At 70.8% G+C, this 111,078-nt stretch carries 111 protein-coding genes and 1 tRNA gene (2 of these 112 only partly in view); 63 read left to right on the top strand and 49 right to left on the bottom strand.

Translation table 11 applies throughout. The features are described 5' to 3' along the window. Positions 1-649: the 5' portion of a C45 family autoproteolytic acyltransferase/hydolase gene (locus G6G98_RS10965; protein ID WP_067348310.1), read on the bottom strand. The gene continues 425 nt to the left of window position 1, outside the view; 649 of the gene's 1,074 nt are visible here — the first part of the coding sequence; the start codon lies at positions 647-649; its stop codon lies beyond the left edge, outside the window. Positions 650-856: 207 nt separating this feature from the next. Between G6G98_RS10965 and G6G98_RS10960 the strand changes: the two genes are divergently transcribed. The 4 genes from G6G98_RS10960 (at position 857) to G6G98_RS10945 (ending at position 4,305) form a co-directional block, all read left to right on the top strand. Continuing rightward, positions 857-1,876 carry a LacI family DNA-binding transcriptional regulator gene (locus G6G98_RS10960; RefSeq protein ID WP_067348307.1) on the top strand — a complete coding sequence of 340 codons (1,020 nt, stop codon included), beginning with the start codon at positions 857-859 and terminating at the stop codon, positions 1,874-1,876. A 55-nt stretch (positions 1,877-1,931) separates the two neighbouring features. Next, entirely contained in the window at positions 1,932-3,170 is a 1,239-nt protein-coding gene (locus G6G98_RS10955) for a sensor histidine kinase (protein WP_067348304.1), read from the top strand. Then, the gene (locus G6G98_RS10950) at positions 3,167-3,790 is read left to right on the top strand and encodes a response regulator (protein ID WP_164234553.1); all 624 of its coding nucleotides are present in this window, start codon (positions 3,167-3,169) and stop codon (positions 3,788-3,790) included. The genes G6G98_RS10955 and G6G98_RS10950 overlap by 4 nt, the downstream gene beginning before the upstream one ends. Positions 3,791-3,870: 80 nt before the next feature. After that, on the top strand, positions 3,871-4,305 hold the full coding sequence (locus G6G98_RS10945) for a DUF2871 domain-containing protein (RefSeq protein WP_164234554.1): 435 nt from the start codon (positions 3,871-3,873) through the stop codon (positions 4,303-4,305). A 100-nt stretch (positions 4,306-4,405) separates the two neighbouring features. Here the strand turns inward: G6G98_RS10945 and cycA are convergent, their stop codons facing one another. Both cycA and G6G98_RS10935 read right to left on the bottom strand, forming a co-directional pair. Further along, on the bottom strand, positions 4,406-5,860 hold the full coding sequence (gene cycA, locus G6G98_RS10940; RefSeq protein ID WP_164234555.1) for a D-serine/D-alanine/glycine transporter: 1,455 nt from the start codon (positions 5,858-5,860) through the stop codon (positions 4,406-4,408). An 80-nt stretch (positions 5,861-5,940) separates the two neighbouring features. After that, entirely contained in the window at positions 5,941-6,936 is a 996-nt protein-coding gene (locus G6G98_RS10935) for a LacI family DNA-binding transcriptional regulator (RefSeq protein ID WP_164234556.1), read from the bottom strand. Positions 6,937-7,055: 119 nt separating this feature from the next. Here G6G98_RS10935 and G6G98_RS10930 point away from each other — a divergent pair, with 119 nt between their 5' ends. The 7 genes from G6G98_RS10930 to G6G98_RS10900 are packed head-to-tail and all read left to right on the top strand — an operon-like array spanning position 7,056 to position 14,446. Further along, positions 7,056-8,183, top strand: coding sequence for a Gfo/Idh/MocA family protein (locus G6G98_RS10930; protein WP_067348289.1), 1,128 nt, complete (start codon positions 7,056-7,058; stop codon positions 8,181-8,183). Next, complete coding sequence (locus tag G6G98_RS10925; RefSeq protein ID WP_164234557.1) at positions 8,180-8,905, top strand: cupin domain-containing protein; 726 nt, start codon at positions 8,180-8,182, stop codon at positions 8,903-8,905. Before G6G98_RS10930 ends, G6G98_RS10925 begins: the two co-directional genes overlap by 4 nt. Beyond that, a complete protein-coding gene (locus G6G98_RS10920; protein WP_067348282.1) occupies positions 8,902-9,963 on the top strand; it encodes a Gfo/Idh/MocA family protein in 1,062 nt (353 codons plus the stop codon). The genes G6G98_RS10925 and G6G98_RS10920 overlap by 4 nt, the downstream gene beginning before the upstream one ends. A 55-nt stretch (positions 9,964-10,018) precedes the next feature. Further along, positions 10,019-11,050: an ABC transporter permease gene (locus G6G98_RS10915; protein WP_084788145.1), complete on the top strand. Its 1,032-nt coding sequence runs from the start codon at positions 10,019-10,021 to the stop codon at positions 11,048-11,050. Continuing rightward, positions 11,044-11,973, top strand: a complete 930-nt coding sequence (locus tag G6G98_RS10910; RefSeq protein ID WP_164234558.1) for a carbohydrate ABC transporter permease — start codon at positions 11,044-11,046, stop codon at positions 11,971-11,973. The genes G6G98_RS10915 and G6G98_RS10910 overlap by 7 nt, the downstream gene beginning before the upstream one ends. Before the next feature lie 41 nt (positions 11,974-12,014). Beyond that, positions 12,015-13,682 (top strand): extracellular solute-binding protein, encoded by a 1,668-nt coding sequence (locus G6G98_RS10905; RefSeq protein WP_164234559.1) that lies wholly within the window; start codon positions 12,015-12,017, stop codon positions 13,680-13,682. Between the two features lie 56 nt (positions 13,683-13,738). Further along, entirely contained in the window at positions 13,739-14,446 is a 708-nt protein-coding gene (locus G6G98_RS10900) for a glycosyl transferase (RefSeq protein ID WP_164234560.1), read from the top strand. Between the two features lie 9 nt (positions 14,447-14,455). Here G6G98_RS10900 and G6G98_RS10895 read toward each other — a convergent pair whose 3' ends face one another. The 5 genes from G6G98_RS10895 to chvE all read right to left on the bottom strand — a co-directional run bounded on the left by G6G98_RS10895 (position 14,456) and on the right by chvE (position 20,371). After that, positions 14,456-15,223, bottom strand: coding sequence for an ATP-binding cassette domain-containing protein (locus tag G6G98_RS10895; RefSeq protein ID WP_164234561.1), 768 nt, complete (start codon positions 15,221-15,223; stop codon positions 14,456-14,458). Beyond that, positions 15,220-16,398 carry an ROK family transcriptional regulator gene (locus G6G98_RS10890; protein ID WP_164234562.1) on the bottom strand — a complete coding sequence of 393 codons (1,179 nt, stop codon included), beginning with the start codon at positions 16,396-16,398 and terminating at the stop codon, positions 15,220-15,222. Before G6G98_RS10890 ends, G6G98_RS10895 begins: the two co-directional genes overlap by 4 nt. 38 nt (positions 16,399-16,436) lie before the next feature. Then, entirely contained in the window at positions 16,437-17,615 is a 1,179-nt protein-coding gene (mmsB, locus tag G6G98_RS10885) for a multiple monosaccharide ABC transporter permease (RefSeq protein ID WP_164234563.1), read from the bottom strand. Then, a complete protein-coding gene (gene mmsA, locus G6G98_RS10880; RefSeq protein ID WP_067348267.1) occupies positions 17,612-19,153 on the bottom strand; it encodes a multiple monosaccharide ABC transporter ATP-binding protein in 1,542 nt (513 codons plus the stop codon). The genes mmsB and mmsA overlap by 4 nt, the downstream gene beginning before the upstream one ends. Positions 19,154-19,219: 66 nt before the next feature. Beyond that, positions 19,220-20,371, bottom strand: a complete 1,152-nt coding sequence (gene chvE, locus G6G98_RS10875) for a multiple monosaccharide ABC transporter substrate-binding protein (protein ID WP_164234564.1) — start codon at positions 20,369-20,371, stop codon at positions 19,220-19,222. A 352-nt stretch (positions 20,372-20,723) separates the two neighbouring features. Between chvE and G6G98_RS10870 the strand changes: the two genes are divergently transcribed. Together G6G98_RS10870 and G6G98_RS10865 are read left to right on the top strand one after the other, a co-directional pair. Next, positions 20,724-22,196 (top strand): MATE family efflux transporter, encoded by a 1,473-nt coding sequence (locus G6G98_RS10870; protein WP_164234565.1) that lies wholly within the window; start codon positions 20,724-20,726, stop codon positions 22,194-22,196. A gap of 118 nt (positions 22,197-22,314) precedes the next feature. Further along, a complete protein-coding gene (locus G6G98_RS10865) occupies positions 22,315-22,863 on the top strand; it encodes a hypothetical protein (protein ID WP_164234566.1) in 549 nt (182 codons plus the stop codon). A 36-nt stretch (positions 22,864-22,899) separates the two neighbouring features. Here the strand turns inward: G6G98_RS10865 and G6G98_RS10860 are convergent, their stop codons facing one another. Next, positions 22,900-23,373, bottom strand: coding sequence for an Lrp/AsnC family transcriptional regulator (locus tag G6G98_RS10860; RefSeq protein ID WP_164234567.1), 474 nt, complete (start codon positions 23,371-23,373; stop codon positions 22,900-22,902). Positions 23,374-23,479: 106 nt separating this feature from the next. Here G6G98_RS10860 and G6G98_RS10855 point away from each other — a divergent pair, with 106 nt between their 5' ends. From G6G98_RS10855 to G6G98_RS10840, 4 genes are all read left to right on the top strand, one after another. Further along, the gene (locus tag G6G98_RS10855; protein ID WP_164234568.1) at positions 23,480-24,706 is read left to right on the top strand and encodes a trans-sulfuration enzyme family protein; all 1,227 of its coding nucleotides are present in this window, start codon (positions 23,480-23,482) and stop codon (positions 24,704-24,706) included. A 195-nt stretch (positions 24,707-24,901) separates the two neighbouring features. After that, the gene (locus tag G6G98_RS10850; RefSeq protein ID WP_164234569.1) at positions 24,902-26,311 is read left to right on the top strand and encodes a hypothetical protein; all 1,410 of its coding nucleotides are present in this window, start codon (positions 24,902-24,904) and stop codon (positions 26,309-26,311) included. A gap of 234 nt (positions 26,312-26,545) precedes the next feature. Further along, positions 26,546-27,160, top strand: a complete 615-nt coding sequence (locus tag G6G98_RS10845) for a ClpP family protease (protein WP_067348246.1) — start codon at positions 26,546-26,548, stop codon at positions 27,158-27,160. Further along, on the top strand, positions 27,157-27,753 hold the full coding sequence (locus tag G6G98_RS10840; RefSeq protein WP_164234570.1) for a ClpP family protease: 597 nt from the start codon (positions 27,157-27,159) through the stop codon (positions 27,751-27,753). The genes G6G98_RS10845 and G6G98_RS10840 overlap by 4 nt, the downstream gene beginning before the upstream one ends. Positions 27,754-27,782: 29 nt before the next feature. Here the strand turns inward: G6G98_RS10840 and G6G98_RS10835 are convergent, their stop codons facing one another. The 5 genes from G6G98_RS10835 to G6G98_RS17220 form a co-directional block, all read right to left on the bottom strand. Beyond that, positions 27,783-28,124 carry a helix-turn-helix domain-containing protein gene (locus G6G98_RS10835; RefSeq protein WP_067348240.1) on the bottom strand — a complete coding sequence of 114 codons (342 nt, stop codon included), beginning with the start codon at positions 28,122-28,124 and terminating at the stop codon, positions 27,783-27,785. A gap of 183 nt (positions 28,125-28,307) precedes the next feature. Further along, positions 28,308-28,766, bottom strand: a complete 459-nt coding sequence (locus G6G98_RS10830) for a MarR family winged helix-turn-helix transcriptional regulator (RefSeq protein ID WP_067348237.1) — start codon at positions 28,764-28,766, stop codon at positions 28,308-28,310. Next, positions 28,766-29,425 carry a GTP cyclohydrolase II gene (locus G6G98_RS10825; protein ID WP_164234571.1) on the bottom strand — a complete coding sequence of 220 codons (660 nt, stop codon included), beginning with the start codon at positions 29,423-29,425 and terminating at the stop codon, positions 28,766-28,768. The genes G6G98_RS10830 and G6G98_RS10825 overlap by 1 nt, the downstream gene beginning before the upstream one ends. Positions 29,426-29,454: 29 nt before the next feature. After that, a complete protein-coding gene (locus G6G98_RS10820) occupies positions 29,455-30,219 on the bottom strand; it encodes a DMT family transporter (RefSeq protein ID WP_279587592.1) in 765 nt (254 codons plus the stop codon). Between the two features lie 12 nt (positions 30,220-30,231). Beyond that, positions 30,232-30,354: a hypothetical protein gene (locus tag G6G98_RS17220; RefSeq protein WP_279587591.1), complete on the bottom strand. Its 123-nt coding sequence runs from the start codon at positions 30,352-30,354 to the stop codon at positions 30,232-30,234. 242 nt (positions 30,355-30,596) lie between these two features. Here G6G98_RS17220 and G6G98_RS10815 point away from each other — a divergent pair, with 242 nt between their 5' ends. Further along, positions 30,597-31,427: a sulfurtransferase gene (locus G6G98_RS10815; protein ID WP_164234572.1), complete on the top strand. Its 831-nt coding sequence runs from the start codon at positions 30,597-30,599 to the stop codon at positions 31,425-31,427. A 4-nt stretch (positions 31,428-31,431) separates the two neighbouring features. Here the strand turns inward: G6G98_RS10815 and G6G98_RS10810 are convergent, their stop codons facing one another. Then, complete coding sequence (locus tag G6G98_RS10810) at positions 31,432-32,346, bottom strand: hypothetical protein (protein WP_164234573.1); 915 nt, start codon at positions 32,344-32,346, stop codon at positions 31,432-31,434. A 297-nt stretch (positions 32,347-32,643) separates the two neighbouring features. Between G6G98_RS10810 and G6G98_RS10805 the strand changes: the two genes are divergently transcribed. The 3 genes from G6G98_RS10805 (at position 32,644) to G6G98_RS10795 (ending at position 35,130) form a co-directional block, all read left to right on the top strand. Further along, entirely contained in the window at positions 32,644-33,291 is a 648-nt protein-coding gene (locus G6G98_RS10805) for an acyl-CoA synthetase (RefSeq protein ID WP_164234574.1), read from the top strand. Beyond that, positions 33,288-33,620 carry a hypothetical protein gene (locus G6G98_RS10800; protein ID WP_164234575.1) on the top strand — a complete coding sequence of 111 codons (333 nt, stop codon included), beginning with the start codon at positions 33,288-33,290 and terminating at the stop codon, positions 33,618-33,620. Before G6G98_RS10805 ends, G6G98_RS10800 begins: the two co-directional genes overlap by 4 nt. Positions 33,621-33,696: 76 nt before the next feature. Further along, a complete protein-coding gene (locus G6G98_RS10795) occupies positions 33,697-35,130 on the top strand; it encodes an MFS transporter (protein ID WP_208321468.1) in 1,434 nt (477 codons plus the stop codon). 238 nt (positions 35,131-35,368) lie between these two features. On the opposite strand, the gene purB is transcribed toward G6G98_RS10795, so the two are convergent. Together purB and G6G98_RS10785 are read right to left on the bottom strand one after the other, a co-directional pair. Further along, positions 35,369-36,751: an adenylosuccinate lyase gene (purB, locus tag G6G98_RS10790; RefSeq protein ID WP_164234715.1), complete on the bottom strand. Its 1,383-nt coding sequence runs from the start codon at positions 36,749-36,751 to the stop codon at positions 35,369-35,371. Between the two features lie 22 nt (positions 36,752-36,773). Further along, complete coding sequence (locus G6G98_RS10785; RefSeq protein WP_243842097.1) at positions 36,774-37,223, bottom strand: low molecular weight protein-tyrosine-phosphatase; 450 nt, start codon at positions 37,221-37,223, stop codon at positions 36,774-36,776. A 206-nt stretch (positions 37,224-37,429) separates the two neighbouring features. Between G6G98_RS10785 and G6G98_RS10780 the strand changes: the two genes are divergently transcribed. After that, complete coding sequence (locus G6G98_RS10780; RefSeq protein ID WP_164234576.1) at positions 37,430-37,690, top strand: hypothetical protein; 261 nt, start codon at positions 37,430-37,432, stop codon at positions 37,688-37,690. After that, positions 37,687-39,015 carry a hypothetical protein gene (locus tag G6G98_RS10775; RefSeq protein WP_164234577.1) on the top strand — a complete coding sequence of 443 codons (1,329 nt, stop codon included), beginning with the start codon at positions 37,687-37,689 and terminating at the stop codon, positions 39,013-39,015. Before G6G98_RS10780 ends, G6G98_RS10775 begins: the two co-directional genes overlap by 4 nt. A gap of 4 nt (positions 39,016-39,019) precedes the next feature. On the opposite strand, the gene G6G98_RS10770 is transcribed toward G6G98_RS10775, so the two are convergent. Further along, positions 39,020-39,424 carry a phage holin family protein gene (locus G6G98_RS10770; RefSeq protein WP_067348200.1) on the bottom strand — a complete coding sequence of 135 codons (405 nt, stop codon included), beginning with the start codon at positions 39,422-39,424 and terminating at the stop codon, positions 39,020-39,022. Positions 39,425-39,520: 96 nt separating this feature from the next. Between G6G98_RS10770 and G6G98_RS10765 the strand changes: the two genes are divergently transcribed. The 4 genes from G6G98_RS10765 (at position 39,521) to G6G98_RS10750 (ending at position 44,254) form a co-directional block, all read left to right on the top strand. Further along, complete coding sequence (locus tag G6G98_RS10765) at positions 39,521-40,597, top strand: histidinol-phosphate transaminase (protein WP_067348198.1); 1,077 nt, start codon at positions 39,521-39,523, stop codon at positions 40,595-40,597. An 85-nt stretch (positions 40,598-40,682) separates the two neighbouring features. Next, positions 40,683-41,807: a thiamine pyrophosphate-dependent dehydrogenase E1 component subunit alpha gene (locus tag G6G98_RS10760; protein WP_164234578.1), complete on the top strand. Its 1,125-nt coding sequence runs from the start codon at positions 40,683-40,685 to the stop codon at positions 41,805-41,807. A gap of 2 nt (positions 41,808-41,809) precedes the next feature. After that, complete coding sequence (locus G6G98_RS10755) at positions 41,810-42,790, top strand: alpha-ketoacid dehydrogenase subunit beta (protein ID WP_164234579.1); 981 nt, start codon at positions 41,810-41,812, stop codon at positions 42,788-42,790. A 120-nt stretch (positions 42,791-42,910) separates the two neighbouring features. Then, on the top strand, positions 42,911-44,254 hold the full coding sequence (locus G6G98_RS10750) for a dihydrolipoamide acetyltransferase family protein (RefSeq protein ID WP_067348189.1): 1,344 nt from the start codon (positions 42,911-42,913) through the stop codon (positions 44,252-44,254). A 19-nt stretch (positions 44,255-44,273) separates the two neighbouring features. Here the strand turns inward: G6G98_RS10750 and G6G98_RS10745 are convergent, their stop codons facing one another. Next, a complete protein-coding gene (locus tag G6G98_RS10745; protein ID WP_164234580.1) occupies positions 44,274-45,494 on the bottom strand; it encodes an ROK family protein in 1,221 nt (406 codons plus the stop codon). Positions 45,495-45,596: 102 nt separating this feature from the next. Between G6G98_RS10745 and G6G98_RS10740 the strand changes: the two genes are divergently transcribed. The 7 genes from G6G98_RS10740 to G6G98_RS10710 all read left to right on the top strand — a co-directional run bounded on the left by G6G98_RS10740 (position 45,597) and on the right by G6G98_RS10710 (position 53,269). Beyond that, positions 45,597-46,898: an ABC transporter substrate-binding protein gene (locus G6G98_RS10740; RefSeq protein WP_243842090.1), complete on the top strand. Its 1,302-nt coding sequence runs from the start codon at positions 45,597-45,599 to the stop codon at positions 46,896-46,898. Then, positions 46,895-47,806, top strand: a complete 912-nt coding sequence (locus tag G6G98_RS10735; RefSeq protein WP_067348167.1) for a carbohydrate ABC transporter permease — start codon at positions 46,895-46,897, stop codon at positions 47,804-47,806. Before G6G98_RS10740 ends, G6G98_RS10735 begins: the two co-directional genes overlap by 4 nt. Next, complete coding sequence (locus G6G98_RS10730) at positions 47,806-48,684, top strand: carbohydrate ABC transporter permease (RefSeq protein ID WP_164234582.1); 879 nt, start codon at positions 47,806-47,808, stop codon at positions 48,682-48,684. Before G6G98_RS10735 ends, G6G98_RS10730 begins: the two co-directional genes overlap by 1 nt. Positions 48,685-48,748: 64 nt before the next feature. Then, on the top strand, positions 48,749-50,431 hold the full coding sequence (locus G6G98_RS10725; RefSeq protein ID WP_164234583.1) for a glycoside hydrolase family 13 protein: 1,683 nt from the start codon (positions 48,749-48,751) through the stop codon (positions 50,429-50,431). Positions 50,432-50,592: 161 nt separating this feature from the next. After that, a complete protein-coding gene (locus G6G98_RS10720) occupies positions 50,593-51,594 on the top strand; it encodes a metal ABC transporter solute-binding protein, Zn/Mn family (protein WP_164234584.1) in 1,002 nt (333 codons plus the stop codon). Continuing rightward, positions 51,591-52,430 (top strand): metal ABC transporter ATP-binding protein, encoded by an 840-nt coding sequence (locus G6G98_RS10715; RefSeq protein ID WP_164234585.1) that lies wholly within the window; start codon positions 51,591-51,593, stop codon positions 52,428-52,430. The genes G6G98_RS10720 and G6G98_RS10715 overlap by 4 nt, the downstream gene beginning before the upstream one ends. After that, a complete protein-coding gene (locus tag G6G98_RS10710) occupies positions 52,427-53,269 on the top strand; it encodes a metal ABC transporter permease (RefSeq protein ID WP_067348150.1) in 843 nt (280 codons plus the stop codon). Before G6G98_RS10715 ends, G6G98_RS10710 begins: the two co-directional genes overlap by 4 nt. Positions 53,270-53,384: 115 nt before the next feature. Here G6G98_RS10710 and G6G98_RS10705 read toward each other — a convergent pair whose 3' ends face one another. Beyond that, positions 53,385-54,671 carry an ATP-binding protein gene (locus G6G98_RS10705; RefSeq protein WP_067348148.1) on the bottom strand — a complete coding sequence of 429 codons (1,287 nt, stop codon included), beginning with the start codon at positions 54,669-54,671 and terminating at the stop codon, positions 53,385-53,387. Positions 54,672-54,890: 219 nt separating this feature from the next. Here G6G98_RS10705 and G6G98_RS10700 point away from each other — a divergent pair, with 219 nt between their 5' ends. From G6G98_RS10700 to rpsN, 8 genes are all read left to right on the top strand, one after another. Further along, a complete protein-coding gene (locus G6G98_RS10700) occupies positions 54,891-55,307 on the top strand; it encodes a Fur family transcriptional regulator (RefSeq protein ID WP_067348146.1) in 417 nt (138 codons plus the stop codon). Further along, on the top strand, positions 55,304-56,344 hold the full coding sequence (locus G6G98_RS10695; protein ID WP_067348140.1) for a permease: 1,041 nt from the start codon (positions 55,304-55,306) through the stop codon (positions 56,342-56,344). The genes G6G98_RS10700 and G6G98_RS10695 overlap by 4 nt, the downstream gene beginning before the upstream one ends. Next, positions 56,337-57,116, top strand: a complete 780-nt coding sequence (locus tag G6G98_RS10690; RefSeq protein ID WP_243842089.1) for a TIGR03943 family putative permease subunit — start codon at positions 56,337-56,339, stop codon at positions 57,114-57,116. Before G6G98_RS10695 ends, G6G98_RS10690 begins: the two co-directional genes overlap by 8 nt. Beyond that, positions 57,106-58,869 (top strand): Ig-like domain-containing protein, encoded by a 1,764-nt coding sequence (locus G6G98_RS10685; RefSeq protein ID WP_164234586.1) that lies wholly within the window; start codon positions 57,106-57,108, stop codon positions 58,867-58,869. Before G6G98_RS10690 ends, G6G98_RS10685 begins: the two co-directional genes overlap by 11 nt. Positions 58,870-58,874: 5 nt before the next feature. Then, positions 58,875-59,576, top strand: a complete 702-nt coding sequence (locus tag G6G98_RS10680; RefSeq protein WP_164234587.1) for a DNA-3-methyladenine glycosylase — start codon at positions 58,875-58,877, stop codon at positions 59,574-59,576. A 141-nt stretch (positions 59,577-59,717) separates the two neighbouring features. Then, positions 59,718-59,954 carry a 50S ribosomal protein L28 gene (gene rpmB, locus G6G98_RS10675; protein ID WP_017203559.1) on the top strand — a complete coding sequence of 79 codons (237 nt, stop codon included), beginning with the start codon at positions 59,718-59,720 and terminating at the stop codon, positions 59,952-59,954. After that, positions 59,954-60,124, top strand: a complete 171-nt coding sequence (gene rpmG / locus G6G98_RS10670) for a 50S ribosomal protein L33 (RefSeq protein ID WP_017203558.1) — start codon at positions 59,954-59,956, stop codon at positions 60,122-60,124. Before rpmB ends, rpmG begins: the two co-directional genes overlap by 1 nt. Positions 60,125-60,127: 3 nt before the next feature. Further along, on the top strand, positions 60,128-60,433 hold the full coding sequence (gene rpsN, locus G6G98_RS10665; RefSeq protein ID WP_067348133.1) for a 30S ribosomal protein S14: 306 nt from the start codon (positions 60,128-60,130) through the stop codon (positions 60,431-60,433). Positions 60,434-60,644: 211 nt separating this feature from the next. On the opposite strand, the gene G6G98_RS10660 is transcribed toward rpsN, so the two are convergent. Continuing rightward, on the bottom strand, positions 60,645-61,472 hold the full coding sequence (locus tag G6G98_RS10660; RefSeq protein ID WP_164234588.1) for an alpha/beta hydrolase: 828 nt from the start codon (positions 61,470-61,472) through the stop codon (positions 60,645-60,647). Between the two features lie 150 nt (positions 61,473-61,622). Here G6G98_RS10660 and G6G98_RS10655 point away from each other — a divergent pair, with 150 nt between their 5' ends. The 3 genes from G6G98_RS10655 (at position 61,623) to G6G98_RS10645 (ending at position 64,830) form a co-directional block, all read left to right on the top strand. Continuing rightward, entirely contained in the window at positions 61,623-62,207 is a 585-nt protein-coding gene (locus G6G98_RS10655) for a TetR/AcrR family transcriptional regulator (RefSeq protein WP_164234589.1), read from the top strand. Positions 62,208-62,446: 239 nt separating this feature from the next. Continuing rightward, positions 62,447-62,734 carry an HU family DNA-binding protein gene (locus tag G6G98_RS10650; RefSeq protein WP_067348124.1) on the top strand — a complete coding sequence of 96 codons (288 nt, stop codon included), beginning with the start codon at positions 62,447-62,449 and terminating at the stop codon, positions 62,732-62,734. Positions 62,735-62,922: 188 nt separating this feature from the next. Further along, positions 62,923-64,830 (top strand): cytochrome c oxidase assembly protein, encoded by a 1,908-nt coding sequence (locus tag G6G98_RS10645; RefSeq protein ID WP_164234716.1) that lies wholly within the window; start codon positions 62,923-62,925, stop codon positions 64,828-64,830. 30 nt (positions 64,831-64,860) lie between these two features. On the opposite strand, the gene G6G98_RS10640 is transcribed toward G6G98_RS10645, so the two are convergent. After that, complete coding sequence (locus tag G6G98_RS10640; protein ID WP_164234590.1) at positions 64,861-65,931, bottom strand: hypothetical protein; 1,071 nt, start codon at positions 65,929-65,931, stop codon at positions 64,861-64,863. 114 nt (positions 65,932-66,045) lie between these two features. On the opposite strand from G6G98_RS10640, the gene G6G98_RS10635 reads away from it, so the two are divergent. The 5 genes from G6G98_RS10635 to G6G98_RS10615 all read left to right on the top strand — a co-directional run bounded on the left by G6G98_RS10635 (position 66,046) and on the right by G6G98_RS10615 (position 72,395). Next, a complete protein-coding gene (locus G6G98_RS10635; RefSeq protein WP_164234591.1) occupies positions 66,046-67,431 on the top strand; it encodes an ATP-dependent DNA helicase in 1,386 nt (461 codons plus the stop codon). A gap of 89 nt (positions 67,432-67,520) precedes the next feature. Then, entirely contained in the window at positions 67,521-68,798 is a 1,278-nt protein-coding gene (locus G6G98_RS10630; protein ID WP_067348113.1) for a serine hydrolase domain-containing protein, read from the top strand. Between the two features lie 87 nt (positions 68,799-68,885). Continuing rightward, positions 68,886-69,902 carry a magnesium/cobalt transporter CorA gene (gene corA / locus G6G98_RS10625; RefSeq protein ID WP_067348111.1) on the top strand — a complete coding sequence of 339 codons (1,017 nt, stop codon included), beginning with the start codon at positions 68,886-68,888 and terminating at the stop codon, positions 69,900-69,902. Between the two features lie 155 nt (positions 69,903-70,057). Continuing rightward, the gene (locus G6G98_RS10620) at positions 70,058-70,702 is read left to right on the top strand and encodes an MIP/aquaporin family protein (RefSeq protein WP_067348109.1); all 645 of its coding nucleotides are present in this window, start codon (positions 70,058-70,060) and stop codon (positions 70,700-70,702) included. A 160-nt stretch (positions 70,703-70,862) separates the two neighbouring features. Beyond that, positions 70,863-72,395, top strand: coding sequence for an alpha-L-fucosidase (locus tag G6G98_RS10615; protein ID WP_067348107.1), 1,533 nt, complete (start codon positions 70,863-70,865; stop codon positions 72,393-72,395). On the opposite strand, the gene G6G98_RS10610 is transcribed toward G6G98_RS10615, so the two are convergent. Further along, positions 72,340-73,221, bottom strand: coding sequence for an alpha/beta fold hydrolase (locus tag G6G98_RS10610; RefSeq protein WP_084788163.1), 882 nt, complete (start codon positions 73,219-73,221; stop codon positions 72,340-72,342). The two genes, G6G98_RS10615 and G6G98_RS10610, sit on opposite strands and share 56 nt — an antisense overlap. A gap of 49 nt (positions 73,222-73,270) precedes the next feature. On the opposite strand from G6G98_RS10610, the gene G6G98_RS10605 reads away from it, so the two are divergent. From G6G98_RS10605 to G6G98_RS10595, 3 genes are all read left to right on the top strand, one after another. Beyond that, complete coding sequence (locus G6G98_RS10605; protein ID WP_067348103.1) at positions 73,271-74,566, top strand: condensation domain-containing protein; 1,296 nt, start codon at positions 73,271-73,273, stop codon at positions 74,564-74,566. A 95-nt stretch (positions 74,567-74,661) separates the two neighbouring features. Continuing rightward, entirely contained in the window at positions 74,662-75,930 is a 1,269-nt protein-coding gene (locus G6G98_RS10600) for an ammonium transporter (RefSeq protein WP_067348101.1), read from the top strand. Positions 75,931-76,131: 201 nt separating this feature from the next. Continuing rightward, the gene (locus G6G98_RS10595) at positions 76,132-76,608 is read left to right on the top strand and encodes a hypothetical protein (RefSeq protein ID WP_067348099.1); all 477 of its coding nucleotides are present in this window, start codon (positions 76,132-76,134) and stop codon (positions 76,606-76,608) included. Between the two features lie 42 nt (positions 76,609-76,650). Here G6G98_RS10595 and G6G98_RS10590 read toward each other — a convergent pair. The 7 genes from G6G98_RS10590 to G6G98_RS10560 form a co-directional block, all read right to left on the bottom strand. Continuing rightward, positions 76,651-76,724 (bottom strand) — tRNA-Gly (locus tag G6G98_RS10590). A 51-nt stretch (positions 76,725-76,775) separates the two neighbouring features. Continuing rightward, entirely contained in the window at positions 76,776-78,011 is a 1,236-nt protein-coding gene (locus G6G98_RS10585) for a HAMP domain-containing sensor histidine kinase (protein ID WP_164234592.1), read from the bottom strand. Continuing rightward, on the bottom strand, positions 78,004-78,714 hold the full coding sequence (locus tag G6G98_RS10580; protein ID WP_243842088.1) for a response regulator transcription factor: 711 nt from the start codon (positions 78,712-78,714) through the stop codon (positions 78,004-78,006). The genes G6G98_RS10585 and G6G98_RS10580 overlap by 8 nt, the downstream gene beginning before the upstream one ends. 50 nt (positions 78,715-78,764) lie before the next feature. Further along, positions 78,765-80,576, bottom strand: a complete 1,812-nt coding sequence (locus tag G6G98_RS10575) for an Ig-like domain-containing protein (protein WP_243842087.1) — start codon at positions 80,574-80,576, stop codon at positions 78,765-78,767. Positions 80,577-80,646: 70 nt separating this feature from the next. Continuing rightward, the gene (locus G6G98_RS10570) at positions 80,647-81,051 is read right to left on the bottom strand and encodes a hypothetical protein (protein ID WP_164234594.1); all 405 of its coding nucleotides are present in this window, start codon (positions 81,049-81,051) and stop codon (positions 80,647-80,649) included. After that, positions 81,048-81,641, bottom strand: a complete 594-nt coding sequence (locus tag G6G98_RS10565) for a signal peptidase I (RefSeq protein ID WP_164234595.1) — start codon at positions 81,639-81,641, stop codon at positions 81,048-81,050. Before G6G98_RS10565 ends, G6G98_RS10570 begins: the two co-directional genes overlap by 4 nt. A 72-nt stretch (positions 81,642-81,713) precedes the next feature. After that, on the bottom strand, positions 81,714-82,286 hold the full coding sequence (locus tag G6G98_RS10560) for a TasA family protein (protein WP_164234596.1): 573 nt from the start codon (positions 82,284-82,286) through the stop codon (positions 81,714-81,716). A gap of 172 nt (positions 82,287-82,458) precedes the next feature. Between G6G98_RS10560 and dcd the strand changes: the two genes are divergently transcribed. Beyond that, positions 82,459-83,064 carry a dCTP deaminase gene (dcd, locus tag G6G98_RS10555; protein WP_067348088.1) on the top strand — a complete coding sequence of 202 codons (606 nt, stop codon included), beginning with the start codon at positions 82,459-82,461 and terminating at the stop codon, positions 83,062-83,064. 32 nt (positions 83,065-83,096) lie between these two features. On the opposite strand, the gene G6G98_RS10550 is transcribed toward dcd, so the two are convergent. Further along, complete coding sequence (locus G6G98_RS10550) at positions 83,097-83,981, bottom strand: alpha/beta hydrolase (RefSeq protein ID WP_067348086.1); 885 nt, start codon at positions 83,979-83,981, stop codon at positions 83,097-83,099. Positions 83,982-84,054: 73 nt separating this feature from the next. On the opposite strand from G6G98_RS10550, the gene G6G98_RS10545 reads away from it, so the two are divergent. Next, a complete protein-coding gene (locus tag G6G98_RS10545) occupies positions 84,055-84,702 on the top strand; it encodes a TetR/AcrR family transcriptional regulator (protein ID WP_164234597.1) in 648 nt (215 codons plus the stop codon). A gap of 123 nt (positions 84,703-84,825) precedes the next feature. Here G6G98_RS10545 and G6G98_RS10540 read toward each other — a convergent pair whose 3' ends face one another. Next, positions 84,826-85,581, bottom strand: coding sequence for a hypothetical protein (locus tag G6G98_RS10540; RefSeq protein ID WP_164234598.1), 756 nt, complete (start codon positions 85,579-85,581; stop codon positions 84,826-84,828). Between the two features lie 105 nt (positions 85,582-85,686). Between G6G98_RS10540 and G6G98_RS17150 the strand changes: the two genes are divergently transcribed. Beyond that, positions 85,687-86,244, top strand: coding sequence for a MarR family winged helix-turn-helix transcriptional regulator (locus tag G6G98_RS17150; RefSeq protein WP_243842086.1), 558 nt, complete (start codon positions 85,687-85,689; stop codon positions 86,242-86,244). Between the two features lies 1 nt (position 86,245). Here the strand turns inward: G6G98_RS17150 and G6G98_RS10530 are convergent, their stop codons facing one another. Both G6G98_RS10530 and G6G98_RS10525 read right to left on the bottom strand, forming a co-directional pair. Continuing rightward, complete coding sequence (locus G6G98_RS10530) at positions 86,246-87,166, bottom strand: cation diffusion facilitator family transporter (RefSeq protein WP_067348070.1); 921 nt, start codon at positions 87,164-87,166, stop codon at positions 86,246-86,248. A gap of 19 nt (positions 87,167-87,185) precedes the next feature. After that, positions 87,186-88,589, bottom strand: a complete 1,404-nt coding sequence (locus tag G6G98_RS10525; protein ID WP_164234599.1) for an MFS transporter — start codon at positions 88,587-88,589, stop codon at positions 87,186-87,188. Positions 88,590-88,664: 75 nt separating this feature from the next. Between G6G98_RS10525 and G6G98_RS10520 the strand changes: the two genes are divergently transcribed. Then, positions 88,665-89,213 (top strand): TOPRIM nucleotidyl transferase/hydrolase domain-containing protein, encoded by a 549-nt coding sequence (locus tag G6G98_RS10520; protein ID WP_164234600.1) that lies wholly within the window; start codon positions 88,665-88,667, stop codon positions 89,211-89,213. 3 nt (positions 89,214-89,216) lie between these two features. Here the strand turns inward: G6G98_RS10520 and G6G98_RS10515 are convergent, their stop codons facing one another. Continuing rightward, a complete protein-coding gene (locus tag G6G98_RS10515; RefSeq protein WP_164234601.1) occupies positions 89,217-90,113 on the bottom strand; it encodes an Lrp/AsnC family transcriptional regulator in 897 nt (298 codons plus the stop codon). Positions 90,114-90,335: 222 nt separating this feature from the next. Here G6G98_RS10515 and G6G98_RS10510 point away from each other — a divergent pair, with 222 nt between their 5' ends. The 4 genes from G6G98_RS10510 to speB are packed head-to-tail and all read left to right on the top strand — an operon-like array spanning position 90,336 to position 95,906. Next, on the top strand, positions 90,336-91,658 hold the full coding sequence (locus tag G6G98_RS10510) for an MFS transporter (protein WP_164234602.1): 1,323 nt from the start codon (positions 90,336-90,338) through the stop codon (positions 91,656-91,658). Further along, complete coding sequence (locus G6G98_RS10505; protein WP_164234603.1) at positions 91,655-93,325, top strand: amidohydrolase; 1,671 nt, start codon at positions 91,655-91,657, stop codon at positions 93,323-93,325. Before G6G98_RS10510 ends, G6G98_RS10505 begins: the two co-directional genes overlap by 4 nt. A gap of 14 nt (positions 93,326-93,339) precedes the next feature. Next, complete coding sequence (locus tag G6G98_RS10500; RefSeq protein WP_164234604.1) at positions 93,340-94,935, top strand: thiamine pyrophosphate-binding protein; 1,596 nt, start codon at positions 93,340-93,342, stop codon at positions 94,933-94,935. A gap of 23 nt (positions 94,936-94,958) precedes the next feature. After that, complete coding sequence (speB, locus tag G6G98_RS10495) at positions 94,959-95,906, top strand: agmatinase (protein ID WP_164234605.1); 948 nt, start codon at positions 94,959-94,961, stop codon at positions 95,904-95,906. Positions 95,907-96,037: 131 nt separating this feature from the next. Here speB and G6G98_RS10490 read toward each other — a convergent pair whose 3' ends face one another. Then, positions 96,038-96,877: a serine protein kinase RIO gene (locus G6G98_RS10490; RefSeq protein WP_164234606.1), complete on the bottom strand. Its 840-nt coding sequence runs from the start codon at positions 96,875-96,877 to the stop codon at positions 96,038-96,040. A gap of 238 nt (positions 96,878-97,115) precedes the next feature. On the opposite strand from G6G98_RS10490, the gene G6G98_RS10485 reads away from it, so the two are divergent. Then, entirely contained in the window at positions 97,116-98,306 is a 1,191-nt protein-coding gene (locus tag G6G98_RS10485; protein WP_164234607.1) for an MFS transporter, read from the top strand. Between the two features lie 190 nt (positions 98,307-98,496). On the opposite strand, the gene G6G98_RS10480 is transcribed toward G6G98_RS10485, so the two are convergent. After that, positions 98,497-99,414 (bottom strand): helix-turn-helix domain-containing protein, encoded by a 918-nt coding sequence (locus G6G98_RS10480; RefSeq protein WP_084788137.1) that lies wholly within the window; start codon positions 99,412-99,414, stop codon positions 98,497-98,499. A 113-nt stretch (positions 99,415-99,527) separates the two neighbouring features. On the opposite strand from G6G98_RS10480, the gene G6G98_RS10475 reads away from it, so the two are divergent. Further along, positions 99,528-99,989: a DUF3817 domain-containing protein gene (locus tag G6G98_RS10475; RefSeq protein ID WP_067348045.1), complete on the top strand. Its 462-nt coding sequence runs from the start codon at positions 99,528-99,530 to the stop codon at positions 99,987-99,989. A 22-nt stretch (positions 99,990-100,011) separates the two neighbouring features. On the opposite strand, the gene G6G98_RS10470 is transcribed toward G6G98_RS10475, so the two are convergent. From G6G98_RS10470 to G6G98_RS10415, 12 genes are all read right to left on the bottom strand, one after another. Next, a complete protein-coding gene (locus G6G98_RS10470) occupies positions 100,012-100,677 on the bottom strand; it encodes a hypothetical protein (RefSeq protein ID WP_164234608.1) in 666 nt (221 codons plus the stop codon). Positions 100,678-100,708: 31 nt separating this feature from the next. Further along, the gene (locus tag G6G98_RS10465) at positions 100,709-101,632 is read right to left on the bottom strand and encodes an NAD(P)/FAD-dependent oxidoreductase (protein WP_067348038.1); all 924 of its coding nucleotides are present in this window, start codon (positions 101,630-101,632) and stop codon (positions 100,709-100,711) included. Continuing rightward, entirely contained in the window at positions 101,625-101,954 is a 330-nt protein-coding gene (gene fdxA, locus G6G98_RS10460) for a ferredoxin (protein ID WP_067348035.1), read from the bottom strand. Before fdxA ends, G6G98_RS10465 begins: the two co-directional genes overlap by 8 nt. After that, positions 101,951-103,351 (bottom strand): FAD-dependent oxidoreductase, encoded by a 1,401-nt coding sequence (locus G6G98_RS10455; protein ID WP_164234609.1) that lies wholly within the window; start codon positions 103,349-103,351, stop codon positions 101,951-101,953. The genes fdxA and G6G98_RS10455 overlap by 4 nt, the downstream gene beginning before the upstream one ends. A gap of 19 nt (positions 103,352-103,370) precedes the next feature. Next, a complete protein-coding gene (cobA, locus tag G6G98_RS10450) occupies positions 103,371-104,318 on the bottom strand; it encodes a uroporphyrinogen-III C-methyltransferase (protein WP_084788136.1) in 948 nt (315 codons plus the stop codon). After that, positions 104,315-105,226 (bottom strand): ABC transporter permease, encoded by a 912-nt coding sequence (locus G6G98_RS10445; RefSeq protein WP_067348029.1) that lies wholly within the window; start codon positions 105,224-105,226, stop codon positions 104,315-104,317. Before G6G98_RS10445 ends, cobA begins: the two co-directional genes overlap by 4 nt. Next, complete coding sequence (locus tag G6G98_RS10440; RefSeq protein ID WP_084788135.1) at positions 105,216-106,055, bottom strand: ABC transporter ATP-binding protein; 840 nt, start codon at positions 106,053-106,055, stop codon at positions 105,216-105,218. Before G6G98_RS10440 ends, G6G98_RS10445 begins: the two co-directional genes overlap by 11 nt. Beyond that, entirely contained in the window at positions 106,055-107,074 is a 1,020-nt protein-coding gene (locus G6G98_RS10435) for an ABC transporter substrate-binding protein (RefSeq protein WP_164234718.1), read from the bottom strand. The genes G6G98_RS10440 and G6G98_RS10435 overlap by 1 nt, the downstream gene beginning before the upstream one ends. 100 nt (positions 107,075-107,174) lie before the next feature. After that, the gene (locus G6G98_RS10430; RefSeq protein ID WP_084788134.1) at positions 107,175-108,530 is read right to left on the bottom strand and encodes a sulfate adenylyltransferase subunit 1; all 1,356 of its coding nucleotides are present in this window, start codon (positions 108,528-108,530) and stop codon (positions 107,175-107,177) included. Further along, positions 108,530-109,471: a sulfate adenylyltransferase subunit CysD gene (gene cysD / locus G6G98_RS10425; RefSeq protein WP_067348026.1), complete on the bottom strand. Its 942-nt coding sequence runs from the start codon at positions 109,469-109,471 to the stop codon at positions 108,530-108,532. Before cysD ends, G6G98_RS10430 begins: the two co-directional genes overlap by 1 nt. Further along, positions 109,468-110,217 carry a phosphoadenylyl-sulfate reductase gene (locus tag G6G98_RS10420; protein WP_067348022.1) on the bottom strand — a complete coding sequence of 250 codons (750 nt, stop codon included), beginning with the start codon at positions 110,215-110,217 and terminating at the stop codon, positions 109,468-109,470. The genes cysD and G6G98_RS10420 overlap by 4 nt, the downstream gene beginning before the upstream one ends. Beyond that, on the bottom strand, positions 110,214-111,078 hold the 3' portion of the coding sequence (locus G6G98_RS10415) for a nitrite/sulfite reductase (RefSeq protein WP_067348017.1). Its footprint extends 854 nt past the window's final position; 865 of the gene's 1,719 nt are visible here — the last part of the coding sequence; its start codon lies off the right edge, out of view; its stop codon occupies positions 110,214-110,216. Before G6G98_RS10415 ends, G6G98_RS10420 begins: the two co-directional genes overlap by 4 nt.

Here is a 111,078-nt window from a genome sequence, read left to right as displayed (position 1 = left end):
CGGTGGAGGCGCTGACGGTGGCGGAGGCGGCGATCTCGCGCGCCTCGGCGAGCGTCGTGGCCTCGTCGAGGATGCGCCGGGCGATCGCGTGCACCGGCACCCCGCCGGCGTCGCTGTCGGAACGGTGCGACAGGATGTTGAAGTGCAGGCCGAGACCGGCATCGTTCACGCCGATCTTCGCCGCGGTGCCGAACTCGGTGAACAGCTTCACGCCGTGGCCGGACTCCGAGACGAGGTGGTGCACGAGGCCGTCGGTGGTGATGTCGCCGTGCCAGTCCCAGGTCTGGATCGTCTCGGGGGCGCCCGCGGCGGGCACGCGGACGGCCGTGGAGCACTCGCCCTCGCCGGCCGACGGGGCGACGGCGAGGATCTCGGTGCGGGCGCCGATCGCGAGCACCTTCCACGGCTCCAGGTGCGCGCCGGCCGCGATCGCATCGGACTCGGCGAGCTGCGCCGGGTGCCAGGCGGCGAGGGCTTCGCGGCTGCGGTCGACGATCGCGCGCACCTGGTCGGCTGGGATGCCGAGCGCGGCGAAGTGCTCGAGGTAGCGCGACCCGGACCGGGCGAGGAAGTGGCCGTAGGTCCGCCCGATCGCGCTGCCGCGCTCCTCGGGGTCGGTCGTCTGGGTGGTCAGGTAGTGCAGCTTCATCTCGTGACTCGGGATCTCCGTCGATCGTCGCCGGGCGGCTTCGCCTCGGCGCGGATCACGCTAAGTGCATCAAACGTTTAATACAATCCTTCTCGACACAGTTGTCGGGTCGGCGGGACACCTGTCGGGTCAAAACGGCAGATGCGGCCGGCATCCGTCGATCCGATCCGACATCTGAGAACACGCGCGCGAAGGCGAGGAGGCGGCATGACCCGGAACAGGGGGGTGCGCCTCCGCGACGTCGCCCAGCGCGCCGGGGTCTCCATCGCCGCGGTGTCCATGGCGCTCAACGACACGGGCACCCTGAGCGCCGCCACCCGGGCGCGGATCCGCGGGATCGCGGACGAGATGGAGTACCAGGCGGATGCTCTCGCCCGCGGTCTTCGAGGCTCCCCGGTCGGCGCGGTCGGGCTCGTCATCCGCTCGCTCGACCTGCTCGGCGACTACGCCCCCGAAGGCGTGGACGTCTTCGCCCGCTTCATCGGCGACATCTCCTCGCACGCCATGACTCGCGGCCTCAGCGTCATGCTCGTGCCCGATCTCACCCGCCGCCCTGCGCCACCCCTCGCGCTCGGGCTGGACGGGTACATCATCGACCTCCCGCACGTCGACGACCCGGTCGTGCGGCTGCTGGAGCGGCGCGGCATCCCCTACGTCACGCTCGGCCGCGATCCCGACCGCCCCGAGTTCACCGACTGGGCCTCGGAGGACGACCATGCGATCACGCGCCGCATGCTGAACCACTTCGCCGCCGCCGGTGCACGCACCGTGGCGCTGCTGCGCGGCGCCGGACCGAACGCCTGGAACCTCGACATCGAGACCGCCTACCGCGAGTGGTGCGCCGAACGGGGGCTCCCGCCGAGGGTCGTGCACGCGGCCGAGCGCGACGGCGAGGCCGGCGGTCGCGGCGCGGTGCCCGCCCTCCTCGAGGGCGGGGTGCCGGACGCCGTGCTCTGCCTCACCGGCCGTCACGCAGCGGGCGCGCTCGCCGCCCTCACCGAGCGGGGGATCCGGGTGCCGCAGGACGTGCTGCTGGCGACGGCATCCGACTCCGAGCACACCAGGCACAGCCGCCCGGCGATCTCCGCCGTGGAGCGCAACCCGCGCGACACCGCGCCCGCGCTGCTCGACCTGCTGCAGGCGCGCATGGACGGCCGGCCCAGCATCGGCCCGGTGCTCACCGGTGCCCGGTTCCACCCCCGGGCCTCCTCCCGCCGGGCGACCTGATCCGCTCCATCGAATGATGGAGGCGCACCGGCGTCGGCGGGGGAAGAATGTGAGGATGCCGTCCGCCGATGCCACCGCCGCCGAGTCCGAGGGTGCGCGCCCGCGCACCTGGGCCGGGCTGATCGGCTCGGTGCGCGTCGGACAGGCCGCGATCACTGTGATGCTCGCCGGCATCGGCTCCTGGCGGGCCGTCGTCGACGGGGTCCCGCTGCCCTGGGTGGTCGCGATCGCCCTCGTCTTCCTCGGCTGGTACGCCGGGGGGCTCCTGCTCGGCGAGCGGACCGGCGACCGCGCACTCGCGACCGCGTGGCTGCTCGGGCTGACCCTCATCTGGTTCGGCGCCGTCGCGATCTCTCCCGAATACGTGTGGCTCGCGTTCGCGCTCTGGCTGCTCGCCGGGTTCGTGCTGCGGATGCGCTGGGCGGTGCCGCTGAGCATCCTGATCCTCGTCGTCGCGATCGCCGCGCCCGTGCTGCATCACGGTGCCACCAGCTACGCGAACGTCATCGGCCCGCTCGTCGGCGGCGTCTTCGCGCTCGGCATCTCCCGCGGCTACCTGGAGCTCGTCCGCGACGGGCAGGAGCGCCGCCGGCTCATCGCCTCGCTCGTCGCCGCGCAGGAGGAGATGGCGGCCCTGCAGGACGAGCTGGCCCGCACCCAGCGCGCCTCCGGCGCGAACGCGGAGCGCACTCGCGTCTCCCGCGACATCCACGACACCGTCGCGCAGAGCCTCTCCTCGATCGGGATGCTGTCGCGCTCGGCACTGGAGGCGGATGCCGAGGCGGACCGCGTCCGCGCGCTGGAGCAGATCGGCGCGCTCGCCGCGGACGGCCTCGCCGACGCCCGGCGCATCGTCGACGACCTCATGCCGGCCGAGCTCGACGGCACCGCCCTCGGCGACGCGCTGCGCCGGATGCTCGCGCGTCTCACCGCGGAGGCCGGGATCGCCGCGACGCTGCACGCCGACGAGGACCTCCCCGCGCTGGGTCTGGACGTCGAGGTGGCCCTGCTCCGGACGGCGCAGTCCGCGCTCGCGAACGTGCGCGCCCACTCCGGCGCGACGCTTGTCGTGGCCACCCTGGCGGATGCCGGAGACGCCGTGCGCCTCGACATCGTCGACGACGGCCGCGGATTCGACCCGGCCGCGCTGGAGACGCCGGGCTCGGGCGGCGGCTACGGGCTGCGGGCGATGAGGGCGCGGCTGCGGGAGCTCGGCGGCGGTCTCGACGTGGAGAGCGCGCCCGGCGACGGCACCGCGCTGTCGGCCTTCGTCCCGCTCGGGGGCCGCCGGTGAACCCCGTGCGGGTGCTGCTCGTCGACGACCACCCGATCGTGCGGGCCGGGGTGCGCTCGCTCTTCGACCGCCGGGAGGACATCGAGATCGTCGGCGAGGCGGCATCCGGCGAGGAGGCGGTGGCGCTGGCCCGCCACCTGCACCCCGACGTGGTGCTCTGCGACCTCCGGCTCGGCGAGGGCATGGACGGGGTGCAGACGACGGCGGCGCTGCGCTCGCAGCATCCGGCTCCCGCCGTGATCATCCTCACCACCTTCGACCGGGATGCCGAGATCCTCGGCGCCATCGAGGCCGGAGCGGCGGGCTACCTGCTCAAGGACGTCGCCCCGGATCTGATCGTGCAGGCCATCCGCCAGGCTGCGGCGGGCGGCCTCGTGCTGAACCCCGAGCTGAGCGAGCGGGTCGTGGAGGTCATGCGCGCGCCGCGGGTGCGGCTCACCGAGCGGGAACTGGACGTGCTGCGGCTGCTCGACACCGGCGCGTCGAACCGCGAGATCGCGAAGACTCTCTTCGTCACCGAGGCGACCGTGAAGACGCACCTCGTGCACGTCTTCGAGAAGCTCGGCGCCGACAGTCGCGCCCGCGCGGTCGCCATCGCCCAGGAGACCGGGATCCTGTAGTCCCGCGCATCTCAACCGTTCGATGGATCCGGCTGGAACGACGGCGGACGAGGCTGGAAGCAGCCTCGAAAGGATCCTCTATGCGCAAGCTCTTCTCCGCCGCCTTCGCCTACCTCGTGCTCGGCGTCGCCTCCGGACTCTTCTACCGCGAGTTCACCAAGATCAACGGCTTCCCCGAGGGAGCTCCGACCCAGCTCGGTCTGGTGCACACGCACCTGCTGGTGCTCGGCTTCGTCGTGCTGCTGCTCGTGCTGCTCCTCGAGAACGCGTTCGCTCTCTCCGAGAGCCGCCTGTTCCGGTGGTTCTTCTGGACCTACAACGCCGGCCTCGTGCTCACCTCGGCGATGCTCGTCTGGCACGGCTCGCTCACGGTGCTCGGCGAGGAGTCCTCGAAGATGATCGCCGGCATCGCCGGACTCGGCCACATCCTGCTGTCCGCCGGCCTCGTGCTGCTGTTCCTCGCGCTCCGGAAGCGGATCTTCACCCCGAAGCCCGCGGCCGAGGCATCCGCCTGACCGGTTCACAACTCCTCAGAAACGTCCGCCGAAGCCGCAGAAGGGCCGGTTCCGAGCAGAACCGGCCCCTTCTTGAGGAGTTGTGAACGCGACCCGCGGCTCACACCTCCGGGTCGTTGCGCAGGTGCGCAATGTGCGCTTCGTGGCGGGCGATGTGGTTCGGCGACCTCCGTACGAACAGCCAGGCCACGATGAGGAGTGCGAACCAGATCGGCGTGACGAGCAGTGCGGTGAGGGTGTCCGGCTGCGTGGTCAGCGCCCACAGGATGAACACGAAGAACGCGAGCACCACGTAGACCATGAACAAGCCGCCCGGCATCCGGAACGTGGAGGTCGCCGCCTTCTCGGGCCGCGTGCGGCGGTAGACGACGTAGCTGATCATGAAGATCGTCCACACGAACATGAAGCACACGGCCGAGACCGTGGTCACCATGTCGAAGGCGGTGCCGATATCCTCGCCCGCGTACAGCAGCACGACGCCGGAGAGCAGCAGGATGCAGGAGAGGAACAGCGCGTTCTGCGGCACCTGGCGCTTCGAGAGCCGGCCGAACAGGCGAGGGGCGTCGCCGTCCTGGGCGAGGCCGAACACCATGCGCGAAGTCGAGTAGATCCCCGAGTTCGCGCTCGACATGGCCGAGGTGAGCACAACCAGGTTCACGACCGTGGCGGCGATGCCGAGCCCGGCGAGGGCGAACATGGCGATGAACGGGCTCTCCCCGGCCACGTACTCCGTCCACGGCGTGACCGCCATCAGCACGATGAGGGCGCCCACGTAGAACAGCAGCACGCGGATCGGGATCGCGTTGATGGCCTTGGGCAGGTTGCGCTTCGGGTCCTTGGTCTCGGCGGCCGCGGTGCCGACGAGCTCGATGCCCACGAAGGCGAAGACCGCGATCTGGAAGCCGGCCACGAAGCCCATGAAGCCGTGCGGGAACATGCCGCCGTGCTCCCAGAGATTGGCGAAGGATGCCGTGCCGGCGTCGTGCTGGAAGCCGGTGAACACCATCACCAGGCCGGTGACGATGAGAGCCACGATCGCGATGATCTTGATGAGGGCGAACCAGAACTCCATCTCGCCGAAGGCCGCGACCGTGGGCAGGTTCAGCGCGAGCAGGATGACCACGACCAGAAGGCCCGGGATCCACAGCGGGATGCCGGGGATGAGGGCATCCGTGTACCCGGCGATCGCGATGACGTCGGCCACGCCGGTGACCACCCAGCAGAACCAGTACGTCCAGCCGGTGAAGAAGCCCGCCCACGGGCCGAGCAGGTCGCTCGCGAAGTCGCTGAACGACTTGTAGCGGAGGTTCGACAGCAGCAGCTCGCCCATCGCCCTCATGACGAAGAAGAGCATGAAGCCGATGATCATGTAGACGAAGATCACCGAGGGGCCGGCGACCGAGATCGTCTTTCCGCTGCCCATGAACAGGCCGGTGCCGATCGCGCCGCCGATGGCGAGCAGCTGGATGTGCCGGTTGCTCAGCGCGCGGCGGAGGTGCTCCTCCTCTTCCACGATCGCTCCGGTCGGCTGGACTTGTGGTCTGGCGTTCGTCATCCCTCGAACGTACCCGAGCGGGCGCGCGCCTCCGTCAAGCCGGGCGCGGGGTGGCAGTCACGCGTGAACGGGGCGTGCGCTCACGCCGACGGCGGAGCGATCGATTCGCGCCACACGATCCGGTGCACCTCCGTGGGCGGCTCGGGCTCCGCCTCCCCGCGCACGGCGGCGATGAGCTGTCGCATCGCGTAGTCGCCGACGAGGCCGCGGTCCTGAATGACGCTGGTCAGCGACGGTACGAGGAACGCGCTCGTCCCGATGTCGTCCCATCCCGTGATGCTCATGTCGCCGGGCATGGACCATCCGCGCAGCGCCGCCGACCGCATGGCGCCGATCGCGACGCTGTCGTTGGGTGCGATCAGTGCGAACGGCGTCACCTCATCGGGGAGGTCGCGCACCACCTCGACGCCGACCTCGCTCGTCCAGTCACCCTCGATCACTCCGAGCGATTCGAGGCCGAGCCGCTCCACGGTCACGAGATAGGCGTCGCGGCGGGCCACCGCGGCCGGGAAGTCGAGCGGCCCGGTGATGTGCAGGAACCGGCGGTGGCCGAGCTCGACCAGCCGGTCCATCATGGTGACGATCGGCTCCGCGTCGGTGAACACGCCCGTGGCGTGCATCTCGTCGTCGAACGCCGAGGCCCAGAGCACGATCGGGCCCCGATCCCGGGAGAGGTTGAGGATCCGCGTGGGCAGGGGGGTGAACGACAGGAAGCCCTCGTACTGCCCGCCGTCGATCAGCTCCTCGACCCGCTGTGCACGTGCTTCCCGGTCGTCGGGGAGGCTCAGGATCTCGAGGACGTAGCCGGCATCCTCGGCCGCGATGGTCGCCGCCCGCAGCATGTTCAGCGGGTTCGGGGCGCTCACCGGGAAGACCACGGCCAGGCGTCCGGTGCGCTGTGTGCGCATGGCGCGCGCGGCGAGGTTGGGGCGATAGTTCAACTCGGATGCCGCCTGCAGTACGCGGTCGCGTGTCGCCGGCGCGACCCCGTCTCGACCGGTGTAGACGAACGACACCGTCGACTGGGACACGCCGGCGAGCCTGGCGACGTCCCGGCTTGTGGGCCGCTTCTGCATGTTCCCCTCCATCCGCGATCCGTTTTCGGAAAACGGTTGACGGATCCATCTCTCGTGACCATACTACCTCAATACGTACTACTAGTACGTATTGATAATGAGAGCTCAACGAGGACGCAATGCTCAGGATTGGAATCATCGGCACCGGTGGGATCGCGAACGCGCACATCCAGGGGTACCTGGCCTTCCCCGACGACTGCGAGATCGTCGCGCTCGCCGACGTCGCTCCCGGCAAGGCAGCGCAGAAGGCCGAGGAGTTCGGCCTCTCCGCCATCGGGTACGACGACCCGGCGCGGATGATCGCGGAGGCCGGCGTCGACCTGGTGAGCATCGCCACGCCGCCGTCCACGCACGCCGCACTCGCGATCGCGGCGCTGGACGCCGGCGTCAACGTGCTGGTCGAGAAGCCCATGGCGCCCTCGCTCGAGGAGTGCGAGGCGATGCTCGCCGCCCAGGAGCGCAGCGGCAAGCTGCTCTCGGTCGTCGCGCAGAACCGCTTCCGCGACGACCTCGCCACGCTCAAGGAGGTCATCGATTCGGGGCTGCTCGGCTCGATCTCGCACGTGCGCGTCGACTCGGCATGGTGGCGGGGCCTGCCCTATTACGACCTGTGGTGGCGGGGCACGTGGGAGAAGGAAGGCGGCGGCTGCACCCTGAACCACGCCATCCACCACATCGACCTGCTGCTGTGGCTGCTCGGCAGCCCGACCGAGGTCACCGCGATGCTCGCGAACGCCCAGCACGAGAACAGCGAGGTCGAGGACCTGTCTGTCGCGGTCTTCCGCTACGAGCGGGGCCTCGCGCAGCTCACCAGCTCGGTCGTGCACCACGGCGAGGAGCAGGAGATCGTCATCCAGGGCCGGGACGCCCGCGTCTCGCAGCCGTGGAGCGTGAAGGCGGACACGGCGGATCCGGCCGGCTTCCCGACGCGGACCGGTGACGCGGCACTCGTGGCCTCCATCGAGCAGATCGCCGCCGCCCACGAGCCGCTGAAGCACCGTGGGCACGAGGGGCAGATCGGCGACGTCCTCGGCGCCATCCGCGACGGCCGTGAACCGGTCGCCGACGGTCGCGCCGGGCGCGACGCCATCGAGATCGTCACGGCGATCTACAAGTCCGGCATCGAGCGGGAGTTCGTGTCTCTGCCGCTCACCGCCTCGGACCCGTACTATCACGCCGGACGGCTCGTTGCGAACGCCCCGCACTTCTTCGAGAAGACGGCGTCGCTGGTCGAGGCGGCATCATGAGCACCTTCCCGGGTGGGACCTCGCTGTCTCACCTCGACGTGTACGACACCGCTGCCGGCGACGGTGTCTGCGGGGGCAGCCCGCACATGCACCTCGTGTCCACCGAGGCCTACGTGGTGATCTCCGGCGAGGGTGCGCTGCAGTCGATCGACGCCGCCGGGTTCCGGGAGACGCCGCTGACCGCAGGAGACGTGGTGTGGTTCACCCCCGGCACCATCCACCGTGCCGTCAATCGCGGCGATCTGCGCGTGGTCGTGCTGATGAGCAACGCCGGACTTCCCGAGGCGGGCGATGCCGTCATGACGTTCCCCGCGGAGGTCATGGCCCGCGCCGATTCCTACGCCGCCGCGGCCTCCCTCGGCGGCGACGACGACGGCCGCGCCGAGCGGACCGCCCGCCGCCGCGACCTCGCCGTGACCGGGTTCGAGACCCTGCGCGATGCCGTGCTCGCCGGCGACCGCACCGCCCTGGACGCGTTCCATGCCGCCGCCGCGGTCCTCGTCCGCCACCGCGCCGCCGCCTGGGGCGACCTCATCCGCCAGGGCCCGCTCGCCCAGGCCCGAACATCCCTCGCCCACGCGGAGGCCATCGCCCAGGGCGACACCACCCACCTCGACGAAGCCCGGGTGCAGCAGGCGGCAGCATCCGCCGGCGAACGCCGCTACGGCATGTGCGGACGCCTCCGCACCTACGACGTGACAGACCAGGAGCAGACCCGATGAGCCACCCGTACACCTTCGATCCGCTCCCCGAACCCGTCGTCGGGCCGGGCGAGTTCCGCTTCGCTGCGGTCGGTCTCGACCACGGGCACATCTACGGCATGACCGACGGCCTCATCCAGGCCGGTGCCGAGGTCACCTGGGTGCTCGATCGCGACGTCGAGAAGGCGGAGGACTTCGCGAAACGGTATCCGACTGCGCGCGTCGCGTCGTCGGAGCAGGAGATCCTCGACGACCCGCACGTCCGCCTGGTCGCCACCGCGGCGATCGCCTCGGAGCGGGCGCCGATCGGCCTGCGGGCCATCGAGGCCGGCAAGCACGCCTTCGTAGACAAGGCGCCGCTCACCACCTTCGAGCAGCTCGACGCGGCCCGGGAGGCGACGGCGCGCACCGGGCTGAAGTACGCCGTGTACTACGGCGAGCGTCTGCACACCGAGTCATCGATCCTCGCGAGTCAGCTCATCGAGCGCGGAGCCATCGGCGAGGTGCTCCAGGTGGCGTCCTTCGGTCCGCACCGTGTCGGCGGCGGACGCCCCTCCTGGTTCTACGACAAGGACCAGTACGGCGGCATCCTGTGCGACATCGGCAGCCACAACTTCGACCAGATCCTGCACTACACGGGAGCGACCGACGGCAGCATCCTCAGCTCGACGATCGCGAACTACGCGCACCCCGACACCCCCGGCCTGGACGACTTCGGCGACGCCCATGTCGCGCTGGACAACGGCGCCTCCGGCTACGTGCGCGTCGACTGGTTCACACCCGAGGGCCTCGGCGTCTTCGGTGACGGGCGCACGATCATCCTCGGCACCGACGGCTACATGGAGCTGCGCAAGTACGCCGACATCACCACCGACAACGGGGGAGGGCAGGTGCTGCTCGTGAATCAGGAGGGTCAGTACCGCTTCGACGCGAACGGCATGACCGGCTTCCCGTACTTCGGGCGGCTCATCCGGGACTGCCTCGACGGCACGGAGACCGCGATGACCCAGGCGCACGCCTTCAAGGCGGCCGAGCTCAGCCTGCAGGCTCAGGCCGCGGCCCTCGTGCTCACTCCCTAGAACACCACGGCGCGCAGCGCCGAAACGCACAGAAACCACAAGGAGGTGGACCTGAATGCCTGAGATCGTCGAAGCGCCGCCGTCGCTCAGCGACTCACCGCCGCAGCCCGGGAGCGAGACGCGGGTGATCACCACCGCGCGCCCGCAGCGCCGCCTGTTCCGGCGCGACCGCACTCCGCGCGCGCGGCAGTCGTGGCGCCGGGCGCTCGCCAGGGACTGGAGGCTCTACACGTTCCTGATCGTGCCGATCCTGTTCCTGCTGGTCTTCCGCTACGTCCCGATGCTCGGCAACGTCATCGCGTTCCGGAGGTTCCGGCCGGGCGGGTCGATCTTCGGAGACGAGTGGGTGGGCTTCTACTACTTCGAGGCCTTCATCTCGAACCAGCAGTTCTGGACGGTGTTCTGGAACACGGTCATCCTGGGCGCGTTCACGCTCCTGATCTGCTTCCCTCTGCCGATCGTCCTCGCGCTGATGCTGAACGAGCTGCGATCGAGCAGGTTCAAGCGCATCGTGCAGACGGTGTCGTACCTGCCGCACTTCATGTCGATCGTCATCGTCGCGGGACTCGTGCTGCAGCTGACCTCGCTCAACGGGACCATCAATCAGCTGGTCGAGGCCTTCGGCGCCGACCCGGTTCCCTTCATGCAGCGGCCGGAGTGGTTCCGCACCATCTACGTGTCCTCCGAGGCGTGGCAGACCGTCGGGTGGGGGACGATCCTCTACCTCGCGGCGCTCACCACGATCGACGATCAGCTGTACGAGGCCGCGCGGATCGACGGAGCGAACCGCTGGCAGCAGACCTGGCACATCACGCTCCCCGGCATCCGCCCGACGATGATGGTCCTCCTGATCCTGAACATCGGCTCGTTCATGTCCGTCGGGTTCGAGAAGGTGCTGCTGCTGCAGAATCCGCTGATCTACTCGACGGCCGACGTCATCTCGACCTACCTCTACCGAGTCGGCATCCAGTCCGCCCAGTTCTCGTACGGAACCGCGATCGGGCTCTTCGAGGCGCTCATCGGCCTGGTGCTGGTCCTCGGCGCCAACTTCATCTCCCGTCGACTGGTTGGAACCTCGCTATGGTGACCGAAGCCCTTCCCCCCAAGCCCGACATCTCCCACGTCCGCCGGGAGACCGGCGTCATCCGCGAGTCGCTCGGCTACCGCCTGTTCCGTGTGGTCAACGCGATCCTGCTGGTCCTGGTGTGCGTCGTGACGCTGTACCCGTTCCTGAACCTCGTCGCGAAGGCGTTCTCGTCGGAGGGGTACATCGCGGCCGGCGAGGTGAACCTGATCCCGCGCGGGTTCAACATCGACACGTTCCGCGCGGTGATGGGCGACGGGCTGTTCTGGACGAACTACGGCAACACCTTCCTGTACACGGTCGTCGGCACGATCATCGCGATGATCATCACCACCACATACGCCTACGCGCTCAGCAAGCACCACCTCAAAGGACGCACGTTCTTCGTGGGGATCGCGGTGTTCACCATGTTCTTCGGCGGAGGGCTGATCCCGAACTACATCCTCATCGCGAACACCCTCGGCTGGCGCAACAGCATCTGGGCGGTCGTCGTGCCCGGCGCACTGAGCGTGTTCAACCTGCTGGTGATGAAGTCGTTCTTCGAGAGCTTCCCTGCGGAGCTCGAGGAGGCCGCTGCGATCGACGGGCTGTCCACGTACGGCGTCTTCTTCCGGATCGTCCTCCCGCTGTCGAAGGCCGTGCTCGCCACGATGACGCTGTTCTACGCGGTCGGACTCTGGAACTCCTGGTTCAACGCCTTCCTCTTCATTGATGACAAGTCCCTGTTCCCGGTCACGATCTACCTGCGCAACCTCATCGCCGCGGCGACCGGCACGGCCGAGGTCGCCGGCGGCGAGACTGCGCAGGTCGCGTCGAACATCCAGGCGGTGACGATGCTGCTCACCGTGCTGCCGATCATCTGCTTCTACCCGTTCATCCAGCGCTACTTCGTCTCGGGCGTGATGCTCGGGTCGGTCAAGGGCTGACATCACGTCGAACGACGACGTTCACACAAAGGAGACACAACATGACCATCACCCGCAGGAGCCTCGCGGGGGTCGCGGGCATCGCCGCCTTCGCCGCCGCTCTGACGGCCTGCTCGTCCGGTCCCGTCGACGAGGCCTCCGGTGACGAGGGCGTCACGATCGCCGACGAGCAGTCCGTCGGCGCCATGGACGACTTCGAGGCCGGCACGACCTTCCAGGCGACCGAGCCGGTCGAGTTCTCGCTGATGTACCGCGACCACCCGGCCTACCCGGTGCAGCACGACTGGTCCGTCTTCCAGCACCTCGACGAGGACCACAACGTCACGTTCTCGCGCACCGACATCCCGATGTCCGACTTCGAGCAGAAGAAGTCGCTCCTGATCGGCAGCGGCGAGGCGACCGACATCATCTCGGTCTCCTATTCCGGCACGGAGACGAAGTTCGTCTCCGGCGGAGCCGTCCTGCCGGTCTCCGACTACTTCGACTACATGCCCAACTTCACCGAGAAGGTCGAGGAGTGGGGGCTGGAGGAGGAGCTCGACAACCGCCGCCAGGCGGACGGCAAGATCTACCTGCTCCCGGGGCTTCGTGAGACGCCGAACGTCGAGTACAGCGTCGCGATCCGCGAGGACCTCTGGGAGAACGCGGGCATCACCGAGGATCCCGAGACCTGGGACGAGTTCGCCGAGCAGCTGGAGAAGGTCAAGGAGGCCAACCCGGAACTCGCCTACGCGATGTCGGACCGGTGGACGGACGCGACGCCGCTCGGCTCGCTGCTCAACGTGATGGCGCCCAACTACGGCACCGCCGCCGGCTGGCAGTATTCGAACACCTGGTACGACGAGGATGCCGGGGAGTACGTCTTCACGGGCACCACCGACGAGTACCGCAACCTGATCTCCGATGTCACCGGGCTCGTCGAGGACGGGCTCCTCGACCCCGAGATCACGCAGAGCGACGATCAGGCCACCCAGAAGTTCATCTCGGGCCAGTCGGCGGCGATCTCCAGCAACACCCAGACGCTCACCGAGTACCGGACGAAGTTCGCGGATGCCGGCCAGCCGGACGTGCCGATCCGCCTGATCTCGATCCCCGGCGGACCCGCCGGGTCGAACCTCCCGAGCGGTCGCTTCACCTCCGGGCTCATGATCGGCAGCGACGCGGCCGAGAAGCCGTACTTCAAGGCCCTGCTGCAGTACATCGACTGGCAGTACTTCTCGGATGAGGGCATCGAGTTCGCCCAGTGGGGCGTCGAGGGCGAGACCTTCACGAAGGATGCCGACGGCACCCGCATCCTCATGGACGACATCGGCTGGAGCGCGGTCAACGCCGGTGCGCCGAAGAAGCTGAACGCCGACTACGGCTACAGCAACGGCGTGTTCCTGCCGGCCAACGGCTCCTCGAAGGAGCTGCTGCTCTCGCTGATGACGGAGGAGATCGCGGCCTGGACCGAGGAGCAGCTCGACTCCAAGGAGCAGCTGCCGGTCGCGCCGGCGCCGCTGCTCGACGAGATCGAGCTGGAGCAGACCTCGCTCCTGCAGACCCAGCTGACGGATGCCGTGCACGCCGCCACCGCCGCGTTCATCACCGGTCAGCGCTCGATCGATGCGGACTGGGACGCGTACGTCGGCGAGATCGAGGGACTCGGATCCGCCCAGCTCATCGACACCATCAACACCGCTCTCGAGCGCGCGAAGACCGAGAAGTGACATCCGGGCGGCCGGTCGCACAATGACCGGCCGCCCCGCACCACCGGGAGAGAAGCATGAGCGACACGAAGAACGAAATGGTCGACGAGATCGGCCGCGGGCCGCTCTCCCGCGGTGCGGCGATCGTCTACCGGATGCTCGTGCTCGAGGCGCAGCTGCTGATCGCGACCCTCCCCACGACGGTCGCGATCATGCTCCTCGATCGCGACCCGTCGAACCTCCCGCTGTTCCTGCTCGCCCTCACCCCGATCGCCCCCGCGCTCGTCGCCGGCGTCTCGGCCGTGCGCGCAGCATCCGCGACTCCCGACCTCGCGCCGGGCCGCCATTTCTCCCGCGCCTACCGGCGCGACTTCGGGCCGACCCTGCGCTGGGCCGCTCCGGCCGCCCTCGCGCTCGCGGTGCTGAGCTTCAACCTCACACACCTCGGCGCCGTCGAGGGCGGTACGGCCCTCCGGCCGCTCATCCTCCTCCTGGCCGCCGCCATCGTGGTCTGGTGCGGGCACATGATCGTCCTCACCGCGTCGTTCCGGTTCCGCACCAGGGATGCGGCGCGCATCGCCCTCGCCCAGCTCCTGCCGCGCTGGCCTTTCTCCCTCGGCATCCTGTCGCTGCTCGTGGTCGGCGCCTTCCTCGTGCACGCCGCGTCCGAGATCCTCCTGCTGCTCCTCCTGTGGGCGTTCGCCGCCCTGCTCGCGCTCATGGCCCGCCCCGTGATCGACGACGTCACGGCGAGGTTCACGCGCGACGCCGCCTCCCGCTCCTGAGGGTGACCGTCAAGCCGGGCGCGGCGCGCTGCGCGAGGTGCCGATGATCGCGGCGATGAGGTCGGAGTATGCGGCATCCTGACCGAACGACCCGTTGTTGCGGCCGTGGCGGAGCACCTCGACCCGGTCGGACACCGCCTGGACATCGGCGATGTTGTGGCTGATGAACACCACGCCGAGGCCCAGCTCGCGGAGCTGCTCGATGTGGGTGAGCACATCCGCGGTCTGGGCGACGCTGAGGGATGCCGTGGGCTCATCGAGCACGACCAGCCGCGGCTGGCTGATCAGGGTCCTGGCGATCGCGACCGCCTGCCGCTGACCGCCGGAGAGGGTGCGCAGCGGAGAGCGGATCGACGGGATGCTGGCGGCGAGGTCGCTCAGCGCCCGCCGCGTCTCGCGCTCCATGTCGCCGTCGCGCAGCATCCCGCTCGGAGTGCGCAGCTCGCGGCCGAGGAAGACGTTGGCGGTGACGTCGAGGTTCTCGCACACCGCGAGGTCCTGGAACACGGTGGCGATGCCCAGCCGGTTCGCGTCGGCGGGGGTGGCGATGTCGACCTTCTCGCCGTTGAGGCGGATCTCGCCCGCGGTGGGGGTGAGGGCCCCGGCGATGATCTTCGCGAGCGTCGACTTGCCGGCGGCGTTGTCGCCGACCAGACCGACGACCTCGCGCGCGCTGACCGTGAAGTCGACGTCGTTGAGCGCCTCGACGGCGCCGAAGCGCTTGGTGATCCCGCGGAGCGTGAGCAGCGGCTCCGCCTGCGAGGCGGTCACGTTCACGAGCGGTCCTCGAGCAGCTGCGACGGGTCGGTCGACTGCAGGATGTGGATCGTGGCGCCGACGAGCACCGCATCCTTGCCGAACGAGGTGGGCACCGGATCGCGGCGCGGGGCGCGGCCCTGCGGGGCGTGGTCGCGCAGCGCCGACGCGAAGGGGAGCAGGAAGATCGGCCCCGCCTCGACGAGCTCGCCGCCCACGGTGACGACCTCGGGGCCGAGGGTCTGGCAGACGCCGGCGACCACGCGGCCGAGCGTGGTCGCGGCATCCGACACGACCCGTGCGCAGCCGGGATCGCCGGATGCCGCGCGCGCGATCACGTCCTTGAAGGTGACCTGCCCGTGGATCGTGCGCAGCGGCGCGGTGATCGCTTCCGCGCCGACGAGCGTCTCCAGGCATCCGCGCTGTCCGCACGTGCAGACGGAGCCGGCGGGGTCGACCTGCAGGTGACCGATCTCCCCGGCCGTCCCCGCGTGTCCGCGGTAGAGCCGGGAGCCGAGCACGATGCCGGCGCTGGTCGTGTAGGAGGCGTGGACGAACAGGCTGTCGGCCACGTCGCGCGCGGTGCCCAGGGTCGCCTCCGCGAGGGCGGCGAGGCTGGCGTCCTTCTCGACGATGACCGGGCACCCGAGACGCTGCTGGACGACGGCCGCGACCGGCTGGTCCTCCCAGCGACGCATCACGCCGCGGTAGGCGATCAGTCCCGACTCCGGGTCGACGGCGGCGGGCACGGCGATGCAGACGCCGATGAGGTCCTCGGGATCGGCGGCGATCATGCCGAGCATGTCGATCAGCAGCAGGGTGATCCGGTCGAGGACGGTGTCCTCCGCGTGATCGGCCGGCAGCGGCATCCCGCGGTCCGCGAGCACGTCCTGGCCGACATCGGTGAGCCGAACGCGCATGCTGCGGCTGCCGATCTGCACGGCGGCGACGACGCCGGCGCGGCGGGCGATCGTGACCAGCTGCGCCCGGCGGCCGCTGCGCGAGGTGGGCCGGGTCTCGACCAGCCCGGACAGCGAGAGCTCCTTGACGATGGCCGACACGGTCGCGGTCGACAGGCTGGTCGCTTCGGCGAGCTCCACCTGGGTGAGCCCGCCGAAGCGCTTCACCGCGTCGACGATCTTCGCGGTGTTGGCCTCGCGCAGCCCCGACTGGGAACCGCTGGACCATCTGCTCATGCCGTGAGCCTACCGCGGGGGTGTGGTCGTCGCCGAGGTCAGCGTGCGGCGCCGGCTCGGCGCTTGTTCCACACGTCGAATGCGACCGCGATCAGCAGCACGAGCCCCTTGACCACCTGCTGCGTGGCCTGGTCGAGACCCATGAGCTGCATGCCGTTGCTCATCACCGCCATGATCAGGCCGCCGACTATCGCGCCGCCGACGCGGCCGACGCCGCCGGTGACCGCCGCGCCGCCGATGAAGCAGGCCGCGATGGCGTCGAGCTCGAACATGTTGCCGGCGCCGGGCTGGGCTCCGTTGGTGCGCGAGGAGAAGACGACGCCGGCGATGCCCGCGAGCAGGCCCATGTTGACGAAGATCCAGAAGTTCACCCTGCGCACGTTGACGCCGCTGAGCAGGGCCGCGTGCAGGTTGCCGCCGATCGCGTAGACGTGACGCCCGAACACGCTCTTCTGGGTGATGATCGCGTAGGCCATGATCAGCACCGCGAGGATGATGAGCACGAACGGCAGGCCGCGGCTGGTGGCCAGCTGGTAGCCGAACCACATCACGACCGCGGCGATGAGGGCGATCTTCGCGATGAACCACGGCAGCGCCTCGACGGACTGCTGGTGGGCGATCTTCGAGCGGCGCCCGCGCACCTGCCACACCGCGTAGCCGGCGATGCCGATGCCGAAGATCACCAGCGTGAACACGTCGACGCCGTAGCCGCCCAGCAGCCCGTTGAAGAACCCGTTCGCGATCGAGTAGTAGGTCCCGCCGAAGGGGGAGAGCGAGACGTTGCTGAGGACGATGAAGGTGAGGCCGCGGAAGAGGAGCATCCCGGCCAGGGTGACGATGAACGCGGGGATGCCGACGAAGGCGACCCAGAAGCCCTGCCAGGCGCCGACGAGGAGGCCCACGACGAGGGCCGCGATCACCCCGACCCACCACGGCTGCTGCATCCGGATCACCAGCACCGCGGCCGTGGCCCCGGTGAGCGCGACCACGGAGCCGACCGAGAGGTCGATGTGGCCGGCGATGATCACGATCACCATGCCGATCGCGAGGATGAGGATGTACGAGTACTGCAGGACGATGTTGGTGAGGTTGCCCGGTGAGAGGAAGGCCGGGTTGAGGACGGCGAAGAACGCCACGATGGCGACGAACGCGACGAGGATGCCGCTCTGCCGCAGGTTGCGGGTCGCGATGCTGAACAGGTTGGTGACGCCGATCATCGTGCGGCCGTCCTTTCGACAGTCATGAGTTGCATGAGTTTCTCCTGCGTGGCCTCGGCGACCGGCACCTCGCCGGTGATCCGGCCGAAGGCCAGGGTGTAGATGCGGTCGCAGATGCCGAGGAGCTCGGGCAGCTCCGAGGAGATGACGAGCACTCCCTTCCCCTCGGCGACCAGCTTGTTGATGATCGTGTAGATCTCGTACTTGGCGCCGACGTCGATGCCGCGGGTCGGCTCATCGAGGATGAGCACGTCGGGCTCCGTCTCGATCCACTTGCTCAGGACGACCTTCTGCTGATTGCCGCCGGACAGGTTTCCCACGATCTGCAGCACGGACGGGGTCTTGATGTTCATCTGGGCGCGATAGCGCTCTGCGACCTGGAGCTCGCGGTTCGCATCGATCCAGCCACCGGGGCTGATCATGCGCAGCGAGGCCATGGTGATGTTGTGGCGGATGTCGTCGATGAGGTTCAGGCCGAACTTCTTCCGGTCCTCCGTCGCGTACGCGATGCCGGCGCGGATGGCCGCGCTCGTCGTCGACGTGTCGACCTCCTTGCCGCGCACGAGCACCCGGCCGGTGGCGTGGCGGCCGTAGGTGCGGCCGAACACGCTCATCGCGAGCTCGGTCCGGCCGGCGCCCATGAGCCCGGCGATGCCGACGACCTCGCCGGCGCGCACGGTCAGCGATGCGTCCTCCACCATCACGCGGCCCGGCTGGGTCGGATGCTGCACGCTCCAGTTCTCGATGCGCAGGACCTCCTCGCCGATGTCGGGCGTGCGCTCCGGGTAGCGGTGCGCGAGGTCGCGGCCGACCATCCCGCGGATGATGCGCTCCTGCGTGGACGCAGGGTCCTTCATGTCGAGCGTCTCGATCGACTTCCCGTCGCGGATGATCGTGGTGCGGTCGGCGATGGCGGCGATCTCGTTGAGCTTGTGGGAGATGATGATCGACGTCATCCCGCCGTCGCGGAGCCGGCGGATGAGATCGAGCAGATGCTCCGAGTCGGTGTCGTTCAGTGCGGCGGTCGGCTCGTCGAGGATGAGCAGGCGGACGTTCTTCGACAGCGCCTTGGCGATCTCGACGAGCTGCTGCTTGCCGACCCCGAGCTGCCCGACCGGGGTGGCCGGGTTCTCGTCGAGTCCGACCTGGGCGAGCAGCCGTGCGGCCTCGGCGTTCGCGCGATCCCAGTCGATGAGACCACCCGCTCCGCGGCGCTCGTTGCCGAGGAAGATGTTCTCGGCGACGCTCAGGTAGGGGATGAGCGCGAGCTCCTGATGGATGATCACGATCCCCCGCTGCTCTGAGTCGGCGATCGAGCCGAACTGGGCCTCCTCGCCGTCGAGAATGATCTCGCCCTCGTAGGTGCCGTGCGGGTACACCCCGGAGAGCACCTTCATGAGCGTGGACTTGCCCGCGCCGTTCTCCCCGCAGATGGCGAGGACCTCGCCGCGGCTCACGTCGAGGCTGACGCCCTGGAGGGCCTTCACCCCCGGGAAGCTCTTCTCGATGTCGCGCATCTCCAGAAGCGGTGTCGTCATGACCGGATTCCTTCCGTCCAGCTGCGGGGTGCGCCGCCGCGGCGGCGCACCCCGCTGTTCAGGGGACTACTCTGCGACGCCCGAGTCGACCTCGGCCTGCGTCCAGTAGCCGGAGTCGACGAGGAGGGAGGTGATGTTCTCCTTGTAGACGATGTCGGACTGGAGCAGGTACGACGGCACGATCTTCACGCCGTTGTCGTAGGTCTCCGTGTCGTTCGCCTCCGGCTCGTCGCCCTCGAGCATCGACTCCGCGGCCACGACGGACTGCTCGGCGAGCTTGCGGGTGTCCTTGAAGATCGACGCGAACTGCACGCCCTGGTCGATCAGCGAGACCGAGGCGATCTCGGCGTCCTGACCGGTGACGATCGGCAGGCCGTCGGCGATGCTGGCGCCGAAGCCGCCGGTGCCCTGCAGCGCGGTGATGATGCCGCGGGAGAGGCCGTCGTAGGGCGAGAGCACGCCGTCGAGCTTCGTGCCGCCGCTGTACGTGGAGGTCAGCAGGTCCTCCATGCGCTTCTGCGCGGTCTCCTGCTGCCAGCGCAGGATCGCCGCCTGCTCGATGTCGGTCTGACCGGACGGCACCGCGAGGACGCCCTCGTCGAGGTACGGCTGGAGGGTGTCGATGGCGCCCTGCCAGAAGAAGTGCGCGTTGTTGTCGTCGAGCGAGCCGGCGAACAGCTCGACGTTGAACGGGCCCTTCTCGCCGGTCTCCTTGCCGTCGGCGTCGAGGACTCCGAGGCCGACGAGCAGCGAGGTCGCCTGCTGCACGCCCACCTTGTAGTTGTCGAAGGTGACGTAGAAGTCGACGTGCTCGCTGTCGCGGATCAGGCGGTCATAGGAGATCACGGGGATGTTCGCGGCGGCGGCGGCATCGAGCTGCGAGGACAGCGCCGTGCCGTCGATCGCGGCGATGATGAGCAGGTCGGCGCCCTTGGTGATCATCTGGTCGATCTGCTGACCCTGGGTGGGGATGTCGTCGCCCGCGTACTGCAGGTCGACCTGGTAGCCGGCCTCCTCGAGGCCCTCCTGCACCGCGTCGCCGTCGGCGATCCAGCGCTCCGAGGTCTCCGTGGGCATCGAGACGCCGATGAGCATGTCGCTCTTCTCGCCCGATCCCTCGGACCCGCCGCCGGCGGATCCTGCACCGCCTCCGCCACAGCCGGCGAGTGCGAGCGCACCCACCAGGCCGAGTGCGGCGATCGCATGCTTATTCTTCATCCCGAGCTCCTTCGCTGTGAAATGGCGCGTCCCTGTCGACGCCGGGAATCCCGTTCGGATCGGGATTCGCTCGAGACACTTTCCTTGAGTTCGAGACTCGAAGTCAAGGGGCCGTGATCTTTTCGTGATCTGGCGTGCACGGTGGCCTGAGATTTCAAGGGTGATGCTGGTGCTCATTTCGAGGGTGAATTATTCTGATGGTCGATCCGATTCGAGACTCGAAGCCAGCGCCGACGCGGGCGCTCTGGTCGCCGCCGACGATGGCCACCGCGGGGATATCGCTTTCCCGAATCGATTCGATAAACTCGTCCCACCCCCGACCAGCCCCACCAGCACTGCGAGCCGCTTCCTCATGGCCACCACCCTCACCACGGGCCGCCCGTGGCGTGTCATCCTCGCCTTCTCCGTCCCCCTGCTCATCGGCAACGTCGTGCAGCAGCTGTACCAGTTCGCCGACGCGATCGTCGTCGGCAGGCATCTCGGCGTGGACTCGCTCGCCGCGGTCGGGGCCACCGGCAGCCTCCTGTTCCTCCTGCTCGGCTTCGCCTGGGGCCTGACCAGCGGCTTCGCGATCCCGATCGCCCAGGCGTACGGGGCCGGCGACGATGCCGCCGTGCGCAGATCGGTCGCGACCGGCGTGCTGCTCACCGGCGTGACCAGCGTCGTGCTCACGATCGTGGCGCCGCTCATCTCCGAGGCGACCCTCGTGCTGCTGCAGACCCCGGAGGAGCTGCTCGCCGAGGCGACGGTGTTCACCCAGATCAGCTTCATCGGCGCGGGCGCGACGATGTTCTTCAACTACCTCTCCGCGATCATCCGCGCCATCGGAGACTCCCGCACACCGCTGATCTTCCTCACCGTGTCCTGCGCGCTGAACGTCGTGCTCGTGATCCTCATGGTCGGGCCGCTGGCGTGGGGCGTGGCCGGCGCGGCGCTCGCCACCGTCGTCGCGCAGGCCGTGTCGGTGCTCCTCTGCCTCGAGTTCGTGCGGCGGCGGATGCCGGTGCTGCACCTCGGCCGCGGCGACTGGCGCATCACCCGCGCCGACCTCGCGGAGCACCTGCGTCTCGGCCTGCCGATGGGCTTCCAGGCGTCGATCATCGCGATCGGCACGCTCACGGTCCAGGTCGCGCTGAACACGCTCGGCGCCGACGCGGTCGCCGCATACACGACGGCATCCCGCGTCGACAGCCTCGCGGTGGCCTTCCTGTCGTCGGTGGGACTCGCGGTCTCCATGTACGCGGCGCAGAACCTGGGCGGTCGCCGGCCCGACCGCATCCGCCGCGGCGTGATCGAGGCCACGTGGATCGCCGCGGGTGCGGGCATCGCGCTCGGCGTGCTGCTCATCGTCTTCGGCGTGCCCATGATCCGCCTGTTCATCGGCGAGGGCGCCGACGAGGTCGTCGACCTCGCGCACCTCATGCTCATCGTCAACGGCTGCGGCTACTGGGCGCTGGGCGTGCTGTTCGTGCTCCGCGGTGCGCTGCAGGGGCTCGGGCACACGCTGGTGCCGACCGTCACCGGGGTGATCGAGCTGGTGATGCGCGTCGCCGCCGCCGTGATCCTCGGTGCGCTGATCGAGTTCACCGGTGTCGCCCTCAGCAATCCGCTGGCCTGGGTCGGCGCGATCGTGCTGCTGGTGCCCGCCTACATCCGCGCGCACCGCGACCTCGGGCGCATGCCCGTCGACCCCGTGCACGCGACCGAGACCTCGACGATCGCGATCGTCGGCCCTGTCGACGGATCGATGGTCGTCGACGCCGTCGTCACCCGGCCGGTGCGCATCATCCGCCGGTCGCCCCTCTCGCGTCTGAAGCGGCGCTGAACGGCGCGTCACAGTTCTGGAACATCATCCTCGAGACGGATGCCGCAGCCGCCGACACTTCGTAGTGTTGAGGGTGCGGAGAGTCCGCTGACGGGGGGTCGTCATGACGTCTATGAGGGTGGCCAGTGATCTGGCATCGGTGCTGGTGCCGATCGGAGTGACCGGAGCGGTCCTGGCCGTGCTGTGCGCGATCGTCGCAGCCGTGGCCATCGTGCGCGGTGCGGGCGGGCTGAGCGGGGGTGCGGTCGGGCTCTGGATCCCGTGCGCCGTGCTCACGCTCGCCGCGGGGTTCGCGAACCAGTGGATGCCGCTGCTGATCTCGGGGGTGGCGCTCGTCGCCCTGCTGATCGCCGGCGGAGTGGTGCGAGGGCTGGCCGACGCGACGGCGCCGGGGCGCGAGGCGTCTCGCCGTCTCGCGGCGGAGCGTCGTGCGCAGGCGGCCGCTGCTGCGCCGGTCCCTGCGGCTGTGCCGGCTGTGACGGAGGTCTCGGGCGCCGCGGCTGTTCCGGGTGTCCTGGCGGCTTCGGATGTGCCCGTGGCCTCGGGTGCGGCGGCTGTCCCGGAGGCGCCGGTCGCGTCGGGCGCGCCCGCGCGTCCGACGGTCGGCGCCGCGCTCACCGGCGCGGTGTCCACCCTGGCGCGGTCGAAGCCGGCCAAGGCGGCCTGAGCGCGCTGCGCGGCTCTGCGCATCCGACCTCGCTGCCTACCGGGACAGCAGGCCGCTGCCGTCGCGGAGCTCGAACACGAGCTGCGTCTCGGTGCCGCGCACGACCGGGTGGATCGTGATGTGCTCGAGCACGATGTCGCGCAGCGCCGTCGCGTCCTGCACGGCGACGTGCACGAGGAAGTCGTCGACCCCGGCGACGTGGAACACCTGCAGGACCCGCGGGATGCTCACGAGCGCGTCGAACAGGGCGGTGACCTTCGGGCCGGTGTGATTCGCGAGGCGCACCTTGATGATCGCCTGCAGCGGGAAGCCGAGGGCGGCGCCGTCCACCCGGATGCGGGTGTCGCGGATGACCCCGCGCTCGCGCAGCGCCCGGACGCGGTGGGCGCAGGTCGACTCGGCGAGGCCCAGCCGGTGCGCGAGCGCCTTGTTCGTGATCTCGGCATCCCGGGTCAGGGCCGCGAGGATCTCCAGATCGAGCTCGTCGAGTTGCGCTTTCGCCAATGTCATCCCTCCTCGGATGCCGCTTTTCGCTCAGAATAGCGATCTCGCTGCAAAAACTGGCGGATGCTGTCGATTCTCAGCGCCTGCATTGGGATTCCGGCAACGTGGAGGCATGACTGCACCGCTGCATCCTGACACCCTCGCCGTCCACGCCGGCCGCTCCGACCTGGAGGCGCTCGGGGTGCACGCGCTGCCGATCGACCTCTCCACGACGAATCCGCTGCCCGACATCGAGCGCGGCGGGGACTCCTATGAGGCGATGGCCACCGGGGGTCGTCCGCCGGCGGACGGGAGCATGGTCTACGCGCGGCTGTGGAATCCCACGGTCGCCCGCTTCGAGGAGGCGCTCGCCGAGCTCGAGCATGCGGAGGCGTCTGTCGCGTTCGCCTCGGGGATGGCGGCGATGACCGCGGTGATCCTCGCCCACGGGCCCGCGGCCGGGAAGCATCACGTCGTGGCCGTGCGCCCGCTGTACGGCGGCACCGACCACCTGCTCGGCTCCGGGCTGCTCGGCGTGGAGACCACGTACTGCGCGCCGGGTGAGGTCGCCGCGGCGATCCGCCCCGACACGGGCCTCGTCGTCGTGGAGACCCCGGCCAACCCCACGCTGGACATCGCCGACATCGCGGCGATCGTCGCGCAGGCGGGGGAGGCGCCCGTCGTCGTCGACAACACCTTCGCGACCCCCGTGCTGCAGAACCCGATCGATCTCGGGGCCGCGATGTCGCTGCACAGCGCGACGAAGTACCTCGGCGGGCACGGCGACGTGATCGCCGGCGTCGTCGCCTGCAGCGAGCGGACGGCCGAGGCGCTGCGCCGCGTCCGCGCGGTCACCGGAGGACTGCTGCATCCGCTCGGCGCCTACCTGCTGCACCGCGGCCTCACCACCCTGCCGGTGCGGATGCGGGCGCAGCAGGAGAGCGCCCGCCGGGTCGTGCAGTGGCTCATCGACCGGCCCGAGGTCGCCGAGGTGTTCTATCCGGGCCTCGACGGCGACCCGCACGGGATCCTGGAGCGGCAGATGCGCGGCACCGGCGCGATGATCGCGATGCGGATGCAGGGCGGCTTCGCCGCGGCATCCGCCGTCACGACGGCGACCGAGCTGTTCACGCACGCGGTCTCCCTCGGCGGGGTCGACTCGCTGATCCAGCATCCGGCAGCCCTCACGCACCGGCCGGTGCCGCCCGAGGCGCGGCCGGGTGCCGATGTCCTCCGCCTGTCGATCGGGCTGGAGAACGTCGACGATCTCATCGCCGACCTCGAGCGGGCCTTCTCAGCGCTCCCCGAGGCCGATGCCGCCCCGGCTCTCCTGGAGGAGCGGCTCCACGCCGCGCGGTGATGTTGTTGACTCCCGGTCAATCCGATTTGTGAGATCGCCACAAGGAACTGAGTTTCAATCCGACTGAGACTTGGTTTCGAGCGGCAAACCTGAAGGCGGGCTGTGAGCGCACTCGTACACTCGCCGGTGGCAACGACGCCACCGACCCCTGGAGACTCAATGACGAGTGCAACACCCCACGCACATGGCCTTGGCATGCGCATCGCCGTGATCGTGCTCAGCCTGCTGCTGGCCGCGATGGTGACCCTGTTCTTCCTGACCACCGGCAAGATCGCGGCGGGGGCCTCCGAGCTCGCCGACGGTACGACCGCGGCCAGCGACGGATCGGCCGAGCTCGCGGCGGGCGCCGAGGACCTCTCCTCGGGGGCTGACGAGCTCGCCGACGGCACCGAGGACCTCGCGGCCGGGGCGACCAAGGCGCACGAAGGGTCGGCGAAGGTGGCCACCGGTGCGCAGACCGCTGCCGCCGGCGCGGCCTCGCTGGCCGCGGGCGCGGACACCCTCTCCGCCGGGGCGTGGAACGCGGCGGCCGGAGCCGGGAAGCTCAGCAGCGGCGCGCAGAACGCGTGGTCGGGGGCGCAGCTGCTGTCCGGGAAGCTCCTCGAGGCGGATGCCGGGGCGCAGCGGGTTCTCGACGGTGCGAAGGGCCTGTCGGCGGGCGTCGCCGGTGCGCATCAGTTCGCGAACGGGCTGCTCGCCGGCGCGATCGAGTTCCAGACCAAGGTCGATACGGCCATCCCAGCCGCGAAGGTGCCCCAGCTTCAGGCGCTGTCCTCTCCCGACGCAGCCAAGGCCATCGTCGGTGCCGCCGGCGGCGCCCCCGCGAACGCGCAGCAGCTCGCCGACGCGCTCGCACAGATGGCGGCTGCGGACGGCGTCGACGGCAGCCAGATCGACAAACTCGCGATGCTCGCCGCCGGCCTCGACAAGCAGGTCGACGGGATCGCGCCCGCGGCCGCGGCGGCCCCGGAACTCGCCGGGGGAGCTCTCGCCGCTCTCGACGCCTCACATCGCCTCGCCGGTGGCGCCCACGCGCTCGTCAACGGCGACCCCGCATACAAGTGGCCGGGCACCGTCGCCCTCATCAACCCGGAGAAGGGAGCCCCGGCCCTCGTCGTCGGCGCCCAGAAGCTGAAGGACGGCACCACCCAGCTCTCCGCCGGTGCCGCGAACCTCTCCGGCGGCCTGCAGACGCTCTCTGCGGGCGCCTCCTCCCTGCAGTCGGGCACGGCGAAGCTCAGCTCCGGTGCGACCGCCCTCGACGAGGGCGCGACGAAGCTCGCCGAGGGCACCGCGACGCTGCAGACCGGCGCGTCCGACCTCAGCGCCGGAGTCGGCGACCTCTCCGAGGGCGCGGCCACCGTCGCCGAGGGCACCGGAGACCTCGCGGCCGGCGGGGACGAGCTCGAGGCCGGCGCCGCCGACCTCGCCGAGGGCAACGGGCTCATCGCCGACGGCTCCGGCACGCTCGCCACCGCCATCGCCGGGGCGGCCCCGTCGATGCTCCCCTGGATGCTCGGCATCGCCCTGGCCGGTCTCATCGCGATCGGATTCTGGGTCGGTCACCGCGTGAGCCACCGGCGCGCCCTCGCGCTCGCCGCCTGAGATATCCCCAGAGGGCTCCCCAGCCCGGCCGCCCCTTCATCACACGCCCACAAGGCGCGTCGTGAAGGGGCGGTTCTTCGTCTCCGACCCGGCTCCGGAGCCGGCTCGGAACCCGCTCCGGAGCCGGCTCGGAACCCGCTCCGGAGGCGGCGTCCGCGACGGCATCCGCTCAGGGCGGAGCCGCTCACAGCGGAGAACGACCCCACCCGATCACAGGCGTCGGATGCTGAGGACATGAGCGAAGAGAACCCCATCCCGCACTTCGGGCCGGAGGCCCGCCGCGCGCTGTTCCACGAGCGCATCCTCGTGCTCGACGGCGCCCTCGACGACGACAACGGCACGCTGCTGATGACGCAGCTGCTCACGCTGTCGGCCGAGGACCCGATCGCCGACATCGCCCTCTGGATCCATTCGCCCGGCGGCTCCGTCCCCTCGATGCTCGCGATCCGCGACATCATGCGGCTGATCCCGAACGACGTCTCCACCCTCGCGCTCGGCCTCGCCGCCAGCGCAGGGCAGTTCCTGCTCTCCGCGGGCACCCCGGGCAAGCGACGGGCCCTGCCGCACGCGCGCATCCTCATGCATCAGGGGTCTGCGGGCATCGGCGGCTCCGCGGTCGAGATCGAGGTGCAGGCCGGCGACCTCCGGCACATGCGCGACACCGTGCTCGGCCTCATCGCCGAGGACACCGGACAGCCGGTCGATCGCATCTTCGAGGACTCGCTGCACGACCGCTGGTACACGGCGACCCAGGCGCAGGAATACGGCTTCATCGATGAGATCGTCGGCTCGCCGGCCGACATCATGCCGCGCAGACGCGCGCGGGTCGGGCTGGGGGTGGACGCATGAGCAGCTACACCATCCCGAACGTCATCGCTCAGCATCCGCGCGGGGAGCGCGTCATGGACGTGTACTCGCACCTGCTCGCCGAACGGGTGATCTACCTCGGCACCGGCATCGACGCCGGCGTCGCCAACGCGCTGATCGCACAGCTGCTGCATCTCGACGCCGACAGCCCCGAGAGCGCCGTGCAGTTCTACATCAACAGCGAGGGCGGCGACCCCGGCGCGGCGCTGGCGATCTATGACACCATGCAGCACATCCGCCCGGCGGTCGCGACGACCTGCGTCGGCCAGGCGATCGGCCCCGCCGCGCTCCTCGTCGCCGCCGGCGCCCCGGGGCAGCGTGCGGCCCTCGCCCACGCGCGCATCGTGCTGCACCAGCCGGCTGGGCAGTCCCGCGGCGCGATCCCCGACCTCATCCTCGCGGCCGACGAGGTGGTGCGGGTGCGCGCCGACATGGAGGCGATCCTCGCGCGGCACAGCGGTCGCACGGTCGCGGAGCTGCGCGCCGACACCGACCGGGACCGCGTGTTCACGGCATCCGCGGCCCTCGACTACGGACTCATCGACACCGTGCTGGGGGAGCGGGGCGCGGCCTGAGCAGAGCCGCCCGGCGACCGGCCGGCCGCTCAGGCCGCGAGGGCGAAGGCCCCGCGGCCGGCGGACACCGCAGCGGATGCCGGAACCGCCGTCGACCGCAGCTCGTCGGCGACCGCGCTGGTCAGCTCGATGAGGCTCGTGTCGAGGGCGCCGGCGATCGCCGCGATCATCTCGCTGGACGGCTCCTTCAGCCCGCGCTCGACCTCGGACAGGTACTGCGGAGAGACGCCGGCCTTCTCGGAGACCTCGCCGAGGGTCTCCTCGCGGTCGTGGCGCCGACGGCGCAGCTGGTCGCCGAGCAGCTGGCGCCAGAGGGGCTCGGGATCGGACGGACGGCGCGGTGCGCGCGGGAACGGGACGATGTCGGCCATGACTCACGCTAACTCCGCGATACCGGGCTGCTCCACCGGTTCTGCTCAGAGCAGAATCGGGCGGACACGCCCCGGCTCGGGAGGGGTTCGCACGTTCGGGCTGAGCTCCACGCGGCATCCGTCCTCCCGAGCGCGCTTCCTCCTCCCGAGCCGGGGCGCGGGGAGCGAGCGGCGGCCGGCGACCTACAGCGCCGCGGCGACCCCGGGCAGGAGCTTCCCGAGGATGCTGCCGAGCTGCTCGCGCTCCTCGGGGCTGAGCGGATCGAGCACGAGCTCGCGGATCTGCGCCACATGCACAGGGGCCGCGGCACGGAGCAGCTCGAGGCCGGCACCCGTCAGCCGCGCGGTGAGCGTGCGCTTGTCGCTGCTGCAGCTCGTGCGCTCCACCCACCCGCGCTCCTCGAGCGAGTCGAGGGCGTGGCTGAGCCGCGAGCGGCTGAGGCCCGCGGTCCGGGCGAGCTCCGTCATCGTCACCGGCTGCCCGATGGAACCTGCGAGCATCACGAGGATCGCGTAGTGCGCGTGATTGATCCCGGCCTCGGCCTTCAGCGTGCGGTCGAGCACCTGCGGCAGCAGCTGGACGAAGCGGATGGTCGGCAGCCACGCCGCCATCTCGGCGTCGTCGAGCCGCCGCTCGCTCATCACGCGGCGGACAGGTCGAGCGTGTGCGAGGTGTGGTCGCGCTTGGCCTGCAGATAGCGGGTGTTCGCCTCGGAGAGGTGCACCCCGGTGGGCACGCGCTCGGCGACGCGGATGCCGAGGCCGTGGAGCTGTACCGCCTTGTCGGGGTTGTTGCTCAGCAGGCGGATGCTGTCGACGCCGACCGCCTGCAGCATCTGAGCGGCGGCGGTGTAGTCGCGCTCGTCCTCGCCGTGGCCGAGGGCGACGTTCGCCTCGTAGGTGTCGAGGCCGGAGTCCTGGAGGGCGTAGGCGTCGAGCTTGGCGTACAGGCCGATGCCGCGGCCCTCCTGGCGCAGGTACAGCAGGAAGCCGCCGTCGGCGGCGATCCGCTCCACGGCCTCGCGCAGCTGGGGTCCGCAGTCGCAGCGCTGCGAGCCGAAGACGTCGCCGGTGAGGCACTCGCTGTGCGGGCGCACGAGCGGGGCGTCGCCTCCGTCGGCCGCGCGCTCCAGGGCGCCCTGCCAGTCGCCGAGGCCGAGCAGCAGATGCTCGCGGCCGTCGACGAGTCCGTCGAAGGTGACCACGTCCGCCGTCGTCGCGTAGCCGTCTGCGAATCGCATCGGCACGCGCACGCGGGTCCGCTCGGTGGCGACCGGAACGACGGTTGAAGTTTCAATCATGCTCGGTGCAACACGAGCCCCGCGCGCGTCTATTCCCGGAGGGGATCGCGCCGCCGCACGAGCTTCAGCTCGCTGGCGAGGATGCCGAGCACCACGAGCCCGCCGCCGACCAGTGCCAGCACGGGCAGCCGCTCGCCGGCGATGCGCCCGACGACGCCGGCCCAGACCGGCTCGGCGGAGTAGATGATCGTCGCGCGCGTCGGCGACACCGACTTCTGCGCCCAGTTCATCGTCAGCTGGATGAGGCAGCTCGCGGCGCCCAGCCCGACGGCGGCGCCGAGCCACACCCAGGAGAACTCGGGGACGCCCTCGCCGACGACCGGCATGGTGAGGATGCCGAGCAGCCCCGCCGCGAACAGCTGGATGATCGTCACCCGTCCGAGGTCGACGCCCCGGGCGGCGAACACGCTGATGAGGATGATCTCGGCGGCGATCGGCAGGGTCGCGATCATGGTCGCGATCTCGCCCCGGCCGAGGGTGAGCGTGAGGAGAGCTTCCGGACCTGCGATGAGGATGAGCCCGGCGAAGGCGAGGCCCGCACCGACGAACGCCATCGCGGGCGGGCGCCGGCGGAACACCGCCCACTGCGCGAACGGCACCAGCGGCACGTACATCGCGGTGATGAACCCCGAGGTGCTGGAGTCGATCGTCTGCAGGCCGACCGTCTGCAGACCGTAGCCGAGGTGGATCATCGCGCCGATCGCGACGCCGGCGCCGACGTCCCGCCAGCGGATGCCGCGCAGCGCGCGCCGGAAGATGACCGCGCTGATCGCTCCGGCGATGAGGAACCGGATGCCGACGAAGAACTAGGGACCCGCGTGCTCCATGGCCCAGTGCACGAGCAGGAACGTGCTGCCCCAGACCGCGGTGATCGCGATGAGCGCGAGCTCCTGCGGCCGGAATCGCATCCAGCGAAGACGAGTGGACATCGCGGTCCCTCCTCGACGCTGCCTCATCGAGCCTATCCGGCCGCGCCGCGGCATCCGTCGGGTACTGCCCGCCGGCATCCGCGCGCGTGTGCATCCGCGCCTCGAGCCTACGGATGCAGGTCGAGAACACGGATGCAGGCTGACAGGGCCCGAACCGACCTGCATCCGTGCTCTGGACCTGCACGTGTCAGGTCTGCAGGCGACGGGAGCGGATGCCGGCGCCGGGTCGGTAGCCTCGGACCATGAGCCACTTCGTGACCGTCGCCGAACTGAAGGAACTCCTGACGCAGCCGGATGTGCGCGTGATCGACGTGCGCTGGCGGCTGGATCGGCCGGACGGGCGGGGCGAATACCTGGAGGGGCACATCCCCGGTGCGGTGTACGTCCCGCTGGACGAGGAGCTCTCCACGCACGGCGAGCCCGCCGAGGGGCGCCATCCGCTGCCGTCGACCGCGACGCTGCAGGCCGCGGCGCGGCGATGGGGCGTGAACGACGGCGACCGCGTGGTCACCTACGACGACGCGAAGGGCGTCTCGGCGGCGCGCGCGTGGTGGCTGCTGCGTCAGGCCGGTGTCGACGTGCGGGTCCTCGACGGCGGCATCCGCGCGTGGAAGGCCGCAGGCCTCGAAGTCTCCGCCGATGATGTCGTTCCCGAGCCGGGCGACGTCGTCCTCGCCGAGATCGGCGCCGACGCGATCTCCATCGATGAGGCGGCGGCGTTCCCGGCATCCGGGGTGCTGCTCGACGTCCGCGCCCCCGAGCGCTACCGCGGCGAGACCGAGCCGCTCGACCCCGTGGCCGGTCACGTGCCCGGGGCGCACAACCTCCCCACCGTGCTGCACTTCGACGCCGACGGCCGCATCCTCGACCACGACGCCGTGCGGGCGACCTTCGCGAGCGTCGGCGTCACCCCTGGTACGCCGGTGGCCGCGTACTGCGGCTCGGGCGTCACCGCCGCGCACACCGCGCTCATCGCCGCGGAGGTCGGCATCGACGCCAAGGTGTTCCCCGGCTCCTGGAGCCAGTGGTCGAACACCCCGGGCCGTCCGGTGGCGACCGGCGCCCGGCCCTGACGGATCAGTCGGGGCGCTCGCCGTATCCCCAGTGCAGCGACAGGGTGCCGGGGCCGAACGCGCGACGAACCTGATGCACGGAGGTGCGTCCGTCGAGGGTCAGCGGCGTGACCGTGAGTCCCGACGGCGTCTCCACGCGCTCCTCCAGCCAGTCGGGGAGGGCGTCGGGGTGGAACCGCGTCCACAGCAGCAGCTCGCGGCACTGCCGGGACACGGCGTGCCCGGTGTCGCGCGTGGGCGGATAGCCCGGCGGGTACTCCACCGACCACTCCACCACCGCCGTGTCCGGTGCGGTGAGCGGACGGTCGAGCTCGAAGAGTCCGCCGTGCACCTCGCCCTGGGGGTCCGAGTAGCGCCGTGAGATCCGCCCTCCGGACACGGCGCTGACGATCGGAGCAGGGCTCCGCACCCCGGGCGTCATCTCCAGGAACGGGATGCCGGTGACCGTGCCCGTCGTCGACTGCACGACGCTGCGGATCGCGGTGACCGAGACGTTGCCTGCGGCATCCACGTCGCTGACCGAGTGCGTCGTCACCTCCCGCGAGGCGTTCGGGTAGCGGGCGCCGAGCGCGGCGTAGGCGGCGCGGACGGCGCGCTCGAGATCCTCGGCGTCCACAGGGAACTGCACCGGGCCGAGCGGCCCCGTGCGGCTGCTCGCCCCCAGCAGCCGGGTGAGCGCCCCGTCGTCGAGGTCGAGGAGCTGCTCGATGTCGACGAGGGCGGCAAGCGACTGCGCCCCCTCCGGGCGCCGCGCCCCCGACCGCCAGTAGCTGAGCGTCGCCATCGACACGCTGTTCCCCCGGGCACGGAGCTGCTCGTGCAGACGGGCGAGCGTCAGGCGTCGAGCGTTGATCGCATCGCGGAACGCCGCCGCGAAGGCATCCGTCCTCGTCCCCCGCGGATCCGTCTCCATACTCATCACAGACCCCCTCCGGTATGTGAAGAACCCGGTTCTACAGTGAGCATAGGACCACATCTGCGCATCTCAGGGGACCGATTTGCGGGGCTGCGGTCAGATGACTGGTTCGGCGCGGCCGGGTGCCCGACTCGGCGGTTCGACCGGTCTGACGCGGTGACGCCCCCCGCACCGCGTTCTTCGTGAGGCCCGACGGTTCATCTGGGGAGATACCGGCGGGCCTCACGACGGTCCCGGCGGCTTCTCGTCACGGCGCCCCGCGTAGACTGGCAGGAACACCCCGGAGGACTCTGGATCGTCATGTCTGCCCCTGCCCGCACGTTCACCGTGCGCAACGTCCAGCTGCTGCGCGCTCTGTTCGCCGCCGCCGCCGCGCTGATGATCACGTTCTCGCCGGACCACTCCGCCGCCGTCGGCCTGTCCGTCTTCAGCGGCTTCATCCTGACGACCGCGCTCGTGCTCGTGCTGGCCGCGTGGCTGGTGGCGCCCGCGGGCGGCCGCTGGCCGTACGTGCTGCTCGGCGCCCTCGGATTCCTCGCAGGAATGGCCGCCGGAGTCCCCGCGTGGCGCACGGACGACCTCTTCTTCGCGGTCGTGACCGCCTGGGCGCTGAGCACCGGGGTCGTCGAGCTGATCGCGGGCCTGCGCGCCCGGCGCTCCGCCGACCCGGCCGCGCGCGACCAGATCGCCGTCGGCGGGTTCGGCATCCTGCTCGGCATCCTGCTGCTGGTGATCCCCGCCGGGTTCGCCCAGCCCTACGCGATCAAGGACGCCGGGGAGTTCGTGCTGACCGGCATCATCCTCGGGGTCGGGATGTTCGGCGGATACGCCGCGATCGTCGCGGTGTTCCTCGGCATCGCGGGGCTCACCCCGAAACGGGCGGATGCCGCGGCCACGACGACCGACAACGACAGCGCCGCCGCGGCGGACCTCGGAGGAGAGCGATGAGCGACGAGAAGCCGACGCGGCGGGACATCCTGCGCCCCCTGCACCTGCTGGGGATCGCGCTGGGCTGCGGCGTCTTCGCGATGGTGGTCACCCTGGTGTCGACCGGTGCCTTCACCGCCCGCGTGAACACGGCGATCGCGAACGGCACCTACGAGGGCCTGACCCCGGTCGCCCTCGGCCTGGTGGTCGGCGGCGGCGCGTTCATCGTCACGCTGCTGATCCTCGCGATGCTGATCCTCGCCGTCGACCCGGCCGACGTCACCAAGACCGTCGACCGTCCGGTGCTCTACGACCCCGAGTCCGAGGACGAGGGTCCCGCGTCCTCCTGACCCCCGCGCCCGTCGACTTCCCGTGAAGTCGCCGAGCGCGCGGAATACCGCGACGCACCACGGACTTGTCCCTGTAGTGACTGCCTCGATCGATCGCGCCTCCGTCGGACTCCGATCGGAGCGCGGACCGGTCCTCGGGGCGCTGATGCTCTCCACAGGGCTCATCGCGATCGACGCCACGATCCTCGCGACCGCGGTTCCCAGCATCGTCCGCGAACTCGGCAGCTACCAGCAGTTCCCGTGGCTGTTCTCGGTCTACCTGCTCGCCCAGGCGGTGAGCGTGCCGATCTACTCGCGCTTCGCCGACACGGTCGGGCGCAAGCCGATCATCCTGCTCGGCATCGCGCTGTTCCTGCTGGGCTCGATCCTCTGCGGCCTCGCGTGGAGCATGCCGGCGCTCATCGCGTTCCGCCTCATCCAAGGGCTCGGCGCCGGTGCCGTCGCGCCGATGTCGATGACGATCGTGGGGGACATCTACACGGTCGCCGAGCGCGCCAAGGTCCAGGGCTACATCGCCTCGGTGTGGGCGATCTCCTCGGTGGTCGGCCCGGCCCTCGGCGGCATCTTCGCGCAGCTCGACGCGTGGCGCTGGATCTTCTGGGTCAACGTCCCGCTCTGCCTCATCGCCGGATGGATGCTGCTGCGGAGGTATCACGAGCAGAAGCAGACGCAGCGGCACCGCATCGACTATGCAGGGGCGGCGCTGCTCACCGTCGGCCTCACGGGCATCATCCTGGGCATGCTCGAGGGCGGCAACGCGTGGGCGTGGATCTCCCTGCCCAGCGCGCTCTGCTTCGGCGTCGGCATCCTCTCGCTCCTCGCGTTCGGCTTCGTCGAGCGCCGAGCCGCCGAGCCGATCGTCGACCTGCGGCTCGCGGCGCGGCCGCTCATCCTCAGCACCACGATCGTCTCGCTGGGCATCGGCGCCCTGATGACCGGCGTGACCAGCTTCGCCCCGGCGTACCTCGAGGGCTCGATCGGCATCGCCCCGCTGCTGTCGGGGCTCGCCGTCGCCGCCCTCACCCTCGGCTGGCCGATCTCGGCGGCGAACGCCGGCCGCCTGTATCTGCGGATCGGCTTCCGCCGCACCACGCTCGTCGGCATGACGATCACCACGGTCGCGGCGGTGGCCCTCGCGATCGTCTCGCCCTGGCCGAATCCGTTCTCGGTCGCCGCCATCGCCTTCGTGCTGGGCTTCGGCCTCGGCTGGAGCGCGGCGCCGACCCTCATCGCCGCGCAGGCGTCCGTCGGCTGGGGCGAGCGCGGCGCCGTCACCGGCATGAATGCCTTCGCCCGCTCGGCCGGCAGCGCCGTCGGCGTCGCCGTCTTCGGCGCGATCTCGAACGCCGTGATCGCCCAGGGCGCCGGCCCCGGCGATCCCGCGACGATCGTCTCGGCATCCGTCTGGGTGTTCGTCGGCGCCGCCGTGGTCGCCGTGCTCACGCTGCTCGCCGCGCTGTTCATGCCTCGGGACACCGTCGAGGAGCACTCCGGCGAGGCCGGCGTCTGACGCCGTGTTCCGCGTCGCGTCGTTCGTGCTCATGCGCAGGGCGGAAGAGCATCCAGTTCCGCCTCGCGCGATGCGTTTCTGACCAACGCACGGGCGCCGGGGACGCCCGTGCGCTGCGGCGGCCGAAAAGCATCCGATTCTGCGATTCAGGATGCGTTTTGACCACGCCCGCACGCGCCGGAGACGGATCGACCCCGCACCGGATGCCGGCACGGGGTCGATCGAGAAGGCGGAGGCCCTACTTCGCGAGCCGCTCCGCGATGCCGGTGTAGGTCGCGGGGGTCAGCGCGAGCAGGCGCTGCTTGGCGGCATCCCCGATCTCGAGCGTCTCCACGAACGCGGCCAGCTCGGGAGCCCCGACGCGGTGGCCGCGGGTGAGTTCCTTGAGCAGGGCGTAGGGGTCGCTGATCGTGGAGCGGCCGGCGACGACCTCGGCGCGGATGACGGTCTGGATCGCCTCGGCGAGGACCTCCCAGTTCTCGTCGAGATCGGCGAGCAGCACGTCGCGCGACAGCGAGATCGCGTTCAGGCCGCGGCGCAGGTTGTCGATCGCGAGCAGCGAGTGCCCGAACGCGACGCCGATGTTGCGCTGCGTGGTCGAGTCGGTGAGGTCGCGCTGCAGGCGCGAGGTGACGAGGGTCTGCGACAGCGAGTTCAGGAGGGCGCCCGACAGCTCGAGGTTCGCCTCGGCGTTCTCGAAGCGGATCGGGTTGATCTTGTGCGGCATCGTCGATGAGCCGGTCGCGCCGGCGACCGGGATCTGCGCGAAGTAGCCGAGCGAGATGTAGGTCCAGATGTCGGTGGCGAGGTTGTGCAGGATGCCGCCGGCGTGACGTACGCGGTCGTACAGCTCGACCTGCCAGTCGTGCGACTCGATCTGGGTGGTGAGGATGTTGAAGCCCAGGCCGAGGCCCTCGACGTACTCGCGGGCGATCGTCGGCCAGTCGGCATCCGGGTCGGCGGAGAGGTGCGCCGACCAGGTGCCGGTGGCGCCGGAGAACTTGGCCAGGTACTCGGACGCCGCGATCTGGCCGCGCACGCGCTCGAGGCGCCACGCGAACACGGCGAGCTCCTTGCCCATGGTCGACGGCGTGGCCGGCTGACCGTGGGTGCGGGACAGCATGGGAGCATCCGCGTGCTCGACGGCCAGCTCGCGGAGCTTCGCGATGACGGCGTCGAGACCGGGCAGCCAGACCTCCTCGACCGCGCGCTTCACTGTGAGCGCGTAGGAGGCGGAGTTGATGTCCTCGCTGGTGCAGGCGAAGTGCGTCAGCTCGGCGATGGCGTCGAGGCCCAGCGTCGACAGGCGGTCGCGCACCAGGTACTCGATCGCCTTCACGTCGTGCTGGGTGACGGCCTCCTTCTCGGCGAGCCAGTCGATCTCGGCCTGCCCGAAGTCGCGGTACAGGGCGCGCAGGCGCTCCTTGTCGGCATCCGACAGCGGGGAGGTCTCGAACAGGGAGCGGTCGGTGAGGGCGATCAGCCACTCGACCTCGACCTCGACCCGGGCGCGGTTCAGGCCCGCCTCGGAGAGGAAGTCGGCGAGTCCGGTGACGGCGCCGCGGTAGCGACCGTCCAGGGGGCTCAGGGGCTGCGGCGGGAGCGAGGGCTGGAAAGTCAGGGGAGTCCTCCTGATCGGGCCCCTAGGCGCGGGGCGTGCGAGGGGCGCGAAGGGCCGGTTCGAGCTGGCGGAACAGGCCGCGGGTCGCCGCCTCAATCATACCGAGCACGGCATCGAACATCTCCGTGCCCGCGTAGTAGGGGTCGGGGACGTCCTGCGTGGAGGCGTCGGGGTCGAAGGCCAGCAGCAGGGTGACCTTGCCCTCCTCGTCCTCGTCGTGCGCCCACTCGCGGAGGATGCGCTCATGGGTGCGGTCGAGGGCGACGACCAGGTCGTTGTCGGCGAAGGATGCCGTGGTGAACTGCTTCGCCCGGTGCTGGGAGCCGTCGTAGCCCCGTCGGGCGAGCGAGTCGAGAGTGCGTTCGTCGGCGCGCTCGCCGAGGTGCCAGTCGCCCGTGCCGGCGCTCCGGGAGACGATGCGCGAGCCCAGGCCCTGCCGCTCCGCGAGTTCGCGGAACACCACCTCCGCCATGGGGGAGCGGCAGATGTTCCCCGTGCAGACGAAGATCACGCGGAAGGGATCCGGGGACGTCACCTGACCATTCTGCCGGTCGTCCGAGGTTCCCGCGACGCCGAACCCTTCTGCACAGGCGACGGATGCGGCGGGTAGTGCGCGGTCCCCGGGGATCCCGCGGCATCCGGCCGCACAGCGCAGCGCGGATCGCGGATGCTGTCGCCATGTACTCCTTCGCATCCGCCGCGACCGGCGGTGTCACCGATCAGGCCTGGCAGGTGGCCGTCGCGCGCAGCGTGCTGTCCGACGCGTGCGAGGCGCTGGATGCCGCCACGGGGCTGCTCGTCTCCCTCGGCGTTGACACCGAATGGCGGTCCGACGGCATCTCGGCGCTGCATCGGAAGCTGGCCGAGTTCCAGGATCGCACCCTCGCCGCGATCGGCGCCGTGCACGGGAGCGGGTCCGAACTGGGCGGCGTGCCGTGAGCGGCATCAGCATCGACCACGGCGGGGCGATCTCGGTCGATCCGGGGGCGCTGCGCGACGTCGCCCGCCGGATGGACCTCGTCACGGGACACTACGACGACGCGCACGTCGCGATCCTGCGCGCGCACGCACTGGTCGCGGAAGCGCCGGAGCGCGCGGCGCAGGCCGGCGGCGGTCTCTGGTCGAGCGCCCAGAGGATCAGGGCGCTGCGCGACGAGTGCGCGGAGGCGACGTCGGGCACTCTGCTCATGGCCGACGTGTACGAGTACGTCGAGCTGCAGGCGGCCGCCGACCTCGAAGGCGCCGCCTTCCCCGACGACCTGAGGCTGCGCATGGAGCAGCTCGTCGCCTCCGACGAGCGCATCGCACCGATGGCCGCGATGCTCGTCGAGGGCTGGAAGGACGACCGCTACGAGGGGATGGCGGACCAGTCGACCTGGCACGGCCTCATGACTCCGCTCTTCCTCGCCGCGGCGGGCATCGGCACCTTCGCGGGCCGCGGGAGGATCCCGCCGGGCGCCACGCTCTCCGGCACGGCGGATGCCGTCGCGGTGACCGCTGTGGCGACCGCGCGCACGACGGCGCCGGCCGGCTTCGCCGATGCGTTCCGCGGCTTCGCGAAGGCGCCCGATGCGCAGATCCGGGTCGAGAAGTACACGTTCGAGGAGGGCCCGCCCACCTACCTCGTCTACCTCAAGGGCACGCAGAGCCCGGGTGTCGGGGGCGCCGAGCCCTGGGACATGAAGTCGAACGTCGAGCTCTACACCGGTCAGCGGTCGGCCTCGTATCAGGCGACTCTCGACGCGCTCGCCGCGGCCGGCGTGGAGCCGGGGGACGAGGTGAACGTCGTCGCCCACTCGCAGTCCGGGATGATCGCGGCGCACCTCGCGATGGGGAGCGAGTACGACGTCAGGGTGCAGATCACCGCGGGGAGTCCCGTCGAGCCGTCCCTTGCAGAGGATCAGACGCTGTCGGCGTTCCGGCACACCGACGACCTCGTCGGCGTGCTCGCCGGCGGGGGCTCCCACGCCGGCACAGGGTCGCCGGAGAGCTTCACGGCGGCGGCGGTGGACGATCAGCCCGCGCCGTGGGAGGACTTCGGCGACTGGGCCACGGATCCGGTGTCGCCCCACCTCATGGAGTCGTACGTCGCGATGGCGGAGGAGGTCGACGCCTCCGGCGACCCCCGGGTCGAGGCCATGGACGCGTTCTGGTCGCGGCTCGCGGAGGCGGAGAGCGTCGAGGCGACCGACTACCGGGCCGAGCGGACCGACCCGCCCCCGTCCGGCGACCCGCACGCCTACATCGAACGGCTGGCCCGATGAAGGCTCAGTCGCGGCGCTGTCTCTTGCTCTGCGGGCGCAGGATGAAGCCGAAGATGCCGTTGATCACGGAGATGATCAGGGCTGCGACGACGCCCCACCAGAAGTGGCCGACGGTGAGCCCCCAGCCGAAGCCGCTCGTGATCCAGGCCGTGAGCCACAGTAGGAAGCCGTTGATCACGAAGCCGATGAGGCCGAAGGTGAGGATGTACAGCGGGAAGGCGATGACCTTCACGACCGTGCCGATGATCGTGTTCACCAGGGCGAAGATCGCGGCCACCGCGAGCAGGGTCAGCACCAGCTGCAGCGTCTCGCCCGGCGGGAACGGCGTGATCACCACCTGCAGGACGGGGATCAGGGTCACGACCCAGAGGGCGAACGCGTTGACGACGACACGGATGATGAATCGCATGGTCCGCCCAGTCTCGCACCGGCCCCCGGGTTTGTCGAAGGGCGGATGCCGGTATGCGCCGGGCGGCCGCATCCGCGCCCCTCCTACACTGGGAGCGTGACCGACCCGATCCTGCCGCGCATCCGCCCCGCCATCGCCGCCCTCGCGCCGTACCGCCAGGGGAAGCAGGCCGGGCCGGAGGCGTTCAAGCTCTCCAGCAACGAGAACCCGTTCGAGCCGCTGCCCTCCGTGGTCGACGCACTGCAGCGCGCGACGCCGATCAACCGCTACCCCGACGCCACCGCCGGCCGGCTGCGCGAGCGGCTCGCCGCGCGATACGCCGTCGACCCGAACCAGGTCCACGTCGCAGCCGGCAGCGTCTCGATCCTGCATCAGCTGATCCTCGCGACGTCCTCCGTGGGCGACGAGGTGATCTACGCGTGGCGCTCCTTCGAGGCCTATCCCAGCCTCCCGCTCGTCGCCGGGGCGACCGGCGTGCAGGTGCCGCTCACCGCCGACTCCCGTCACGACCTCGACGCGATGGCGGATGCCGTCACTGACCGCACCCGCGCGATCATCCTGTGCACCCCGAACAACCCCACCGGACCGATCATCACGGGCGACGAGTTCGCGAACTTCGTCGAGCGGGTTCCGGCCGACGTGCTCATCGTCCTCGACGAGGCCTACGCCGAGTTCGTCACCGCTCCGGACGCGATCGACGGCCTCGCCGAGCGCGTCTTCGAACGCCACCCGAACGTCGTCGTGCTGCGCACCTTCTCCAAGGCGTACGGGCTCGCCGGGCTTCGCATCGGCTACGCGATCGGCAACGAGAAGGTCCTCGACGCCGCCCGCACCACCGGCATCCCCCTGTCCGTCACCGGGGCCGCCGAGAACGCCGCCATCGCGAGCCTCGACGCCGAGAAGGAGCTCCTCGCCCGGGTCGACGTCATCGTCGAGCGCCGCACCCGCCTCGTCGAGGGTCTCCGTGCACAGGGATGGGACGTCCCCGACGCCCAGGGCAACTTCGTGTGGCTGCCCACCGGCGAGCAGACGGATGCCGCGGCGGCGACGCTCGTGCAGAACGACCTCATCGTGCGACCGTTCTCGGGCGACGGCATCCGCATCTCCGTGGGCGAGGAGGACTCCGTCGCCCGGATCCTCGACGTCGCCGCCGCGCTCCGCGGAGCCCTCTGACCGGCCATTTCTCCGGGTTCCGGACAGATACGAGGGCGTCCTAGGTATGCGTGACCCGGCATGCGGGCGCGAGTAGCGTGGGACCGTGACCTCGCCTGAGACTGAACTCGTCCGCGTCCTGGATCAGGGCGGCCGCTTCGCACCGAGTCCCGCCGCCGAGCGGTACCTGCCGCTGATCGAGGCGATCGGCGACGCCGAGCTCGAGCAGTTCTACCGGGACATGGTCGTCATCCGCGCGATCGACACCCAGGCCACCAACCTGCAGCGCCAGGGACAGCTCGCCCTGTGGCCGCCGTCCCGCGGGCAGGAGGCGGCGCAGGTCGGCTCCGGGCGCGCCGCCCGCGCGCAGGACACGATCTTCCCCTCCTACCGCGAGCACGTGGTCACGCGCATCCGCGGCGTCGACCCGGTGGACATCATCAAGCTCATGCGGGGCGTCTCGCACGGCGGCTGGGATCCGGCGGACCCGAAGAACGGTAACACCCGCCTGTACACGCTCGTGCTCGGCTCGCAGACCCTGCACGCCGCCGGCTATGCGATGGGCCTCTCCTTCGACGGCCGCACCGGCACCGGCGACCCCGAGCGAGACGAGGCCGTCATCGTCTACTACGGCGACGGCGCCTCCAGCCAGGGCGACGTGCACGAGGCGATGGTCTTCGCCGCCAGCTACCAGGCGCCGACCGTGTTCTTCCTGCAGAACAACCACTGGGCGATCTCGGTCCCGGTGAGCACCCAGTCGCGGGTGCCGCTCGTCGAGCGCAGCGCCGGCTACGGCATCCCGAGCGTCCGCGTCGACGGCAATGACGTCCTCGCGAGCTATGCGGTCTCCCGCGTGGCCCTCGACGAGGCGCGTTCCGGTCTCGGCCCCCGCGCGATCGAGGCCGTGACCTACCGGCTCGGCGCGCACACCACCAGCGACGACCCGACCAAGTACCGCGGCTCCGAGGAGGAGCAGGCGTGGGCCGAGCGCGACCCGATCGTGCGCATGCGCGCGTTCCTCGCCGGCAAGGGAGCGTCGGACGCCTTCTTTGCCGGGGTTGATGCCGAGGCGGCGGATGCCGCGGAGGACCTTCGCGCCCGCACCGTGGAGCTCGGCCCGCCGAGCCCCGACCTGATCTTCGACCACGTGTACAGCGAGCCGCATCCGCTGATGGCCGAGCAGAAGGCGTGGCGTGCCGCCTACGAGGCGTCGTTCGAGGGAGGCAACTGATCATGGCTCTGGAGACGATGCCGCTCAGCAAGGCGATGAACGCAGGCCTGCGCAAGGCCATGGAGGACGACGACCGGGTCCTGCTCATGGGTGAGGACATCGGCAAGCTCGGCGGCGTGTTCCGCGTGACCGAGCACCTGCAGCGCGACTTCGGCGACCGCCGCGTGCTCGACACCCCGCTCGCCGAGTCGGGCATCGTCGGCACCGCGATCGGGCTCGCCATGGCCGGGTTCCGTCCCGTCATCGAGATCCAGTTCGACGGGTTCGTGTTCCCGGCATTCGACCAGATCACCACGCAGCTCGCGAAGCTCACGAACCGGCACGAGGGCAGGCTTTCCCTGCCGATCGTGATCCGCATCCCCTACGGCGGGCACATCGGCGCCGTCGAGCACCACCAGGAGAGCCCGGAGGCGTACTTCACGCACACCCCGGGCCTGCGTGTGGTGTCGCCGTCGACGCCGAACGACGCCTACTGGATGATCCAGGAGGCGATCGCCTCGAACGACCCCGTGATCTTCATGGAGCCGAAGAGCCGGTACTGGCAGAAGGGCGAGGTCGAGCTCGACGCGTCGGCCGTGCCGCTGCACGCCTCCCGGGTCGTGCGGACCGGCACCGACGTCACCCTCGTCGGTCACGGCGCGATCGTCACGACGCTGCTGCAGGCAGCAGCGCTCGCCGAGGCCGAGGGCACCAGCTGCGAGGTCGTCGACGTGCGCTCGCTGTCGCCGATCGACTACGAGCCGATCCTCGACTCGGTGCGCAAGACCGGACGCATGGTCTACGCGCAGGAGGCTCCCCAGTTCACCAGCCTCGGCAGCGAGGTCGCGGCGACCGTCATGGAGCGCGCCTTCTACGCCCTCGAGGCGCCGGTGCTGCGGGTGTCCGGTTACGACACCCCTTTCCCGCCCGCGAAGCTCGAGGGCGCGTACCTCCCGGATGCGGATCGCATCCTCGAGGCCGTCGACCGCTCGCTGGCCTACTGACAGTCGTTCCATGTTCACAACTCCTCGGACAACGCCGGATCTCGGCTCCGGATCCGCGATTCCGGCCCTTTCCGGTGCGTTCTTGAGGAGTTCTGAACGCCGTGCACGAGAGGATCAATCATGAGCACGCAGAACTTCAACCTCCCGGACGTCGGCGAGGGCCTCACCGAGGCTGAGATCGTGTCGTGGAAGGTCGCCCCCGGCGACACCGTCGCGATCAACGACGTGATCTGCGAGATCGAGACGGCCAAGTCGCTCGTCGAGCTGCCCTCACCGCACGCCGGCGTCGTCGGCGAGCTGCTCGCCGCCGAGGGCGCGACGGTCGAGGTCGGCACCCCGATCATCACCTTCGTCACGGATGCCGCCCCCGCGGCCCCGGCGGCGCCGGCCGCGCCCGCGGCAGAGGAGGCCGGAGGCTCGGTGCTCGTCGGCTACGGCACCGGGGGAGGGGCCACCTCCCGACGCAAGCGCCCGGCTGAGCGCCCGGTGCGCTCCTCGGTCGGCGTGATCGCGAAGCCGCCGATCCGCAAGCTGGCCCGCGACCTCGGCGTCGATCTCACGACCGTCACCCCCACCGGCGCCGACGGCGAGGTCACCCGCGACGACGTGATGAAGCACGCCTCGCAGGCGAGCGTGTTCCGCAACATCCAGACCCCCGAGTGGGGCGACGTCCGCGAGGAGACCGTGCCCGCGCCGCAGACCGCCCCGGTCGGCCTGGCCAGGGGCGTCGCGCCGGCGCCGGCATCCGCGGTGAACGACGACGGCCGCACCGAGTCGATCCCCGTGAAGGGTGTCCGCAAGGCGACCTCCTCGGCGATGGTGCAGAGCGCCTACTCCGCCCCGCACGTCACGGTGTGGAAGGAAGTCGACGCGAGCCGGACGATGGAGCTCGTGAAGCGCCTCAAGGCCGCGCCGGAGTACGCCGACATCCGTGTCTCGCCGCTGCTCATCATGGCCCGCGCCGTGATCTGGGCCGCCCGCCGCACGCCGATGGTGAACGCCGCCTGGGTCGAGACCGAGAACGGCCCCGAGATCGTCGTGCGCCACTACGTGAACCTCGGCATCGCCGCCGCGACTCCGCGGGGACTCCTCGTGCCGAACATCAAGGACGCGCAGGACCTCGGCATGAAGGACCTCGCCCGCGCGCTGAACCGCCTCACGCTCACCGCCCGGGAGGGCAAGACGAGCCCCGCCGACCAGCAGGGCGGCACCATCACGATCACGAACATCGGCGTCTTCGGCATGGATGCCGGCACCCCGATCATCAACCCCGGCGAGGCCGGCATCGTGGCCATGGGCACGATCAGCCAGAAGCCGTGGGTCGTCGACGGCGAGGTGCGCCCGCGCTGGGTGACCACCGTCGCCGGCTCCTTCGATCACCGTGTGATCGACGGCGACGGCATGAGCCGCTTCATCGCCGACGTGGCGTCGGTGCTGGAGGAGCCCGCGCTGCTCGTCGACTGACCGGAGCGGATGCCGCGGGCTACGCCCGCACCGCGAGCCGCTGCTCGGCCAGCAGCGGCACCGCGCGCTCCTGCGCCGCCCGCCGCGCGCTCGCCACGGCCCCGAGCGACACGACCTCCACGCCGAGCGAGGAGGCGATCAGGTCCGGCGCGGGCAGATGGAGCTGCTCGGGCAGCACGGCCCTGGCGGCGGCGAGGACGGGTTCGATGCTCTCGGCCATGGCGCCGCAGATGATCACGCGCGCGGGGTCGTACATGCTGCCCAGCACGCCGACGATCCGGGCGACGATCTCACCGAGCCGCCCGGTGACGAGCAGGGCGTCGGCGTCGCCGGCGGCGGCGAGGGCGAGCAGCTGGCGCGTGTCGATGCGGTCTGCGCCGACGAGCCGTCCCACCGGGCTGCCGGGGTCGACCTCGCCGGAGTCCACGGCTGCGAGCAGCTGGTGGTGCAGGCTCGGGCCGAGGCCGAAGGCCGAGCCGACGCCGATGATGTGGTCGAACACCACGCCCTCGCCGACGCCGCCGTGCGCGCCGTGCAGCAGGTGCCCGTCGACGACGACGCCGCCGCCGAAGCGCTCGCCGGCGAGCAGGGCCACGTAGTCGCGGCATCCGATCGCCGCTCCCTGCGAGCCCTCGGCGACGGCCGCGAGCAGGGCGTCGTTCTTGATCTCGACGACCGGCGCCCAGCCGCGCAGGGCCTCGGTGAGCCCCGGGTTCGTGCGCTCCCAGAAACCGTCGGGGTGCGGCGGGGAGCTGCCGGCGCGGTTCACCGGGGCGGCGACGCCGACGCAGATCGCGAGCACGTCGTCGCGGGTCCGGCCGGCCTCGGCGAGGGCCTCCTCGAGCCGCGCGAGGATGACGGCGCGGCGCTGCTCCGGCGTCTCATCCGGGTCGACCTCGGCGCGGTGCTGCACCAGGGTGGTCTCCAGCAGGTCGGCGACGGTGACGGCGAGGTGCGTGTCTCCGGCGTCGATGCCGACGACGACGCCGAGGTCCGGCGCCAGGGCGAAGCGCCGGGCAGGGCGGCCGGCGCGGTAGGCCCCGACGGCGCGCGCGTTCGGCAGCTCGCGCAGGATTCCGCCGCTGACCAAGGTGTCCACCGCGTCGATCGCCGTCGAGCGGGTGAGCGAGGTGGCGGCCATGACATCGGTGGCGGTGAATTCGCCTGCGGTCCAGGCGAAGTCGAGCACGGCGCCGACGCTCGCGCGCCCGGTGCCCAGGTCTGCGGAAACTTCTGCCACGGGTCTTGACCTCCCCTCTCCTCCAATGAGACAGTACCTCTTGACGAAGTAAATTCGCTCACTAGATTTAGTCAACGGATGTACAAACTCGGAAGGACGACGGTGTCTGTGAAATCCACACGCGCGATCCGGCTCGCCGCCGGCGCGACCGCGCTCGCCCTGCTCGGCACGGCGCTCGCCGGCTGCGCAGCCGGCGACGGGGCGGAGACCATCCGCTTCACGTTCAGCAAGCGCGAGGCGATCGAGTTCATGACCGATCTCGTCGCGCAGTACAACGCCTCCCAGGATGACGTGCACGTCGAGATCGACACCTCGGGCGTCGACGTGGTCTCGGCGAGCTTCGTCCGCGGCAACCCGCCGGACATCATGCTCGCCAACTACAACATGGAGGTCGCCCGCTTCGTGCAGCGGTGCACGCTCAGCGACCTCACCGGCACCGACGCCGCGGCATCCGTCCGCGAGGACCTGCAGCCGCTCATGGACCAGTACGGCTCCTGCGCGGGCCGGATCAGCGCCCTGCCGTACTCGGTTATGGCGTCCTCCGTGATCTACAACAAGGAGATCTTCGAGGCTCAGGGCCTCGAGGTGCCGACCACCTGGGACGAGCTCATCGCCGTCTGCGACCAGCTGCAGGCCGCCGGCATCACCCCGTTCTACGCCACGTTCAAGGACGACTGGACGATCGGGCAGGGCTGGTACGACTACTCCGTCGGCGGCTCGCTCGACGTCGTCGAGTTCTACGACGACCTCGCCGCGGAGGGCGCTGACGTCGGTCCCGACTCCGACGTCTCGTTCGAGAAGGACTTCGCAGCCCCGGTCGACCGGATGCTCGAGCTCACCGGGAACTACGTCAACGAGGATGCCGCCAGCCGCGGCTACGGCGACGGCAACCTCGCGTTCTCGAAGGGCGAGGCGGCGATGTACCTGCAGGGCCCGTGGGCCTTCAGCGAGATCGCGAAGACCGCCCCCGACCTCGAGCTCGGCACCTTCCCGCTGCCGATGACCGACGACGCCTCCGATCTCGCCGTGCGGGTCAACATGGACCTCGCGGCGATGATCCCGGAGGGCTCGCGGCACAAGGAGGCCGCCCGCGACTTCCTGGAGTTCCTCTACCTGCCGGAGAACATCGAGGCGTACAACGCGTCCCAGCTCGGCTTCACGCCGACGAAGGATGCCGCCGCCCCCGACGACCCGCGCATCGAGGGGATGATCGAGTACTACGACGCCGGCCAGGTGTACCAGGGCCCCTCCGTGCTCGTGCCCAAGACCATCCCGGTCTTCAACTACGCGCAGGCCATCGTGCTCGGCGCGGACCCGGCAGCGATGCTGCGCACCATGGACGCGGACTGGGCGCGACTCGCGTTCCGCGCCCCCGTTCCGACGACAGAGGAGTCCGGAGAATGAGCACCACGACGACCATCGTCACCCGTGGCGACCGCACGGCCCGGCGCAGCACGAAGCGCGTGGAGCCGATCTACTACCTGTTCCTCATCCCGACGGTGATCCTGTTCACGCTGGCGATCACGCTGCCCGGGGTGATGGGCATCTTCTTCAGCTTCACCGACTCGATCGGCATCGGCGAGTGGAGCTTCAACGGCCTCACCAACTACATCGCGATCTTCAGCGACCCGGCCATCCTGCAGAGCTACCTGTTCACGTTCGGCTTCTCGATCGCCACGGTGATCGTCGTCAACGTGATCGCGTTCCTGCTGGCGGTCGGCCTGACCTCCCGCATCCGCTTCAAGACCGGGCTGCGGACGATCTTCGTGATCCCGATGGTGATCTCCGGCATCATCATCGCCTACGTCTTCAACTTCCTGTTCTCGAACTCGCTGCCCGCAGCGGGTGCCGCCACCGGCATCCCGTGGCTGGAGACGAGCCTGCTCGCCAACCCCGACCTCGCCTGGATCGCGATCGTCATCGTCACCGCGTGGCAGGCGATCCCCGGCACGCTGCTCATCTACATCGCGGGCCTCCTGTCGGTGCCGGGCGACGTGTACGAGGCCGCCGACATCGACGGCGCCAACAAGGTGCAGCAGCTCACCCGCATCACCATCCCCCTGGTTGCGGGCTACGTCGTGATCAACGTCATCCTCGGGTTCAAGGGCTTCCTGAACGCCTACGACATCATCGTCGGCCTCACCAACGGCGGCCCCGGCACCTCCACCCGCAGCATCGCGATGACCGTGATCGCGGGCTTCAACGGCGGCGACTACGCCTACCAGATGGCCAACGCGACGATCTTCTTCATCGTCGCCATCCTCATCTCCGTCCTGCAGCTCTCGCTGACCCGCGGAAGGAACGCGCTCTGATGTCCACGCAGACCCTCACCACCGTCACGGCATCCGGCCGCAAGCCCCGCATCAAGATGGAGCGGGTGAACTGGTCGGGCACGATCATCCTCATCCTGTGCGCCGTCACCGTGCTGCTGCCGCTCTACGTCACCATCTCGATGGCGTTCAAGACGCAGAGCCAGGCCGTCGACGGCAACGCCTTCTCCTTCCCCGCGCCGTTCAGCATCGAGGGCTTCATCGAGGCGTGGAACCTCACGAAGTTCCCCGTCGGCGCCGGCATCTCGCTGCTCGTCACGGCCGGCACCGTGATCGCGACGATCGTGCTCGCTGCGTTCGCCTCCTACGCGATCGTGCGGAACTGGGACAGGAAGCTCTTCCGCTACTCGTTCTTCTACCTGCTCGCGGCGATGTTCATCCCGTTCCCCGTCGTGGCGCTGCCGCAGATCCAGCTCACCGGCCGGGTGGGCCTGGACAACCCGTTCGGCGTGATCATCCTCGCCACGATGTTCCAGCTGAGCTTCAGCGTGCTGCTGTTCACCGCGTTCCTGCGGTCGATCCCGCTGGAGCTCGAGGAGAGCGCGCGCATCGACGGGGCGTCGACCTGGCAGACGTTCTGGCACATGATCTTCCCGCTGCTCGCGCCGATGAGCGCCACGGTCGGCATCTTCGCCTTCCTCTACGCGTGGAACGACTTCATGATGCCGTCGCTGATCATCTCCGACCCGGCGCTGCAGACCCTGCCGGTGCGGCAGAACCTGTTCCAGACTCAGTTCAGCAACAACTACCACGTGTCCTTCGCGTCGTACCTCATGGCGATGGCGCCCGCGATCGTGGCCTACCTGTTCACGCAGCGCTGGGTCATGGAAGGCGTCACCCAGGGCGCTGTCAAGGGCTGACCGGATCGCCGTCCGGATCACCGACAATCAACGAACCCGCAAGAAAGAAGGAGCTTCACCCCTCATGACCGACGCGCTTCTCGTCGAGACCCCCACGACAGACGCCACCTGGTGGCGGCAGGCCGCCGTCTACCAGATCTATCCGCGGAGCTTCGCCGATGCGAACGGCGACGGCATCGGCGACATCCCCGGCATCCTGTCCCGCGTCGACTACCTCGCGGACCTCGGCATCGACGCGGTGTGGCTGAGCCCGTTCTACCCGTCGGCCCTCGCGGACGGCGGGTACGACGTGGCCGACTACCGGAACGTCGACCCGCGGCTGGGCACCCTGGAGGACTTCGACGCCATGGTCGCCGCCCTCCACACCCGCGGCATCAAGGTCGTCGTCGACATCGTCCCGAACCACACCTCCGACCTGCACGAGTGGTTCCAGGAGGCGCTGGCCGCCGGGCGCGGCTCGGCGGCCCGCGACCGCTACATCTTCCGCGAGGGCCGGGGCGAGAACGGCGAGGAGCCGCCGACGGACTGGGAGTCGGTCTTCGGCGGGCCGGCGTGGGAGCGGGTCGAGGACGGCCAGTGGTACTTCCACAACTTCGCCGTCGAGCAGCCCGACCTGAACTGGGACAACCCCGAGGTGCACGAGGACTTCCTGAAGACGCTGCGGTTCTGGTCGGACCGCGGGGTCGACGGCTTCCGCATCGACGTGGCGCACATGCTCACCAAGGACCTCACCGACCCGCTGCCCAGCCGCGCCGAGCTCGAGCGCCTCCCGCAGGACGGCAAGCATCCGCTGATCGACCGCGACGACGTGCACGAGATCTACGCCGAGTGGCGCAAGGTCTTCAACGAGTACCAGCCGCCGCGCACCGCCGTGGCGGAGGCGTGGGTCAAGACACCGGAGCGCCGCGCCCGCTACGCCTCGGCGGAAGGGCTCGGCCAGGCGTTCAACTTCGATCTGCTCATCGCCGACTTCGACGCCACGCAGTTCCGCACCGTCATCACGGAGAACCTCGCCCAGTCGAAGCTGAGCGGCTCGTCCACGACGTGGGTGCTGTCGAACCACGACGTCACGCGGCACGCCACCCGGTACGGTCTGCCGCCGCTGAACGGGAGCCTGGTCAAGCAGGGCACCGAGTGGGTCGAGGCGGGCGGACCCGAGGAGGGGATCGACCGCGCGCAGGGCCTGCGCCGTGCGCACGCCGCGACGCTCCTGATGCTGGGCCTCCCCGGCAGCTCGTACCTCTACCAGGGCGAGGAGCTCGGCCTGCACGAGGTGGCCGAGATCGCGCCGGAGCAGCGGCAGGACCCCGGGTTCTTCCGCGGCTCCGAGTACGACCGGCTCGGCCGCGACGGATGCCGTGTGCCGCTGCCGTGGACCGCCGACGGGGAGTCCTTCGGGTTCGGCGCCGGCGGCGCGCACCTGCCGCAGCCGGCCTGGTTCGCGGCGCACGCCGCCGAGGTCGAGGCCGCCGACCCGGCATCCACCCTGTCGCTCTACCGCCAGGCGCTGCGGCTGCGGCACCGGCTGCAGTCCGAGGAGGAGCTGGAGTGGATCGAGACCGGCCGGCCCGACGTGCTGCGCTTCGCCCGCCCGAACGGCTGGCAGATCGTGACCAACTTCGGCGCGGAGCCGTTCGACCTGGGGGCGGACGCCGAGGGTGTCGTGCTCTCGAACCTGGAGATCACCGGTGGCGCGCTGCCCGGCGACGCCACCGCGTGGATCGCTCCGGCGGGGCTCGTCGACTGACCCGCGACCGCCCCTGACAGCTGCAGGGCGAATGGACGGATGCAGGTCCGGAACCCGGTTCCGGACCTGCATCCGTCATTCTGCGCCTGCACTTGTGCGCGGGCCGGCGCAGGCGAGGCGCTCATTTGATAATGGTTCTCATTAGCGATTAGAGTGGAGGCATGCACAAGCCCGTCGCCGCTCTCGCCCTCACCTCCGCCGCCGCCCTCGTCCTCGCCGGATGCGCCGGCACCCCCGCGGCCGAGAGCGCGAGCGACGGCATCACCGTCGTCGCCTCGACCAACGTCTACGGCTCCATCGCCGCGCAGATCGGCGGCGACCGGGTCGAGGTCACCTCGCTCATCGAGAACGTCGCGCAGGATCCGCACTCCTACGAGGCCAGCGCCCGCGACCGCCTCACCGTCAAGAACGCCGACCTCGTCATCGAGAACGGCGGCGGCTACGACTCGTTCATCGACACCCTCCTGCAGGATGCCGACGACCCGGCGGTCGTCACCGCGGTCGAGTTCTCGCACGACTTCCCCGGCAACGAGGGTCACGAGGCGGAGGAGGAGCACGCCGAGCACGCCGACGAGACCGAGCACGAGGAGGAGCACGCCGAGGAGGGTCACGACCACGAAGGTCATGACCACATCGAGGGCTTCAACGAGCACGTCTGGTTCGACCCGCACACCATGGTGCACGTCGTCGAGGCGATCGCGGACGAGCTCGCCGAGCTCGACCCCGAGGGCAAGGCCGGCTTCGAGGCCGCCGCCGCCGACCTCGTCACGGAGCTCGAGGGCTTCGAGGCCGACCTGGAGACCCTGAAGACGGATGCAGCCGGCGCGAGCGTCTTCATGACCGAGCCGCTGCCCGGCTACCTCGCCGCGGCAGCCGGACTCACCGACGTCACGCCGGAGGGCTTCGCGGAGTCCGTCGAGGAGGGGTCGGACGTGTCTCCGGCCACCCTGCTCGCCGCGCTCGACGTGATCGAGGCCGGAGACGTGCGCGCCGTGCTCACGAACGCGCAGACCGGCGGGGCAGAGACCGAGCGCGTGGAGGAGGCGGCGAAGGCCGCCGGCATCCCCGTCGTGGCATTCACGGAGCTGCTGGAGGACGGATCGTCGTACGCTGAGTGGATGCGTGACGGGATCCAGAGCCTCGCCGACGCCGTCACCTCGTGACCGGCGGGTCGGAGCGCGCCACCGCGCCCGTCCTCGAGATCAGCGGCGCCGCCCTCCAGCGCGGTGACCGCGAGCTGTGGTCCGGACTCGATCTGACGGTGCAGCCCGGCGAGTTCCTCGCCGTGCTCGGTCCGTCCGGCTCCGGCAAGACCACGCTGCTGCGCAGCATCCTGGGACTGCAGCCGCTCTCCTCGGGGAGCATCCGCGTCGCCGGCGAGCCGGTGCGCCGGGGGAACCCGCGCATCGGCTACATCCCGCAGCAGCGGGCGATCCCGGCGGACACGAGCATGAGGGCGCGCGACCTCGTCGCCCTCGGCGTGCAGGGCAGCCGTTTCGGACTCCCGATCCCGCACCGCGGCGACCGGGCGAAGGTCGACCGGCTCCTCGAGTCCGTCGGCGCCGCGCACTACGCCGAGCGCCGGGTCGGGCTGCTCTCCGGTGGCGAGCAGCAGCGGCTCCGGGTGGGTCAGGCGCTCGCCGACGAGCCGTCGCTCCTGCTCTGCGACGAGCCGCTGTCGAACCTCGATCTCGCGAACCAGCACGCCGTGACCGACATCATCGACCGGCAGCGCCGCGAGCGCGACGCCGCGGTGCTGTTCGTGACCCACGACATCAACCCGATCCTCGGCCGCGTCGACCGCATCCTGTACATCGCCGGCGGACGGTTCCTGCTCGGCACCCCCGACGAGGTGCTGCAGACCCGGGTGCTCACCGAGCTGTACGGCACGCCGGTGTTCGTGCTCCGCGCCGGAGACCGCCTGGTCGTGGTCGGCGTGCCCGACGCCGAGCCGCACCACGTGCACGACGACGACCACAACCACGGAGGCACCGCATGAACTGGGGCGACATCTTCTCGTTCCAGGACTACGGCGAGCTGGTCGCCCTGCTGGCGAACTCCATCGTCGCCGGCGCCGTGCTGGGCATCGTCGGCGGGCTGATCGGCGTCTTCGTGATGCAGCGCGACCTCGCCTTCGCGGTGCACGGCGTCAGCGAGCTCTCGTTCGCGGGGGCCGCGGCCGCCCTGCTCTTCGGCGGCAGCGTGGTCTTCGGATCGCTCGGCGGGGCGCTCGTCGCCGCGATCCTCATCGGCCTCCTCGGCGCGAAGGCCCGAGACCGGAACTCGATCGTCGGCGTGCTGATGCCGTTCGGCCTCGGCCTCGGCATCCTGTTCCTCTCGCTCTACGACGGGCGCAGCGCGAACCGCTTCAGCCTGCTCACCGGGCAGATCGTCTCGGTGTCGAGCCCCGACCTCGGCTGGCTGATCGGCATCTGCGTCGTGGTGCTCGCAGGTCTCCTGCTGATGTGGAACCCGCTGCGGTTCGACTCCCTCGACCCGGAGTCGGCGGCCGCGCGGGGCGTGCCGACGCGGGCGGTGAGCCTGCTGTTCATGGTGCTGCTCGGTCTCATCGTCGCCGTGAGCGTGCACATCATCGGCGCGCTGCTGGTGATGGCGCTGCTCGTCACCCCGGCCGCCGCCGCGATGCGCGTGACGGCGGGCCCCGTCGCCGTGCCCGTGCTCGCGGCGCTGTTCGGGTTCACGGCAGCCGTGGGCGGCATCCTCCTCGCGCTCGCCGGCACGCTGCCGGTGAGCCCCTACATCACGACGCTCTCGTTCCTGATCTACGCCGTGTGCTGGGTGATCAGCTGGATCCGCGGCCGCGTGCGCCGCGCCTGACGTTCACAACTCCTCGCGAACGCCGCGCGAGGACGCGTCGTCCCGCGCGGTCACGCGGACCGAGCAGCGCCGGGCCGCGGGAATCGAGGAGTTGTGAACAGGACGCTCGCCCGGCTCAGACCCGGGCGAGCGCCTCGATGTCCTCGAGGAACTCGGCCGCGGTCTCCGGCGACACCGTCGTGCGGGTGCCGCCGATAGCCTCGAGGTAGTCCTCGGTCGTCGGGCCCGTGGCATCCGCGGCGTCGACGCCCGCGCCGAGGGCCTTCTCGAAGGCGCGCTGGGAGGCGCTGCGCGCGGCGAACTCGATGTCGGCGGGGGAGAAGCCGTCGGTGCGGTCGACGAGGACGTCGACGTCGACGTCATCCGCCACCAGCTCCGGGATGTAGCGGCGCCAGATCGACGCGCGCGCCGCGCGGTCGGGGAGGCCGATCGGGATGACGTAATCGAACCGGCCGTGCCGGAGGAACGCGCTGTCCAGCGCCCGGATGAAGTTCGTGGCGCACACGAGCAGGCGCCCGGGCTGCTCGCGGAACGCGGGGATGATCTTCAGCAGCTCGTTCGTGACGCCCTGCAGAGGGGACGGCGGCTCGCCCGACCGCTGTGCCGCGATCTCCTCCACCTCGTCGATGAAGACCACGGCGTGCTCGAGCTCGGAGATCTTCGTGAAGGTCTCGCGGAGGGCTCCGGCGAGTCCCTTGGGGTCGGCCGCCAGCCGCGAGGGGAAGACCTCGACGAACGACCACTCCAGCCGCGAGGCGATCGCCTTCGCGAAGGTCGTCTTGCCGGTGCCGGGAGGGCCGAAGAGCACCACGGCGCGCGGCGGCACGACGCCGAAGCTGTCGGCCAGGTCGGGCTCGGCGAGCGGCATCACGAGCCGCTGCTCGAGGATCTCCTTCTCGCGGCGCATGCCGGAGACCGCCTCCCACAGGCCCTGCGGCATGAGGCGGCCGCCGAGCTCGGCGAGCGACGTGAGCTCCTGGCGCTGCACCGGGATGCGGCGCTCGAAGTACTTGAGGTGGTGCTTGGACTCGAAGCCGCGCGCCTCGAAGGCCGCCAGCCGCGTCTCCTCCTCGGGCATCAGCGCGGAGAGCTTGGTCAGCCCGTACGGCTGCATGCTCTTCTCCAGGGCGGCGAGCAGGGCGGAGCCGATGCCGCGACCGCGCCAGCCGTCGTCGATCGCGAAGAAGACCACCCAGCCCTGGTCGTGTGCGCGCCGGCCGACCACCGCCGCGATGACCTCGTCGCCGTGCACCGCCACGATCGCGTGGTCCTTCTGGCAGGACGCGACGACCTCGCTGAGGTCGTAGACGGGCTCGGATCCCGAGCGCTTCAGGTTCTCCCAGAGGTGCAGGATGCCGCCCAGATCGTCGTTGTGGAACTCGCGCAGTCGCCAGCCGGTCATCAGGGCTCCCTCGGGTCGGATGCCGCAACGATACCGGCGGGTCGCCGGGTATCCCAGGACGGCCCGTAACACGACGATCCGCGGAGCCGATGACGATTCACGGGCGGACAGCGCCGGATCGGTCCGCTGATCGTCGCGGCATCCGCGGATCGTCGGCGCGGAGGACACCGGCCGGCGGCTCCCAGCCCGCGGACACCGGGGCCGCCTAGACTTCTGGGTATGGCTCAGCGGAACACCTGGCAGCGCGAACGCGTGCGCGAAGCGCTCGCCGACGCGCGCGGATTCGTGAGTGCGCAGAGCCTGCACGCGACCCTCCGCGACGACAACACCGGCATCGGCCTGGCGACGGTCTACCGCGCGCTCGCCGGCCTCGCGGCATCCGGCGACGCCGACTCGCTGCAGAGCCCTGAGGGCGAGGCGCTGTACCGCGCCTGCACCACCCAGGGCCACCATCACCACCTGATCTGCCGGAACTGCGGCCTGACGGTCGAGATCGAGGCCAAGGACGTCGAGCAGTGGGCGCATCGCACGGCTGCCCTGCACGGGTTCACGGATGCCGCGCACGTGGTCGACATCTTCGGGCTGTGCACGCCGTGCACCCGCCTGCGCGACGAGGAAGCGGCAGCGGGCGCGTGAGCACCTCCACCGCGACCCCGACCGGCCACGCGCACGCGCCCCGGGCGAGCCGGCCGCCGCGCTCGCCGTGGATCGGCGTCGGACTCGGCGTCGCGATCGTCGCCGCGCTGTTCCTCGTGGACCGCTTCCTGCCGTCGCTGTACGACGTGTCGCTGCCGAGCCGGGCGCAGGACGGCCTGACCCTCGCGCTCAGCGTGCTCATCGAGGCGCTGCCGTTCGTGATCCTCGGCGTGCTCCTGTCGATCGTCGTGCAGGTGTGGCTGCCCGCCGACGTCATCCACCGCTGGCTGCCGAAGCGCGCTTGGGCGCGCCGCGCGGTGCTCTCCCTGCTCGGGATGCTGATCCCGGTGTGCGAGTGCGGCAACGTGCCGTTCGCCCGCGGCCTCATGATGCGGGGTCTCGCGCCGGCCGAGGCGCTGACCTTCCTCATCGCGGCGCCGATCGTGAACCCGATCGTGATCCTCACGACGCATGCGGCGTTCGGGTTCGACGACGGCATCCTCGTCGCGCGGCTCGTCGGCGGCTACCTGATCGCGAACGTCATCGGCTGGATCTACAGCCGCCACCCCGCGCCCGACACCCTGCTCACGCAGCGCTTCGTCGACACCTGCGAGCGCGTCACGCACGAGCCGGGCACCCCGGTGCGCCGCAGCCTCACGCAGTTCCTCGTCGAGCTGCGCGCCGTGATGCCGGCGCTGGTCGTCGGCTCGGCGCTCGCCGGAGCGGTGCAGGTGCTCATCCCGCGCGACGTGCTGCTGGCGATCGGGTCGAACCCGGTGCTGTCCATCGTGACGATGATGGCGCTCGCGATGACCGTCGCGATCTGTTCCAACGTCGACGCGTTCTTCGCGCTCTCGTTCGCCTCGACGTTCTCCTCCGGAGCGCTCATCGCGTTCCTCCTCGTCGGACCGCTCGTCGACGTGAAGATGCTCGCGCTCATGCGCACGACCTTCACCACCCGCACCCTCGCCGGCATCGTCGGGGTCGTCGTGCTCGCCGCCTTCGCGATCGGGATCGGGGTGAACGTCTTTGTCTGAGCATGTCTCCTCACGCGCCAGGGCCCTGGGCTCCCGCTGGCTGGGCATCGGCCTCGCCGCGGTGATCGCCGTGGTCACGCTGGGCCTCGGGATGACCGGCAGGCTCACCCTCTACATCAGCCCGGAGTCGGTCTGGTTCGCGTGCGCCGCCGCGGTGGTCACCCTGGCCGGTGCGATCTGGTCGTTCGCCCTCCCGCTCGGTTCCGAGACGGAGCACGACCACGGGCACGACCACGGACACGATCATGCGCAGGATGCCGAGCCGTCGACGCGTCGCACGCTCGCGACCGCGGGAACGGTGGCCGGGGGCGTCGTCGCCTCCGGCGTGGTCGCCGCCGCCCTCCTGCTCCCGCCCGCTTCGCTGTCGGTCGAGCTCGCCATGTCGCGCGCAGGCGAGCAGACCGCCCTCTTCGCCGGCGCCGACGACATCACGCTGGGAGTCGCCGACACCTCGACCTTCGGCGTGGGCGACTGGGCGAGCGTCTTCGCCACGGCGACGAACCCCGCGGCGTACGACGGCAAGGACGTCACGCTCACCGGGTTCGTCACCCCGGCGGATGACGGGGTGAACCTCACGCGTCTGGTGATCACCCATTGCGTGATCGACGCGCAGACCGCCACCCTGCCCGTCACGATCGACGCCGGCGAGTTCGGCACCGGGCAGTGGGTGCAGGTGACCGGCACGGTGAAGGCGGATGCCGACGGCTCGCTGCACGTCGTGCCGGACTCGGTCGAGGCGATCGACGAGCCGGGGGACCCGTATGAGTACTGACGACGAGCGCCCCGAGGCACCCGCCGTCCCGCGCACCCGCGCGGAGATGCGCGCGGCCCGGGAAGCCGCGGAGCGCGGGGCGGCGGAGCGGGAGGCCGCCGCGGAGGACGCCGCGCCGATCGCACCCGAGAATGACGCGGTCAGCGCCGGGTCGTCGAGCGAGGAGCGCGACGCGGCGGGTCCAGCGCCCCGGCCGTTGAGCGAGGACGGCGGAGCCGACCGAGACGAAACGCCTCACGCTGCGCACGACTCCAGCGGCGAGCCGCCGACGTCGGCTCACGGCGTCTCGTCTCGCTTCGCTCGCTCGACGACCGAGGAGAAGGTGACGGCTCCGCAGGACGCACCCCAGTCCGCGGCGAAGCCCCGGCCGGCAGCACCGGCCGCCCCGCGCGACCGCCGCTTCCTCCTCGCGATCGGCGCGGTGCTCGGCATCCTCGTCCTGATCGGGGCGGGGCTCGGCGCGGTCAGCCTCACGCAGGGGCCGCGGATCACCGAGGTGCAGGTCGATCCGAAGCAGGCGATCGAGTCGAGCGGCAGCCGCGTCATCCTCACCGCGAACCAGTCGCTCGCCGAGATCGACGCGTCGCAGATCACCGTCGAGCCGGCCGTGCCGTTCACCGTCGACTCCTCGGGCCGCGGGGTCGGCATCCGCTTCACCGTCCCCCTCGACGACGACACGAAGTACACGGTGTCCGTCACCGGCGCCCAGGGCGCCGGCGGCGGACCCAGCGCCGACCTCACCACGAGCTTCCGCACGCCCGCATCCGAGATCTTCCTGCTGAACCGCGATGCCGAGGGCGACGACAAGATCTTCCGCACCGGCCTCTCCGGCGAGGGCGTCGCCGTCTTCGCGGCCGACCGGATCAACGACTTCCGGGCGACGTCGACGCGGCTCGTCGTGTCGATCGAGGAGGACGAGGGCTCGAAGCTCCTCGTGATGGACCGCGACGGCTCGAACCAGCGCGAGCTCGAGCTGCCGGGCGTCGGCTACGTCGGCGCGATCCAGGTCTCCGACCGTGGCGGCCTGGTCGGCTACAGCTACTCCGACAAGGAGCTCAGCGACACCGAGGGCCGCGCGAGCGTGCTCGTCACCCAGTCGCTCGACGGCGACGACGAGCCGCAGATCACCGAGGTCGGCGGCGAGGAGGCGAACATCTTCGTCTGGCAGTTCGTGCCCGACAGCGCCGCCGTGCTCTTCATCGACTTCGACGGGGCGCTCTCGCTCGTCGACCACTCGACGGACGCCGGCGTGCAGTCGCTCGGGCTGGCGACGACGATCCAGGGCATCAGCCGCGGCACCTACACCGCGGTCGTGGAGCGGCTCGACGGCACCGTGGTGGAGCTGAACCTCGCCGACGGCTCGGAGCAGCCGCTCGCGGCCTCCGACCCCGACTACGGCAAGGCGATCACGATCAGCCCGTTCCCTGGTGGCACGCTGCGCCACGTCGTCGCGCGCGATGCGAACGGCGTGCCCAGCGGGCAGGCGATCGTCAAGGTGGACGATGAAGGCACGGCGACCCCGCTCGTCGAGGTCGGTCCGGCCGACTCGATCCTGCAGGCCTGCGCCTCGCCCAGCGGGCAGTACGCCGCGGTGGTGATCGCCCCCTCGGTGATGGACAACCCCTACGACCGGATGCTGCTGCCGCTGCCGCAGAGGCTGGAGACGCACTTCCTCGACCTGGAGACCGGCGAGGAGATCGTGCCGCTCACCGGATTCGACGCCTCGTGGTGCCAGACGGCGCCCCAGTTCTGAGCGCCATGACGGATGCTCTGCGCCCGGCCGCCCGTGACGATCTGCGCGGACTTCCCGCCGAGGTCGCGCCGCGGCTGCTCGGCGGCGAGCTGAGGACCGTGCTCGGCGGCAGCGAGGTGAGGCTCCGCCTCACGGAGGTCGAGGCCTATCACGGGCACGGGACCGGTCCTGTGCCCGATCCCGGGTCGCATGCGCGGATGGGGCGCACCGCCCGCAACGCCACGATGTGGGGCGAGCCCGGGCACCTCTACGTGTACCTCAGTCACGGCATCCACTCCTGCGTCAACGTCGTGTGCGGACCGGACGGTCAGGCCGGCGGTGTGCTGCTGCGTGCGGGGGAGGTGCTGTCGGGGCTGGAGGCCGCCGCGTCCCGTCGCGGGCGGGCGCTGCCCCTGACGGCGGCCGAGCGCCGCGACCTCGCCCGGGGGCCGGGCCGATTCGGGCAGGCCTCGGGACTGCGGCATCCGCTCCACGACGGAGTCGACGCGATCACCGGCGCGGAATGGCACGGTGCGCGCGCGGAGCTGCTGCTGCGCGAGGAGCCCGTCGCCGACATCGCCACCGGGCCGCGCGTGGGGGTCGCCGGAGTGGCAGGCACGGACGCCTTCCCCTGGCGCTTCTGGATCGCCGGCGACCCGACCGTCTCGCCGTTCCGCTGGGGTCGCGGGGCACGCGAAGTGGCCGCCGCGGCATCCGTGCTAGACTGACTCTTTGTCTGCGCACACTCCTGTGCGCAGTTCGTGTGCTTCCCCCTTCCGCGGCCGAGGAATCGGCGGGTCGAGGGTTGCGCGCAGACAAGGGATCTTGGGTGAGGCCGTCCGGTCTCACGGTATAGAAGGAGTCACATCATGGCAGCAGTGTGCCAGGTGACCGGTGCTGTTCCCGGCTTCGGTCACAACGTCTCGCACTCGCACCGCCGGACGAAGCGCCGCTTCGACCCGAACGTGCAGAAGAAGACCTATTTCGTCCCCTCGCTCGGTCGTAAGATCACGCTCAACGTGTCCGCCAAGGGCATCAAGGTGATCGACGTCCGCGGCATCGAGAACGTGGTCAAGGACCTCCAGGCGAAGGGTGTGAAGCTCTAATGGCCAAGAAGGCACAGGACGTCCGTCCGATCATCAAGCTGCGTTCGACGGCAGGTACGGGTTACACGTACGTGACGAAGAAGAACCGCCGCAACACCCCCGACCGTCTCGTGCTCAAGAAGTACGACCCGGTCATCCGTCAGCACGTCGAATTCCGAGAGGAGCGTTGATCCATGGCTAAGAAGAGCAAGATCGCTCGCAACGAGCAGCGCAAGGCAGTCGTGGACCGCTACGCGGAGCGTCGTCTCGAGCTGAAGAAGACCCTGGTCGACCCGAACGCCACCGACGAGGCCCGCGAGGCCGCTCGCGTCGGCCTGCAGAAGCTGCCGCGCAACGCGTCGCCGGTCCGCCTGCGTTCGCGTGACGTCATCGACGGCCGCCCCCGCGGTGTCCTCACGAAGTTCGGCATCTCGCGTGTCCGCTTCCGTGACATGGCGCACCGTGGCGAGCTGCCCGGCGTGACCAAGTCGAGCTGGTAAGCATCGCTTTCTGAGAAGGGCGAGGATCCTCGGATCCTCGCCCTTTTCGCGTCCCCGGCATCCGCTGTTCCGCCGCATCCGCGCCTGTCCGTACACAGGCTCGGGAGGAGAACACGCGCTCGGGCTGAGGAATCTGCGGCGATCCTCAGCCCGAGCGCGTGTTCTCCTCCCGAACGGCGCGGGTGGGAGGCGAGCCGGAACCCGTCCGGCATCAGGCGACGGATGCCGTCGCGTGCGCCACCGCCCAGGTCAGGGCCTCGTCGGCGATCTCCTCCCAGCCGTCCTGGCTGACCAGGCGGTGCGTGCGGCCGGCGTACTCCTTGTACTCGACGATCGCGGGGCTTCCGGAGGAGCGGTACTTCTTCACGATCGCCTTGCCGATGGCCGGCGGCACGACGTGGTCGATCTCGCCGGTGATGACGAGCAGCGGGGCGCGGTCGGCGCGCGCGTAGTCCACGTGGGTCACGCCGCCCTTCTCGTTCAGCACCGAGCTCACGCCCTCGAAGAACACCCGGTTGTAGGAGTTCACGGCGTACTCCTCCCACAGGGCGTCGGATGCCGCGCGGCTGAGGTCGTTGCCGAAGGTGAAGTGGAAGTGCCGCTTCGACAGCGGCTTCGCGCCGTTGATGCCGAAGGGGTTCGAGAGGATCGGCGTGCCGGTCCACAGGGTCGAGAGGGGGAGCGTGGTGATGCCGGCGGTCTGCCCCGGCGCGACGCCGACGTAGGCGGCGCCGAGACCGCGGTCCGCGAGCATCTGCGTGATGACGCCGCCGAAGGAGTGGCCCATGATGATCGGCTTGACGGGGAGCTTCCTGATGATGCGCTCGTAGAGGTCCACGATCTTCTTCAGGCCGATGCCCTTGAGTGCGGACGGGTCGCGGCGGATGTCGGCGACGGAGCGGTCGTCGATGCCGGGCCAGCCGGGGACGATCACCTCGTGGCCCTGTGCGCGGAAGCGCTCTGCCCAGGTGTCCCAGCTCTTCGGCGTCATCCAGAGACCGTGGATGAGGACGATCGGGGTCTTCTCGGTGGTGTTCATCTCTTCTTCTCCTTGAATCGGTCCCGCCCTGTGCGGGTGGCGTATGCTGATAGTAGACCGAACGTTCTATCCACCGCAAGATATTCCCGGAAATCGAGAAGTCGGAGATCGGATGCCGTCGTTCGGATGCCACGATGGGGAAGGAACATCATGGAGACCAGCACACCGAAGCGCCCGAGCCCGGCTCGCACCCGCCTGATCGACACGGCCACGCGTCTCTTCTACGAGGAGGGCATCCACTCCGTGGGCGTCGACCGGATCATCGCGGAGGCGGAGGTGACGAGGGCCACGCTCTACAAGCAGTTCGGCGGCAAGGAGAACCTCGTCCTCGCGTACCTCCGCAATGAGGACGAGATCCTCCGGGGGATGTTCGCGGATGCCGGCGCGGCCGTGACCGACCCCTCGCTGCTGCTGGACGCCGTGATCGACGGCATCGCCGCCGACATCCGCCTGCGTCACACCCGCGGCTGCCCGTTCATCAACGCCGCCGCCGAGTACCCGGACGAGTCCGGCGCAGTGCGGCAGCTGATCGCCGAGCACCGGGAGTGGTTCCGTTCGACCCTCGAGCAGGTCGCCGCAGGCGCGGGCCTCGCCCGGCCCGCGGACGCTGCGGCGTCGCTGGTTCTGCTGCGCGACGCCGCCCTCGTCGGCGGCTACCTCGACGGCGAGGAGCGCGTCGCGCCCGCGTTCGAGCGCACCGCCCGGGCTGCGGTCGCCGGATTCCGCACCGCCTGACGCGCGCGGGCCCGACTCCCGCGGAATCACGCGGATCCCGGCGGGAACGCCCCGGAACAGCCCGAAAAGTGTGACTGGAGTGACGAAAGTGACACGACACGCCGCCCAAAACCCCAAAACCCGCGAAATGACGCGGAAATGCGGGTGGTCGTTGATACATTCAAGGCGGTCACTCGACCAGGGGCATCCGCTCCGACCAAAACGACAACGCGACGGGATCCTCGTCGCTGGAGGATGACATGGCTGACAAGTCCATCACCAAGACCGAGCTCGTCGCGAGCATCGCTTCCGCCACCGGCCAGAGCCAGGCCACCGTCTCCGGTGTCCTCGACGCACTGTTCGGCACTGTCTCCGACGCTGTCGCCAAGGGCAGCAAGGTCTCGATCCCGGGCTGGATCTCGTTCGAGCAGGTCGCGACCGCCGCCCGCACCGGCCGCAACCCGCAGACCGGCGCCGAGATCAAGATCCCGGCCGGCAAGCGCGTCAAGGTGACCGCCGGCTCCAAGCTCAAGGCCGCCGTCAAGTAAGACAGCTTCCTCACGAAGGCCGCCGCCCCTCGGGGCGGCGGCCTTCGTGCATTCTCCCCGCACGGCGCGCCTAGGCTGGAGGGGTGAACTCCCGCCTCGCCGCATCGGACCCGACGAGCTCGGCGTACCGTGCGAGCGGCGTGGGGCTCCTCCTCGCCGGCGGACTCGTCGCGGTCATCGTCGCGCTCATGATCGGCGGCGGAGCGGCGCCGCTGCTCCTGCAGGATCCCGGTCCGTTCGTCCGGTGGATGATCCCGATCGCCAAGCTGGTGATGAACCTCGCCGCGGCGGCCATGCTCGGCTCGCTGGTGCTCGCCCTGTTCGCCCTGCGCAGCGGCGACCGCTCCTTCGATCTCGCGCTCAACGTCTCCTCGGTGGGCGCGGCCGTCTTCACGATCACGGCGGGCTTCGGCGCCTTCCTCACCTTCATGGCGGCGTTCAACCCGCAGCTCAGCGCCGATCGCGAGTTCGGTGCGCAGCTCGGCCGTTTCCTGCTGGAGACCTCGCTGGGCCAGTCCTGGCTGATCACCACGATCTTCGGCGCGATCATCACGGTGCTCGCCTTCGCCTGGCGCTCCTGGACCCCCACTCTGTTCACGGCGCTGCTCGCCGCGGCATCCTTCCTCCCGCTGGCCACGCAGGGTCACTCGGGGGAGCTCTCGGGGCACAACGTCGCCGTGAACTCGATCCTCCTGCACACGATCGGCGCCGCCGTCTGGCTCGGCGGCCTGCTGCTCGTGGTGCTGCTCCGCGGCGCCCCCGACATCGACACGGCTCGACTCGTGAGCCGTTACTCGAGCCTCGCGATCGCGGCGTTCGCGGTGGTCGCGGTGTCGGGCCTCACCCGCTCGCTCGTCGCGATCGTGGAGTGGTCGCAGCTGTGGACCCCGTACGGCGCGATCCTGCTCGCGAAGGTGGTGCTGCTGATCGGCATGGGCCTCCTCGGCGCCTGGTACCGGGTCCGCCTCATCCCTCGTCTCGTCGGCGCGCACGCGGCCCGCTGGTTCTGGATGCTGGTGCTGTGCGAGATCGGCCTGATGGGCCTCGCCTCCGGCGCCGCCGCCGCGCTCGCACGCACGCCCCCGCCGGTCGGCGAGGAGGCGCCGTTCGTGCAGACGCCCGCCGAGCACCTCACCCGCTCGCCGCTGCCGCCCGAGTTCACCCTCGACCGCTGGTTCACGGCATGGGACGTCGACGTGCTCTGGCTGGTCGCGGCCGGCTTCGGTCTCTTCCTCTACCTCGCCGGGGTGGCGCGCCTGCACCGACGGGGCGACCGCTGGCCGCTCCACCGCACGGTCTTCTGGGTGCTCGGGATGCTCCTGCTGGTGTGGGTCACCGGCGGGCCCATCAACGCATACCAGGAGTACCTGTTCAGCGTGCACATGCTCGGGCACATGATGCTGTCGATGGCGATCCCGCTGCTGCTGGTGTCCGGCGCGCCGATCACCCTCGCCCTGCGCGCGACCCAGAAGCGCGACGACGGCACCCGAGGCGGCCGCGAGTGGATCATGTGGGCGGTGCATTCGCCGTTCGCCCGCATCGTCACGCATCCGTTCGTCGCCGCCGCGATCTTCATCCTCTCGCTGTGGGCGTTCTACTTCACCGACCTGGTGCGCTGGTCGATGTACGAGCACCTCGGACACGAGTGGATGGTCGCGCACTTCCTCATCTCCGGTTACCTGTTCGTGATGAGCCTGATCGGCGCCGACCCGGTGCCGTACCGCCTCCCGTACCCGGGCCGGCTGATCACCCTCATCGCGGTGATGGCCATGCACGCGTTCTTCGGCATGGCGATGATGATGCAGGACGGGCTGCTCGTCGCGGACTGGTTCGGCTCGATGGGCCGTACCTGGGGCCCGGACCCGATGGACGACCAGTACATCGGCGGAGGCATCGCCTGGTCGATCGGCGAGATCCCCACCCTCATCCTCGCGATCACCGTGGCCATCCAGTGGAGCCGCAGCGACACCCGCCTGCAGCGCCGCCGCGACCGTCACGCCGATCGCACCGGCGACGCCGAGCTCGAGGAGTACAACGCGGAGCTCGCGCGCCTCGCCGAGCGGGAGCAGCGCCGGGCCGCGCGCGAGGACGGCTGACCTCACCACGGAGGCGCCGTGACGGGGCTCTCAGCCCGCCGGCTCCTCGCTCGGGGCGCCGACCCTGATCGAGGCCGACCCGTCGGGGAGGATCACGATCGTTCCGTTCACCTGGAACGGCACATCCTCGGACACCTTTTCGACGCTGCCGTCGAACAGGGACTTGATCTCGACATCGACGTGGGCCACGGCATCCGTCGGCGGGATCATCCAGTGAGCACCGTCCGGGACGACGGTCACGGCGGGCTGCACGGCGATCGACCATTTCGGCAGCGAGGAGATGCGGTTGGTGACCTCGAGCCCGAACGGGCAGGCGGTCGGCTGCAGCACCTCCTGCGTCGTGCACTGGGTGAGGAACTCCTCGACGCGCTGCTGCACGACGGCGATGAACTCGTCGGTCGGCTCCGCCTGCACGTCGACGGGGGTGGTCGCGAGGGGGGTGTCGGCGAGGACGCCGGTGCCGGAGGATGCCGCGATCGGAGTGTCGACGGTGACCGCGTAGAGGCCGGGGGTGAAGACGAGCAGGGGCAGCGGATCGAGCGGCGCCGCGTCGACCCCGGCCTGGGAGACCTGGCGGCGATCGATCTCGAACCCGTTCACCGCGAACTGGTCGGCGCCGCGCACGGTGAGCTCGACGACGGCGAGCGGGCTGGTCGTGAAGCGCCAGTTCGGCATGACGCCCGCCCAGCCGTCCTGCTCGACAGTGAAGGTCGTCGTGCCGGTGTGACCGGACGCCTCGTACTCGACGGTCACCTCGCTGCGGCCGTCCACGGCCTTCTCGGAGACCACCTCGATGTCGCTGAGCGGGCCCAGCGCCGCGTTCCGGAGCAGGGCCTCGGATGCCGCGTCGGCAATGCCGGCCGCCTCGAGGGTCTCGCGATCGATCGCGACGCCGGGGACGTGCAGGGCGTCTGCCGCCCGGCCGGCGGAGAGCATGTCGAGGTAGCGCACGACGAACGCGGACGGGCTGTAGAACTGCTGGTAGAGCGTGGAGGCGCCGGCGGCGATCGCCGCGATGAGCAGCAGGCCCACGATCGCCAGCATCGCGAGGTCCACGCCGAGGCGGGAGCGCCGTGGCGCCTTCGTCTCCACCTGCTGCATGGCGCCAGTCTAGGAGGGCGGCCTGGGACGACGCCGAGCGTGACCCCGGCTGACCTGTCACGGGACGTACCATGGGAGCGCCTGCATCCGCCCGTCGTACCCCGTGAGTGAGCCGTGTCCCTTCCTGCCCTGTCCGATGAGCAGAACGAGCTGTTCCGTCTGATCGAGGACACGAGCGAGCACGTCTTCATCACAGGCCGTGCGGGCACCGGCAAGTCGACGCTGCTGCAGCACTTCGCCTGGAACACGAACAAGCAGATCGCGATCTGCGCGCCCACCGGCGTCGCCGCGCTCAACGTCGAGGGGCAGACGATCCACTCGCTGTTCCGGCTGCCGATCGGCCTGATCGGCGACTCCGACATCGACCAGAACGACAACACCCGGCGCATCCTGAACGCGATCGAGACCCTCGTCATCGACGAGATCTCCATGGTCAACGCCGACCTGATGGATGCCATCGACCGCTCGCTCCGCCAGGCGCGCGGCAAGCGCGGCATCCCCTTCGGCGGAGTCCAGGTCGTGATGTTCGGCGACCCGTATCAGCTGGCCCCGGTGCCGCCGCGCGGCGACGAGCTGCGCTACGTGCAGGACCATTACCGCTCGTTCTGGTTCTTCGATGCGAAGGTCTGGGCCGGGTCATCGGACGCGGATGCCGGCGAGGGGCTGTTCGCCGTCGACACGAAGGCCGAGCTGCACGTCCGCGAGCTCGTGCAGATCCACCGTCAGTCCGACGACGGTTTCAAGGCCATGCTGAACGCCGTGCGGTACGGACGCGTGACCGCGGAGATCGCAGGGGTGCTGAACGCGCAGGGCGCCAGGACGCCCCCGGAGCCCGAGCCCGGCGAGGTCCCCATGATCACTCTCGCCACACGCAACGACATCGTGAACAGCATCAACAGCCGCCATCTCGCCGCGCTCCCCGGCAAGGAGCAGACCGCACGAGCGGAGATCAGCGGCGACTTCGGCCGGGGCGAGGCCTCGCTGCCGGCCGAGACAGAGCTGAAGCTGAAGGTCGGCGCGCAGGTGATGTTCCTGCGCAACGACACGTCGATGTCGGGGGAGCCGCCCCGCTGGGTGAACGGCACGATCGGCACGGTCACGCGCATCCTCGGAGACACGGTCCGGGTCGAGATCGACGGCGAGGAGGTCGACGTCGAGCCGGCGGTCTGGGAGCGGTTCCGCTACTCGTATGAGCCGGCCACGAAGAAGCTGACCCGTGACGTGGTCGCGGAGTTCACGCAGTTCCCGCTGCGTCTGGCCTGGGCCGTCACCATCCACAAGTCGCAGGGAAAGACCTACGACCGGGCGATCATCGATCTCGGCTCCGGCGCGTTCGCGCCGGGGCAGACCTACGTGGCGCTGTCGCGGCTCACCTCGCTGGACGGGCTGTACCTGTCCCGCGCGCTGCGACCGAGCGACATCCGCGTCGACGAGGACGTACGGCGGTTCATGCGCGAGGCCTGGGAGGCGAAGTCGACCCCAGAGCTGCCGAAGCGCTGACCCGCTCCGAGGACTGGGTGCAGGTCGCGATGCCGACTTTCAGGATGCGCGTTCTAGACTCGGGGGACACGTCATCCGGGGGTCCTTCCATGCAGCTTCTTTCGTCGCGCAGACTGCGCGCAGCCGTGGCCGGGGCGGTCGCGCTCGGGCTCGTCCTGACGGGATGTTCCACGGAGGACGCCTTCACCTACACGCCGCCCGAGCAGGTGGAGGGCTCACTCCCGGACGAGACCGTCGCTGCGATGCAGGATGCCGTCGCCGGGGCGCTGACCGCCTCCGGGGCGACCGGCGCCGTCGTCGGAGTGTGGGCGCCGTGGAGCGGGAGCTGGGTCGCCGGCGTCGGCACCCAGGAGCCCGGCGGGGCGGAGGTGGGCACCGACATGTCCTTCCGCATCGCGGACGTGACCCGGTTGATGACCTGCGACGTGCTCTACGGCCTGGTGGACGAGGGCGTCGTGGAGCTGGACGCGAAGGTGCCCACGTATGTCTCCGGCGTCGCGGACATGAAGGACGTCACGCTGCTGGACCTCTGCAACGGCACGAGCGGCGCGGCATCCTCCGAGGGCATCGTGAAGTCGGCGTGGCTGAACACGCCGGAGCGGCAGTGGGAGCCCCTCGAGCTCGCCGCCTACGGCCTCGGGCACGAGCGGGTCGCCCCGCACACGACCTACCGGGACTCCGATGCGGGGTACATCCTGCTCGGTCTGGCGCTGGAGCGGGCGACCGGCCGTACCGCCTCCGAGCTCATCGAGCAGTACGTGACGACTCCGCTGGGTCTGGAGGAGACATCCCTGCCCGGGGCGAAGGCGGCACCGCCCTCGGACGGCCCCGTCCTTAAGGGGCACTATCTCAACGCGGTCGAGGGCGGCTTCGACTGCACCGCCCCGGTGGACATCACCACCCTCTCCGCGAGCTCCGGCTACACCGATTCCGGTGTCGTGTCGACGATCGAGGACCTCGGCCGGTACGCCCAGGCGGAGGCGAAGCAGGCACTGCGCACCCAGGAGGAGCCGGCGCGCTTCGCGGCGCCCCTTCCCGCGTACCAGGACGCACCGGCCTGGCTGCAGGCGACCGGCGGGGGCTTCCTCGTCGGCTCCATGATCGGCCAGCACGGCTGGACGCCCGGATACGCCACGGCGGCGTACTCCGACCCGGCGACCGGATTCACCGTCGCCGTCGCGCTGAACGACTCGACGGCCGGCGCGAAGTTCGCGCAGTTCCTCGCCTGGGAGCTCGCGGCCCTCGCCTCGAAGGCCCCGGCTGCCTCCGGCCAGACCGCACCGGACTTCGGCCTGCCCTTCACGGCGGAGCAGTACCACCAGGCGATCGCGGACGCCGCGATCGCCTGCGTCGCGCCGCCGGCCTGATCCTTCGTCAGGCTCAGGAACCGAAGCAGGAGCAGGCTCAGGAACCCGCGCAGGAGCAGCTCAGGGACGAGCGGGAAGGAGCGAGCGATGGCGATCATCGACAACGCGATCTACGTCGACGGCATCCGCACCGCGAATCCGGCGAGCCTGAGCGAGACGTTCGAGTGCATGCGCGACCGCGGCGGCATGGGCTGGATCGGCCTGTACCGCCCCGGCGAGCAGGAGATCCGCGAGGTCGCCGACGAGTTCGGCATCCATGAGCTTGTGGTCGAGGATGCTCTGGCCGGTCATCAGCGCGCCAAGCTGGAGCGGTACGACGACGTGCTCTTCATGGTGCTTCGTCCGGCGCGCTACCTCGACGCGGCGGAGGAGGTGGAGTTCGGGGAGGTGCACGTCGTCGTCGGCCCGGACTTCGTGGTGACCATCCGGCACGCGGAGTCTCCGAACCTCGCCCGCGTCCGCCGCCGGCTGGAGGACGACCCGGAGCTGCTGCGGCTCGGGCCGGAGGCGGTGCTCTACGCCATCCTCGACGAGGTCGTCGACGAGTACACGCCGGTGCTCGCCGGGCTCGAGAACGACATCGACGAGATCGAGAGCCAGCTCTTCGAGGACGAGGTGGACGCCACGCAGCGCATCTACGAGCTCGGCCGCGAGGTCATCGACTTCCAGCGGGCGACGCAGCCGCTCTCCGGGATGCTGGAGGGGCTGCTCCGCGGTACGGAGAGGCATCAGGTCGACCAGGAGCTGCAGCGGTACTTCCGCGACGTGCTCGACCACACCCTGCGGGTGACCGACCGCGCCACCACATTCCGCGCGGTGCTCGACAACGCGCTGACGGTCGAGTCGACGATCGTCGCGCGCCGGCAGAACGAGGAGATGCGGCGGATGACGGAGCTGAGCATCCGCCAGAACGACGAGGTCAAGAAGATCTCCGGCTGGGCCGCGATCCTCTTCGCCCCGACGCTGGTCGGCACGATCTACGGCATGAACTTCACGGTGATGCCCGAGCTGCACTGGGTATGGGGCTACCCGATGGCGATCGGGCTGATGGTCGCGATGGGGGTCGGCCTGTACGGGGTGTTCAAGCACAAGGGCTGGCTGTAGCGCGCTCAGCGTTTTCACAGATTCCCGGCGCGGCATGCGGGAGACGGTATACGAAACCGATATTCTCGACGACGCAATGGCGGGTGCGTCGGCCGGAGTGCGCGGGCGGACGGGGTGGCCGCCTTCGAGACACTTCACAAGAAAAGAGCACTCTCATGACTGGTATTGCGCGTACGGCGCTCGCCGAGGCGATCGCCACGTTCCTCTTCGTCCTCAGCATCATCGGCGCGGTGAACAGCGGCAGCCCGCTGACTCCGCTCGCGATCGGCTTCGCCCTCGCGGTGCTCGTCTACGCGACCGGCCACATCTCCGGTGCGCACCTCAACCCGGCCGTCTCGGTCGCGGTCTTCCTCCGCGGCGGCCTCGGCGTCGTCGACCTGATCGCCTACATCGTCGCGCAGCTCGTCGGCGCCGTCGTCGCGGCTCTCGTCAGCTTCGCCCTGTGGCCGGCTGCTGAGGCTGCTGCCGAGATCGAGGTCGGCCCGGCGTTCCTCGTCGAGGCGCTGTTCACGCTCGCCCTGGCCTGGGTCGTTCTGAACGTCGCCACCTCGAAGGACACCGACGGCAACTCGTTCTACGGCCTGGCGATCGGTGGCCTGGTCTTCATCGGCGCGACGACGGTCGGTCCGATCTCGGGCGGCGGCTTCAACCCGGCCGTGGCCCTCGGCCTCTCGGTCAGCGGCCAGTTCGCCTGGAGCAACCTGTGGCTGTACGTGCTCGCCCCGGTCGTCGGCGCGGCCGTCGGCGCGCTGCTGTTCCGTCTGCTGAACACCGACGACGCCAAGAAGATCGGCGCCTGACCTTCACGCAGTGACAGAACGCCGCGTCCCCGAGAGGGGGCGCGGCGTTCTGCTGTCTGTCGTTCCGGCGCGACTTCTTGTATCGTTACAGGTCGCGCGGCCCCGCGGTCGCGGACGGAGCGTCGCCGTTCGACGCGGACGCGGAACGAAGGAGTCCTGCATGACCGACCTCTCCTGGGTGCCCGAGGCGCTGCCGGCGCGCGACGACGCCGCCGAGCTGGCGCGCGTCGACGCGGTCGTCGCGGCGGGGCCTTTCGACGACACCTGGGACTCGCTGCGGCGCCATCGGACGGCCCGCTGGTTCGGGGAGGCCAAGTTCGGCATCTTCATCCACTGGGGCGTCTTCTCGGTGCCGGCCTTCGAGAGCGAGTGGTACGCGCGCAACATGTACTGGGAGGGCACCTCCGCCTTCCGGCACCACATCGACGTGCACGGCCCTCACACCGAGTTCGGATACAAGGACTTCATCCCGCAGTTCCGGATGCAGGACTTCGACCCGGTCGCATGGGCAGCCCTGTTCCGCCGCGCGGGGGCGCAGTACGTCGTGCCCGTGGCCGAGCACCACGACGGCTTCGCCATGTACAGCAGCGACCGCACGCGCTGGGATGCGGCGAAGGCGGGACCGCGTCGCGACGTGTTCGGTGCGCTGGCCGCCGAGGTCCGGGCGCTGTCGATGACTTTCGGGGCGTCGTCGCACCGCGCGGAGCACTGGTTCTACATGAACGGGGGCCAGCGCTTCGACTCCGATGTCCGCGATCCGGCCTTCGCGGACTTCTACGGCCCCGCCCAGCGGGAGGAGACTTCTCCTTCGCGCGAGTACCTGGACGACTGGCTGCTGCGCACGGTCGAGGTGATCGACCGCTACCGGCCCGAGCTGCTCTGGTTCGACTGGTGGATCGAGACGCCCGCCTTCGAGCCCTATCTCCGCAGGCTCGCCGCCTACTACTACAACAGCGCCGCAGCCTGGGGTCGGGAGGTGGTGATCAACTACAAGTGGGATGCCTTCATGCAGGGCTCCGCGGTGTACGACATAGAGCGGGGTGCGATGGCGACCTCCCAGCCGGTGCCCTGGCAGAACGACAGCGCTGTCTCGCGGAGCTCCTGGTGCTGGACCGAGGGGCAGGAGTACAAGCCGGCCTCCGAGCTCCTCGGCGAGCTGCTCGACGTCGTGTCGAAGAACGGCAACCTCCTCCTCAACATCGGCCCGAAGCCCGACGGGACGATCGCCGCCGCAGAGGTGGAGCTGCTGGAGCGCCTCGGCGCCTGGCTGTCGGTGAACGGCGAGGCGATCTACGGCACGATCCCCTATGTCGTCCCCGGCGAGGGCCCGCTGCAGGTCGAGGGCGGCTCCTTCGTCGACGGCACGCCGTCGGCCTTCGGGCCGGAGGACTTCCGTTTCACGGTGCGCGAGGACGTCACCGGTTCGTACCTGTACGCGTCGACGCCGGCGTGGCCGGCCGACGGCGACGACGTCGTGCTCACGACGCTGGCTCGGCGCCTCCAGGTCGAGCCGAGGGAGATCCATCAGGTGCGGATGCTCGGCGTCGCGGAGCCCTTGGCCTGGGAGCGGCACCTCGACGGCCTGCGCGTCCGGCTCCCCGCCGAGCGCCCGAACCCGGACGGCTACGCGCTGAAGCTCAGCTTCGTGCCGGAGAGTCCTCGCCCCCGTACCGATTTCCTGCACCAGACCTGACGGCGCGGGGCGTCTGGCCGGCGCGGGGCATCTCACCGGCGCCGGTGCGGTCTCCGCCGGTGACGTGCTCGGCGAACAGGCCGGGCCAGGCCATGATGTCGTACGGCGTGCGGGCGATCACGAGCCGGCTGTCCGGGATCAGGGCGTGCAGACGGCGGGCGGTCTTGAGCGGATGCGCGCGGTCGCCCGTCCACGCGAGGATGAGCGTCGGGATGCGGAGCCCGGAGATGTCCGCGCGCGGCGGGAGGTCGGTCGCGGCTGCGCCCCGGAACACGGTGGGAAGCAGGGCCGGTGCGACCTCGGGGAGCGATGTCGCCGAGCCTGCGAGAGCCGGCGGGGTCGGCGCGAGGCGCGCCAGCTCCACCAGCCCCTCCACGCCGTCGCGCTCGACGAGCGCGGCGTTTCCCCGGTAGACGTCCGCCCGTGCGGCGCGCGTCTTCCACGCCGTGGGAGGCACAGCGAAAGTCAGGCTCCGGAAGCGATCAGGTTCGCGGACGGCGGCGTGCAGCAGCGTGCCCGTTCCCATCGACGGGCCGACCCCGTGCACCCTCTCGCCGGGAGCGACCCGGTCGAGCAGGCTGAGCAGATCGTCGGAGAGGCGGTCCCAGCCGTAGTCGGCGGGCTCGGATGAACCCGTCGAGCGTCCGTGCCCGCGCGCGTCGTAGCGCAGCACCCGGTGCCCGCGCACGGATCGGGCGAGGTCGAGTCCGAGCTCCGCGTCCCGCTCGCGGCTGGAGGTCAGGCCGTGCAGCTGCACGACGAGGGGGCCGTCGTCGCCGCTGATCGCGTAGTCGAGAGTCACCTCGCCGAGATCGTGAGAGGCCATCGTGCTCCCGTTCACATGACTGGAATCGTGCGCCCCTAGAATACGGCGGATGCGCTTGACGAACGTCGCCCAGATGCAGCTGCCGCAGGGCACGCTGCACTCGCTCGGCGTGCGCGTCGTCAGCCCGGCGCTGCGCAGCCTTCCCGTGTCTTTCGACCAGCGCCGTCATGTCGGAGCGGGGGATCGCCCCGGCTCGTGGATGGCGATCAGCCTCCGGATCCCCGCCGGCATCCGCCGTGAGCGGCTGGCGAAGGCCTGGATGTCCGTGGTCGCGAGGCACGGCGCACTGAACACGGTGTTCTCGCGGGGTCCGGACGGCGCACTCGTGCTGCAGGAGCACCGGGTCGACGCGACGGAGTGGCGCCGGCATCCGGTCGCGCCCGGCACCGCGGCCCGTGACGTGCTGCGCAGCGTCTTCGACGAGGCGTGCACGCCCTTCTCCCGGCCGTCGCACCTGCTCGCACTGCTCGCGCCGGACGCCGGCGAGGACGATCAGCGGCCGGTCGCGATCATCGGCTCCGACCACGCCCACGTCGACATGTGGTCGCTGCTGATCCTCGCCCGCGACCTGCGCGAGGCGCTCGACTCGGACGGGCTCGCGGAGCCCGCCGCCTCGTTCGCGGATCACTCCGCGGCGCTGGAGCGGATGCCGCCGGCTCCCGCGGCCGTCATCGACCGCTGGCACGAGATCCTCGCCGACGGGGAGGGGCGGATGCCGCGCTTCCCTCTGCCGCTCGGAGACCTCGCGCAGCCTCGGCCCGAGGTGGTGGAGGTCCGCGACGTGCTCGACGGCCCGCAGCTGGCGCGGTTCGAGGGGGTGGCGGCGGAGCACGGCGTGCGAGTGACCGCTCTGGCGCTCTCGGTGCTCACCACGGTGACCCGCGACCTGGCCGGCCGGCCGCTGCGCGCGGTGTTCCCGGTGCACAGCCGGCACGAATCGCGCTGGTACGACAGCGTGGGCTGGTTCATCACCAACTCCGTCATCGATTGCGTCGATCCGGATCCCGCGGCGTGCGCACGGGCGGTGAAGGAGGCGCTGGTGCTGGGGTCGCAGCCGCTCGCGCCGATCTTCGCCCCGTACGGAGGGATGCCGGAGACGCCGGGGATGTTCGCCGTCTCCTGGCTCGACTCGCGGCGACTGCCGCCCGCGCCCGGCGACATGTCGGTGCAGTACGTCTCGGCCGTCATCAGCACCGACGGCGTGATGGTGTGGTTCATCGTGAACGACGAGGGGCTGCACCTGCGCTGCCGGTACCCGGACACCCAGGAGGCCAGGGCATCGGTCGGCCGCTGGCTCGACGAGGTCGAGGACGGACTGCGGGCGGCGGCGGATCAGGAAACGTGACTGTAACTGCGCAGACCAGCGCGCGAAACGACGGTGCGCCACGCTGAGAGTCACGCGACGCCTGTGTGCGTCCCCGGAGAGAGGTCCGATCGACCATGGATCAAGGCAATACCGCGTTCCTTCTCATATCCGCCGCGCTCGTTCTCCTGATGACCCCGGGCCTGGCGTTCTTCTACGGCGGCCTGGTCAAGGCCAAGAGCGTGATCAGCATGATGATGCTCAGCTTCGGCTCACTGGGTCTCATCGGGGTGCTGTGGGTCCTCTACGGGTACGCGATCGCGTTCCCCGGCGCAGAGGGCACGCTGGCACCGTGGGCGATCGACTGGTCGGCCCTGGGGCTGAGCAGTCTGCTCGAGACGCCTGAGGGCGCCGCCTATCCGCCGCTGGCGTTCGTCGCCTTCCAGGCCACCTTCGCGATCCTCACCGTGGCACTGATCTCCGGTGCGATCGCCGACCGTGCGAAGTTCGGATCCTGGTTGATCTTCGCGGCGATCTGGGCGACCGTCGTGTACTTCCCCGTCGCCAGCTGGGTCTTCAACTTCGGTCTCGCAGAAGACGGCAGCTTCGCGTACGGAGGCTGGATCACGCATGGCCTGCAGGACACCTTCGGTCTCGGCGCCATCGACTTCGCAGGCGGTACCGCGGTGCACATCAACGCCGGTGCCGCCGCGCTCGCTCTGGCGCTCGTGCTCGGTCGGCGCGTCGGGTTCCAGAAGGGCGCGCACGTGCCGCACAACCCGCCGTTCGTCCTGCTCGGCGCCGGGCTCCTGTGGTTCGGCTGGTTCGGATTCAACGCCGGCTCCGAACTCGCCGCCGACGGCGTGGCCGCCCTCGCCTTCGTGAACACGATCGCTGCTCCCGCAGCGGCCCTGCTCGCCTGGCTCGTGGTCGAGAAGATCAAGGACGGCAAGCCCACATCCGTGGGCGCCGCATCCGGAGCTGTCGCCGGACTGGTCGCGATCACCCCCGCGTGCGCTTCGCTCCACCCGGTGTGGGCCATCCTTCTGGGACTCATCGCCGGCGCCGTCTGCGCACTGGCGATCGAGCTCAAGTTCAAGCTGGGCTTCGACGACTCGCTCGACGTCGTCGGCATCCACCTCATCGGCGGGCTCATCGGCACCCTGTACCTCGGCCTGTTCGCAAACGGCACCGGGCTCTTCATGGGCGGCGACGGAACCCAGCTGCTCGTGCAGGCGATCGCGGCGCTCAGCGTTCTGATCTACTCGTTCGTGCTCGCGTGGATCATCGGATTCGCGATCCACAAGACGATCGGGTTCCGCGTGAAGAGCGAAGACGAAGTCGCGGGCATCGACACCGTCGTGCACGGCGAAGAGGGCTACGTCCTCGACCCCGCCCAGGCCTGACACGGATCATCATGACCACTGTGCCGGGCCGCGTCGCGTGCCCGGCACAGTGGCCATCTGCAGTTGACGAGGAACAGCGTGGGGCACGGGTCCAGTCGCCGCGAGAGTGAGCTCATCCTGTCGGGGGGCGGCATCCGGCGGTTCGCTCAGGTGCCCCGGCAGTCGCTCGCACGAGGAGCAGGCGGGCTGCGTGATCTCTGGGTGGAACAGGACCGTGCGCTGCGACTGCAGTGGCAGCTCCAGCTGGTGGAGCTGCGGGGTCCTCAGGGCCGCATCCAGCTGCCGGACGACACCGTCCATCTCATCGTCGGGATCTCGGGCGCTCAGGTCGAGGTGCAGGCGGCCGACGCCCGCCCCACCCCTTTGCGTCGCGACCACGCACTCGTCGCACACGGGTCGAGTGTCGAGTTCTCCCGCCCCGGGATCCGCGGCATCGGCCTCAGCCGGGTCATCGTCCTGAGCTCTGAGGCATCCCTCCCGCCGGCCCGGTTCGCGGTGACGGCCTCGCACGGTGCGCTCCCGCTGTCGCGGGACCTCCTGGCACTCGTCGTCCTCAAGGGCAGCGTGACCATCGGCGAGTCGACGGTGAGCAGGGACTCCGCGTTCGTCTTCGGCTCTGAGGATCCCGGGGCCGCCGTCGCCACGTCGGCGCAGGTGCTGAGGATCAGCAGATCCTGATCACGGATGCTCGTCGCGGATCGGATCGGCTGTTCCAGGAGGTGGAGGGGCTGACGGGAATCGAACCCGCGCTGTCTGCTTGGGAAGCAGAAGTTCTGCCATTGAACTACAGCCCCGTGGTGGTGCCTGGCCAGCATAACAAACGCGGACGGGTCCGCGACCCGCCGCTACTCGGTCTCGCGTGCGGGGAGCATCAGGGAGAACGTGGTGGTCTCGCCGCTCTCCAGCAGCAGGTGCCCGCCCAGCGACTCGGCGAGCTCGGCCGAGATCGCGAGCCCGATGCCCTCGCCGGAGGTGGCGCTGCGCTGTTCGGGCCGGCGCTCGAACACGGAGTTCCCGCTCGGGCGCGGTCCCTCGTCGGAGACCTGGACCACGACGTACTCGGCACGCCGGAACGCCCCGACGCGCACGTCCCCTCGTCCGTGCGTGAGTGCGTTGTGCAGCAGTACGTCGAGGATCTGCGAGGTCGGCGCGGGGGCTGAGCCGAGGGCGGCATCCGTGCTCGTGACCGTGATCCGGCGGCCGGTCGAGTGCGCCTCCGGCGTCCACCGGGATGCGGCGCCGCGGATGATCTCGTCGAGAGGCTCGGCGGGCCCCGCGTCGAGGGCGTCTCCCCGGGCCATCTGCAGCAGCTGCGCGATGGCGTCGGCGAGCCGGTCGATCTCGCGGATCGCATGGCCCAGCTGATCGCGCACGGCCGGGGGCGTCTCCGGCCAGAGCGACAGATCCTCCAGCTCGAGGCGCACGGCCGTGATCGGGGTGCGGAGCTGGTGGGAGGCGTTCGCCGCGAACTCGTGCTCGCGGCGGATGCGCCGCTCGAGGGTGTCGGCGCTGGCGCGCAGCGCCTCGTCGATGGCCCGCGCCTCGGGGATGCGCAGCACCGGGGAGTCGTCGTCGAGACGGCCGCGGCCGAGATCGCGGGCGGTCTCGGCGAGCTGCACGAACGGGCGCGACAGGCGGCGGGCGAGAAGGATCGCCGCGATGCCGGACGCGGCGGTGAGCGCCAGCCCGATCATGATGACCGGCTGCACGGCGTCGGCGACCCGGCTGCCGATCACCTCGGCCGAGCGGCTGAAGGTGAGCGTGCCGCCCCCCGCGACATCGACCGTGGTCGCGATGTCGTCCTCGCGTGCGGCCACCCCGACCTCGGTGGTCACCCCGTCGGCGTCGACGTACTCGATGCGCTCGCCGTCTCGCAGGAGCGGTTCGAGGAACTCCTCGGACACCTCGCGGTCATGCTCACGCTCTTCGACGAGCACCGACAGGAAGTCCGCCAGGCGGACCACCCGCTGCGCCTCGCTCGTCTCGATCAGCTCCGCGATCATGTACGCGCGCGGGATGCCGTACAGGGCGATGATCCCGACCGCCAGCATCACGAACGCGATGACGAGGCGATCACGCATCCGGTCGCCCGTCGTCGAGCCGGAAGCCGACCCCGCGCAGGGTGGTGATGTGCACTCCCGCGTCGGACTCCTCGAGCTTCTGGCGCAGACGCGCGATCGTCACGTCGAGCGTCTTCGTGGACCCGAACCAGTTCTCGTCCCACACCTCGTCCATGAGGCGCTCGCGGGTCACGACGGTGCCCTTGCGCAGATGAAGCTGCGTGAGCAGATCGAACTCCTTGGTGCTCAGCTGCAGCTCGCGCGCCGGGGTGTACGCGCGGCGGGCGTCGACGTCGACCGTCAGCACCCCGGCGGCGGGAGCATCCGCCTCGGCGCCTGCGGGAGCGGCGACCGGAGTCGCGCCGGCGCGGCGGAGGAGGGCCCGCAGGCGGGCGAGCAGCTCCGCGAGCGCGAAGGGCTTGGCGATGTAGTCGTCGGCGCCGACGTCGAGGCCGACCACGCGGTCGAGCTCGCCGTCGCGGGCGGTGAGGATGACGATCCCGCCGGTGAAGTCCCGCTCGCGCAGCCGCCGGCACACGTCGAGCCCGTCCATGTCGGGCAGACCCAGGTCGAGGACGACCAGGTCCACATCGTCGCCGGCCCGCTCCAGCGCGGCGGCGCCGTCGGCGACGCGCTCGACCACGTACCCCTCGCGATCGAGCGTGCGCAGCAGGGGCACGGCGATGCCGTCGTCGTCCTCCACCACCAGGATGCGTCGTCCCACGTGATCGAGGTTATCAACCTCGCCCTCGCCCGATATACCGGCATTCGTCATCAGAACTCCCGATCCAGTGCGCCGACCTCGGTGACCGGGGCGGTCGAGCAGGGCGCCCCGCCGCCGTCGGTGGCGGTGGCGGACGGCGTCCACGTCATGGCGGCGCCGACCGTGGCCGTGCGCAGCGCGCCGGCTCCGTGGAGCGATCCGACCGTGACGGTCACGACGGTGACGGGTGCGCCGTTGACCGTGGCGGTGGTCGCGACCATCGTGGCGTTGAACGTCGACGTCTTGCCGGCCTTCACATAGTCGCCCCGGAGGTTGACGCTGCCGAGGTTCACGGCAGCGCCCGAGCGCAGCACGTCCACCGTGTCGCCGGAGCCGCCCAGCCCGAGCAGTGCGCCGTCGCGGAGCCGCAGCGTGACGGGCAGGGCCGTGCCGTTCCATCCGGGGGAGATGCTGGAGGCCAGCATCGGCTTGCCGTAGGTGAAGGTGAGGGTGTCCCCGGCGTCGACACGGCCGGCGGTCGCGCCGCCGTTGGCCGTCTGCACGTCCGCCCCGCGCACCGGGGTGTTGTCCACACGCCGGCCGGTGACCGTCGCCGACACGGTCTGCTTCCCGGTCCCGTCGACGAGCACGGCGCGGAGGTCGTAGAGGCCGTCGGCGACGCCGGTGGTGACCCAGGCGCAGCTGTACGGGACGGAGGTCGGCGTGCATGCCGTCGCCCAGCTTCCGGTGCCGCCCGGTGCGTACTGGATCGTGACCGAGGCGATCCCGGCCGTCGAGCTCGCCGACGCGGTCAGCGCCGTGGTGCCGTGGAGGTAGGCGCCCGGGTCCTCGGCGGACACGGACGAGATCGTGTTGTCGACGATGCGGTTCGTCACTGCGGACGAGGTCGCGCTGTTGCCCGCGGCATCCGTCGCCACCGCCCGGAAGGCGTAGGAGCCGCCGGCGAGCGTCGTCGTGCCGAACCGGCAGGAGTACGGCGGCGTCGTCACGGTGCAGGCGGTCGCCCAGGTGGATCCACCCGTCGGCGCGTACTGGATCGCGACCGACGCGACCCCGGAATCGGCGTCGCTCGCGGAGGCGGCGAGGGTCACCGTGCCGCTGAGCGGCGTGCCCGGATCGATCATCGACGCGCTGGGCGCCGCGTTGTCGACCAGCACGTCGGCGACGACGGGGGACACGCTGGTGGAGAGGCCCTGCGTGGCGACGGCGCGCAGGTCGTAGAAGCCGTTCGCGAAGGATGCCGTCGCCCAGGAGCACGAGAACGGCGCGAGCAGGTTGAGGCAGAGGCTCTTCCACGAGCCGCTGCCGGCCACGGCGTACTCGATGCGGACCGTGTACACGCCGATGCCGGCGTTCTGCAGCGTCGCCGAGAGCTGGACGCTGCCGCGCACGATGTCGGCGGGCGCGGCGAGGGTCACGCCGAAGGCGTTGGAGACGGTGACGTGGACGGTCGCGGAGGTCGTGGAGTACCCGGCGCCGTCGACGGCCACCGCGCGGACGTCGTACGCGCCGTCGGTCACGGCGCGCGTGTCCCAGGCGCAGCCGTAGGGGGCGGCGGTCGCGGTGCACAGGGTCGTCCAGGTGCCGGCGCCGACGGCCTGCACGGAGAGGGTCACGCTCTTCACGCCGCTCTCCGCATCGGATGCGACGGCGGCGAGGGTCACCGTGCCCTTGAGCGCGGTGCCCGGATCCTGCACGCTCACCGACGGCGGGGTCCAGTCGGAGGCTGCGGAGGCCGTGGCGGTGTTGGCGGTGCGCGTCGTGAACGCCGCAGAGGAGAACGCGGGACCCGCCAGCGCGGATGCCGCGACGAGAAGGCACGCCAGTGCCGTCAGTGCCGTGGCTCGCAGCGAGCGGATCATCGGAGTGTCCTTCCGGGTCGTCCCTCCGACGCTACGGGGAGGAGGGTTACAGCCAGTCCACGGCAGTCACTCAGCGGCGCCACAATCCGCCGGCCGGGCGTCGGCCGGCGCGGATCGTCGCAGCGGCGAGCCCGAGCGCCAGGGTGCCGAGGAGGATGTCGCGGAGCGTCCACGAGGAGGCCGGTGAGCCCGGTGCGCCGAGCGTGTTCGAGAGCACCACGCCGATGAGCGCCGCTCCGGCGAGGAGGCCGGTCGCGATGCGCGACTCGACGCATCCGGCGGTGCCGAGGCGGATCGCGGTGAGCAGGCCGGCCACGCCGAGAACGGCGGTGAGGAGGGCGACCGGGTCGTTCGCGAGATCCGCAGCGGATGCCGTCGCGAGCTGCGTGGTGGCGAGCGCGAGCAGGGCGACTGCGGAGAGGCGGCGCGGCCGCTGCTGCACGGCGGGGAGCCGGGTGCAGCCGGCGCCGTTCACGTCGTCACCTGTGCGGTCGCCGGCGCCTCGGCGGCGGCTGCGGCTGCCCGGGCGACGCGGGGCCGCCGGGTCTCGCGGAGGAGGTCGCGCAGGAAGAGCAGCGCGATGACCGCGGCGGGCACGCCGATCGCCAGCATCCGCACGATCGGATCCGACAGGGCGATGAACACCCAGCCGGCCTCCGGGATCCAGCCCTCGACGCGCGGCTGCACGGCGCCGGCGAGCGTGAAGTCCCACGGGTCTTCGCTGGCATTGGCATCGCCCTGCGTCTTGAGAACGCGGGGGCCGCCGGCCTCTGCGGGCTCGGTGATCGAGGTGATGCGGTGGGTGACGAGCTCGGTGACGCCGGAGCCCTCGGGCGGCAGGTAGGTGATGACGTCGCCCACGCGGAGGTCCTCCACCGCCACCTGCTTCTCGAAGACGAGCGCGCCCCGCTCGAAGGTGCCCGACATCGAGCCGCCGGTGATCACGTAGCGGTCGAGGCCGAGCACCCCGGGGACGAGCATGAGCGCGGCGACCCCTGTGATGATGACCGCAGCGATCGTGGCCAGGGTACCGCCGATCGTGCGTGCCGTCTTCGTCGCGCTCATGCTCGTCTCCTTCTCTCTCGCCCCCTCTGACGAGAGCTCATGCCCGGCCGGGGCGTCCCCGGCCGGGTCAGATCACTGCTCGGTGGTCGTCGCGGCGGTCTGCGTGGAGTTCCACGAGTAGCTCGCGGTCGCGGTCTTGCCCTGCTCGGCGTTGGTCGCCGACTGCGCGAGCGTGACGCTGAAGGTGTACTCGCGCGCCTCGCCGGCGGTGAAGGTGCCGAGGCTCAGCGGACCGCTGGTCGTGAGGGCGCCGAACGTGCCCGACCAGACCGGGGTGCTCACGCCGGTCTGCGTGACGACGAGGGTGAGGTTCGACTTCGTCGCGAAGCCGTTCACGGCGTCCTCGGTGAGCGTGAAGTCCGCGGCCAGCGTGCCGGAGTTCTTGATGGTGACCTTGCCGTTGACGGTGTCGCCGGGCTTGAGGTTCGACAGATCGAAGATCGCGCTGCCCGACTTCGAGTTCGTCTGCTCGAGCGTGCCGGTGCTGTACGCGTTCGCGGCGTTGACCGAGTTCGAGACGAAGTCGGCGCCGGAGCCGACCGCGATGGCCGCGGCCACGGCGAGACCGGCGAGGGGCAGGAGGATGCGCTTGCGCGACCGGGCCGGCTTCTCTGCGACGGCGGCGGTCTCGGTGGTGGCGTACATGGGGATCCGTTCTGTGGGGGTCGTCCTGGGGGAAAAGCTCTGTCCATGACGCTATTGAGCGCCGCACAACGGCCCGGCCACAGGCGGGCAACGCCGATGCCAGCGTTCGGCCACAGCCCGCGAGCGCGGCAACAGAACGGTGACGGCGGGTCATCGCGACTACGCTGGTGCCGTGCTTCTCAGTGATCGCGACATCAGAGCAGAACTGGCATCCGGCCGCATCGGCCTGACGCCGCACGAACCCGAGATGATCCAGCCGTCCAGCATCGACGTGCGCCTCGACCGGTACTTCCGCCTGTTCGACAACCACAAGTACCCGTTCATCGACCCGTCGGAGGACCAGCCGGAGCTGACGCGCCTCATCGAGGTCGACCCCGACGAGCCGTTCATCCTGCACCCCGGAGAGTTCGCCCTGGGGGCGACCTTCGAGCAGGTCACGCTCTCCGATGACATCGCCGCACGCCTCGAGGGCAAGTCCTCGCTCGGCCGCCTCGGCCTCATCACGCACTCCACCGCCGGCTTCATCGACCCCGGCTTCACAGGGCACGTCACTCTCGAGCTCGCGAACGTCGCGACGCTGCCGATCAAGCTGTGGCCGGGCATGAAGATCGGCCAGCTCTGCTTCTTCCGCCTCACCTCGCCGGCCGAGAACCCGTACGGCTCGGGTCCCTACGGCAACCGCTACCAGGGGCAGCGCGGGCCGACGGCATCCCGGTCGTTCCAGAACTTCCACCGCACCGACGTCGGAGTCACCGACGTGGGCGCGCACGGCGGATGAGACGGATGCCGGCGTCGCCCGCTGCCCGGCTTCTACGCGCCGCCCTGCTGAGCCGAGCCGACAGGGCGCGGCGCGTCCTGGAGCTCCGCGACCACCGCGTCGAGCACGGCATCCGCGTGCAGGATCCGCGAGTGCCCGAACCCCTCGGTGCGCAGCAGTCGTGACCGCCCCTCGTGCGCGGCGTGCAGCCGCAGGGCGTCGGCGTCGGGCATCCGGCGGTCTGCGCGGTCGTGGACGACGAGCAGGCGCGTGTCATCCGGCAGCGGATGCCGCACCGCATCGTAGCGGGCGAGGAAGTCGCGCTCGGCGAGGCCGAAGTGACCGAGGAAGCGCCGCTCCATCTGCGCCCGCGCCGGAGCGCTCAGCCGGAACTCGCGCGCGAACTCGCCGACGAAGGCCGCAGGCGTTCCGGCCCCCGCGATCGTGACCACGGTCGGGACGGGAACCGCGCTGCGGGCGGCGGCGAGGGCGGCGAGCCCGCCGAACGAGTGGCCGATGAGCGCGTCGAACCGGCCGTGCTCCTGGCTCAGCGCCTCGGCGGCGGCGACCCAGTCGCGGATGTCGGTTCGGCGGCCGCCGGAGGAGCCGTGCGCCGGGGCGTCGAAGGAGACCACCGTGAGGCCCTCGGCGACGAGCTCGCGCACGAGCGGGGCGAACTGCGAGGCGCGACCGCGCCAGCCGTGCAGGAGGAGGACGGTGCGCGGTCCGCGACCCCAGGCGTAGGTCGCGACCTCTGCCGGGCCGATGCGCAGCCGGGAGCGGGTCGCCGCGTCGTGCGTGGCCTCATCGCGCTCGTGCACCCGCATGCGAGGGGCCGTGCTGAAGAACGCGCGATCCGCGAGCGCCCCGCCCAGCGCGGGAGAGACGGCGGAGGCGACGCGGATGCCGCGTGCGATGAGGGCGGGGGCGGATGTCATGGCGGCTCCTGTCGGCGTTGTATGCGTACGATCGTACGTATAGTATCCGAACGATCGTACGTATACTAGGGAGATGTCGGATCCGGTGATCGTGGACGGGCGGCGGGCGCGCGGCGACGCCTCCCGCCGCGTCGTGCTCGCCAGCGCCACCGACCTCGCCTCAGTGGAGGGGCTCGACGGGCTCACGATCGGGCGGCTGGCCGAGACCTCCGGCTACAGCAAGAGCAGCATCGCCACGCTCTTCCGCAGCAAGGAGGGGCTGCAGCTGGCGACGATCGCGGCGGCGCGGGAGATCTTCGTGCAGCAGATCGTCGAGGCGGCGAGGACCGAGCCTCGCGGCGCCCGGCGGCTCGTGCTGCTGATGCGGAACGCGCTCGTCTACTCGCGCGACCGCGTGTTCACCGGCGGATGCTTCTTCGCCGCGACCGCCGCGGACGTGGATTCCAAGCCGGGCCCCGTGAACGACGCCGTGCGCGAGGGGCTCGCCGCGTGGTACGGCTACGTCGAGGCGCAGATCGGTCATGCCGTCGCGGCCGGGGAGCTGCGGACCGACGATCCGGAGGTGCTCGCCTTCGAGCTCATCGCGCTCAACGAACAGGCGAACTCCCGTTCGCTGATGATGCAGGACGCCCGGCCGTACGCCCTCGCCGCGGCGGCGATGCGGGCTCGGCTCGCGTCGGCCGGCGTGGGCGCCGAGGCGCTCGCGCTGCTCGACCTCTAGCCGCAGGCGCGAGAACGCCCCTCCCGCTCGGGAAGGGGCGTTTCGTCACTTCGACTCGCCGCGCTCGCTCGGTGCGGCGCTCGGTCGCCCGCGGTCGTCGCTCAGCGACCCGGATGGGGGCGATCAGGCGTCGCGGCCGCGGGCGTAGCCGGCGTCGAAGCCGCGCTCGTAGGCGTGCTGTGCGGTGCGCTCCGCACCGTGGTCGCCGTGGCGGCCGTGATGCGGGTGGCCGTGGCCGTGGCCGTGGCCGTGGCCGTGGCGGCGCTCGTGCTCGCAGCCGTCACCGTGACCGTGACCGCCGTGACCGCCGTGACCGAGTCCGGCGTGACCGCCGTGACCGTGGTGCCCGGCGTGGGGACCGAAGCCGAGGTGCCGTGCGACGGCGGGTCCGAAGCCCGGCCCGAATCCGCGGCCGAACGGGAACGGCCGGCCGCGCCCGAACCCTCGGGGGCTGCCCTGGCGTCCGCGTCGGCGGGGGAGCGGCGTGCTCTCGTCCCAGCCGAGGGCGACGGCCATCTTCTCGAGCGAGGCGAGGGTGGTGGCGAAGGCCTCCGGGCTGACGGCATCCGCCACGGTGGCGCGGATGCCGTCGACCAGGGCGCCGAGACGCTCCTTGGCGGCGCGGCCCTCGTCGGTGAGCGCCCAGCCGGTGCCCTCCTGCGTGACCCAGCCGCGGGCGATGAGGCCCTCGAGCTTGCGGGCGTGCAGCGGCCGGCGGGCGGGAGCGGTTCCGTCGACGACGTTGAGCAGCCGCCAGTCGCGACGGCTCGCGCCCTCGGCCTCGAAGGCCCGGGCGAACTCGGCCGCCATCAGGCGGTCGACGGCCGTGAGCCAGTAGCCGAAGGGGCGCGGGGTGTTCTGCGGTTCTGAGGTGTTCATGGTGAAGTCCTTTGGATGTCAATGTGCATGTGCTTGTCACAATGCATGTATATGTATGGTGACATGCAGTCGTGATGCATGTCAAGTCACATGTAAAATCGTCTGGTGACCTCCGCAGAGAACGACCCCGCCGACGCCATCGCCCGTGCCCTCTCGCGTCTGCGCGGCCGGCGGCCGGGCCCTGAGCGCGGTCGCGGCCACGGCGGTCCCCACGGGTGGCACGGCGGCCCCCACGCCGAGCACTTCGAGCACCCCGGTCACGGCGCGCATCCCGGACGCGGCGGCTTCCCTGGTCCGCCGTGGATGGGGGATCCCTCCGGGCGCTTCGGCGGACCCGCGCGCATGCGGATGCTCGAGGCGCTCGCCGCGGCATCCGCCCCGCTCAGCGTGAGCGACCTGGGGGCCGCGATCGGCGTCGATCAGCCGCGCGCCTCCCGGCTCGTGCAGCAGGGCGTCGAACGCGGGTTCGTTCGCCGCGAGGCCGACCCCGACGATGCCCGTCGCACCCGCATCGCGCTCACCGACGAGGGCCGCCGGATCGCCCGCGGCATGCGGGGGGAGCGCCGAGAGGCCTTGGGGCGGGCGCTCGCCGCGTTCACAGAGGAGGAGCGCACCGAGCTCGCACGCCTGCTGAACAAGCTCGCCGACAACTGGGACTCCTGAGTCAGGCCGTCTCACCGAACTCGAGCGAGGGCTCGTCGGCGACGGAGAGCGACAGCACGACGGTCTCGACGACCGCGTTCGTCTCGATCTGCCGCTCGATCGCCCGCAGCCGCCGCGCGACGTCGTGCTCGCGCGCGTCGCCCGCGAGGTCGACCTCGGCGACGATGAACAGCCGGTTCGGACCCACGTACTCGATGTGCAGATAGGTGACGCGCTCGATCTGCGGCGACGAGAGCAGCGCGCGCCCTGCGCGGGCGCGGAGGTCCGGCGCGGCGTTCGTGCCGACGAGGAACGCGACGTTGCGCCTGATGAGGATGATCGCGACGACCCCGAGCAGGATGCCGACCAGGATCGAGCCCACGGCATCCCACGCCGCGACGCCGGTGATCTGGTGCAGGGCGATGGCTGCGCCTGCGATCGCGAGGCCGATCAGCGCCGCCGCATCCTCGAAGAAGACGGCGCGCAGCGTGGTGTCGCTGGTGTCGAGCACGAAGTCCCACGTCGACGTGCCGCGCTCCCGGGCCAGCCGTCGCGACTTCACCATCGCCTGCGTGAAGGAGATGCCCTCGAGCACGAAGGAGACGCCCAGCACGAGGTAGGCGACGAGCGGGCTCTCCACCGGGCCCTGCTCCTCGAGCTCCTGGATGCCGTGCATGATCGACACGATCGACCCGGCCGTGAAGATGCCGAACGCCGCGATCAGCGACCACACGAAGGCCGCCCGTCCGTACCCGAGCGGATGCAGTGCGTCCTTCGCACGGGCTCCGCGGCGGTCGGCGATGAGCAGGAAGATCTCATTGCCGGCATCCGCCCACGAATGCGCCGCCTCGGCGACCATCGACGCCGAGGACGTCACGATCGCGGCGATCGTCTTGGCCACCGCGACCAGGACGTTGGCGAGGAACGCGATGAGGACGGTCACGCGGGAAGACTACTCCCGGTCACGCCGCGCGATGCGCCTTCACCGGCAGCAGGAGGAGGAAGCCGGCGACCAGCACGACGACGATGCCGAGGATGCCGAAGGCGGTCTGCGAGGTCAGCGCGATGAGGATCGTCCAGGCGCCCGAGGCCATCCAGCTCGCCGCGCGGCCGGTGGTCGCGTAGAGCCCGAAGATCTCGCCCTCCCGTCCGGCCGGCGTCACCCTGGCGAGGAACGAGCGGGCCGCCGCCTGCGCCGGGCCGACGAAGGCGCAGAGGATGAGGCCGCCGATCCAGAACACGGTGGTTCCGGCGTCCACGAGGAGGAACACCGCGAGACCGGCGACGATCATCGCCCCCAGCGAAAGCAGGATGATGCGCTTCGGGCCGAACCGGTCGTCGAAGTACCCGGCGATGATCGTGGAGACCCCGGCGATGAGGTTCGCGGCGATGCCGAAGATCACCAGCTCCTGGAACTCGAAGCCGAACACCGTCGCGGCGATGACCGCGCCGAACGCGAAGACGCCGCTCAGCCCGTCGCGGAATACGGCGCTGGCGAGCAGGAACCAGAAGGTCGGGCGCGTCTGCGGGTCACGGTAGAGCCCCGCGACGTCCTTCACGAGCAGCCGGTACGACGCGAAGAAGCCCACCCTGCGGTCGGGGCGTCCCAGCGACGGCTCGGGCACATTGAGGAAGATCGGGATGCTGAACACGATGGCCCACACCGCGCAGCCGACGGCGATGAGCCGGAACGGCAGGCCGTTCTCGGTGGACATGCCGAACCAGTCGGCGGCGTCGAGCACGACGACGATGACGAGGGCGACGATTCCGCCGAGGTAGCCGAATCCCCAGCCGAGGCCGGAGATGCGGCCGACGGTCTTCGGGTTCGCGATGCCGATGAGCATGGCGTTCGAGTTCACGGCCGCGATCTCGCCGAACACCGAGCCCGCCGAGATCAGTGCGACGCCGAGCCAGAACAGGCTCGGCACGGGCTCGACGAACCACAGGCCGAGCATGCACATCACGAGGGCGCCGGTGCCGATGCCGAGCCACAGCTTCTGCCTGCCGGCGGCATCCGCCCGCTGACCGAGCACCGGGGCGAGCAGGAGGATCGCGAACGCCGCGATCGTGGAACCGAGCCCGAGGCCGCTGGTGAGCTCCGCGAGCGCCGCCTCCTTGACCGGGTCGCCCTTGTCGAGCGCGGCCACTCCGGCGGGCAGGAAGGAGTCGCCGACCAGGTACAGGGCCGTGAAGATGAAGGTGAGGATGACGGTGTTGAACGGCTGCGTCGCCCAGTCCCACAGCGCCCACGAATAGACCTGCTTCTTCGGGGCAGGGGTCTCGCCGCGCAGGTCGAGGCCGATCACTCCGACGGTGCCCGCGCGGGCGGGCGCCTGTGGTCTCGGCGTGGGGGCGTCATCGCTCATGTTCGAAGTCTGGCGGTGCCCGGTGAACGGGCGGTGACGGCGCGCCGTCCCGCCCCCGACGATAGGGTCGGAGCCATGGCGCGCACCGTGGTGCTGTTCGAGGGTGCGAGCGATCGCCTCGCCTTCGAGGCCGCCGCGCGCCGTCTCGCGATGCCCCTCGACGGCCTGGAGCTCGTCGACCTTGGCGGCATCACCAACCTCCGCACGCGGCTGCGCGCCCTGCGCGAGGGCGGACGGCGGGTGCTCGGCCTGTACGACGCGGCTGAGGGCGGCTACGTCGCGCGGGTCCTTCAGGACCTCTGCGTGATCGGTTCCGGCGATCGCATCGAGGACGCCGGCTTCTTCGGCTGCGAGCGGGACCTCGAGGACGAGGCGATCGCGGCCGCCGGCGCCGATCTCGTCGTGGAGACCCTGGCCGCCAGGGGAGAGCTCGCCCGGTTCCGGGTGTTCCAGGAGCAGCCGGCGCAGCGCGGGCGGCCGGTCGAGGATCAGCTGCACCGGTTCGCCGGCACCGCGTCGGGACGCAAGGCGCGGTTCGCGGCCGACGTGATCGACGCGATCCCGATCGAGCGGATGCCCCGGCCCCTGGTCGCTCTGCTCGATGCGGCACTGAGCCGGGTGTGAGGCTCAGGCGCTGATGCGGGGGTCGCGCAGAGTGCGGGCGTAGTCCTCCTTGAGGACGGCGAGGTGCAGCCAGGCCTCGATCCCGGTGACCCCCGGCAGGGCGCGGAGCCGTTCGATGCTCGCGTACAGGGCTCCGGCCGACGGCTCGACGAGGGTGGCGACGACATCGAAGCGCCCCAGCGTGCGGGCGGCGAAGTCCACGCCCCGGCCGCTGCGCAGCTCCTCGACGACGGCGGTGTCGTCGTCGAGGTTGATGCCGACGCCCATCGACAGCTGGCGGTGCGCGAGCCCCCGCGCCTCGACAGCGCTGATCTTGATCACGCCGCCGTCGATGAGCCGCTGCACCCGGGTCGCGACGGCCGAGGGGGAGAGGCGCACGGCCTCGCCGAGTGCGCGGAAGCTCTTGCGGCCGTCGGACTGCAGCTGCTCGATGAGCGCCTCGTCGATCCCGTCGAGCGTGATGTCGCCGTGGTAGTCCGAGACGAAGAAGCCCTTCACCACGGTCGAGTAGATGATCGTGTTGATGTCGAGCACGCCGTCCAGGGCCCTGATCCGGGTGAGGAGCTCGTGCAGCTCGGCCATGGAGCCGAGCCGCACCTCGGTGACGAGGTCGTGCGCCCCGCCGACGGAGGAGACGAACACGGTCTCGGGCATGTCCCGCAGCGGCTCCGCGACGACCGCGGCGGCCCCGGTGGTGCGGATCGACACATGGGCGAGCACGTGCTGGCCGAGGAACACCGGGTCCACCGCCGCGACGACCCGGACCGTCCTGTCGTCGAGCAGCGCGCGCAGCCGGGAGGCCACGGCGGCCCTGGTCTGCGAGAGGCGGTCGGCGAGGGAGCGGATGCTGGCGCGGCCGTCCTCCTGCAGCGCCCGGATGAGCTCGGCGTCGAAATCCATGGCGTCCCCGAAAATTCCTCGATAACCCGCGAACGCACGGACGTGCGCGCAGAAACTCAGTGTAGAACGCTTACGACGTGTCACGAGGGCAAGATATGTCGGTCGATGCGATCAGATCATCAGTGAATAGCGACTTTCGCTGGAGTTCTGCCCTTGTCTCGAGGGCCGCCGCGGCCGTAGCATCCTTCGCTATCCGACCACTTCCGCAAAGGAGCGGGCTTCATGACCTCCACCCACACCCGGGCGCGACGCGCAGGCATCGCCGCCTTCGTCGGCACCACCATCGAGTGGTACGACTTCTACGTCTATGCGACGGCCGCGGCCCTCGTCTTCGGTCCGCTGTTCTTCCCGAGCGACGACCCCCTCGCCGAGACCTCGCGGGCCTTCGCCACGTTCGCCGTCGCGTTCCTCGTGCGTCCTCTCGGCGGCATCATCTTCGGCCACATCGGCGACAAGTTCGGCCGCCGCGTGTCCCTCGTGATCACGCTGCTGCTGATGGGCGTCGCGACCGTGCTGGTCGGCTGCCTTCCGACCTACGCCGACATCGGCTTCGCCGCCCCGATCATGCTCATCGTGCTGCGCGCGCTGCAGGGCCTCGCGGTCGGCGGCGAGTGGGGCGGCGCCGTGCTCATGAGCGTCGAGCACGCCCCGGCCGGCAAGAAGACCTTCTACGGCGGCTTCACCCAGCTCGGCAACCCGGCCGGCGCGCTGCTGGCCTCCGGCATCTTCGCCATCATGTCCCGCGGCGGCGACTCGTTCATCATGGACGGCGGCTGGCGCATCCCGTTCCTGCTCTCGATCGTGCTGGTCGGCGTCGGCTTCTGGGTCCGCTACCGCGTCGAGGAGTCCCCCGTCTTCGAGGAGAAGATCGAGGGCCGAAAGCAGTCGATGCCGCTCGGCTTCGCGCTGCGCGCCAACTGGCTGCCGATCCTCCTCGGCATCGGCCTGCTGCCGATCTCCACGGGCGGCTACTACCTCGCCACCACCTTCGCCACCGCGTACGCGACCGGCGAGCCCATCTCCATCAGCGAGCAGGTCATCCTGGACGCGATGACGATCGCCTCCTTCGTCGAGTTCGTCGTCACCCTCCCGGTCGCCTGGCTGGGCGACAAGTGGGGCCGCAAGAACATCATGTACATCGGCCTCGTCACCTCGGTGCTGACGTTCATCCCGTTCCTCCTGGTGATGCCCGGCAGGGTCGAGCCGCTGATCTTCCTGTTCGCCTCGCTCGTCCGCATCGCGATGAGCGCGACCTACGCGCCGATCGCGGCGATCCTCGCGGCGATGTTCCGTCCGCAGGCCCGCTACACCTCGATCGCGCTGTCCTACGGCGTCGGCGCGGCGCTCTGGGCCGGCTTCTCGCCGTGGTTCGCCACGCAGCTCGTCGCCTGGACCGGCAGCATCTGGTCGGTCATCGGGATGTTCATCGGCATGGCGATCATCGCCGGCATCTGCACGCGGCTCGCGCCGCAGCACTCCGACGAGGCCCCCGTCACCGCCTCCTACACCGCCCGCACCGACACGACTGCGAACCCGCTGCCATGAGAAAGCTCACCCCCTTCGACACGTCCGCCCAGACCGCTCCCCGGATCGTCACGGCCCGCGCCATCCACACGGTGGATGCCGAGGCCACGACGGCGACGGCCATGCTGATCGACCGCGGCCGGATCCTCGCTCTCGGCGACCTCGCCGCCTGCGAGGAGGCGGCGAAGGGGGTGGGCCTGGCACCCGAGCGGGTCGACCTCGGCGACGCCGTCGTCGTCCCCGGGTTCGTGGACGCGCATGCGCATCCGCTCATGTTCGGGCAGATGATGACCTGGGTCGACTGCGGGCCGGAGAAGGCCGGCAGCATCCCCGAGATCGTCGAGCTGCTCCGGCGCGCGGCGGCCGAGCTCCCCGAAGGCCGCCCCGTGCGCGGTTACGGCTACGAGCAGCGCAACCTCTCCGAGAAGCGGCACCCCACCCGGTTCGAGCTCGACGAGGTCGCCACCGACCGCGAGGTGTACCTGATGAACGCCTCCGGCCACGGCGGCGTCGTGAACTCGTACACGCTGGAGAAGAACGGCGTCGACCGCGACACCCCGAACCCCGACGGCGGCGAGTTCTTCCGCGACGCCGACGGCGAGCTGACCGGCGAGCTGTCGGACGCCGCGTGCAACATCCTCACCGGCGTGCACGGTGTGAAGATCGGCCACCACGGCCCGAACTTCCACCTCGCCGACGAACCGGAGGAGCATCTGCGCCAGCTGGACGCCGCGACGCAGCGCTTCCTCGCCGGCGGGGTCACCTCCATCGGCGACGCCCAGGTCACGCGCCGCGAGTTCGACATGTACCTGCGCCTCGCCGAGGCCGGGCGCCTCGAGCTGCGCGTCTCGATGTACCTGCTCTCGCACCTCCTCGACGAGGCGCTGGAGATGGGTCTCGTCGGCCAGTTCGGCAACGCGCACCTGAGCTTCGCCGGCATCAAGTTCTACGCCGACGGCACCCTGGGCGGCTGGACGGCGTACTTCCCCGACGGCTACGTCGGCGACCCGTGCCGTACCGGTCAGCTCTACCACGAGCCCGCCGCCTACGCCGAGCTGATCCGCAAGGCGCACGTGGCCGGGCTGCAGACAGCGACCCACGCGCAGTCGCCCACCGCGATCGAGATGGTCGTCTCGGCGATCGAGGCGGCGCTCGCCGAGCGCCCGGATGCCGACGCCCGGCACCGGATCGAGCACTGCGGCCTGCCGACGCCCGAGCAGATCGAGCGCATGGCCGCCTCCGGCATCCGCCCGGTGAACCAGACCCAGCACTATTTCAACTGGGGAGAGGGGGTCGAGGAGGCCATCGGCACCCCGGGCGAGCGGTTCAACCCGCTCGGCGAGTTCGAGCGGGCCGGCGTCGGCTACACGATCTCCTCGGATGCTCCGGTGGCCGAGCCGATCCCGCTCGAGGCGATCCAGACCGCGGTCACCCGGGTCACCCGTCGCGGGCACAAGCTGGGCCCGGACGACCTGCGGATCTCCGCGCTGTCGGCGCTCCGCGCGCACACGATCGAGGGCGCCGTGTCGATCGGCCGCGAAGACGACCTGGGTTCGCTCGAGGTCGGCAAGTACGCCGACTTCGTCGTTCTCTCCGACGACCCGCTCGCCGTCCCCGCCGAGGAGATCTCCTCGATCGCGGTGCGCGAGACCTGGGTCGACGGCGAGCCCCGCCACCGAGCCTCATGAGCGAGGATGCGAGCATGACCGATCAGTACGCCGACACCGCCGGACGCGCGGTGCTCGAGACGATCCGCGCCTACGGCGTGACCGCCGTCTTCGGCATCCCCGGCACCCACAATCTCGAGCTCTACCGGCCGCTCGCCGATCTCGGCATCCGCGCGGTGACGAACCGCCACGAGCAGGGGTCCGGCTACGGCGCCGACGGCTGGGCGCAGCAGACCGGGCTGCCCGGGGTGGTCATCACGACGTCCGGCCCCGGCCTGCAGAACGCGATGAGCGCGATCGGCACCGCCTTCTGCGAGTCGCGGCCGCTGCTCGTGCTCTCGCCGGGCGTGCCGCTCGGCGCGGAGTTCGCCGACGTCGGCACCCTGCACGAGACGAAGGACGCCACGGCCATGGTCGGGGCGATCGCCGAGTGGTCGCGCCGGGTCACCAGTGCCGCCGAGGCGGTGGATGCCGTGCACGACGCGTTCGCGCTGTTCCGCACCGGGCGCCCTCGCCCCGTGCACATCGAGATCCCGCTCGACGTCCTCGAGGCGCCGGCAGAGGTGCCCGCCGATGCGCGCCAGGCTCGACCGGCGCCGGCTCCCGCATCCGGTGACGATGCCCTCGTCGCCGAGGCGGCGCGGCTCCTCGCCGGAGCCGAGCGGCCCGTGATCGTCGCCGGCGGCGGCTCCACGGGGGCCGGAGCGGAGCTCACCGCGCTCGCCGAGCGCCTCGGCGCACCCGTGCTCACGACTCTGAACGGAAAGGGCGTCGTCGACGAGTGGCATCCGCTCGCCCTCGGGTCGCACCTGCGTCTCGCCGCGGCCCGCGCGGTGGCCGAGGATGCCGACGTGCTGCTCGTGGTCGGCTCCAAGCTCGGCGAGGCCGAGCTCTGGGCGCCCCGGCTCGAGGCGCGCGGCGCAGTCATCCGCGTGGACATCTCGCCCGCGCAGCTCGACAAGAACCTCGCGGCGACCGTCGGCATCGCCGGCGACGCCGCCACGGTCACCGGGCAGCTGCTCGCGGCCGTGTCCGGCCCCGCGCGGACGCCGGATCTCGACGCCGCCCGCGCCGCGATCGACGCGGAGATGCGCACGACGGCGCCGGAGGCCGTGGCCCTCGCCGAGCTCATCGCGGACGGGCTGCCGGACGACGCGATCATCGCCGGTGACTCCTCGCAGATCGTCTACTTGGCGCTCGGCAGCGTGCTGCGGCAGCAGCATCCGCACTCCCTTCTCTACACGCCCACCTACGCCACCCTCGGCTACGGGCTGCCCGCGGCGATCGGCGCCCGCGTCGCGCAGACGGAGCGGCCGGTGCTCACCGTGATCGGCGACGGCGCGCTGATGTTCTGCGTCAACGAGCTGATGACCGCGGTCGAGCAGCGCCTCGACGTCACCGTCGTGTGCGTCGACAACGGCGGCTACGCCGAGATCAGGCAGAACGAGGTCGACCGCGGCATGGCCCCGATCGGCGTCGACCTCGTCCAGCCCGACTGGGCGGCGCTGGCCACCGCGTTCGGCGCCACCGGGCGCCGCGTGGCCCGCCGCGAGGACATCGCCGACAGCATCCGCTCCGCGATCGCCGACGGCGGCGTGCAGCTGGTGCACATCCCGCAGCACTCCCTCTGAACCGCTCACAGACAGGACCAACCATGACCGAGAACGTCGGACCCATCGACGCCTCCGTGAACCCGCGGTACTCCGGGATCGCGACCTTCGCCCGGCTTCCCCGCCTCGAGGACGTGCCGCGCGCCGACATCGCCGTCGTCGGCATCCCGTTCGACTCCGGTGTGAGCTACCGGCCCGGCACCCGCTTCGGTCCGTCGCACGTGCGCGAGTCGTCGCGTCTGCTGCGCCCGTACAACCCGGCGCAGGACGTCTCGCCGTTCGCGATCGCCCAGGTGGTGGATGCCGGAGACATCCCGGTCAACCCGTTCAACATCACCGAGGCCGTCGACGAGGTCGAGCGCGCCGCGAAGGCCCTCGGCGAGCAGGTGCGGCAGATCGTCACGATCGGCGGCGACCACACCGTCGCGCTGCCGCTGCTGCGCGCCGTCGCCGCGAAGCACGGTCCGGTCGCGGTGCTGCACTTCGACGCGCACCTCGACACCTGGGACACGTACTTCGGCGCACCCATCACGCACGGCACCCCGTTCCGCCGCGCCAGCGAGGAGGGGCTGATCGACCTCACCGCGAGCTGCCACGTCGGCACCCGCGGTCCGCTGTACTCCAAGCAGGACCTGCTCGACGACGAGCGGCTGGGCTTCTCGATCGTCTCCAGCGAGTACATCGAGGAGCACGGCGTCGAGGCCGGCATCGAGCGCATCCTGCAGCGGGTCGGCGACAGGCCGCTCTACTTGTCGATCGACATCGACGTGCTCGACCCCGCGCACGCCCCCGGCACCGGCACCCCCGAGGCCGGCGGCCTCACCAGCCGGGAGCTGCTCAGGATCCTCCGCGCGCTCTCCGGCCGGAACATCGTCGGCGCCGACGTGGTCGAGGTGTCCCCGGCCTACGACCACGCGCAGATGACCGGCATCGCCGCCAGCCACGTCGTCTACGAGCTGGTGACGCTGCTCGCCGCGCAGAACGCCCGCTGAGGCCGGGGCGGCCTCGGCCGCCGTCGGTGTGAAGAGTCGGAGACTCCCGCGACACGCCGCCACGCGTCGTCCGTTTGGCGGCGTGTCGCGCGGAGACTCCGACGATTCACACGTCGCCGAGGAATCCGCGCTCACGCCCACGACGCAGCGAGCAGCTCGGCGAACAGCTCCTCGGCATCGCACTCCACCCGGCGGCGGGTGAACCAGTCGCACACGTTGACGCAGTCCCGGTGCAGCAGGTCCATCCCCTGCGGATTCGCGATGAGGTCGACGATCTGCGGCAGGTCGATCACCCGCACGCGGCCCTCGTGCACGAGCAGGTTGTACGCCGACAGGTCGCCGTGCGCGAACCCGGCGGCGGCGAAGATCCGCATGATGCCGACGATCTGCGCGTAGAGACCGGCGAGCTCGCCGCGATCGCTGCGCACCTGCGCGAGACGCGGGGCGGCGGTGCCGGAGGCGTCGCCGATGAACTCCATGAGCACCTCGGTGCCGTTCACCTGCACGGGGTAGGGCACCGGAGCGCCGAGTTGGTGCATGCGGCAGAGCGCCTCGAACTCGGCGAGGGACCAGGCGGATGCCGCCACCTCGCGGCCGTGCGACGACTTCTTCGCGAGGGCGCGGGCGTCGCGGGTGTTCCGGGTCGTCCTGCCCTCGGTGTAGACCGCGGAGCGGTGGAAGCTCGAGTGCTCGCTGCTGCGGTACCGCTTCGCCGCCAGCAGGCTGCGCTGCGACGGGTCGCCGGGTACGGCGCGCTCGAGGAGGAACACGTCGGCCTCCTTGCCGGTCTTCAGGATGCCGAGCTCGGTGTCGAGCGCACCGGCATCCTGCACGACCCAGGCGGGCCAGGGCTGCGGTCCGCGCTGCGTGGGGATGGTGGACGGCCAGGTGGTCCAGCGCTGGCCATCGCCGGGCTCGACGTCGGCGAAGGAGAGGGAGGATGCGTCGAAGGACGCGAAGAGATCAGACAAGATGTGGCTCCGGGGACGGAGGCCACGCAGACGGTGGCCTCAGGGAAGGATGTCGGCGAGGGGCGCGACAAAGACGGTGTTCATGTCCTCGGCTCCTCTCGCTCGCACTTCCCGGGCGGATCCCGGTGCGGACTCGACTCTAGGGCGTCGGGCGGATGCTGTCCAGCATCGGACGATCGGTCGGATGCCGTGGACGCGCGGTCGGGCGCCGGCATCCGCCCCCTGCGAGCGTGGAAGCATGACGACGACAGCGCCCATCCCCACCGCAGTCACGACCCCGGCCGAGCGCATGCGCTACGGCGGGCTCATCGCGCTCATGATGATGGGCTTCCTCCTCGTGACGGCCGAGTTCCTGCCGAACGGCGTGCTCACCGAGATGGCCGACGGCCTCGGCGTCACACCGGGGCAGGCCGGGCAGACCGTGACGGTCACCGCGCTGGTCGGGCTCGTCGTCGCACCCACCATCGGTCTCATCTTCCCGCGACTCGATCGCCGGTCGCTGCTCGTGTGGATGGCGCTCGCCGCGGGGGTGTCGAACCTCGTCGTCGCGATCGCCCCGAACCTCCTGATCGTGCTGATCGCACGGTTCCTGCTCGGCGCCGCGATCAGCGCGTTCTGGTCGATGTCGATCACGGTCGCTGCGGCTCTCGCCGGTCCGGAGCGCCTCGGACGCGGAGTGATGTTCACCTCCGCGGGCGTCTCTCTCGCCACGGTGGCGGGGGTGCCGCTGGGGGTGATGCTCGCCGAACTCGTCGACTGGCGGGCGGTCTTCGCGATCGCGAGCGGCCTCATGCTCCTGCTCGCCGTCGCGCTGCGCGCCGCCCTGCCGTCGGTTCCGGCGGCCGAGGCGTCGAGCCTCCGCCTGCTCGTCGACACGCTGCGCCGGCCCGGCATCGGCCTCGGCATGGTCGGGCACGTGCTGGTGGTGCTCGGGCACTTCCTCGCCTACACGTATGTGCGGCTCGCCCTGGAGCGGATCCCCGGTGTCGACGCGTCGACGATCGTCGTGCTGCTCGCCCTGTTCGGACTCGGCGGCCTGGTCGGGAACATCGTGATCGGGCTCGTCATCGACCGTTCCTTCGCGTTCTTCGCCGTGTTCGCGCCCGTCGTGATCGCGGCATCCGTCCTCTCCATGCTGCTGCTCTCCGGGACGGTGCTCGGGGTGGCGGTGGTCGTGCTGGCGTGGGGCTTCTTCTTCTCGTCCTGGCTGATCGTCGTGAACACCTGGGTCGGGCACCGGATGCCGGACCGGCTCGAGGCCGGCGGCAGCCTCGTCGTCGTCGGGTTCCAGGCGGCGATCACGCTGGCGGCGGGGGTCGGGGGGCTCCTCGTCGACACGCTCGGCGTCGAGCTCGTCTACGTCGTCGGCACGGCCGCGCTGCTCGTGGGCGCGGTGCTGTTCGGGGCCTCGAACCGGGTGCGCGGCTGACCATGACCCGCCTCGCGGGCACAGCTTCGGACCCGGCTCGCGGCACAGCTTCGACCCCGGTTCGTGGACACAGCTTCGGACCCGGCGGATGACTCGGCGCCGGGGCAGCGGCGGGTTACGGCGCGTCGCATCCGGACTCCGAAGCTGTGCTCGGCTCGCAGGAGAGGGGGGCGGATGCCGGCGCCGGGGGCTACGCGGGAACCGGCATCCGCTGCGCCAGGCGCCAGGCGCTCGGCGTCATGCCGGTGCGGCGGCGGAAGGCGCGGCTGAAGCCCTCGTCGGAGGTGTAGCCGAGCTCGCGCGAGATCTCCGTCACGGTGCGCCCGGCCTCCAGCATCCGCTTCGCGGCGTCGATGCGCACCTCGGTGACGTACTCGGCGGGGGAGCGCCCCAGGGCGGTGCGGAACCGCTCCGCGAAGGCCGAGCGCGACATCGCGCCGACGCCGGCCAGGCGCTCCACCGTCCACTCCCGGCCCGGCTCCTCGTGGATCGCCTCCACGACGCGGTCGAGGAACGGATCCTTCGACAGCGACGGCCAGCCCTCGGGAGCGCACCCGTTCGCCGCCCACGCCCGGATGACGGAGAGCAGCACGGTGGTCGCCATCATGCGGCAGATGAGCGGGTCGCCCTGGCGGGCAGGGCAGGCGGGCTCGTCGGAGGGGCCCATGTTCTGCGCGAGCGCCGCCGCGGCGGGCTCCAGCGCGTCGAACCCGGTCACCGTGATGAGGTCGGGAAGCACGGCGCTGAGCCGCGAGGCCGCGTCCGCCAGTTCGAGGTCGACGATCACGAGGGTGGCGTCGGCATCCGCCTCCAGGGCGACGGCGCGCCGGCCGAGGGTGAGGAACGCGTCCCCGGCGTGCAGCAGGGACCGGGCCGGATGCTCGTCGACGGCGACCCTGTGCGAGGTGCGGTCGACGTCGAGACGGCATCCGGAGTCCAGCGGCGGGATGCCGTGCACGCTCCCGGCGGCCACGTACACGAGAGTCGCGGATGCCGGGCCGAGGGGCAGCAGGTCGCCGGCCGTGAGGCGGCTGCGCCGCGCGATCCCGACCCGGAGATCGACCGCGCCGAGCACCTGAGAGAGGGCTTCGGGGTCGACGGTCACCATGCCTTCGGCAACGCAGTGCGGCGCCGTGCTATTCCGGGCGTCTCAACCTTTCGATGGATTCCGGGCACAGGACTCTCGCCTAGCGTGGGAGGCACCCGAGTCCAAGGAGCACCGTGTTCACCGAGCCCTCCCGTCTGTACCGCGTCCTCGCGATCGCCGAGGCGATCACCTGGACGATCCTCATCACGGCGCTCGTCGCGCGCGCCGCGGGAGCCCCGGGGGTGGTGGTCACCATCGGCGGCGGCATCCACGGCTTCGTGTTCCTCGCCTACGGGGCGACGGCGATCCTCGTCGCGCTGAACAACCGCTGGCATGCCGGCGTCGCCGTGCTGGCCGTGGCGAGCGCCGTGGTGCCGTACGCGACGATCCCCATGGAGATCTGGCTCCACCGCACCGGCCGCCTCGCCGGAGCCTGGCGCCTGGAGGCGACGGACGACCCGCGCGACCGCCGCTGGTACGACGGGCTGATGCGCTGGTTCCTCCGGCGGCCGTGGGTGCTCGGCGGGCTCATCGCGATCGCGGTCGTCGTGCTCTACGTCGTCCTTCTGCTGGCCGGCCCTCCCGGCGGGAAGTGACCGCCGGGAGGGCTGACCGCGCTCACTCCGTGACGACGATCGCGTTCGCGGCGACGACCTCCGCCATGACCGCTGCGGCGTCGCCCCCGGTGCAGTCGACGATCACGTAGACGCCGACGCCCGTCGCGGTGAACGCGCGCGCGGCCATGATCCAGACGCGCTCGCCATCCTGCCCGGTGACCTGCCGGTTCTCGACGTCGGTGTTGCCGCTCGACTGGTAGGCGAAGCCGCCGGTCGTGGCCACCGGCGTGATGTCGGCCGTGGCCGCGTCACCGAGGATCACCGCGAGCATCGCGTCGGAGCTGATGCCGTCGTCGCCGTCGACCACGGGCACGTCGGGGATGAGCCCCTGCCAGAACTGCGCGAGGCACGTGCCGTCGATCGTCCGGTAGCTCCAGCCGCCGTTGCCGTCGTCGGGCTGCTCGACCGTCCAGCCGTCGTCCGCGAAGAAGCCGTCGCCCCACTCGACGTACGCCGTCGCCGGCAGCGCGGTGCCGTCGGCGAAGCTCAGGGTCGACGGGAGCGACCCGCTCGGCTCCTCCGCCGGCTCGTCGACGGGCTCGTCCACCGGCTCGTCGACGACCACCGGATCCGACGGGATCTGCGCGTACAGGCATCCGCTCAGCGGCACGGCGATTGCTCCGACGATGATCGCCGCGATGAGACGGCCCCCCGATGTACGTGCCATGCCGGTCAGCATAGACCCGGCCGCACCCGGATCAGTGGGCGGTGGCGACGCCGATCGTGTCGTGCACGATCACGGCCGCGACCCGGGCGCCCGCCCCGGCCGCGACGATGAGCTGCTGCGGGCCGGGGGCCGCGGCGTCGCCGGCGGCGTACAGGCCCGGCACGTCGGTGCGGCCGGACCGGTCGGTGACGAGGTGCCCGTGACCGTCGATCGCCGGTGCGAAGCCGGAGAGGAACGACAGGTCGGTCTCCCACTCCGGGCGCACGAAGCCGCCGTCCACGGCGACGGAGGTGCCGTCCTCCAAGCGGATCGCCTCCAGGCGCCCCCGTTCGCCGACGAGCTCGGAGATCGGATGCCGCAGCACGGCCACCCCGGCGGCGGCGAGCTCCGCCTCCTCCGTGGTCGTGACGACGTCGGCGCCGTTGGTGAACACGGTGAGGCTCTCCGTCCAGCGGCCGATGAGGCGCGCGCGGTCGGCGAGATCGGCGGACTCGCCGATGAGCGCCATCCGGCGACCGCGCAGCTCCCACGCGTCGCAGGCGGCGCAGCTGAACAGGCTCATGCCGTAGAAGCCGCGGAGGTTCGGCACCTCGGGCAGGGTCTCACGGAGCCCGGTCGCGAGCAGCGCAGAGCGGGCGGTGACCGTCTCGGTGGCCTCGCGGCGTCCGATGCCGGCGGCGAACCCCGTCGCCGTCTGCGTGAGCGAGGCGACGCGCACTCGCGAGCGGATCTCGACGTTCGGGTAGGCGGCGAGCTCCTCGCGGGCGAGCTTGCGCAGCTCGTGCGGGGGCACGCCGTCGCGGGTGAGGAACCCGTGGGAGTTCAGCGTGGCCGCGTTGCGCGGGCGGTCGGCGTCGACGACGAGGACCCGTACAAGCGAGCGGCCGAGGTTCAGTGCGGCGGAGAGACCGGCCGGGCCGCCGCCGACGATGAGGACGTCGTAGTCGTCAGTCATGACCGCCGTCCTGCGGGGGAAGCGCGGCCACCAGCGGGTGGTCGAAGTCGTAGACGCCGACCTTGGCGGCGCCGCCGGGCGAGCCGATCTCGTCGAAGAACTCGACGTTCGCCTTGTAGTAGTCCTGCCACTCCTCGGGCAGGTCGTCCTCGTAGTAGATCGCCTCGACAGGGCACACCGGCTCGCAGGCGCCGCAGTCCACGCACTCGTCCGGATGGATGTACAGCGAGCGCTCGCCCTCGTAGATGCAGTCCACGGGGCACTCGTCGATGCAGGCACGATCCTTCACATCGACGCACGGCAGCGCGATGACGTAGGTCATCGGACCAGCGCCCCGTCGCGCGAGACGGCGACCTGCTCCTCACGCGGGACCACCTTGACGCGCTCGCGCGTGTGCCGGTGGGTCTCGCCGAGGTGGCGCTCGTGCGCGTCGAGGGCGAGCCAGCCGTCCCACGTCGTGTACGCGGTGCCGCTCGCGTCGAGCACGTCCAGCACGTCATCGTCGGTCTTGGCCGCCGTGAGCAGGCCTGCCTCGGCGTCGGCCACGAGGTTCGTGATCGTCTCCAGCGCGTCGGACTTCGTGTGGCCGATCAGGCCCACCGGGCCGCGCTTGATCCACCCGGTCGCGTACAGGCCGGGCTCGGCGTCGACGCGACCGGCGTCGTTCGGGATCACGCCGCGCGCCTCGTCGAAGGGCGCGTCCACGACGCGCGTGCCGTAGTAGCCGACGGCACGGTAGACGGCCTGGACGTCGTAGTCGCGGAACTCGCCGGTGCGCACGAGCCTGCCCTCGGCATCCGTGCGCGTCTTCTCGAAGCGGATGCCCTCGACCCGGCCGTCGCCCGTGATCTCGACCGGCGCGTGCCAGAAGTGCAGGTGCAGACGACGGGATGCCGAGCCGGCCGGCCGGTCGCGCCAGCTGTTCAGGGTGCGCAGCATGACCTTCAGCTGGTTGTTGGTGGCGGATGCCGGGTCGACGCCGTCGAAGTCCTCGTCGTGCAGCACGATGTCGACGTCGTTCACCTCGCCGAGCTCGCGGAGCTCGATCGGCGTGAACTTGATGTCGGCGGGTCCGCGGCGGCCGAACACGTGCACGTCGGTCACGGCCGACGACTCGAGGCCCTCGAGCACGTTGTCGGGGATCTCGGTGCTGCGCAGGTCGACGGCGTGCTTGGCGAGCACGCGAGCCACGTCGAGGGCGACGTTGCCGTTGCCGATCACTGCGACGGACGACGCCTCCAGCGGCCAGGTGCGGGCGACGTCGGGGTGGCCGTCGAACCAGGCGACGAAATCCGCGGCGCCGTAGGAGCCGGGCAGGTCGACGCCGGGGATGTCGAGCGCGGCGTCGCGGATCGCGCCCGTGGCGAGGATCACCGCGTGGTAGCGCTCGCGCAGCTCTTCGAGGGAGATGTCGCGGCCGACCTCGACGTTGCCGATGAAGCGGATCGTGCGGCGCGAGGCGGCCGGCTCACCCTCGGCCGTGTCGGGGAACGCGTCGAGCATCTCGTGCAGCGAGTTCACGATGCCCTTGATGCGGGGGTGGTCGGGGGCGACCCCGTAGCGGATCAGGCCGTACGGGGCGGGGAGCGACTCGAACAGGTCGATCTCGAGGGCGCCGCCGCGCTCCTTGACGGCGGTGGCGAGCAGGTTGCCCGCGTAGATGCCGGCGGGACCGGCGCCGACGATCGCGACGCGCAGGGAGAGAGTGGGTGCAGACATGAGGATGCTTTCGGTGTGCTCAGAGGGAAAGGGCGAGGTGCGGGCGGTGACGGCCACCGCCGTCGAGCGTGTCGACCGCCTGGACGAGGCCGGTGTCGGCGCCCGCGATGAGGGTGTCGGCCCAGTGCGACTTCGGCGCGTGAGCATCCGACGGCGGGGTGACCCGATCAGCGGATGCCGTCCCGATCTGCCGATCTTCCGGGGCGTCCTCACCGGTGATCGGGACGCGGTCGGCGGATCGGGACGCGGCATGCGGGCTCAGCGACACGACGTCGCCGACGACGATCACGGCAGGGGAGCGCACCTGGCGGGCGGCGGCGAGGGCGGTGATCGTGCCGAGCGTGCCGATCGTGACGCGCTGGTTCTCGCCGTAGCCGTCTTCCACGATCGCGACGGGGCAGTCGCCGCCGCGGGCGCCGGCGGCCAGCACGTGCGCAGAGTGGCCGAGGGTGTTCACGCCCATCAACAGCACCACGGTGTGGTCGCTGCCGCCGGAGAGGCGCTCGATCTGATCGTGGGCGCTGACGACGGTGAACGAGGCGGCGACACCGCGGTGGGTGAGCGGGATGCCGGCCACGGCGGGCACCGAGACGGCGCTCGTCACGCCGGGAACGACATCGACCGCCACGCCATGCTCTTCGCAGAACAGCTGCTCCTCGCGGCCACGGCCGAACACGAACGGGTCGCCGCCCTTGAGGCGCACGACGCGCCTGCCCTCGAGGGCGAGCCGGACGAGCAGCTCGTTGATGCCGTCCTGCGGCACGGGGTGGTGGCCGGGGAGCTTGCCGACGTCGAGGACCTCGGCGGTGATCTCCACGCCCTCCTCGGCGAGCTGCTGCAGCACGGCGCGGGCGCCGAGCCGGTCGGCGACGATCACGTCGGCCTCCTGCAGGGCCCGCAGGCCGCGAAGGGTGAGCAGTCCCGCATCGCCGGGGCCTGCGCCGACGAGGGTGACGTGCCCGCTCATCGCGTGCCTCCGAGGAGGAGACCGCGGTTGCGGAGCATCCGCCGCTCGAGCGGGCCGAACAGGGCCAGCTCGATGAGGATTCCGATGGCGAGGATCAGCAGGATCGTCGCGAGGACGCTCGCGAGGTCGGCGAGCTCGCGCGACTGGTTGAGCAGGGTGCCGAGACCGAAGCCCATCGTCCCGCCCATCGTGATGATCTCGGCCGCCATCAGCGAGCGCCACGAGAACGCCCACCCCTGCTTCAGGCCCGCGAAGTACCCGGGAAGGGCGGCGGGGAGGGTCACCGACGTGGCGAGCTGCCAGCGGCTCGCGCCGAGCACGACGCCCACTCGGCGCAGCTGCGGCGGCACCTGATCGATGCCGGAGAGCAGGCCGTTGACGATCGACGGGATCGCGCCCATCAGGATCACGAAATAGGCGGTGGCGTCGGTGAGTCCGAACCAGATGATCGCGGCGGGCACCCAGGCGACGGACGGCAGCACGGTGAGACCCGAGATGAGCGGGCCCGCGGCCCGCCGCAGCAGCTTCCATTCGGCGAGCAGCATCCCGAGGGCGGTGCCGGCCACGATCGCGATGAGGAAGCCGAGGACCCCGCGTTCGAGGCTGGTCAGCACCGCCTCCTGCAGGCGTCCCGACTCCCACGCGTCGCCGAGGGCGCCGGCGACGGCGGCGGGACTCGGCGCCTTGTCGGGCCGAGGGTTCGCGATGAGGATGTAGAGCTGCCAGATGCCGAGCAGCACGGCGAGGAGAACGACGGGAGGCAGCGTCTTGCCGAGCACGTCGCGCCACCGCGGCGTGTGCTGCTCGGTGTCGGACTGGAGTCGGTCGAGGCCGGCGGAGAGCGTGGCGAGCTCGTCGGCCGGCTCGGTCACGGCGGTGTCACGAGGCGCGGCGGTGTCAAGAGGCATTGCGGGCGATCTCCTTCCGCAGCTCGGTGGTGATCTCGGTGGCCAGAGCCGCCACCTCGGGGGATTCGATGCGGCGCCCCGCGGTGTTGTGGATGCGCCACTCGCCGGCGATGCGGCCGGGGCGGCTGGAGAGCAGGACGACGCGCTGTCCGAGGCGGGCGGCCTCGCGCACGTTGTGGGTGACGAAGACGATGGTGCGGCCGGTCACGCGCCAGACGCGCTCCAGCTCCTCGTGAAGCAGGTCGCGGGTGATCGCGTCGAGGGCGGCGAACGGCTCGTCCATCAGCAGCACGTCGCGGTCCTGGGCGAGAGCGCGGGCGAGAGCGACGCGCTGGCGCATGCCTCCTGAGAGCTCGTGCGGGCGCTTGTCGGCCGCCTCCGAAAGGTTCACGGTGCCGAGCAGCCGCTCTGCCTCCTCGCGGCGCTCGGCGCGCGGCACGCCGCGGAGGCGGAGGGCCAGCTCGACGTTCTTGCGCGCGGTGAGCCACGGCATCAGAGCCGACTCCTGGAACATCACTGAGGACCCGCTCGCCGGGGTCGAGAGCTCCCCGGAGGTGAGCGGCTCGAGTCCCGCGATGAGGTTCAGCAGCGTGGACTTGCCGCAGCCGGATGCGCCGAGCAGGCACACGAACTCGCCCGGCGCGATGTCGAGGGAGATGTCGTCGAGGACGACCGGCCCTGATCCGTAGCGCTTGGTGACGTGGGAGATGCGCACCGCGGGGTCGACGGCGGGCGCGGGCGCGGCCACCGGCGTGACGCCGTCGAAGCTCGGCGTCAGCCTGGTCACGGGCACCGGCGCGCTCACCGTGTTCCCCGCGGGCGCAGCCATCAGTCCTCCCCGAGTCCGGCGGCGGAGACGGGCTCCTCGCCGTCCTTCTCGAGCAGCGCGTTCAGGGCGCGCAGGTCGAAGAGCCCGTCGATGGAGCCCTCCTTCTGCGTGCCGGCGGCGAGGCCGTCCTCCACGAGCGTCTCGAAGGTGTCCGCGTGCGGGTCGACGGAGAACGTCACGTTCTCCAGCGCCCTGGCGAGCACCTCGTCGGCGAGCTTCTTGCCGGTGGCCTCCTCGAGCGCGCCGTTGATCACGGCCGGAGCCTCTTCGGCGTTCTCGTCGAGCCAGGCGACGGAGGCGATGTGCCCCTCGAGCAGCTCCTCGACGACCTCGGGGTGCTGCTCGGCGAACTCGGCGCGCACCAGCAGGACCGTGGTCGGGAACTCCCCGTCCGGCCACAGGTCCGCCTCGTCGACGAGCACGTGCGCGCCGGCCTCGACGACCAGGCGCGACACCCACGGCTCGGGCAGCCATGCGCCGTCGACCTGGCCGTCCTGGAACAGGGTCAGCGTCTGCGCGTTCTCGGTCGGGGTGATCGTGACGTCGCCGCCGCCGGAGGTGGAGGTCTCGTAGCCCTCGTCGGCCAGCCAGGTGCGCAGCGCCACGTCCTGCGTGTTGCCGAGCTGCGGGGACGCGATGGTCGCGCCCTCGAGGTCCTCGGGGCTGTCGATGCCGTCGCGCACGACCAGGGCCGCGCCGCCGGTCGTCGCGCCGGCGATGATGTGCGCAGAGGTGCCGCCGGACTGGATGAAGGTGTTGATCGACGGGTTGGGGCCGATGTAGGTGGCGTCGATCGCGCCCGCGGAGAGCGCCTCGATCGCGGCCGGTCCGGCGTTGAACACCTCGGTCTTCAGGTCGACGTCGCCCAGAGCATCCTGGAACAGGCCCTCCGACAGCCCGACCAGGGCCGGGGCGTGGGTCACGTTGGCGAAGTAGCCGAGGCGGACCTCGGCGAGGCCGTCGCCCTCCTCGCCCGACTCGGGAGCAGCGGATGCCGAGGCGCAGCCCGCGAGCATCATGGCGGTGATTCCCAGAGCGGTGAGAGCGGTGGTGGTGCGGTTGATCTTCACGGTTTCGCCTCCTTAGCGAGTCGGGTGTTGCAGGTCGGGATTCAGCAGGTCAGTGCTCATCGACGACGGTCGCGGCCGCGAGGGTCGCGCCGTCGGCGGGGTGGATGAGCACGAGGGAGCCGCCGGCGCGGTTCTGCGCGTACGGCTCGAGCGGCAGGTCGGCGGCGAAGCGCAGTCGCACCCGGCCGATCTCGTTCACGGCGAGGGAGTCGGCGTCGTGGTGGCCGAGGGTCTCCAGGTCACGGCGTTCGATGACCTCGGCGATCAGCGCCTGCACGGTGGCGGTGCCGTGCTTGACGAGCACCTTCGACCCAGGCGTCGTGGCGCGCGGGTCGAGCTGGAACAGCTCCACGACGGCCTCGCGGCGGCCGGCGGGCGCGGTGCCCGCCGCGGCGATCACGGCGCCGCGGGCGGCGTCCAGCTCGTCGGCGAGGGTGAGGGTCACCGACTGCGGCTCCTTGGCGGCATCCGCCTCGCTGCCGGCGACGTGGATGCCGGTCACGGTGGTGCGGTGCCCGCCGGGGAACACCTCGACGGCGTCGCCGACCTGCACGGAGCCCGAGGCGATCCGGCCGGCGAAGCCGCGGAAGTCGCGGTAGCGCTCGGCATCCGTCTCGGCGATCGCCGGCGCGAGCCCGCCCTGCGGGCGCAGCACCAGCTGCACGGGAAGGCGGAAGTCGGATGCCGCCGACTCGATCTCCTCGGCGCTGGGCAGCGTCTCCAGCAGGTCGAAGAGCGTGGGGCCCTGGTACCACGGGGTGCGCTCGGAGCGGTCGACGATGTTGTCGCCCTCGAGCGCCGAGACCGGCAGGACGTGGATGCCGGCGAGGCCGAGCTGCTCGGCGACGCGCGCGGCCTCGAGCTCGATCTCGACGAAGCGGTTCTCGTCGAAGCCGACCAGGTCGATCTTGTTCACCGCGATGATGACGTGCGCGACGCGCAGCAGCGACACCACGGCGAGGTGGCGGCGGGTCTGCTCGACCACGCCCTTGCGCGCGTCGACGAGCACGATCACGGCGTCGGCGGTCGCGGCACCGGTGACCATGTTGCGCGTGTACTGCACGTGGCCGGGGCAGTCGGCGAGGATGAAGCTGCGCCGGTCGGTGGCGAAGTACCGATAGGCGACATCGATCGTGATGCCCTGCTCGCGCTCGGCGCGCAGGCCGTCGGTGAGCAGCGCGAAGTCGAAGGCGCCGTGGGCGAACCCGCGCTGGCGGCTCGTCGCGGCGACCTGCTCGAGCTGGTCGGCGAGGATCGCCTTCGCGTCGTGCAGCAGCCGCCCGACCAGGGTCGACTTGCCGTCGTCGACGGAGCCGGCGGTCGCGAAGCGAAACAGCGTCGCGACCTCCTTCTCGGTCGTCGAGCGAGCGGAGCGAGACGAAACGTCTGCGATGTCGATACTCATCAGAAGTACCCGTCCTTCTTGCGGTCCTCCATGGCGGCCTCGCTGATGCGGTCGTCGGCCCTGGTGGCGCCGCGCTCGGTGAGCGTGGAGCGTGCGACCTCGGCGACGACGGATGCCGTGTCTGCGGCATCCGACTCCACCGCGCCCGTGCAGCTCATGTCGCCGACGGTCCGGTAGCGGACGACGCGGCGTTCGATCTCCTCGCCCTTCAGCGGCTGGGAGAACTCGCCGACGCCCCACCACATGCCGTCACGGCGGAAGACGTCGCGCTCGTGCGCGTAGTACAGCGCCGGCAGGGCGATGCCCTCGCGCTCGATGTAGTTCCAGATGTCGAGCTCGGTCCAGTTCGAGATCGGGAAGGCGCGGACGTGCTGGCCGGGCAGGTGCCGGCCGTTGTACAGGCTCCACAGCTCGGGGCGCTGGTTGCGCGGATCCCACTGGCCGAACTCGTCGCGCAGCGAGATGATGCGCTCCTTGGCGCGTGCCTTGTCCTCGTCGCGGCGGGCGCCGCCGAAGACGGCGTCGTGCTTCCCCGCGGCGATGGCGTCGAGCAGCGGCTGCGTCTGCAGCGTGTTGCGGGTGCCGTCCGGGCGCTCGGCGAGGCGGCCGTCGTCGATGTAGTCCTGCACGCGGGCGACCTCGAGGTCGATGCCGAGGCGCGCGACGGTCTCGTCGCGGAACGCGATGACCTCGGGGAAGTTGTGGCCGGTGTCGACGTGCAGCACCGGGAACGGCACGCGTCCGGGGGCGAACGCCTTGGTGGCCAGGTGCAGCACGACCACGGAGTCCTTGCCGCCGGAGAACAGCAGCACGGGGCGCTCGAACTCGGCGACGACCTCGCGGATGATGTGGATGGCCTCCGCCTCGAGCAGGTCGAGGGCGCTGAGGCCGCCCTCCCGCTTCGCGCGCTCCGGTGCCGGGGTCTGGGTGATGGTGGTCATAGGTGGAGTCCGCATTCGGTCTTGGCGAGTCCGGCCCAGCGACCGGACCGCGGGTCCTCGCCGGGGGCGACGGGCTTCGTGCACGGCGCGCAGCCGATGGACGGATACCCGTTCGCGATGAGGGGGTTCACCGGCACGGCGTGCTCGGTGGCGTAGTCGATGAGGTCGTCGAAGCTCCAGCTCGCGACCGGGTTCACCTTGACGAGTCCGTTGCGCTCGTCCCAGGCGATCAGGGGGGAGTTCGCCCTGGTCGGGGCCTCCTCGCGCCGGACGCCGGTGAACCACACCTCGTATTCCCCGAGGGATCGCTGCAGGGGCTCGACCTTGCGGAGCTGGCAGCACAGGCCCGGGTCGCGCTCGAAGAGGTTCCTGCCGTACTCGGCATCCTGCTCGCGCACGGTCTGGACGGGCTTCACGTCGACGATGTTGACGTCCAGCTCGCGCTCGACCTCGTTGCGGGTGAAGGTGGTCTCGGCGAAGTGGTAGCCGGTGTCGAGGAAGAGCACGTCGACCCCGGGGAGGCTCTGCGCGACGAGGTGCGGCAGCGCGGCATCCGCCATCGAGCACGCGACGGCTGCCTGCGAGACGGCGAAGTTCTCGGCGACCCAGGCGACGACCTCGGCGGGGGAGGCCTCGTCGGGCTGTCCGCTGCGCAGTTCGGCGGCGCCGCGCTCGGCGAGGGCCTTGAGCTCCTCGGTCGAGCGACGTGCCGGCCGTGCCGGACGGATGGTGACCGGCGTGCTCACTGCAGCGCCTCCTCGTCGGCGCGGTGCGCCCACTGCGCGAACGTCTCGGCGTCCTCGCGGTCGGCGAGGTAGCGGCGGATGACGCGCTCGGCGTAGTCGGCGATGCCGTCGGCGGGCACCTTCAGGCCGCGGACGGTGCGGCCGAGGCCGGCCTCCTCGCGGTCGACGCCGGCGAGGCCGCCGCCGAGGTGCACCTGGTAGCCGGGGACCTGCTCGCCGTCGATCTGCACGAGCTGGCCCTTCAGGCCGATGTCGGCGGTCTGGATGCGGGCACAGGAGTTCGGGCATCCGTTCACGTGCAGCGTGATCGGGCGGCCGATCTCGGGCTCGAGCGCGCCGAGGCGCTCCTCGAGCTGCTGGATGGCGTTGGCGGCGTTCGCCTTCGTCTCCACGATCGCGAGTTTGCAGAACTCGATGCCGGTGCAGGCGATGGTGCCGCGGCGGAACAGGCTCGGGCGGGCGGAGAGGCCGATCTCGTCGAGACCCTTCACGAGCGACTCGACCTCGCCCTCGGGGACGTCGAGCACGAGGAGCTTCTGGTACGGCGTGGTGCGGATGCGCTGCGAGCCGTGCGCCTCGGCGAGGTCGGCGAGGGCGGTCAGCGTGCTGCCGGAGACCCGGCCGACGAGCGCGGCGGCGCCCACGAAGAAGCGGCCGTCCTTCTGTGCGTGCACGCCGACGTGGTCGCCGAGGCTGGTGGGCTTCGGCGCGGCGGGGCCGTCGGGGAGCGGGGTCTCGAGGTACTCGGTCTCGAGCACCTGGCGGAACTTCTCCACGCCCCAGTCGGCGAGGAGGAACTTCAGGCGCGCCTTGTTGCGCAGGCGCCGGTAGCCGTAGTCGCGGAAGATCTGGGTGACGCCG

It is taken from the genome of Microbacterium hydrocarbonoxydans, assembly GCF_011752045.1.
Classification (GTDB): Bacteria; Actinomycetota; Actinomycetes; order Actinomycetales; family Microbacteriaceae; genus Microbacterium.
This window is presented reverse-complemented; position numbering and strand designations above follow the sequence as displayed.

What these genes read in the sequence shown, in the direction of transcription:
- G6G98_RS10815 (WP_164234572.1), top strand. Translation starts at nt 30,597, where the DNA reads ATGAGCCACTTCGTGACCGTCGCCGAACTGAAGGAACTCCTGACGCAG.
- G6G98_RS10660 (WP_164234588.1), bottom strand. Translation starts at nt 61,472, where the DNA reads ATGAACACCACCGAGAAGACCCCGATCGTCCTCATCCACGGTCTCTGG.
- G6G98_RS10585 (WP_164234592.1), bottom strand. Translation starts at nt 78,011, where the DNA reads ATGCGTGATCGCCTCGTCATCGCGTTCGTGATGCTGGCGGTCGGGATC.
- G6G98_RS10560 (WP_164234596.1), bottom strand. Translation starts at nt 82,286, where the DNA reads ATGTACGCCACCACCGAGACCGCCGCCGTCGCAGAGAAGCCGGCCCGG.
- G6G98_RS10645 (WP_164234716.1), top strand. Translation starts at nt 62,923, where the DNA reads ATGATCGGCGGCGGAGCGGCGCCGCTGCTCCTGCAGGATCCCGGTCCG.
- G6G98_RS10735 (WP_067348167.1), top strand. Translation starts at nt 46,895, where the DNA reads ATGAGCACCACGACGACCATCGTCACCCGTGGCGACCGCACGGCCCGG.
- rpmG (WP_017203558.1), top strand. Translation starts at nt 59,954, where the DNA reads ATGGCCAAGAAGGCACAGGACGTCCGTCCGATCATCAAGCTGCGTTCG.
- chvE (WP_164234564.1), bottom strand. Translation starts at nt 20,371, where the DNA reads ATGAAGAATAAGCATGCGATCGCCGCACTCGGCCTGGTGGGTGCGCTC.
- G6G98_RS10565 (WP_164234595.1), bottom strand. Translation starts at nt 81,641, where the DNA reads ATGAGCGCGACGAAGACGGCACGCACGATCGGCGGTACCCTGGCCACG.
- G6G98_RS10945 (WP_164234554.1), top strand. Translation starts at nt 3,871, where the DNA reads ATGCGCAAGCTCTTCTCCGCCGCCTTCGCCTACCTCGTGCTCGGCGTC.
- mmsB (WP_164234563.1), bottom strand. Translation starts at nt 17,615, where the DNA reads ATGATCGGCGTCACCAACCTGTTCAGCATCGCGACCCGCAACCTGCGG.
- mmsA (WP_067348267.1), bottom strand. Translation starts at nt 19,153, where the DNA reads ATGACGACACCGCTTCTGGAGATGCGCGACATCGAGAAGAGCTTCCCG.
- G6G98_RS10900 (WP_164234560.1), top strand. Translation starts at nt 13,739, where the DNA reads ATGAGCGACACGAAGAACGAAATGGTCGACGAGATCGGCCGCGGGCCG.
- G6G98_RS10935 (WP_164234556.1), bottom strand. Translation starts at nt 6,936, where the DNA reads ATGCAGAAGCGGCCCACAAGCCGGGACGTCGCCAGGCTCGCCGGCGTG.
- G6G98_RS10515 (WP_164234601.1), bottom strand. Translation starts at nt 90,113, where the DNA reads ATGGATTTCGACGCCGAGCTCATCCGGGCGCTGCAGGAGGACGGCCGC.
- G6G98_RS10440 (WP_084788135.1), bottom strand. Translation starts at nt 106,055, where the DNA reads ATGGCTGCGCCCGCGGGGAACACGGTGAGCGCGCCGGTGCCCGTGACC.
- G6G98_RS10545 (WP_164234597.1), top strand. Translation starts at nt 84,055, where the DNA reads ATGTCGGATCCGGTGATCGTGGACGGGCGGCGGGCGCGCGGCGACGCC.
- G6G98_RS10730 (WP_164234582.1), top strand. Translation starts at nt 47,806, where the DNA reads ATGTCCACGCAGACCCTCACCACCGTCACGGCATCCGGCCGCAAGCCC.
- G6G98_RS10465 (WP_067348038.1), bottom strand. Translation starts at nt 101,632, where the DNA reads ATGACTGACGACTACGACGTCCTCATCGTCGGCGGCGGCCCGGCCGGT.
- rpsN (WP_067348133.1), top strand. Translation starts at nt 60,128, where the DNA reads ATGGCTAAGAAGAGCAAGATCGCTCGCAACGAGCAGCGCAAGGCAGTC.
- G6G98_RS10445 (WP_067348029.1), bottom strand. Translation starts at nt 105,226, where the DNA reads ATGCCTCTTGACACCGCCGCGCCTCGTGACACCGCCGTGACCGAGCCG.
- G6G98_RS10550 (WP_067348086.1), bottom strand. Translation starts at nt 83,981, where the DNA reads ATGACATCCGCCCCCGCCCTCATCGCACGCGGCATCCGCGTCGCCTCC.
- G6G98_RS10910 (WP_164234558.1), top strand. Translation starts at nt 11,044, where the DNA reads ATGGTGACCGAAGCCCTTCCCCCCAAGCCCGACATCTCCCACGTCCGC.
- G6G98_RS10915 (WP_084788145.1), top strand. Translation starts at nt 10,019, where the DNA reads ATGCCTGAGATCGTCGAAGCGCCGCCGTCGCTCAGCGACTCACCGCCG.
- G6G98_RS10605 (WP_067348103.1), top strand. Translation starts at nt 73,271, where the DNA reads ATGCGCTTGACGAACGTCGCCCAGATGCAGCTGCCGCAGGGCACGCTG.
- G6G98_RS10810 (WP_164234573.1), bottom strand. Translation starts at nt 32,346, where the DNA reads ATGAGTATGGAGACGGATCCGCGGGGGACGAGGACGGATGCCTTCGCG.
- G6G98_RS10575 (WP_243842087.1), bottom strand. Translation starts at nt 80,576, where the DNA reads ATGATCCGCTCGCTGCGAGCCACGGCACTGACGGCACTGGCGTGCCTT.
- G6G98_RS10650 (WP_067348124.1), top strand. Translation starts at nt 62,447, where the DNA reads ATGGCTGACAAGTCCATCACCAAGACCGAGCTCGTCGCGAGCATCGCT.
- G6G98_RS10930 (WP_067348289.1), top strand. Translation starts at nt 7,056, where the DNA reads ATGCTCAGGATTGGAATCATCGGCACCGGTGGGATCGCGAACGCGCAC.
- G6G98_RS10525 (WP_164234599.1), bottom strand. Translation starts at nt 88,589, where the DNA reads ATGAGCGATGACGCCCCCACGCCGAGACCACAGGCGCCCGCCCGCGCG.
- G6G98_RS10830 (WP_067348237.1), bottom strand. Translation starts at nt 28,766, where the DNA reads ATGAGCGAGCGGCGGCTCGACGACGCCGAGATGGCGGCGTGGCTGCCG.
- G6G98_RS10630 (WP_067348113.1), top strand. Translation starts at nt 67,521, where the DNA reads ATGCAGCTTCTTTCGTCGCGCAGACTGCGCGCAGCCGTGGCCGGGGCG.
- G6G98_RS10785 (WP_243842097.1), bottom strand. Translation starts at nt 37,223, where the DNA reads ATGGCGGAGGTGGTGTTCCGCGAACTCGCGGAGCGGCAGGGCCTGGGC.
- G6G98_RS10470 (WP_164234608.1), bottom strand. Translation starts at nt 100,677, where the DNA reads ATGGCACGTACATCGGGGGGCCGTCTCATCGCGGCGATCATCGTCGGA.
- G6G98_RS10840 (WP_164234570.1), top strand. Translation starts at nt 27,157, where the DNA reads ATGAGCAGCTACACCATCCCGAACGTCATCGCTCAGCATCCGCGCGGG.
- G6G98_RS10870 (WP_164234565.1), top strand. Translation starts at nt 20,724, where the DNA reads ATGGCCACCACCCTCACCACGGGCCGCCCGTGGCGTGTCATCCTCGCC.
- G6G98_RS10620 (WP_067348109.1), top strand. Translation starts at nt 70,058, where the DNA reads ATGACTGGTATTGCGCGTACGGCGCTCGCCGAGGCGATCGCCACGTTC.
- G6G98_RS10755 (WP_164234579.1), top strand. Translation starts at nt 41,810, where the DNA reads ATGGCTCTGGAGACGATGCCGCTCAGCAAGGCGATGAACGCAGGCCTG.
- G6G98_RS10685 (WP_164234586.1), top strand. Translation starts at nt 57,106, where the DNA reads ATGAGTACTGACGACGAGCGCCCCGAGGCACCCGCCGTCCCGCGCACC.
- G6G98_RS10610 (WP_084788163.1), bottom strand. Translation starts at nt 73,221, where the DNA reads ATGGCCTCTCACGATCTCGGCGAGGTGACTCTCGACTACGCGATCAGC.
- corA (WP_067348111.1), top strand. Translation starts at nt 68,886, where the DNA reads ATGGCGATCATCGACAACGCGATCTACGTCGACGGCATCCGCACCGCG.
- G6G98_RS10520 (WP_164234600.1), top strand. Translation starts at nt 88,665, where the DNA reads ATGGCGCGCACCGTGGTGCTGTTCGAGGGTGCGAGCGATCGCCTCGCC.
- G6G98_RS10770 (WP_067348200.1), bottom strand. Translation starts at nt 39,424, where the DNA reads ATGCGATTCATCATCCGTGTCGTCGTCAACGCGTTCGCCCTCTGGGTC.
- G6G98_RS10540 (WP_164234598.1), bottom strand. Translation starts at nt 85,581, where the DNA reads ATGAACACCTCAGAACCGCAGAACACCCCGCGCCCCTTCGGCTACTGG.
- G6G98_RS10750 (WP_067348189.1), top strand. Translation starts at nt 42,911, where the DNA reads ATGAGCACGCAGAACTTCAACCTCCCGGACGTCGGCGAGGGCCTCACC.
- cycA (WP_164234555.1), bottom strand. Translation starts at nt 5,860, where the DNA reads ATGACGAACGCCAGACCACAAGTCCAGCCGACCGGAGCGATCGTGGAA.
- G6G98_RS10705 (WP_067348148.1), bottom strand. Translation starts at nt 54,671, where the DNA reads ATGACCGGCTGGCGACTGCGCGAGTTCCACAACGACGATCTGGGCGGC.
- G6G98_RS10710 (WP_067348150.1), top strand. Translation starts at nt 52,427, where the DNA reads ATGAACTGGGGCGACATCTTCTCGTTCCAGGACTACGGCGAGCTGGTC.
- G6G98_RS10955 (WP_067348304.1), top strand. Translation starts at nt 1,932, where the DNA reads ATGCCGTCCGCCGATGCCACCGCCGCCGAGTCCGAGGGTGCGCGCCCG.
- G6G98_RS10920 (WP_067348282.1), top strand. Translation starts at nt 8,902, where the DNA reads ATGAGCCACCCGTACACCTTCGATCCGCTCCCCGAACCCGTCGTCGGG.
- G6G98_RS10615 (WP_067348107.1), top strand. Translation starts at nt 70,863, where the DNA reads ATGACCGACCTCTCCTGGGTGCCCGAGGCGCTGCCGGCGCGCGACGAC.
- G6G98_RS10700 (WP_067348146.1), top strand. Translation starts at nt 54,891, where the DNA reads ATGGCTCAGCGGAACACCTGGCAGCGCGAACGCGTGCGCGAAGCGCTC.
- G6G98_RS10505 (WP_164234603.1), top strand. Translation starts at nt 91,655, where the DNA reads ATGAGAAAGCTCACCCCCTTCGACACGTCCGCCCAGACCGCTCCCCGG.
- G6G98_RS10855 (WP_164234568.1), top strand. Translation starts at nt 23,480, where the DNA reads ATGACTGCACCGCTGCATCCTGACACCCTCGCCGTCCACGCCGGCCGC.
- G6G98_RS10680 (WP_164234587.1), top strand. Translation starts at nt 58,875, where the DNA reads ATGACGGATGCTCTGCGCCCGGCCGCCCGTGACGATCTGCGCGGACTT.
- G6G98_RS10905 (WP_164234559.1), top strand. Translation starts at nt 12,015, where the DNA reads ATGACCATCACCCGCAGGAGCCTCGCGGGGGTCGCGGGCATCGCCGCC.
- cobA (WP_084788136.1), bottom strand. Translation starts at nt 104,318, where the DNA reads ATGAGCGGGCACGTCACCCTCGTCGGCGCAGGCCCCGGCGATGCGGGA.
- G6G98_RS17220 (WP_279587591.1), bottom strand. Translation starts at nt 30,354, where the DNA reads ATGTCCACTCGTCTTCGCTGGATGCGATTCCGGCCGCAGGAGCTCGCG.
- G6G98_RS10640 (WP_164234590.1), bottom strand. Translation starts at nt 65,931, where the DNA reads ATGCAGCAGGTGGAGACGAAGGCGCCACGGCGCTCCCGCCTCGGCGTG.
- G6G98_RS10455 (WP_164234609.1), bottom strand. Translation starts at nt 103,351, where the DNA reads ATGTCTGCACCCACTCTCTCCCTGCGCGTCGCGATCGTCGGCGCCGGT.
- G6G98_RS10480 (WP_084788137.1), bottom strand. Translation starts at nt 99,414, where the DNA reads ATGGTGACCGTCGACCCCGAAGCCCTCTCTCAGGTGCTCGGCGCGGTC.
- G6G98_RS10780 (WP_164234576.1), top strand. Translation starts at nt 37,430, where the DNA reads ATGTACTCCTTCGCATCCGCCGCGACCGGCGGTGTCACCGATCAGGCC.
- G6G98_RS10725 (WP_164234583.1), top strand. Translation starts at nt 48,749, where the DNA reads ATGACCGACGCGCTTCTCGTCGAGACCCCCACGACAGACGCCACCTGG.
- G6G98_RS10500 (WP_164234604.1), top strand. Translation starts at nt 93,340, where the DNA reads ATGACCGATCAGTACGCCGACACCGCCGGACGCGCGGTGCTCGAGACG.
- G6G98_RS10845 (WP_067348246.1), top strand. Translation starts at nt 26,546, where the DNA reads ATGAGCGAAGAGAACCCCATCCCGCACTTCGGGCCGGAGGCCCGCCGC.
- cysD (WP_067348026.1), bottom strand. Translation starts at nt 109,471, where the DNA reads ATGACCACCATCACCCAGACCCCGGCACCGGAGCGCGCGAAGCGGGAG.
- G6G98_RS10430 (WP_084788134.1), bottom strand. Translation starts at nt 108,530, where the DNA reads ATGAGTATCGACATCGCAGACGTTTCGTCTCGCTCCGCTCGCTCGACG.
- G6G98_RS10850 (WP_164234569.1), top strand. Translation starts at nt 24,902, where the DNA reads ATGCGCATCGCCGTGATCGTGCTCAGCCTGCTGCTGGCCGCGATGGTG.
- G6G98_RS10600 (WP_067348101.1), top strand. Translation starts at nt 74,662, where the DNA reads ATGGATCAAGGCAATACCGCGTTCCTTCTCATATCCGCCGCGCTCGTT.
- G6G98_RS10655 (WP_164234589.1), top strand. Translation starts at nt 61,623, where the DNA reads ATGGAGACCAGCACACCGAAGCGCCCGAGCCCGGCTCGCACCCGCCTG.
- G6G98_RS10805 (WP_164234574.1), top strand. Translation starts at nt 32,644, where the DNA reads ATGTCTGCCCCTGCCCGCACGTTCACCGTGCGCAACGTCCAGCTGCTG.
- rpmB (WP_017203559.1), top strand. Translation starts at nt 59,718, where the DNA reads ATGGCAGCAGTGTGCCAGGTGACCGGTGCTGTTCCCGGCTTCGGTCAC.
- G6G98_RS10960 (WP_067348307.1), top strand. Translation starts at nt 857, where the DNA reads ATGACCCGGAACAGGGGGGTGCGCCTCCGCGACGTCGCCCAGCGCGCC.
- G6G98_RS10720 (WP_164234584.1), top strand. Translation starts at nt 50,593, where the DNA reads ATGCACAAGCCCGTCGCCGCTCTCGCCCTCACCTCCGCCGCCGCCCTC.
- G6G98_RS10510 (WP_164234602.1), top strand. Translation starts at nt 90,336, where the DNA reads ATGACCTCCACCCACACCCGGGCGCGACGCGCAGGCATCGCCGCCTTC.
- G6G98_RS10435 (WP_164234718.1), bottom strand. Translation starts at nt 107,074, where the DNA reads ATGATGCTCGCGGGCTGCGCCTCGGCATCCGCTGCTCCCGAGTCGGGC.
- G6G98_RS10485 (WP_164234607.1), top strand. Translation starts at nt 97,116, where the DNA reads ATGACGACGACAGCGCCCATCCCCACCGCAGTCACGACCCCGGCCGAG.
- G6G98_RS10860 (WP_164234567.1), bottom strand. Translation starts at nt 23,373, where the DNA reads ATGACATTGGCGAAAGCGCAACTCGACGAGCTCGATCTGGAGATCCTC.
- G6G98_RS10825 (WP_164234571.1), bottom strand. Translation starts at nt 29,425, where the DNA reads ATGATTGAAACTTCAACCGTCGTTCCGGTCGCCACCGAGCGGACCCGC.
- G6G98_RS10890 (WP_164234562.1), bottom strand. Translation starts at nt 16,398, where the DNA reads ATGAGCAGATGGTCCAGCGGTTCCCAGTCGGGGCTGCGCGAGGCCAAC.
- speB (WP_164234605.1), top strand. Translation starts at nt 94,959, where the DNA reads ATGACCGAGAACGTCGGACCCATCGACGCCTCCGTGAACCCGCGGTAC.
- G6G98_RS10800 (WP_164234575.1), top strand. Translation starts at nt 33,288, where the DNA reads ATGAGCGACGAGAAGCCGACGCGGCGGGACATCCTGCGCCCCCTGCAC.
- G6G98_RS10925 (WP_164234557.1), top strand. Translation starts at nt 8,180, where the DNA reads ATGAGCACCTTCCCGGGTGGGACCTCGCTGTCTCACCTCGACGTGTAC.
- fdxA (WP_067348035.1), bottom strand. Translation starts at nt 101,954, where the DNA reads ATGACCTACGTCATCGCGCTGCCGTGCGTCGATGTGAAGGATCGTGCC.
- G6G98_RS10835 (WP_067348240.1), bottom strand. Translation starts at nt 28,124, where the DNA reads ATGGCCGACATCGTCCCGTTCCCGCGCGCACCGCGCCGTCCGTCCGAT.